Raw genomic sequence first — 111,324 nt, 5'->3', positions numbered from 1 at the left:
GCCGCCGAGAGGCACACCACCGTCCGCAGACGCCGACGACCGGCCCGCCGGGCACGGCGACGCGCCCGGGCCGCACGCGCCCCGGCGGGCACGGCGCGCGGGCGGATCACCCGGATGTCGTCGGCACGCGAGGGTGGGAGATTGAGCCGGGGCGCCCCGATGGCGCCCCGACGTGGGCCGACGTCCCTCGACGGGGGTGACGCCGGCCGGTCACAGGCGCCGACGGGAGGACGACGATGACCGCTCCGCAGGACCGGCCGCACGTGCGCACCGAGGTGGACGGCGACGTCTGGCGGATCACGCTGGACCGCCCGGAGACCGGGAACGCGCTCACCCCCGCGCTCGCGGCCGAGCTCGCCGCGGCGCTCGCGACCCGCCCCGACCGGACCCGGGCGGTGCTGCTGCTCGGGAACGGGCCGCGGTTCTGCGTCGGTGGCGACGTGCGCTCCTTCGCCGGGGCCGACGACCCCGGCGCCTTCGTCGGGCAGCTCGCCCACGACTGGCACCAGGTGATCCGCGCGATGCTGTACTGCCCCGTGCCCGTGGTCGCAGGCGTGCAGGGGGCGGTGGCCGGAGCCGGAGTAGGGCTCGTCGGCGCCTGCGATCTCGTGGTCTGCGCGCGGACGACGAGGATCCGGCCCGCCTACGCCGCCCTCGGCTTCTCTCCGGACGGCGGCACGTCGTGGGCGCTGGCGCGTGCCCTGGGCGCCCCGCGGGCCCTGGACCTGATGCTCACCAACGGCGTCCTGACCGCGGCCGAGGCGCACCTGACCGGCCTGGTGGCCCGCCTGGTGGAGGACGAGGACCTGCCCGGCACGGCGGTCGCCCTCGCCCACGAGGTAGCCGCCGGTCCGATCCGCGCGATGGTGCGCACGCGGGCGCTGGTCCGCCGGGCCGCCACGCGCACGCTGGAGGAGCAGCTGGACGACGAGGCGCGGCTGATCGCCGAGTCCGCGGCCGACCCAGAGGGTCGCGAGGGAGTGCGGGCGTTCGTCGAGAAGCGGCAGCCGGACTTCCGCAACGCCCGCTGACCCGGCGACTCAGCCGACCGGCCGGCGTGGCTCGGGCACAGGACCGTGCGGACGGTCCGGCCGGGAGCCGGTCGCGATGGTGCGCAGCGCCCGCCCCAGGGCCTGGATGTCGGCCGGCGCGGTGGACTGGTCGCAGCTCACGCGCACGGCTCCGGGCAGGTGATCGCGCCGGTTCGCACGGGCCTCGTCGTGGAACCGCCGCACCTCCTCGTCGCTGAGCCCCAGCAGCCGGGTCAGGTACGGATGAGCGCAGAAGCAGCCGTTGCGCACGCCGATGCCGTACTCGTCGGCCAGTCGGGCGGCGACCACCGCGTGCGGTGTCCCGTCGAGCACGAACGCCGCGACGGGCAGCCGGTCGCCGGACACGGGCCCGAGCCGGCGCAGGCCAGGAACGGTCGCGAGCTCGTGGTCCAGTGCGCGGACGAGCGCCGCCTCGTCGTCCAGCCGCTCCGTCCAGCTGCGCCGCAGCTCCTCCGCGGCTGCCGCGAGCGCGACGACGCCCACGACGTTCGGGGAGCCGGCGTCGTCCCGGTCGGGGACGTCGGCCCAGATCACCTCGTCGAAGGAGACCGCCTTCACCGCCCCGCCCCCCACCAGGAAGGGCTCGCCGTCGGCCAGGACCCGGCGGGGCACGACGAGGGCTCCCGCGCCGAAGGGTGCGTGCATCTTGTGCCCCGAGAAGGCCAGCACGTCGATCCCCGTCGCGGCCATGTCCACCCGGCGGTGCGGCACCAGCTGCGCCCCGTCGACGACGACCAGCACGCCCCGCTCCCGCGCTGCCGCCGCGATCGCGCCCAGGTCGGGGAGCCAGCCGGTGACGTTCGACGCGCCGCTGACCGCCAGCACGCGGGGTGCGGGGTGCTCGTCCAGCGCCGCCACGACATCGGCCACGTCGAACGTGCCCTCCTGGCCCACGTCCACGACGCGGAGCCGCGCGTGCCGTCGCCACGGGAGGAGGTTGGCGTGGTGCTCGACGGCGGTGGTCACGACGACGTCGTCCCGGCCGAGCCGCAGCCGGAACGCGAGGAGGTTGAGCGCTTCGGTGGTGTTCCTCGGGAAGAGGACCACGTGGGTGAGCGGATCCGCCCCGACGAACCGCGCCACCGTCTCCCGTGCCTGCTCGTAGCGGGCGCTGGAGTACTGGGACTTGGCGCCGGCGCCCCGGTGGACGCTGGAGTACCAGGGAAGGAAGTCCTGGACCGCGTCCAGGACGGCCCGCGACGCCGGCGTGGTGGCCGCGGCATCCAGGTCGACGTAGCGACGGGGCAACCCGCCGGCCACAGGGATGTGCAGATCACCGCCGACGAGGCGGTTCCGCGGGGAGGTCGTCACCTCTCGGGGAGCTGTCATCGGAATCCGGCTCCTGGCTGGACCCGGGCCATGTGTCCGGGCGAGCGCTCGCCGACGCTACTCGCGGCGGGCGGAGCCGGGAAAGCGACTTATGACCCTCCGAGGAGGGCGCACGTGGGTTCAGTCGGACCGGCCCCGGCGGGCGAGATGGAGCAGACCCATGACGAGGAGCGCGACGCCGAGGAGCACGACTGCGGCCAGCAGCACCCGCGCGACGACGCCGGCCGCCGGCCAGGTCCCGCGGAGGCCGTCCACGACGAACCAGAGCCCGATCGCCACGACGGCCAGGCGGATCAGCCACCGCCGCGTCTGCGGATCGGCGCCGCCCCGTCCGGGCTCGTCCTCCGGGGTCACGGCTCCTCCTCCAGGACACGGGTCGCCGACCTGCGCCGATCATGACAGCCGGCGAGGGCGTCACCCGCGTCACCTCGGTCCGCCCGCCCCTCGCACCGAGGCCCGGGGCCCGGGGCCGAGCGAACGGCGCCCGTCGCCGGGGGTCGCGCCGGGCCGCGCAACGGCGGACGCCGCCGGGGCGGGTGCCCCGACGGCGTCGGCTGGTCCTGCTGTGAAGGTGTGGAGCTGAGGGGAGTTGAACCCCTGACCCCCTCGATGCGAACGAGGTGCGCTACCGGACTGCGCCACAGCCCCTTCGGGAGCGAGTTTACCGAACAGGCTCTCCAGCGCCAGCACCGGGTGGCCCTCCTGCACGGCGCCCACCCCCGCCGTGCGGTGGGCGCCGTGCAGGAGGGTCCGCCGTCAGCCGTTGGCCACCCGACGGGGCTGGTACTCGTCGATGTCGGCGAAGCCGATGTCGTCGTCGTCCAGGCCCACCACGGCGCTGTGCTGCCAGCCGGCCGGGGCCGGCGTGCGCGCGACCACCCGCCTGCCGATCGGGAAGGCGTGCACCGGCGCCAGCGGCAGGCTGGGGTGCGGCAGCTCCGGCAGGGCCTCGTGGGCCACCGTCTCGTGGACGGCCGGCTCCTCGCGCTGCGCGGGAGCCGGCCGCGCGGTCGAGGGCCGCATCGCCGCCCGGGCCGCCGCACGCGCAGCGCGGCGCGCGGCCAGCCGCTCGCGGCGGGCGACCTTGCGCAGCACCAGCACGTAACCGACGACGGCGGCGTCGAACAGCCCCTGCGCCATCCACAGCCAGGGGCTGTAGACCAGCGCCCCGACGAGGGCCAACACGGCCAGGGCCACCAGGCCCGCCAGGGTGCGACGCCGGAGGGCGTGCACGTCCACCTGCAGCTCACCACTGGTGCGCAGCAGCTCCCGGTCGATGGACACCCGCTCCGTGTCGGCGTGGACGACGGGGTCCACCGTCCGACGGCGCTGCAGCGTCCGACCGGAGTCGGCCAGTCCCACCCGGCCGGGGTGCGCGTCGCCGCGGGTCACCACCATCGGCACCAGCACGACGAACCACAGCACGACCAGAGCGGCCAAGAGCACGCCCGATCCCATCCGAACACCACCTGTCACATGAGTCACTCGCGAGAGGGAGGTTATGCAGCAAGGGCGGCGCGGGGCGGGAGGCGCGCGGTGTGTCGCCGATGTCTTCGTGTGGCCGATGTGACGACTGGGGCGTGTCGCCCGCGTCCTCCGCAGGCGGGGGCGCTCAGCCTGGTACTCGCCGCTGCCAGTGCGCGAGCACGCCGCCGGGCAGGTCCTCGGCCAGCAGCGCGTAGGAGAGGTGGTCGCGCCAGTCGCCGTCGATGTCGAGATAGCGGCGCAGCAGTCCCTCGCGCTGGAAGGCCAGGCGCTCCACCAGGCGCTGGCTGGGCAGGTTCTCGGGGCGGATGTCGGCCTCGACCCGGTGCAGCCCCACCGCGCCGAACGCGTGGTCGCACACCAGCGCCACGGCGAGCGACGCCATGCCCCGGCCGGCGACCGACCGGTCGACCCAGTAGCCCAGGTACCCCGACCGCAGCGCGCCGCGGACGATGTTGTCCAGCGTCACCTGGCCGGCCAGCCGGCCCTCCACCCGCAGGGCGAATGGCAGGGAGGTGCCCAGCCGCGCCCGCCGGGCGACGACGCGGCGCATCGAGCGGTAGGCCGCCGGCGAGTGCCGCGCCCGCCACGGGAGCCCGTCGGAGGGCTCCCACGGACTCAGCCAGTCCTCGTTGGCCAGCCGCAGCCGGCTCCACTCGGCCGCGTCCCGCCGCCGCAGCGGGTGCAGTTCCACCGGACCCCAGGACAGCCGCGCCGGCCAGCCGGGGTGCGAGACGGCTTCCAGCTCAGCCGCCCAGGAGGAGTGGCATCACGGTGACCAGCCCGCCGGCGGCCACCTCGGTGACGTCCTCGTCCACGACGATGAGGCAGTTCGCCCGCGCCATCCGCGCCAGCAGGGCGTCGGTGCCGTCCCCCACCGGCTCGACGACGTAGCCGCCGTCGGGATGGCGCATCACGGTGCCATGGAGGTACTGGCGGTAGCCCAGCGGGGAGATCAGCTGCTGGCCGGCGACCGCCTGCACCGTGCGGCGGAACAGCTGGCGCTTGCCCAGCATGAGCCGGATCGCCGGGCGCACGAACACCTCGAACGCGACCAGCGCCGCCACCGGCTCGCCGGGGACGCAGATGACCGGGATGGCGTCGCGGCCCAGGCGGCCGAAGCCCTGCGCCGGACCCGGGTGCATCGTCACCTGGCGGAAGCGCATGTCGCCGAGCGCAGCGAGCGCCTCCTGCACCAGGTCGAAGCCGCCGCTGGCGAACGTGCCGGCGACGAGCACCAGGTCGCTGCGCAGCAGCTGGCTCTCCAGCACCTCGCTCAGGCGCCGGGGGTCGCTGGGCAGGATGCCCGACCGGTAGGCCTCGGCCCCGGCGTCGCGAGCCGCTGCCGCCAGCGCGTAGCTGTTGACGTCGACGACCTGGCCTGGCGCCGGCACCGTCCCGATGTCGACCAGCTCGCTGCCGGCGCTGAGCACGGCGATGCGGGGCCGCGGGCGGACGAGGACGCGCTCCCGGCCGACGGCGGCCAGCAGGCTGATCTGCGCCGGCCCGATCGGTGTACCCACCTGCACCGCGGGGTCGCCGGGCGCGACGTCGTCCCCCGTGCGGCGGACGTAGCTGCCGGCCGGCGGCCCGGCCTGGACGGCGACCCGCACGGTCCCCTGGTCGGTCCACACCGCCGGCACGACCACGTCGGCGCCCGCGGGCAGCATCGACCCGGCGGCCACCTTGAGCGCGAGTCCCGGGCCGATCGACGACGGCGCGCCCGCTCCCGCCACGCTCTCCCCCACGACGGCCAGCTCGACCGGCGCCTGCGGGGTCGCGCCGGCGACGTCGTCGGCCCGGACGGCGTACCCGTCGAGCGCGGCCTGGTCGAAGGCCGGCAGCGCTCGCTGGCTGGAGACCTCCTCCGCGCACAGCAGGCCCTGGGCGTCGAGGACGGCGAGCTCGATGGGGTGCGGCTGCGGAACCGCCGCGAGGATCTCGTCCAGGTGCCGCTCGACGGTGCAGAAGTGCGCCAGCGGCATCGACTCTGCGGCGGGGAGCGGGATCGGGCCCTCGGCGGCGGCCCGCGGGGACCGCTCCGGAGCGGCTGCCGCCTGCACGGGCGTCGGGGTGACCACGCGGGCACCCCGCATCGCCAGCGGGCCGGTGGCCCGGGGCGGCGCTCCGTCACGGGCGCGCGGGTCCAGCGCCATCGGCATGTCGACCTGCGCGGTGTCCCGGTATCCCCGGTACGCCCCGCCAGTGCCTTCCACGCCGTCGTCCTGACCGTTCATCCTCACCACCGTCGCTCCACCGTGCCGTCGGCCGGTCGCCGGCCCGCGCGGCACCTGCGGTCCCTCGAGGAGGTCGCGCGGGTGCCCCGGGGCCCGATGGTGCCCCCGCCGCGCCCGGTCAGGACGACGACGCGCCCTCCGCAGGCAGGTCGCCGACGAACTCGTGCAGCCAGACGCGCAGCGGCGGCCCCAGGTCGTCGCGCTCGCTGGCCAGCCGGATCACCGCCTTGAGGTAGTCCAGCCGGTCACCGGTGTCGTAGCGCCGGCCGCTGAAGACGACGCCGTGCACGGGCTCCCCGCGCGCCACGAGCGTCGCCAGGGCGTCGGTCAGCTGGATCTCCCCGCCGCGGCCCGGCGGGGTCTCGCGGAGCACCTCGAAGACCCTCGGGGCCAGCACGTACCGGCCGATGATGGCCAGGCTGCTCGGCGCCTCGTCGACCGGCGGCTTCTCGACCAGGCCGGTCACCCGCACCACCTCGTCGCCCTCGACGACCTGGTGTCCACCGGGCTCGACCGCGACCGCGCCGTACTTGTCGATGTTCTCCCGGCCGACGTCGAGCAGCGCGATCACCGATCCGCCGTGCTCGGCCTGGACGGCGAGCATGTGCTCGAGCAGGTGGTCGCGCGCGTCGATCAGGTCGTCGCCGAGCAGCACCGCGAACGGCTCGTCCCCCACGAACGCCGCCGCTTGGAGCACCGCGTGGCCCAGCCCCTTGGCCTCGCCCTGCCGGACGAAGTGCACCTGGGCCACCTCGGTCGAGGCCTGCACGGCCGCCACCCGGTCGGCGTCGCCCTTCTTCTCCAGCGCCGCCTCCAGCTCGGGGTGCCGGTCGAAGTGGTCCTCGATGGCCGCCTTGTTCCGGCCGGTCACCATCAGCACCTCGGGCAGCCCGGCGCGCGCGGCCTCCTCGACGATGTACTCCAGGGCCGGCCGATCGACGACCGGCAGCAGCTCCTTGGGCACGGCCTTAGTCGCGGGCAGGAAGCGGGTGCCCATGCCGGCGACGGGGATGACGGCCTTGCGTGCCGGGCGAGCGGAAGGGCTGGACATGGCGGCAGCCTAGCTAGCCTGCCGCAGTGACCACCGTGCCCGACGTCGGTGCAGCCAAGTCCGCGCTGCGCGCCCGCCACCTCGCCCGGCGCCGCGCGCGACCGCAGGCCGAGCGGGATGCGGCCGCGGCCGCGGTGGCCGCGGCGCTGCTGCACGGACTGTGCGGCACGCGGGTCTTCGCCGCCTTCGTCCCCGACCCCGAGGAGCCCGGGCACGGCCGGCTGCCGGCCGCCTTCACCCAGCTGGGTGCCCGGGTGCTCCTGCCCGTCGTGCCCGGCGAGGGCGCCGAGCTGGGCTGGGCGGTGGACACCGGTCGTCTGGCGCCGGGGCGGTTCGGCCTGCTCGAGCCGGTCGGGCCGCGGCTGGGGCCCACCGCCATCGGAACGGCCGACGTCGTCGTCGTGCCCGCGCTGGCGGTGTCCCGGGACGGCGTCCGGCTGGGCCGGGGCGGCGGCTACTACGACCGGGCGCTGCTGCACGTGCGTCCCGACGCCGTGGTGGTCGCGGTGGTCTTCGACGACGAGCTGCTCGCCGAGCTCCCGGCGGAGCCACACGACCAGCGGGTCACCGCGGTGGTGACGCCGTCGGGCGGGTGGCAGCAACTCACGAAGCCGTGAGACGAGCCCTTGACCAGCAGTACTCGTCAGTCACTGCCAGAGTGTGATCATGCGCACTGCCGATGCCGTGGGAGGCCACCGTGTCCCCTGAGATCGTCACCATCATCGCGCTGGTCGTCATCTTCGCGATCGCCACGGTGCTGCCCATCAACATGGGTGCCCTGGCGTTCGTGGCGGCCTTCGTGGTGGGCACCCTCTCGGTGGGGCTGACCACCGACGAGATCCTCGGCGGCTTCCCCGCCGAACTCGTGCTGACGCTGATCGGCGTCACCTACTTGTTCGCGATAGCCCAGAACAACGGAACCGTGGACCTCCTCGTGCGGGGCGCGGTCCGGATGGTCGGCGGCCACGTCGCCGCGATCCCGTGGATCATGTTCTTCGTCACCGCGCTGCTGACCGCGATCGGTGCGCTGTCCCCCGCCGCCGTCGCCATCATCGCCCCCATCGCGCTGGGGTTCGCCGCGCGGCACGGGATCAACCCGCTGCTCATGGGCATGATGGTGATCCACGGCGCCCAGGGCGGCGGCTTCTCGCCGATCAGCGTCTACGGGGTCACGGTCAACACGATCGTCGACGACGAGGGGCTGCCGGGCAGCCCGCTGGCGGTCTTCCTGAGCAGCCTGTTCTTCAACCTGGCGATCGCGCTGGCTCTCTTCTTCCTGCTCGGCGGCCGCAAGCTCATCGGTCGGAAGGTGACCGTCGAGGAGGACCTGCGCGAGGAGGCGCACGCCGAGCGGGCGACGGTCAGCGGCGGCGGGAGCGGCACGGAGGTCCGCGGCCACGGCGCGGCGCCGGGCCCGGCCGTCGGCGGTGGCCGCGCCGGGAACGGCGACGCTCACCCGGACGCACCGCAACGGATCACGTTCGAGCAGATCATGACCCTGGTCGGCCTGGCCGTGCTCGCGATCCTGGCGCTGGTCTTCGACCTCGACATCGGCTTCGTCGCGATCAGCGTCGCCGTCGTCCTGGCGCTGTTCTCGGCGGCGAAGCACAAGGGGGCGGTCAGCCAGATCAGCTGGTCGACCGTGCTGCTCATCGCCGGCGTGCTGACCTTCGTCTTCGTGCTCCAGGAGGCCGGCACGATCGACTACGTCGGCGAGGCCGTCACCGGGCTCGGCGTTCCGCTGGTGGTCGCGCTGCTGCTCTGCTACATCGGCGGCATCGTGTCGGCCTTCGCGTCGTCGACGGCGATCATCGGCGTCGCGATCTCCCTCGCGGTGCCGTTCCTCCTGGCCGGCGACATCGCGGCGGTGGGGGTCATCGTCGCCCTGTCGGTGGCGAGCACGATCGTCGACGTGAGTCCGTTCTCCACCAACGGCGCGCTGGTCCTGGCCGCCGCGCAGGACGTCGACAAGGACCGGTTCTACAAGCAGATCCTGGGCTACGCCGCGATCGTCGTCGCCGTCGGGCCGTTGCTGGCCTGGCTGGTGTTCGTCGTCCCCGGCTGGCTGTGAGCGGACGGAGGCCACCGTGACAGAGCTCGCGAGGGCACGCGAAGACACAGCAGCCTCGCTCACGAGAACGACGAGCGTCAGCGAGGAGAACTCGTGAGCGGACCACTCGACGGCGTGCTCGTCGTCGACCTGACCCGTGCCCTCGCCGGACCGCACGCGGCGATGATGCTCGGCGACCTCGGCGCCCGGGTGATCAAGGTGGAGAACCCCGGCAGCGGCGACGACACCCGTGGCTGGGGGCCGCCGTTCGTCCAGCCTCCAGGCTCACCCGACCCGTCCCACCGCGAGTCGACGTACTTCCTGTCGACGAACAAGAACAAGGAGTCGATCACCCTCGATCTCAAGGACGAGGCGGACAAGGCCGTCCTGACCGAGCTGCTCCGCCGGGCGGACGTGCTGATGGAGAACTTCCGGCCCGGCACCCTGGCCCGCCTCGGATTCGGCACCGAGGTCCTCGCCGAGCTCAACCCGCGGCTGGTCACGCTGGCGATCAGCGGCTTCGGCCACGACGGGCCGGAGGGCGGCCGTGCCGGCTACGACCAGATCGCCCAGGGCGAGGGCGGGCTCATGTCCCTCACCGGGTCCGGCCCGGACGACCCGCAGCGGGTCGGCGTCCCCATCGGCGACCTGCTGGCCGGCATGTACGGCGCCTACGGCGTGCTGGCCGCGCTGATGGAGCGCCAGCGCACCGGCCGGGGCCAGGTCGTGCGCACCTCGCTGCTCGCCGCGATCGTCGGCGTGCACGCCTTCCAGGGCACCGCGTGGACGGTGGCCGGCCAGGTCGGCCGCGCGCAGGGCAACCACCACCCGTCGATCGTTCCGTACGGGCTCTTCCACTGCGCCGGCGGCAGCGTTCAGCTGTCCTGCGGCAGCGAGGGCCTGTGGCGCAAGCTCTGCGACGAGTTCGGGTTCGACCCCGAGGCCCCGGGGATGGCCACCAACGGCGAGCGCGTCGGCAACCGGCAGCGGGTGATCGCGATGCTGGAGGAGGCGTTCGCCGGGATCTCCCCGGAGGACCTGCTCGCGAGGCTCGCCGCCGCCGGAATCCCGGCCGGGAAGGTCCGCACCATCGACGAGGTCTACACCTGGGACCAGACTCTCTCCCAGGGCCTGCTGATCGACGTCGAGCACGCCACCCTGGGGAGGATCTCCCTGCCGGGCCCGCCGCTGCGGTTCTTCGCCCCCGGTCCCGACGGCGAGACCGAGACCACCCGCCGCGACCACGCCGCACCACCCGTGCTCGGCGCCGACGGCGACGCCATCCGCGCGTGGCTGTCGGCCGGGGCCGGGGTTCCGCAGCCCGCCAGTGACGACGTGGAGGACGGCCACCCCACATGAGCGGCAGACCGCCCCGGCTCGACGCCCGCTCGCTGCGCGACCTCGTCCTGGACGCCGGGTCCTGGAAGTCCTGGGACGCCCCGGTACCGCCCCGCGAGGTCGACGACGAGTACGCGCGCGAGCTGGCCGAGGCCGCCGAGAGGTCGCGGCAGGACGAGTCGATCATCACCGGCGAGGGCAGGCTGCGCGGCCGCCGGGTCGCCGTCGTCGCCGGGGAGTTCGGCTTCCTCGCCGGATCGATCGGGATCGCCGCCGCCGAGCGGCTGATCGCCGCCGTGGAGCGGGCCACCGACGAGGGGCTGCCCCTGCTGGCCGCGCCGGTCTCGGGCGGAACCCGCATGCAGGAGGGGACGGTCGCCTTCCTGCAGATGATCGGCATCACCGCGGCGATCGCCCGGCACAAGCAGGCGGGACTCCCCTACCTGGTCTACCTGCGCAACCCCACGTTCGGCGGGGTGCTCGCCTCCTGGGGGTCGCTGGGCCACGTGACCATCGCCGAGCCCGGCGCCGCCGTCGGGTTCCTGGGGGCGCGGGTCTACGAGGCGCTGTACGGCGAACCCTTCCCCGAGGGCGTGCAGACCGCCGAGAACCTGGCCGCGCACGGGGTGATCGACGCCGTCGTCCCCCACAAGGAGGTCGGTGAGGTCGCCGACCGGGCCCTGAGGGTGCTGGCCGCGCGGCAGACCTGGCACCGGGACGTCGCCGGCGCCGAGCCACCCCGGCCGGAGGACGGCACCGACGCCGACGACCCCGAGGACCACCGCAGCGCCTGGGAGGTCGTGACCGCGTCGCGGCGAGAGGACCGGCCGGGCGTGCGCCGCCTGCTCCGCACCGCGGCGACCGACATCGTGGGTCTGTCGGGCACCGGGGCCGGCGAGAAGGACCCCGGACTGCTGCTGGCGCTGGCCCGCTTCGGCGGCGCGCCGTGCGTCGTCCTCGGCCAGGACCGGCGAGGGCAGAGCCTGTCGGCCCCGCTGGGCCCGGCCGCCCTGCGGGAGGCCCGGCGCGGGATGCACCTGGCCGAGGAGTTGCGGCTGCCGCTGGTCACGCTCATCGACACCCCGGGCGCGGCGCTGTCCCGCGAGGCGGAGGAGGGCGGGCTGGCCGGGGAGATCGCCCGCTGCCTGCACGACATGGTGGTCCTCAGGGCGCCGACCCTGGCGGTGCTCCTGGGACAGGGCACCGGCGGCGGGGCACTGGCGCTCGTGCCCGCCGACCGGGTGCTGGCGGCGGCCAACGGCTGGCTCGGCCCGCTGCCGCCGGAGGGCGCGAGCGCGATCGTCCACCGGGACACCGCGCACGCCGGCGAGATGGCGCAGCACCAGGGCGTGCGGGCCACGGACCTGTGGCGAGCGGGCATCGTCGACCGGGTGGTCCCCGAGCGGCCGGACGCGGCCGACGAGCCCGTCGAGTTCTGCCGCCGACTGGGGCGGGTGCTCGGCGAGGAGCTGGCCGGCCTCCTGGGCCGTGACGACACCGAGCGCCACCGCAGCCGGCTGCACCGCTACCGGCACCTCGGCCGCTGAAAATGGACCCCGAGCAGGCTCGGGCCGGGGCCCTGGAGGGGGCCGCTAGTCGGTCCCGGGGGCGTGCTCCACGCGCTGGCTGTGGTCGGGGTCGAGCTTCTCGGCGATGGCCTGCAGGGCGTCGCCGAGGACGCGGGTCTGCTCGGCGGTGAGCGGCCCGAAGACCGCCTCGCGGACGGCGTCGACGTGTCCTGGCGCCACCGCGACCACGACGTCCCAGCCGGCGTCGGTGAGCACGGCGACGTTGCCGCGCCCGTCCTCCGCAGCGCGCTCCCGGCGGACCCAGCCGCGGTCCTCGAGCCGCGCGACCGTATGCGAGAGCCGGCTCTGGGACTGGTTGGCGCGGCGCGCGAGGTCGCTCATGCGGCGGCTGCGGGTGGGTGATTCCGACAGCATCGCCAGGACGACGTAGGCGGCGTGGCTGATGCCGGCGTCCCGCTGGAGCTGGGCGTCGAGCGCCCGGGGCACCAGCTCCGACGCCGTGAGCCAGGCGCGCCAGGTCCGCTGCTGCTCGTCGTCGAGCCACCGATCCGCCACGGGCAGGACCGTACTGAAACCGGTCGCGGCGCGTGGGCTCCCACCCATGGTGCGTACCGGCAGGAGGACGCCGGACGCGACGGCTCTGCCGCGGCGGCCGGCGAGCGCACCTGCCCCCGCTCCCGTGGGTACCGTCCCCCCATGACCGGTGCCCAGCGCGGTGCGGGGAGCAGAGAGCACGCCTCGGATGCGCTGGGCGAGGTCATGACCCGCCTGGCACGGCGGTTGCAGGAGGAGCACGGCGACGTGGAGGCCACGTTGCGGGCCATCACCGCGTCGGCGGTGGCGACGGTGCCCCACGCGGAGGACTGCAGCATCATCTACGTGGTGGGCCGGTCGAGGATCGAGCCGCGGGCGGCGACCGGCGATCTCCCGGGAGACGTCGACGCTCTCCAGCAGCGGGTCGGGCAGGGGCCGTGCCTGGACGCCATCCACGAGCAGGACGTCGTCCGGGTCGACGACGTCGGCGCCGAGGACAGGTGGCCGGACTTCGCGAGGGAAGCGGCGACCCTGGGCGTCGGCAGCATGCTGTGCTACCGGCTGTTCGTCGAGGGCGACCGGCTGGGCGCCATGAACCTCTACGCCCGGACGGCGAGGGCCTTCGACGACGAGAGCGAGCAGATCGGCCAGATGCTGGCAGGCCACGCGGCCGTGGCCCTCGCCGGCGCGGAGCACGAGTACAACCTGCGCAGGGCGGTGGACAGCCGCGACGTCATCGGGCAGGCGAAGGGCATCCTGATGGAGCGGTACAAGATCACCGCGGACCAGGCGTTCGGCGTGCTGGCCCGCGCCTCCCAGGAACTCAACCGCAAGCTGGTCGACGTCGCGCACGAGCTCACCGACACGGGAGCGGTTCCCCGCCCGAGCCGCCGATAGGGCCGGGGCCCGGTCCTCCCCGCGGAGCGATCGCGACGGCGCTGCGGCCGACCCGGGAGCGATGGGGATGGCCGGTCACGATCCGGCGGCGGCCGGGGCTCGGTGCCGTACCGACCGGAGTCCTCGTGGCCGATCAGGGCTCCTGATCGGCGCGCGAATCGTGGCCGTGGCGGGGCGTCTGTGACGAGTCGTCGAGGAGCTTGTCCATGAGTCGCTGGAGACGGTCGTCGTCCCAGCCGTCCACGACCGCCGGTGCGGCCAGCGGGACGAAGTAGGACCGGTAGAGGTCCGTGAGGGCCTCGTTGAGGGCCTGCGCGAGGACGTCCTGCTGGAAGGTGTCCAGGGGCACCAGGCCCTGCAGGTAGCCGTCGAGATCGAAGGCGTCACCGGTGCCGCCCAGAGCCAGGTAGCGCAGCCACAGGTCCTGGACGCTCAGCTGGGCGCGGACCCGCGCGGCGTCCATCCGCCGGTAGCGCTCATCGCCGGTCATGGGGTGGTCAGCCGGCGGCGGGGCCGCTGTTGCGTGCGGTCACCGTGGCGAGCAGGGCGCGGGCCACGTCGTCGATGGCGCGGTCGGACCGGCGGGCGGTGGCGGCCAGGGTGGCGAAGGCGTCCTGCCGGCTGGCTGCCCCCCGGGCCAGGAGCACCCCGGTGGCCTGGGCGATGGCGTCCCGGATGGACAGGGCGTCGGTCAGCTGCCGGCTGAGCCGGCGGGCCTGCTGCAGGCTCTGGGTGTTGGCCAGCAGGATGGCGGCCTGCGCGGCGAGCAGGTGCATCACCTGCTCGTCGTGCGGGCCGTAGTTCATCGGGCGCTCGCAGTAGACCTTCATGGCGCCGATCGACTCCTCACCCACCAGCAGAGGGGCGCTGAGCACCGAGCGGACGCCCAGCCGGCTGACCGCCTCGTTCCACCTCGGCCAGCGCCCGTCGGAGGTGGTGTCGTCGATGCGCACCAGCTCCCGGGTGCGCCAGGCGGTCAGGCACGGCCCCTCGTCGAACTCGTACTGCAGAGCGTCGGCCTGCTCCGCCGCGTGGTTGGAGGCGGCCCTCGACCGTTTGCCGTGCTCGTCGACGACGGTGACGGCGGCCCCCAGCGTGCCGGCGGTGGCGGTCGCGGCCAGGGCGGTGACCAGCTGGAGGGCGGTGTCGACGGTCTCCCGGGACAGGATGAGCCCCGACATCTGGCTCAGCGCCCAGGTCAGGTCCACCGAGGGCGTGCCGCTCGACTCGTCGGGGCGGACCGGTGCCGGGTCCTGGGCGGGGGTGGTGGGGTCGGTCATCGGGGTTCCCGTTCGGAGGTGACTGTAGGCGTCCTGGGCGGCTGCTGGCAGGGGGTGATGGCGATGCGGGCCACGGGCGGGTGGAGGTCCGGCGGCATGCCGATCAGAGCTCCAGCTCGCCGGTGAGCACCAGGTGCTCGGCCAGATCCCGGACCTTGCGGTTGGTGCGCATCGAGACGGCGGTCAGCAGCCGGAAGGCCTCATCGGCGGTCACCTTGTACCGCTCCATCAGGATGCCCTTCGCCTGCTCGATCGCCGCCCGGGACGCCATCGCCGCCCGCAGGTTCTCCGCCTGATCGCGGGCCTCCTGCAAAGTTCTTACGTTGGTCAATACCACGGCGGCGTACGCGGCAAGCTCGGCTGCGGCGTGCCGGTGCTCGTCGGTGAAGGCACCGACGGCCGGTGAGTACACGTTCAGGCACGCGGCCAGCCCCACGGCGGGCACCGGCACCGCCAGCGAGCTCAGCGCACCGGACCGGAGGAAGGTCGTGATGTAGTCGGGCCAGCGGTCCTCCGTGCGGCCGTCGGTGATCTCGACGAACTGACCGCTCAGGGCAGCGTCGATGCAGGGGCCGTAGCCCTGCCCGTGCTGCGCCTCGTCCAGTTGCAAGGCCAACTCGCCAGTGAAGGCCGCGGTCGTGGTCTGCTGGTCGCGCATCAAGGTGATCGACGCCTCCGCCCCCGCGGGCATCACCTGCGTGACCAGGTTGACGATGCGCTCGAGCACCGACTGGAGGTTCTCCTCGGCCAGCACCAGCCGGGTGAGCTCGTCCCGCGCCGCCCGGGGGCCCGGGGTGCTCGGCCCGTCTCCCGAACCGGTCATCTGCCTCGCCCCCTCTGTTCCGGTCGGACCGGGAAGGCCTCCACCCGGGAGACGGCGGGACGTCGAACTCGTCGCGGGCCCGGTGCACGCGGGCGTCCGCTGGGCCTGGCGGACGGCCACCCGGGGCTGAGGCAAACAACGCCGACCACTGCCACCACTGGGCGCACTCGTCGGTCGCGGGCAGGTCCGGCGGTGGCTCGCTGTGCACGGTACCGGACAGTGCCCCCGAGAGAGACCCGAGCGCACGCCCCTGCGGTCCCCGTCTGCCACGATGGGGATACCCCGCACGCAGGAGCAGCCTCCGCCCGAGCACGGAGATCACGGACGCGGGATCACCATCCCCGCCGCAGGTCACGGTTCAGGCAGCACCGCACGGAGGAGCCCACTCGTGGCGATCGACCGCACCACCGCACACCGCAACACCGTCCTGGGTGGCCTGGACGAGGCTGCTCTCGCCCCACTGCTGCCGGATCTGTACGACGTGCCGCTGCCCCTGGGACGGGTGCTGCACGAGACCGGCGAGTCCATCACGGCCGTGTACTTCCCCCTCGTCGGCGTCGTGTCCGTCCTCGCCGACCTGGGCGCCGACCAGGTCGTGGAGACCGCCACCGTCGGCCGAGAGGGCATGGTGGGCCTCTCGGTGTTCCTCGGCGTCGACACCCCGACCGAGCGCTCCCTGGTCCAGGTACCCGGCCGGGCGCTGACCATGAGCGCCGAGGACCTTCGCGAGCACCTCGCCGACGCCGACGGCCCGCTGAGCGCCATGCTGCGCCGCTCGGCGCAGGCGATGTTCACCCAGCTGGCCCGCAACGCCGCCTGCAACCGGGTGCACAGCGTCCGCCAGCGCGCCGCCCGCTGGCTGCTGATGACCGCCGACCGGATGGACAGCCCCAGCTTTTCCCTCACCCAGCACTTCCTCGCCCAGATGCTGGCGGTCCGCCGCACCTCGGTCAGCGAGGTCGCCCAGGCACTGGCCGAGGACGGTTGCCTCACCTACACCCGCGGCACCATCACCATCACCGACCGGCCGCGCCTGCAGTCGCACGCCTGCAGCTGCTACGAGGCCATCCGCCGGGCCACCGACGCCGCACTGGCCACGCGGTGAGCGGGGACCTCTCGGGGAACGCCGCGCCGGCCGACGCGGTCGGTTACTGCCCGCCGCCCGACCAGGTCGGCGGCCGCCGACAGCCACCGGCCGCCTTCGCGCGCGGACGCCACCGCGATCTCGTGCGCCGGAGAGGTGACACTCGCCGACACGCGTGGACGGGACGCGTGCCGATGGCGCATCATTGGCAGTCGCCGGGCGAGAGTGCCAGCCCGGAGTCCGCGCAGCACCAGGGAGCCATCACCGTGCCCACGTACCAGTACGCCTGCACCAACCCCGACATCAAGCACGAGTTCGAGGTCGTGCAGTCGTTCAGCGACGCGCCGGTGAGCGAGTGCCCGGAGTGCGGAGCGCCGGTGCGCAAGGTCTACGGCTCGGTCGGCGTCGTCTTCAAGGGCTCGGGCTTCTACCGGACCGACAGCCGGAAGTCGTCCGCCGACAGTGGCTCGTCGGCGAACGGGTCCTCGAACGGGTCGTCGTCGTCCTCGCCGTCCAAGGAGAGCTCGTCCGCCTCCACCCCGGCCGCCAGCACCTCCTCGGGTGGGTCGAAGGCCGCCAGCTGACGACCTTCCCTCCGTCCACAGTCCGCCGGCCCGTCCACAACCTCGGGTAGCGGGCCCCGATCAGCGGCCGGCGGGGCCACGCTCGGGCGGTGCCGCGCTTCCGTCGTCCCCGTTCCCCGGTGCACACCGCCCGCCGGGCCGCCGCGGTACTGCTCGGGCTGCTCGCCCTGGTGCTGGCGCTGCGCCCGGGGCCGCCTGCCACCGGAGCGATGGCCCCGCCCACCGTCCCGGCGACGGTGGCGACCACCGATCTGGCCGCCGGGGCCGTGCTCACCGGCGCCGATCTCACCGTCGCCCGCTTCCCCGCCGGTCTCGTGCCGTCGGGGGTGGTGGCCGATCCCGGCACGCTGGTCGGCCGGGTGCTCGCCGGCGCGGTGCGCGCGGGTGAGCCCGTCACCGACGTCCGGCTGGTGGGTCCGGGGCTGACCGCCGCGCTGCCGGAGGGACAGGTCGCCGCGCCCGTCCGGCTGGCCGATCTCGGGGTGGCCGGGCTCGTCCACACCGGCGACCGGGTCGACGTCCTCGCCACCCCGCCGGACGCCGCCGTCGCCGAGGTCGTCGCCGGCTCCGCGCTGGTCCTCGCCACTCCACGGCCGGGAGCCGAGGGCGGTTCCCCCGCGGGCGGCCTGCTGGTCCTCGCCGTCGACCAGGGAACCGCGGCCCGGCTCGCCGCCACGTCGGCTTCGGCCACCCTGACCGTCAGCCTCCCGGCACGCTGAGCCGGGTGCAGCCCGCCGCCACGCCGATGTGGATGGATGGACCCATGCTGAAGGGATTCAAGGACTTCCTCCTCCGCGGGAACGTGGTCGAACTGGCCGTGGCCGTCGTCATCGGCGCCGCCTTCACCGCCGTGGTCACGTCGTTCACCGACTCGTTCCTGCGCCCCCTGATCGGACTGGTCGCCGGTGGGGGCCGCAGCGGGGGCTCGCTCGAGGTGGACGGTCAGGTCTTCGCGTGGGGTGACTTCCTGAACGCGCTGATCACCTTCGGGCTGACGGCGGCGGTCGTGTACTTCGCGGTCGTGCTGCCGATGAAGCTGGTTCTCGAGCGGCGCCGGCACGGCGAGGAGCCGGGGCCGGTCGCCCGACGCAGGTGGAGCTGCTGATCGAGATCCGCGACCTGTTGCGCGCCCAGCAGGGGCGGGATCCGGGACCGGATCCCGCCGGACCGGGCACCACCGCCCTGCCCGGCCGGCTGTGACCGGTCAGTCGCTGCCCCAGTGCGGCGGGCGGTCCTCGAGGTAGCGCCGGTCGTCGTCGGTCGGGTCCCCGGGACGCTCCCCCCAGCCGACATCGCTGTCGTCCGGCGCGGGGAGGGAGCCGGACGCGGGCGCCGTGGCTGCCGCCGGCTCCGGCGGGATCGGCCGGCCGAGGCCGTCGAGCACGGTGGCGGCGGGCAGCGCCGCCAGCGCGGCACCCCGCACGGCGAGCTTGCTGCCGCGCGTCCCCGACCCGATGACGACGAGATCGGCCGCAGCGACGGCCGGGTCGACGAGGACCGGCCACTCGGCCGGCAGGCCGACCGGCGTGATGCCACCGAAGGCCATCCCCGACTCGGCGACGGCGACGTCCTGCGGCGCGAAAGAGGCCTTCCGGGCGTCCAGGTGCCGGCGGACCACGCCGTTGACGTCGGCGCGGGTGGTGGCCAGCACGACGCAGGCGGCAAGCCCTGTCCGCCCGGCCCGGCGGGCGGCGACGACCACGCAGTTGGCGGAGGCCTCCAGCGGCACCCCGTAGGCGTCGCTGAACGCGGCCGTGTCGGCCAGGTCGTCGTCGATCTCGGCGACCCAGACCGCGCCGCCCAGCTGTGGCAGCGCGGCCGCCACCGCCGGTGCGAGGAGGTCGGGCCGGTCGGCTGCCGGCAGCCAGGTCAGGGAGCCCAGCTCGGGGGCGGACACGGGGGGCACGGCCCGATCCTCCGGTACGGCGAGGAAGCCGACCACACCGCCCGGGCGTCCGAGGTCGGCGGGGCCCACCGGATCCGAGCTGTCGCCGATCGGACCACCCGCCAGGATGAGGTCATGATCGGACAGCTCCACTCCGTGGTCATCGACGCGCCGGACGCGCACGCCCTCGCCGGCTTCTACGCCGAGCTCCTCGGCATGGAGGTGAAGGGCGCGCCCGGTGACGACTGGGTCGTGGTCACCGGCGCCGGCTACCGGATCGCCTTCCAGCAGGCGCCGGAGCTCGTGCCCCCGGACTGGCCCGACCCCCGGCGGCCGCAGCAGTTCCACCTCGACATCCGGGTCGCGGACATCGACGAGGCCGAGCCGAAGGTGCTCGCCCTCGGCGCGCGCCGGCTGCCCGGCGGTGGCGGCGACTTCCGCGTGTACGCGGACCCGGTCGGCCACCCCTTCTGCCTGGTCTGGGACGCATGAGCACCGAACTGCCCTCCGTCGACCGGGAGACCGCCAGCGCCTTCGTCCGGGCGACCGGGTTCGAGCCCGTCGAGACGAGCGGCACGCGAGTGACCGGGCACGCCGATCTCGGCCCCGACCAGCACACCCCCTGGGGCGTGGTACACGGCGGCGTCTACTGCTCGATCATCGAGTCGGCGGCCAGCATCGGGGCCAGTGCCGCAGTGCTCGACCGCGGGCAGTTCGCCGTCGGCGTGAACAACAGCACCGACTTCCTGCGCCCGCTCACGTCCGGGCGGCTCGACGTCGTGGCCGAACCGGTCCAGCAGGGACGCACCCTCCAGCTGTGGCAGGTGCTCCTCACCCGGGCCGACGACGGCAAGCTGGTGGCGCGGGGGCAGGTCCGGCTGCAGAACGTCCCGATCCCCGGCGCGTGACGCCCCGCGGGACGGCGGCGGAGCGGATCGACACCGCGGTCACGGCCACCCGCGCCGTGGCCGCGGCGCACGGTCTGCGCACCGATCCGGTCGTGCTGCAGGACGGGATCAACGTCGTCCTGCACCTGTCCCCGGCACCGGTCGTGGCGCGGGTGGCCACGCTGACCCGGCTGCTGCGCGGCGACGGGCTGACCCCGTTCGGCCGGGAGGTGTCCCTCGCCGGCGCCCTGGCCAGGGCAGGAGCGCCGGTCGTGCCGCCCAGCGGCCTGCTCCCGCCCGGCCCGCACCGGCTCGGCGACACGGTGCTGTCCTTCTGGACGCACGTGACCGTCCTGCCGGACCGCCCCGGTCCCGCCGCGACGGCGGCCGCGCTCGCCGAGCTGCACGACCACCTGGCGCAGCAGCCGGCCGACGCGGGTTCGCCGCTCGACACCCCGCTCCGCGACCTGGAGGCCTTCCTCGACCGCGGGCAGCGCTGGGGCGTCACGCCCGCCGATCTCGACGCGCTCGCCCGGCGGTTGGACCGGCTGCGGCCACGGCTGGACGGGGAGGTGCGCCGGCTGCACGGTGACGCCCATCCCGGCAACCTGCTGGCCACGCCCGACGGCTGGCGGTGGATCGATCTGGAGGACACCTGCAGCGGACCGCTGAACTGGGACCTCGCCTGCCTGCGCACCACCGGCCGGCTCGACGGGCGGGCGGCCCTCGACGCGCTGCCCGGCGCGCCCTCCGACGCCGAGCTGGCGCCGTGGGTGCGGCTGCGCCGGCTGCACGCGGCGGCCTGGTCGGTCGTGTACGCGACCGCGCACCCCCAGGCGGCGGGACCGGCCCGCGAACGCCTCGCCGCCGCGCTGGCCGACTAGTCAGCGGAGGACGGCCGGGTCGAGAGTGACCCGGAACAGCGCGCGCGGATCCTGCAGGGTGGCCGGGGGCAGCGCCGAGGACCGCGGCACCACCCGGTCCCAGCGGGCGGGGCGCCGGTGCGGCAGCAGCTCCCGGCCCTGGAACAGGTAGTCGCCCACGATCTCGCCCAGCAGGAGCCCCGCGCCGTGCTCGATCGGCAGGGCGACCGGGTCCCCGGGCGCGATCTCGTCCAGGAAGGCCGAGAGCTGGCGCAGGTCCTTGGCCGGGCGCCGGCCCGACAGCTCCTTGGACAGCGCGCGCAGCTCGGCCGGGGTCAGGCCCGTCGCGTCGACGTCGATCCCCGACTGGGTGCCGAGCCCCACCACCCCCGCCGCCAGGCAGGCGCCGAGCTCGTGGTGCGCCCGCGGGCGCACCACCCACACCCGGACGCCGTCGGGCTCGGGCGCTGGCGGGACGTCATCGGGCTCGGGCCACACGTACGGCAGGTCGTCGGGCTCGGGGCCGAACAGCTCGGCGAACCGGTGACGGTAGAAGCCCGGGTCCTTCGCGATCAGGTTGGACCGGTGGGAGAGGTGCAGCGCCTCGTCGCCGAGCCACGACGGCAGCAGCCCCGCGGCGGCCAGCTCGGCCTGCGGCACGCCCACCACCTCGGGGGCGAACTCCCCGATCAGGGTCTCCGTGCTGTCGGCGAAGCCCCGCTCCCGCCAGACGCGCACCATCGCCAGGCCGTACGCGACCAGCCCCGGCGTGCGACCGCGCCACATCCGCACCACCGGGTGCGAGGCCCAGCCGTAGTCGGGCAGCTCCAGGGCGCGCAGCACCTGCAGCGTCTCCACCCGCTGCTTGCCCAGGCGCGGTGAGTCGAGCAGCCGCGCGCTCTCGGCGAAGTCGGCGACCGGAAGGAAGGTCTGCATCGCCCGCCAGTCTCGGTCAGGTCGGGGCGACCTGCCGGATCAGCCGGCGCAGCGGGCGGCCAGCGCCGGCAGGACGACGCCCAGCGGGGCGTCGACCCGGACGTCGGCCTTCGCGTCGCCGCGGGTGGGGCCCACGTTGACGATCGCGACGGGGATGCCGAGCTTGGCCGCGCGCAGCACGAACCGGTACCCGCTCATCACGGTGAGGGACGAGCCGAGGACGAGGAGGCTGCCCGCCCGCTCGACCAGGTCGAAGCACTGCTCCACCCGGTCGCGCGGCACCGTCTCGCCGAAGAAGACGACGTCGGGCTTGAGCGGGCCCTTCCCGCAGGCGAGGCAGTCGACCATCACGAAGCCGTCCAGCACCTCGTCGGGCAGCTCGGCGTCACCGTCGGGGTTGATCTCATCGGTGCGCGGGCCGAAGTGCGGATTGGCCTCGCGCAGCCGCTGGTCCAGCTCGGCCCGCCCCGCGACGTCGCCGCACTGCAGGCAGACGGTCCGGTCCAGGCCGCCGTGCAGCTCGACGACGTCGCGGGCGCCACCGGCCTGGTGCAGCCCGTCGACGTTCTGGGTGATGACGCCGCCGAGCAGACCCGCGGCCTGCAGCTCGCCGACCGCGTGGTGCCCGGCGTTGGGCCGGGCGCCGCGGATCTGCCTCCAGCCGACGAAGCTGCGCGCCCAGTACCGGTGCCGTCCGCGGGGGTCGCGGGTGAAGGTCTGGTAGGTCATGGGGGTGTGCCGGCGCAGGCTTCCGGTGGCGCCCCGGTAGTCGGGGATGCCGGAGTCCGTGGACAGGCCGGCGCCGGAGAGGACCACGGCGTCGCCGTCGGCCACCAGGTCGGCGAGCGCGTCGACCCCGGCGTCCTGCGGGGCCTCGAGGGGCAGGGCGGTCACCCGGCCATCGTCCCCTCCGATCGACGGTCGCGCCGCAGGCTCAGCGTGCGGCGAGCTCGGCGTCGAGCCGCTCCAGGATCTGGTCGTACACGCGCCGCAGGCCCTTGGGCGCGAACGTCCGCTCGAAGAAGCCGCCGATGCCCCCAGCTCCGTTCCACGTGGTGCGGACCCGGACCGCCGAGACGCCGGCGTCCGTGGGGTGCACGGTCCACGTGGTGACCATGGAGGAGTTCGCGTCGGACTCGACGAGGGTGTCGGGAGCCGGCTCGGTGACCACTATCAGCTGGTCGCGGACGCGCTTGGCGGTCGCCGCGAACCGCCAGTGGACGCGGGTGCCCGCTCCCTGCCCGCCCGCCTCGACCCGGTAGTCGCTGAACTGCTCGGGCTGGAGCCGCCGGCGGGCCCCCTCGTAGTCGGCGAGTGCGGCCCGCACCTGCTCGGCGGGGGCTCGGACGACTCGTTCGGCGGTGGCGACGACCTGGCTCATGGCCCCATCCTGCCGTTCGTGGTGGACGCGCCCGGGCGGTGGGCCCGCCCCGTGGGGAACGTCACGGCCTCGGGGATGGGCACCGCGGGTACCGGCAGGAAGTGACCGCACCTCTGTCCCTCACCCGCTCCGGAACGGGCGAACCCCTGCTGCTGCTGCACGGCTGGGGCAGCTCACGCCGCGACTTCACCGCCGTCCTCCCCGCCCTGTCGGAGCGGTTCGACGTCATCAACGTCGACCTCCCAGGCGCCGGCCGGTCCCGCCATCTCGACGAACGGCCCACGGTCGCGGCGATCGCCGACGCGGTCGAGCGCACCCTGGACGCCGAGGACGTCGGCCGGGTGCACGTGCTCGGCAACTCCCTCGGCGCCCGTGTGGCCCTCGAGCTGGCCCGCCGAGGCCGCGCCCGCTCGGTGGTGGCCATCGCCCCGTCCGGACTCAACGTCGGGCCAGAGCGGGTCCACCAGGGAACCGGCATGGCGATGGCCCGCCTCGCCGGCCGCACCACCGCCCCGCTCCTCGGACGACTGTCGCGCTCACGGCTCGGACGCACGGCGTTGCTCCTGCCGCTCAAGACCCGCCCGTGGTCCACGAGCCAGGAGGAGGCCATCGGCGCGCGCGAGGGCTTCGCCGACTCGCGCGACTTCTGGCGCACGCTGCTGTGGGCGCTGCTCCTCGACGTCCCGCGGGGCCTGGGCCACATCGACTGCCCGGTCCTCTTCGTGCAGGGCACCGCGGACTGGATCGCGATGGGGCAGACGGTCCGGTACGTGCCGCTGGTCCCCCGCTCACGTTTCCGGCCGCTGCTCGCCGCGGGCCACGCGCCGCAGTCCGACCGGCCCGGGACGATCGTGCGGCTGGTCGAGCGGACGGCGAAGCTGGCCGCCGACGCCGACGAGGCGGGCACGCTGCCGTCCGAGGCGGTCATCGGCCTCCCGCGGGCGAGCTAGCTGTTCTGCCCTGACAGGTTGGTGGTGCGGCTGGCCGGAGGTCGACCGCCGAGTGCGGTGTGGCCGCGGTGGTGGTTGTAGCCGTGCAGCCAGGCAGGGTAGGCCTGGGCGCGCTCGGCGTGGCTGGCGTAGGCCGCGGCGTAGGCCCGCTCCTCGAGCATGGTGCGGTGAAAGCGCTCGACCTTGCCGTTGGTCTGTGGCCGGTAGGGGCGAGTGCGTTTGTGCAGGATGTCGCCGAGGGCGGCGCGGAAGACCGATGACCGGTAGCAGTTGCCGTTGTCGGTCAACACTCCGCGCACGGTGATCCCGCAGCCGGCGAAGAAGGCGTGCGCCCGGGCCCAGAACGCCACGGCGGTCTCCTGACGCTCGTCGGGGAGCAGCGCGGAGTAGGCCAGCCGGGAGTGATCGTCCAGGCTGGCCGGTCGACCATGCCTGCCTCGCCGTGTTCGCGGTAGCGGCCGGCCCACCGGCCAGCAGTGGTCGCGGAGGTCTGAAACCGCTCGGCCGCGCGCCGCAGGGACCAGCCCGGCTCGACGACACAACGGGCCAGCAGAAGCCGGCCGCGCGTGGTCAAGGTGGCATCAGCGTGGGACACGAAGACCTCCGGGCTGAGGAGCGGTTCCTAGACAGCTCCACACCTCACCCGGAGGTCTTCCTCATGTCACCAGAAGCCGTCACCAACGTCCGTGGTCAGTACAGCTAGCGGGACTCCTCGGCATTCAGGTAGTCGCACCGGAAGCGGGCGGCCGCCATCGCCTCGGTGAACCGGACCTCCCACGCCGGGTCCTGCGCCGGAAAGGTCTGCAGGACCCGTTCCTCGAGCACCACCGGCATGCCGTCAAGGCCGGTGTAGGTCCGCCGGACCAGGACGCGGCTCGTCCCCTCCACCTCGTCGTGCCCCGGCACCCACCGCGCCTGCGCGATCGCGGCCGCGAGCTCGGCCCGCTGCCGGGAGGGCAGCGGCCCGCCGTTCCCACGCTGCAGCGCGGTCCACAGCGCCCAGCCGACCGTGACGAACAGCCCCAGCACGACGAGGACCAGCACCAGCTCGACCAGCGCCAGCACCATGGCGCAGACGCTAGTTCCAGCCGGCGTCCCGGGACGATCCCCGGGCGCACGAAGCCGGCCCTTCCCGCCGCACCGGCGCGGCGTCGGCCGCTGCGGCGGTGCACGGGACCACGCGGTCGTCGTCCGGGTCAGGCAGCGGCAGCTCCGCGGCACCGCTGTCCCGAACCGGCCGGGGGCGGCGGGGCTGGCGGATGCCGGTCCCGCCGCCACGGTGGGGATAGACCAGGACGCCATGCACCGGGTCGGGGACGGCGTCCAGCGCGGCCAGCAGGACGGGCGCCTGCCGGAAGCCGTCCCGGCGGCTCTCGTCTCCGAAGACGAACTCGAGGACGACACCCCAGCTGTGCTCGTGCTCGTCCCAGAAGACGGCGCCGCCGGTCACCGCCGCCTCGATCAGCCGGTCGTGCCACGCGCGCGCCCACCCGGCGGCGGGCACCCCGCCGTCGAACACCTCGACCGTGAGCCAGTGCACAGTGCCCTGGACGCTACGCCCGGACCCGCCCACCGACCAGGCCCGGACGCCCCGCCGCGGGACGCCCGCCGGGTCAGGGCCGGGGGTTGACCCTCGTCCACCCGCGCTCGTCCCGGTGGGCGCCCTGGGCCGCCCGGCAGCGGCGGCACACCTCCTGCACGCCTTCCGCGTGCCCGCCGGACTCGGGCTGGACGTCCGCCCATGAGACGTGGGGGAAGCGGGCCAGACGCGACCTGCTCAGCGCCAGCCCGCACGCCGTCTCGTTGCGCCCGCGCTCCCACGCGTGCACCTCACCGGCGGGATATCGGATGCCGTCGTCGGGATCGATCCACGTGTCCGCTGCGGCGACCGCCGCGTTGCGCACTGCCATGTGCGCACCGGTACCCGCGATCGGTCGTGCCGATCCGGTGCGACCGGTCCGATCCTCACCGGAGGCACGCGAGTCGAACGTCGGGCCGCCCGAGTCACCGAAGCAGCTGCCGCCGCCGGTGTCGTGCTCCTTGCCCTCGACTCGCAGGGTCCGCCGTCCCGACGAGTCGGCAGCGAGTACAGCTGGGTGGCCCCGAGAGGATTCGAACCTCCGACACACGGTTTAGGAAACCGTTGCTCTATCCCCTGAGCTACGGGGCCGTGGCGCGGCGACCCGCGGAGCGCCGCGCCGATGCGGAGAGGCTATCCGGTCGCCACGGGAACACCCGCCACACCCGACTCGTCACCAGAAGTAAGACGAAGTGCCGCATCCCGCAGCTACCGTTCGGGGTACACGTCTGGCTCCGGCAACGGCGCCGGGGGACGGAAGGACAGTGACCATGGAGACCCAGGTGGTGGACGTCCCGGAGAAGGGACGCTTCGAGATCCGCTCGGGAGAGCGCCTCGTCGGTCTCGCCAGCTACCACGTCGACGGCACCACGATGACCCTGCCGCACACCGAGGTCGACCCCGGCGTCGGCGGCCGCGGCATCGGCAGCGCGCTGGTCGCGGCCGTCCTCACCGCCGCTCGCGAGCGCGGGCTGACCGTCCTCCCCTACTGCTCCTTCGTCCGTCACTACATCCAGCAGCACCCCGAGTTCGTCGACCTCGTGGCCGAGAGCGACCGGCCGCACTTCGGCCTGGAGACCGCCCCCCGCTGACCTGCGGACAGGCCGGCGCCCACCTACGCTCCGCAGGTGCCGACGTCGTTGCTGTGGTTCCGTCGCGACCTGCGGCTGGGCGACCATCCCGCGCTGCTCGCCGCCCTCGAGGCCGCCGGCCCGCAGGGCGCCGTCCTGCCGCTGTTCGTCGTCGACCCGGCGCTCTGGCGCCCCTCCGGCGCACCGCGCCGCCAGTTCCTCCGCGACTGCCTGGCCGTACTGCGGGAGGACCTCGGCGGTGCACTGGTGATCCGCGGCGGGGATCCGGCCGGCGTGGTGCCCGCACTCGCACGCGAGATCGGGGCGACGACGGTGCACGTCTCGGCGGACACCGGTCCCTACGGCCGCCGGCGTGACGCGGCGGTCGAGCGGGCGCTCGGCGCCACCCCCCTGGTGCGCACCGGCTCCCCCTACGCGGTCACCCCGGGACGGATCACGAAGAGCGACGGCAGCCCGTTCCGGGTGTTCTCCCCGTTCGCCCGCGCCTGGCGGGCGCACGGCCGGCGCGCCCCGGCCCCACGCCCGGCCGTCGTCCCGTGGCTGACCGGGACGGCCTCGGACGACCTGCCGCCGGCCCAGGACCTCGGCGGCGTACGGCTCCCGGCCGCCGGTGAGGACGCCGCCCTCGCCGCGTGGGGCCGTTTCCGGGAGGAACGGCTGCCGGACTACCCCGGGACCCGGAACCGCCCCGACACAGACGGGACCAGCCGGCTGTCGGCCTACCTCAAGTACGGGTGCGTCCACCCCCGCACGCTGCTGGCCGACCTCGACCGGACCGACGGCGAGGAACCCGAGCCGGTGCGCCGGTTCACCGACGAGCTGGCGTGGCGGGAGTTCTACGCCGACGTCGTCTGGCACCGGCCCGAGTCGGTGCGCGAACCGCTCGACCCCCGCACCGGGGCCATCCCGTACGACAGCGGCCCGGCGGCCGACGAGCTCTTCGCCGCCTGGGCGCAGGGGCGCACCGGCTACCCGATCGTCGACGCCGGGATGCGACAGCTGCTCGGTGAGGCCTACGTGCACAACCGGGTCCGCATGATCGTCGCGTCGTTCCTCGTCAAGGACCTGCACCTGGACTGGCGGCGCGGGGCGCGGTACTTCCTGCAGCACCTCGTCGACGGTGACTTGGCCAGCAACAACCACGGCTGGCAGTGGGTGGCGGGGACCGGGACCGACGCCTCGCCCTACTACCGGGTGTTCGACCCCACCCGCCAGGGCCGGCAGTTCGACCCGGAGGGCGACTACGTGCGGCGGTGGGTCCCGGAACTCCGCGACCTGCCGGCCGCGCACGTGCACGAGCCGTGGCTCGCGCCCGGCGGGGTGCCGGCCGGCTACCCGGAGCCGGTGGTGGAGCACGCCGCCGAGCGGGAGGTCGCCCTCGCCCGGTACCAGCGGGTGCGGTCCGCGTGACCGGGACCGGACGCCGCAGGAGGGCCGGTGCCTGAAGGCCACACCCTGTACCGCCTGGCCCGTGACCTCCAGCAGACCTTCGCGGGGCGCCCGGTGCACGTGACCAGCCCCCAGGGCCGGTTCGCCGCAGGCGCCGCACTGCTCGACGGCCGGGTGCTCCGGGAGGCGTTCTCCTACGGCAAGCACCTGTTCGCCGACTTCGGCGGTGACGCCCTCCACGTGCACCTGGGCCTGTACGGCACCTTCACCGGCGGCAGCGGCGACCCGCCCCCGGCGAAGGGGGCGCTGCGGATGCGCTGGGTGGCCGACGGCCCGGACGGCGGCGGTGCGTGGGCGGACCTGCGCGGCCCCACCGTGTGCGAGGTGCTGGCCGCGCCGGAGGTGGCCGCGATCCTTGCCCGGCTGGGCCCCGATCCGCTACGCCCCCGGGCGGACGGCGGGGTGGCCCACCGCCGGATCGCCGGCAGCCGCACCGCGATCGGGGCGCTGCTCATGGACCAATCGGTGCTGGCCGGGGTCGGCAACGTCTACCGCGCCGAGCTGCTCTTCCGCCACGGGATCTCCCCGTTCCGTCCCGGGCGGGGCGTGGACGCCGCGTCGTGGCGCGCGATGTGGGCCGATCTGGTCACCCTGATGCGCGCGGGCGTCCGCATGGGGCGCATCGTCACCACCCGGCCCGAGCACCGGTCCCGGCGCCGGGGGGTGGTGCAGCGCGAGGACGCCCACTACGTCTACCGGCGCACGGGGCTGCCGTGCCGGATCTGCGGGACGGAGATCCACACGGAGGTCATGGTCGGTCGCAACCTCTACTGGTGCCCCGTCTGCCAGGCCGCCTGACCGCCCGCCCCCTGCGGTCGCCGGTCCGGCGCCCACCACCCCCCTGGGTCGCTTCGGCCCACCCACCAGGGGGTTGACCGTCCCGAGGAGCTCTGCACGGGCCGCCCGGACGCGTGTACGTTCGCCGCCGATGAGATCGTCGGCGCGCGGCATCGGCGTCATCGCCCTGGCGGCGATGGCGCTCCTCGCCGTGCCCGCCACGGCCTCCGCCGCCCCCGCTGAGGTGGGCTACGACGTCTCCTACCCCCAGTGCGGGGACGACCTGCCCCGCAGCCGCGCCTTCGTCGTGGTCGGCGTCAACGGCGGCCTGTCGACGCGGGCCAACCCGTGCCTCTCCGAGCAGCTGGTCTGGGCCTGGGGCTCCTCGGGGAAGGCCGACGGCCAGCCGCGCGCGCAGCTCTACCTGAACACGGCCAACCCGGGGCAGCTGATGGAGCGGGTGGTCACCTGGCCCGAGTCGGGGGCCACCCCCTACGGCGACTGCGACGGAGCCAACTCCACCGCCTGCTCGTGGCAGTACGGCTGGGAGCGGGCGCAGAACAGCGTGGTGTCGTTCTTCACGCCCGCCGCCCGCGCGGCGCGGGTCGACAGCCAGCCGGCCCGCTACGTCTGGTGGCTCGACGTCGAGACCATGAACACGTGGCAGTTCGGGTCGAGCGAGGCCCTGGAGCGCAACCGCGCCACGCTCGAGGGAATGACCGAGTACCTGCTGTCCCGGGGTGCGGAGGTCGGCATCTACTCCACGGACGAACAGTGGTCGGAGATCGTCGGGGAGGTCGCGGACGACAGCGTGCTGGCGGGCCTGGACAGCTGGCTGGCCGGCTCGGTCACCGCGGAGCAGGCGGCGGACGCCTGCGCGGACGACCCGCTGGTCCCCGGCGGCCGGGTGGAGCTCAGCCAGTACGTGCCGGGCGAGCTCGACCACAACCTCTCCTGCCGCTGACCGCTACAGCGCACCCTTGCCCGCGTCGCCCGCCGGAACGGGCCTGAGCCGGCGCACGTCGAGGGGCGCCGCCAGCTTCCCGGCCAGGCGGCCGCCCAGGGTGGTCAGCGCCTGCGCCGAGCCGTGCGCCTTCAGCGCCTCGGTGCTCTCCCAGCGCTCCACCATGACGAACCGGCCGTCGTCCTCGTGCAGCGCGTAGAGCTCGCAGCCGGGCTCGGCGTGCACCTCGGGGACGGCGGCCAGCAGCGCGTCGCGCACGGCGTCCACCGCCTCGGGCTTCGGGGTGATGGTGGCGACCACGACGACGGACACGGGACCTCCTGGACGGCGGGGATGCGGCGGAACCGGCCGTAGCTCTGGTGCGGCGCGCCCGGCCGGGTCAGGATGCCAGTCGTGTCCGACGACGGTGCGTCCCCATCCCCGTCCGCGGAGTCGCCGCCGGACCGCCCGCTGCGGGTCGCCGTCGTGGGCGCGGGGCCGGCCGGCATCTACGCCGCCGCCGCACTGACCCGGCAGGACGCCGTCCCGGTCGCCGTCGACCTGCTCGACCGGCTGCCGACGCCGTTCGGCCTGGTGCGGCACGGGATCGCGCCCGACCACCCGAAGATGCGCGCCATCCGCGACACCCTGCACCGCGCCCTGGAGGACCCCCTGGTCCGGTTCGTGGGCAACGTCGACGTCGGGGTGGACATCTCGTTGGCGGAGCTGCGGCGGCACGTCGACGCCGTCATCTACACCTACGGGGCCTCCCTGGACCGGCACCTCGGCATCGAGGGCGAGGACCTGCCCGGGAGCCTCGCCGCCACGGATCTCGTCGCCTGGTACACCGGCCACCCCGACGCCGACCGGGCGCGCGTCGAGGCGGCGCTGGCCGGGGTGCGCTCGGCGGTGGTGATCGGGGTGGGCAACGTGGCGTTGGACGTCGCCCGCGTGCTCTCCCGCACGCCCGAGGAGCTCGAGCCGACCGACATGCCGCAGCACGTGCTGGACGTCCTCGCCGCCACGCCCGTCGAGGAGGTGACCGTGATCGGGCGACGGGGACCGGCGCAGGCCGCCTTCACCACCCAGGAGCTGCGCGAGCTCGACGGGCTGGCGCAGGCCACCGTCCTGGTCGACGCCGCCGACCTGGAGCTGGACCCGGGCAGCGAGGAGCGGGCGACCGCCGACCGCAACGTCGGCCGCAACCTTGCGGTGCTGCGTGGGTGGACCGACCACTCCCCCGTCCCCGGCCGCGTACGGCTGCGCCTGCGGTTCTTCCGCCGGCCCGTGCGCTTCCTGGGCGAGGAGCGGGTGACCGGTGTGGAGGTGGAGCGCACGGCGGTCGACGGCGACGGCCGGGCCATGGGCACCGGGGAGCTGGAGGTCCTGCCCGCCGACCTGGTGGTGCGCTCGGTGGGCTACCGCGGGATCCCGCTGCCGGGACTGCCGGTGGACGAGCGGTCGGGCACGGTGCCCAACGAGGACGGGCGGGTGCTGCGCGACGGCCGGCCCTCCCTCGGCGAGTACGTGGCCGGGTGGATCAAGCGCGGGCCCAGCGGCGTGGTCGGCACCAACAAGCACGACGCGCGGGAGACCGTCGCCGCCCTCCTCGCCGATGCCGCCGCCGGGGTCCTCACCCCGTCCGGCCCGGTGGGCGATCTGGTCGCCGAGCTGGTGGCGCGCGGGGCGGAGCCGGTGCTGCTCGACGACTGGCGGGCCATCGACGCCGCGGAGGTCGCCCTCGGCGCCACCCGCGGCCGCGCCCGGACCACCATGCACGAGCGGGAGGCGCTCCTGGCCGCCGTGCGGGCGGCGGCCGCCCGCGGACGCTGACCCGGCAGGGACGCCGGCCGGCTCGGGTGGCCGCCGCTCAGCCCGGGCGGACGCCCAGGGCCCCCAGCAGGTCCCGGGCGTCCTGGACGCTGGGCGCGGCGACGAGCCGGATGAGCTGCTCGGTGTCCGGCCGCAGCACGAGCGGCTCCCCCTCCGGGGAGAGCGCCACGCCGCCGGCCGCGAACAGGACCGCCAGTGCGCCGGCGATGTCGTGCACGTGGGTGCCGCTGCGGTCGACGTCGTGCCAGGCGGCCGCGGCCCCGTCGGCGACCAGGCACAGCTCGACGGCCGTGCACCCGGTCACCCGGATGCGGTGCGCGGTCGCGGGCACGCTGACCGCTCCGCCGGCGGGCGCCGAGGGCAGTACGACCGTGCTGCCCGGTCGCGGGCGCACCCGCAGCCCGTCGCGCCAGGCGTCCTGACCGTCGGCCCACCACCGGCGGCCCGACGAGAGGTCGACGACGACGCCGGCCACCGGCCGCCCGGCGTGCACCAGGCCCGCGGAGAACGCCCAGGGCGGCAGGCCGGCGCGGAAGTTGCCGGTGCCGTCGAGCGGGTCGAGCACCACCCACGGCTCCTCCTCGGGCACCCGCCGGTCGGTGCGCTCCTCGCTGAGCACCGGCAGGCCCAGGGTCGCGAAGACCCCGGCCGCGGCCAGGTGGGCGGCCTCGTCGGCGGCCACCGAGGGACTGCCGTCGGCCTTCACCCGGTCCTCCCCCGTACCGCGGGCCAGGGCGACCGCCGTCTCGACGCGGGTGGCGGCCAGCGCGGCGAGGTGGAGGAACCGGTCGACCACCGGGGCGTCGTCGCCCGGGACGGGAACGGACACCACTCCGCGACCACCCGGCCGGTCGCGCACCCGGTCGCACCCCCAGGCCGCCGCCGTCGCGAGCACGGCCGGGGTGTCCGGGCCGATCCCCGCGGCGGCGAGCAGCACGGCCTCGGCGATGCCGTCCGCCGTCCACTGCCGCCGCAACAGCACGGCCGAGTTCCTGTTCCCGGGGAGTTCTCCCACGAGGACCCGGTAGGCCGGGTCGCTGACCGCCGGAGCGAGGGCCGCCGGCGCCAGTCCCAGCGACGCGGCCGCACGCAGGAGCTCCGTGCCGCCCGTGGCCGCCCGGTGGTCAGCCACTGTTGCGCAGGGCCGTGGCGATGCCGTTGATGGTCAGCTGGATGTTGCGGCGGGTCAGCGCGTCGTCGTCCCCGCCCCGCCGGCGGCGCAGCATCTCCACCTGCAGGTGGTGCAGCGGCTCCAGGTAGGGGAAGCGGTTGCGGATCGAGCGGGCCAGCGACGGGTTGTCGGCCAGCAGGTGGTCGTCGCCGGTGATCGCCAGGAGCATCCGGACGGTGCGCTCGTGCTCGGCGGTGATCTGGTCGAAGACGCGGGTCCGGAGCTCCTCGTCGGGAACCAGCTCCGCATAGCGGGCGGCCAGACCCAGGTCGGTCTTGGCCAGCACCATGCCCATGTTCGACAGCACCGTGCGCAGGAACGGCCACGTGCGGTGCAGCTCCTGGAGGCGGGCGAGCTTCTGCTCGTCCCCGCCCACCCACGACTCCAGGGCCGTGCCCGTGCCGTACCAGCCGGGCAGCATGATCCGCGTCTGCGACCAGCTGAACACCCACGGGATCGCCCGCAGGTCGGCAATGGAGTCGCCGGCCTTGCGCGACGGCGGACGGCTCCCGATGTTGAGCTCCGACAGCTCGCTGATCGGCGTCGCGGCACGGAACCACTCGACGAACCCCGGGGTCTCGTGCACCAGCGCGCGGTAGGCCTGCTGCGCCCGCCCGGCCAGGTCGTCGAGGAGGGCGTAGGCCGAGTCGGCCTCGGTGCCGAGGCCCTCGATGTCGAGCAGGGTCGCCTCCAGTGTCGCCGCGACCAGGGCCTCCAGGTTGCGCCGGGCGCGGTCCGGATCGCCGTACTTGGCCGCGATGACCTCCCCCTGCTCGGTGATCCGCAGGGCCCCGGCCACCGCACCGGGCGGCTGCGCCCGGATCGCCTCGTAGCTGGGCCCGCCACCGCGCCCGACCGTGCCCCCGCGCCCGTGGAACAGCCGCAGCCGGATGCCCTCCTTGCGGGCGACCTCGACCAGGTCGAGCTCCGCCCGGTACAGCGCCCAGTTCGCGGCCAGGTAACCGCCGTCCTTGTTGCTGTCCGAGTAGCCGAGCATGACCTCCTGCATGTCACCCCGGGACGCCACGAGCGAGCGGTACTGCGGCTGGTCCAGCACCTCGGTCATGGTCGTGCCGGCACGCCGCAGGTCGTCGATCGTCTCGAACAGCGGGGAGATGCCGACCGAGCAGGTCGGCCCGTCGCCGGCCCCCGGGTCGAGCAGGCCGGCCTCCTTGAGCAGGACGGCGGCCTCGAGGACGTCGCTGACCGACTCGCACATGCTGATGACGTAGTTGGGGACGGCCCGGGGCCCGAGGAGCGCCACCTGCTCGGCGGCGGCCCGGACGACGTCGAGCTCCCCGCGGGCGGTGTCGGACAGCTCGGCGTCCGGGCGCACCAGGGGACGGCGCATCGTCAGCTCGCGGGCCAGCAGCTCCACGCGGGCGGCCTCGCCGAGCGACGCGTAGTCGTCGCACACCCCCGCCCAGGCCAGCATCTCGCCGACGACCTGCTCGTGGACGGCGGAGTTCTGCCGCATGTCGAGGCCGCAGAGGTGGAAGCCGAAGACCTCGACGGCCTCGCGCAGGCGCCGGAGCCGGTCGTCGGCCAGCGGGCCGGCGCCGTGGCTGCGCAGCGAGGTGTCGATGACGTCGAGGTCGGCGCGCAGCTCGTCGGGCGACCCGTAGGCGGGGAGCTGGTTCTCCGGCTCGGCCCCGGGCACGCGGCCGAGCACCCTGCGGGCCGTGGCGGCCAGCCGCGCGTAGATCCCGATCAGCGCCCGCCGGTAGGGCTCGTCGGCGCGGAACGGGGAGCTGTCCCGCGAGGCCTCGGCCAGGGCGTACAGCTCCTGCGTCGGCGTCACGAGCCGATCGGACATGGACAGCTCGGCGCCCAGTGCCTGGAGCTCCGCGAGGTGGTGGGCCAGCGCCGTCTCGGCCTGCCGGCTGGTCGCCCGTCGCAGCGCGTCGGCGGTGACGAACGGATTGCCGTCGCGGTCACCGCCGATCCACGAGCCGGGCAGCAGCATGGGGCGCGGCAGCAGCCCGGCGCCGGGCCAGCGTTGCTCGAGGGCCCGCCGGAGCTCGGCGTTGATGGCGGGCACGACCTCGAACAGGGACAGGTCGTAGTAGCGCAGCGCCTCGTCGATCTCGTCCTGCAGCCGCAGCCGCGACAGCCGCAGCAGGGCGGTCTGCCAGAGGGTGAGGACCGAGCGCCACAGCTGCGCCGACCACTGCGCCTCGTCGAGCTCCCCGCCGGCCGCGCGGTCGCGCTCGCGGATCAGGTCGGTGATGTGCCGCTGGACCTGCGAGATCGTCCGGCGGCGCACCTCGGTCGGGTGCGCGGTGACGACGGGGCAGACGAGGGCGCCGGCGAGCTCGCGCGCGACGGTGCCGGCCTCCAGGCCCGCCTCGTCCAGCAGGGCCATGGTGGCCGCGAGGCTGCCGGCCTGCGGCGGCGAGCCCTCGCGGCGGTGGTAGCGACGACGGCGCTCGTGGTGGAGGTCCTCGGCGAGGTTGGCCAGCACCGAGAAGTGGCTGAACGCGCGGATGACGTGGTTGGCCGAGCGGATGTCCAGCCCCGACAACCGCTCGGCCAGCTCCGCCCGGTCGACCTCGGAGCGGCGGATCTTGAACGCCTCCACGCGGGTCCGCTCCACCAGGTCCAGGACGTCCTGCCCGGCCTGGGACCCGATCACCTCGCCGAGGACGCGCCCCAGCAGGCGGATGTCGTCGCGGAGCGGGGCCTCGTCGGCACGGTCGGCCGGCCCGGCGGTCCCGGAGTGGCGGAGGTCGGCGACGTCGACGGTGGCTTCGGACACGCGCCGAGTATCCGGTCCCCGTGTGACGGGCTCATGTCGGAATTCGGCCGGCGGCGGCGGTCCGGCCACCGGGCAGACCGGCCGGCTCGGGGAGGGAGTGCGCCGGGGCCCCGTTCCGGCGTCCGGAAGGGGGCGTCAGCGCACCTCGTCGACCGTGATCGGCGGCCGGCTCAGCCGTGCTCGAGCTCCCGGAGCGCGTCGGCCGCCAGCTGGTCACCGGCCGCGGCGCCGAGCCGGAACTGCTCGACGGCGCCGTCGAAGTCGCCCCGCTCGGCCAGCAGCACGGCGAGGTTGTGGTGGCAGTAGGTCTCGCCGGCCGCGATCCCGCCCCGGTAGGCCTCCTCGGCGGCCTCGTCGTCGCCCATCTCGTCGGCGTAGAAGTTCCCCAGGGGCAGCCAGGCCACGGCCTCACCGAGCTTGGCACCCCTCTCCAGGACGAACCGGGCCTCCTCCGGGCGGCCGGTCTCACGAAGCAGGTGGGCGAGGTCGGCGCGCGCGGCCGGGAAGTAGTCGGCACCGATGCGCAGGTCGGGTTCGAGCGACGGATCGAGGGTGGCGCACCACCGCCAGCAGGCCACGACCGCGGCCGCCTCCTGGTCGCCCATCGCCGCGATCTCCATGGCGACGTCCATCGCCGCGTGCCGCTCGCCCTGCTCCCGGAGGAGGAAGGCGAGCTGGAGGCCGCCCTCCAGGTCACCGGCGTCCACGGCCCCGCGGTAGGCCCGCATGGCGCCGGCCAGGTCCCCGAGGTCCTCCAGCACCTTGCCGAGGTTGCGCCACGCGTCCGCCTCTCCGCCGGCCAGGGCGACCTCGTAGGCGTCGACGGCCTCGGCGAAGCGCCTCTGCGCGGCGAGGGCGTTGCCGAGGTTGAACGATCCGACCGTGTCCCCCATGTCGGCGGCACGGCGGAAGCACCACTCGGCGTCGGTCTGCCTCCCGACGTCGGCCAGATCGCAGCCGAGGTCGATCAGCGCGTAGACGTCGTCGGAGGCCTGCAGCCGCGAGAGGCGGGCGTCCAGGTCCTCGGTCATGCCGCCGATGATCGCGGGCGGGACGCCGTCCCCGCGTCTCCCGTGGGGGTGACCTCACCCCAAGGTGTGCAGGTCAGCCGCCGAAGGCCTCCCGCCACGCCGGCAGGAGCGTCGTCCGGCTCCACTCGAGGAACGGCGCCTGCTGGTCGCCGCCGATCTGCACCAGCGCCAGATGGGTGAAGCCGACGTCGGCGTACCGCTTCGCGGCGGCGAGGACGGCGTCGACGTCGTCCCCGCACGGGATGCTCCCGGCGACGTCCTCCTCGCGGACGAACTGGCTGGCCGCGTCGAACGCGGTCGGACCGGGGAGCTCGGCGTTGACCTTCCAGCCGAGGCCGAACCAGCGGAAGAGCGTGTGCGCACGCGTGATCGCGGCGGCCCGGTCGGTGTCGAAGCTGATCGGCATCTGGCCGATGCGCGGTTTGCCCGCCCCGCCGGCCGCGTCGAACCACTCCCCCAGCTCGGCCTGCGGTTCCACGGCGATCATCGCGTCGCCGAGCTCCCCGGCGATCCGGCAGGACTGCCTGCCCGAGACGGCGACCCCGATGGGCACGCGCTGCTCGGGCAGGTCCCAGAGCTTCGCGGACTCCACGTCGAAGTGCTCGCCGCGGAAGTTGGTGTAGCCGTCGCCGTCGAAGAGATCGCGGATGATGTGGATCGCCTCGACCAGCATCTCCTGGCGGACGTCGGCCGGCGGCCAGCCGCCTCCCACGATGTGCTCGCTCAGGTTCTCGCCCGAGCCGAGGCCCAGGGTGAAGCGGCCGTCGGCGAGGATCTGCAGCGTCGCCGCCTTCTGCGCCACCACCGCGGGGTGGTACCGGAAGCTCGGGCAGGTCACGTAGGTCATGAGCGGGATGCGGCTGGTGGCCTGCGCGGCCGCGCCCAGCACCGTCCACGCGTGCGGCGAGTGGCCCATCTCGTCCAGCCACGGGAAGTAGTGGTCGCTGCTGACCGCGAAGTCGAAGCCGGCGTCCTCGGCGCCCACGACGTGCGCCACGAGGTCCTTGGGTCCGGCCTGCTCGGTCATCATCGTGTAGCCCAGCTGCATGCCCATGCGGCGCGGCTACCCGCTGCCCGAGGCAGGCAACCGGCACCGACCGCAGCCCCGACCGTGACCCCCCGCAGGCGCCGCCGGGAGCTCGCGAGTGCCCGGGGCACGGTCCTCTCAGATGCGCTCGGCGCGCATCGCCTCGCGGATCCTGGTCCTCCCGCCGGTGCGCAGCAGCGCACCGGCGTAGATCCGGCCGCCGAGCCGGACGATCAGCGCGACGGCGGCCAGCATGAGCACGACGGACAACGCGATCTCCCACGGCGCCACGTCCCCCGCCGCCTGGCGCACCGGCATCACCATCGGCGAGAGGCCCGGGACGAAGGACGTGACCGTCGCCAGGGTGCCCTCGGGGTCGGCCGCCGCCTGGAAGCCGACGACGAAGCCGACGACGAGCACGAGTGACGTGGGCATGAGCACGGTGCCCAGGTCCTCCTGCCGGCTGACGAGGGAGGCGCCGACCGCGAAGACCGACGCGAAGAACGCGTAGCCCAGCACGAACCAGAGCACGACCGAGACCGCCGTGCTGATCAGGTCACCGGGGATGTCCACCAGGTCGAAGGCCAGGGCGCCGGCGACCCCGACGACCGCGATGACCACGATCTGCACCAGGCCGAGCAGGCCGAGCCCGAGGATCTTCCCGGCGAGCAGCTGCCACGGCTTCATGGTCGCCAGCAGCAGCTCGACGACCCGGCTGGCCTTCTCCTCGACGACGCCCTGCGCGACGAACTGCCCGAAGAGGATCAGCAGGCCGTAGAGGACGCCGATGCCGATCATCGCGGCGACGACCCGCTGGGTGTCCTGGTCGGCGTCAGGGTCGAGGGCGGTCACGGCCACCTGCGGCACGTCGAGATCGGTGACCCCCGCCGCCTGGAGCTGCTCCGCGACGGACAGCTGGGCGACCGCTCCTTGGACGATGGCCTGCAGGGAGCCGTCCGCAGACTGCTGGACCAGCAGCTCGGCGTCCTGCCCACCGCGGGCGAGCAGGACGCCGTCGACGTCCTCGGCGTCGATCGCCTCCTCGGCCGCCGCCTCGTCGGCCAGCTCCACGACGGCGACGTCGATCCGGAGGGCCTCGCCCTGGGCCTCGAGCGCCTGCTCCAGACCGGCGCGGCCCCCGACGACGCCGACGCGCGCCTCCTCGTCGCCCGAGCCGAGCGCGACCTGCAGACCGAGGATGCCGAGCAGCATCACGATGATCACGGCGGAGCTGATGATGAAGTTCTTGTCGCGCACGCGGGCGGAGATCTCCCGCCCGGCGACGAGCCTGACCAGGGCCGCGCCACCGGGACCGCGGGGCTCGCTCATGCCGCCACGTCCGTCGCGCTCGGCGCGGCCACGGCCTCGCGGAACAGCTCGACCAGGCTCGGCTGCTGCCAGGCGAAGTGGGTGACGCGCCCGGTGGCCAGGGCGGCGGCGAGGACGGTCTGGTCGTCGGTCTCGGCCTTGAGCTCGAGCAGGGTGTCGCCGCCCTGCTCCGAGACGACCCGCACGCCGGGCACGTCGGCCGCCCAGTGCGGGGGCGCGTCGGGCACCACCACGCGTAGCAGCCGGCCCGCCTCGCGGCGGCGGAGCTCGTCGACGGTCCCGGTCGCGACCATCCGGCCGCCGGCCAGGATGCCGACCGAGTCGCACAGCCGCTCCACGAGGTCGAGCTGGTGGCTCGAGAAGACGACCGGCACGCCGCCCCGGACCTGGCTCAGCAGCGCGTCGGCCAGCGAGTCGACGCCCACCGGGTCCAGGCCGGAGAAGGGCTCGTCGAGGATCAGAACCTCGGGGCGGCTGACCAGTGCGGCGGCCAGCTGCACGCGCTGCTGGTTGCCCAGCGACAGCTTCTCGACCGGGTCGGTGCGACGGGCACCGAGGCCCAGCCGCTCGACCCACTCGCCGGTGGCCCTCGCGGCGGCGCCCGCGTCGAGCCCGTGCAGCCGGGCGAAGTACGCGACCTGCTCCCCGACCTTCATCTTCGGGTACAGCCCGCGCTCCTCCGGCATGTAGCCGATCCGCCGGCGCAGCGCCTGGTCCAGCGGGCGGCCCCGCCACCGCACCTCACCGGCGTCGGGCCGCGCGAGGCCCATGGCGATCCGCATCGTCGTCGTCTTGCCGGCTCCGTTGGAGCCGCAGAAGCCGAACATCGTGCCGGGGGCGACGGTGAAGCCGACCCCGTCGAGCACGCGGTGGTGGCCGAAGCTCTTGTGCAGCCCGTCGAACTCGAGCACATGCCCTCCAGTCAGGTCGCGGAGTTCCTGCCCCGCACCGTATCGGTCGCTTCCCTCGCGCCCGCGGCCCGGCTGCGGTGTCATCGGGACATGGACGAACGCAACGATCTGGCGCAGCCGCCCGAGGGCGTGGGCCTCGACGGGCTCCGGGCCGCCGCGGCCGGCTGCCGGGCGTGCGAGCTGGGCGAGCCCGCGACGCAGACCGTCTTCGGCGAGGGGCCGGAGACCGCGCGCATCGTGTTCGTCGGCGAGCAGCCCGGCGACCAGGAGGACCGCAAGGGCGAGCCGTTCGTCGGCCCGGCCGGGCGGCTGCTGGACAAGGCCCTCGGCGACGCGGGCATCGACCGGCGCGACGCCTACATCACCAACGCGGTCAAGCACTTCCGGTTCACGCACAAGGGCAAGCGGCGGATCCACCAGACACCCGGCCCCGAGCACCTGCGCGCCTGCCGGCCCTGGCTGGAGGCGGAGTTCGAGGTGCTCAAGCCCGAGGTGGTCGTCTGCCTCGGCGCCACGGCGGCCAAGGCGCTGATCTCGCCGTCCTTCCGGATCACCAAGGACCGCGGGCAGCTGATCCCGTGGACGCCGCCCGGGGTGGCGGCGGTCGCCGGGAACGGTCCGGAGGCCGACGACGACGAGGACGCCCCGCACCAGACCTGGATGCTTGCCACCACGCACCCCTCGGCGATCCTGCGCACGCCCGACGAGGCCCGGGCCGCCGCCTACGACGCGCTGGTCGCCGACCTGAAGGTGGTCGCCCACGCACTCGCCTGACGTCCCTTCGGGGCCGTGGAGCCCCGGGCCCCTCCGGTCAGAAGCCGGACGGTGCCGACCGCGAGGCCCGGAACAGCCAGAAGGAGGGCACCGCCAGGGCCACGACGGCCATCGCCACGACCACGACGACGCCGCCGGACACCATCGCCACGGTCACCGACGCGGCACTGGCGATGGCACCGGCGCGCAGGTCGCCGAGGCGCGGACCGCCGGCGACGACGACGATGAACACGCCCTGCATCCGGCCGCGCATGTCGTCGGGCGCGGCGAGCTGCAGCATCGACGAGCGCAGCACCGCGCTCACCATGTCGCCGGCGCCGGCGGCCGCCAGGCACAGGACGGCGAGCCAGAGGGTGGGCGCGAACCCGAAGCCGATGATCGCCACGCCCCACACGGCGATCGCCGCGAGCACGACCGCGCCCTGCCGGTCGACCCGCGAGACCCATCCCGACGTGAGCCCCATGAGCAGCGCGCCGATCGAGACACCGGCGAACAGCCACCCGAGGCTGTTGGGCGACTCCGCGTAGCGGGTCTCCGAGAGCTCCGGGAAGACGGCCTGCGGCCAGGCGAACATCATCGCGATGATGTCGACGACGAACGTCATCAGCAGCACCGGCTGGGTGCGCAGGAACGCGAAGCCCTCCCCCACCCCGCGCACGGCCGCCCGCAGCCGGAGCGGCCCGACCACACCCGCCGGCGGCAGCGGCGGCAGCCCGCGCAGCAGCAGGGCCGCCGCGAGGAAACCGAGCGCGTCGACGGCGTAGGCGAGGAAGAGCTCCCCCATCCCGATCAGCACCCCGGCCAGCAGCGGCCCGACGATGACGCCCACCTGGCGCACGGTCATCGCCAGCGCGTTGGCCGCGGGCACCCCGGCGTCGCCGACGATCGCCGGGATCACCGCGCTGCGCGTCGGCTGGTTGACCGCGGCGAAACCGGAGACGAACGCCGTCAGCACCCACAGCAGGACCAGGTTGCCGCCACCGGGCAGCAGCGCCTGCAGGGCCAGCAGCGCGCTGGTCACCGCCGCCCCGGCCGAGGTGACGAGCATCAGCCGCCGCCGGTCCATGGCGTCGGCGATCGCCCCGCCGAGCAGGCCGAAGACGATCAACGGCACCAGGGCCACGATCGAGGTGACGCCCACCAGCAGCGACGAGCCGGTCAGGACGTAGACCTGGTACGGCACCGCGACCAGCGTCATCTGCTGGCCCAGCATCGTGGCCGCCACACCCCAGAACAGCCGCCGGTAGTGCGGGTTCCGCAGGGGGGTGGTGTCGATCGCCCACCCGCGGTGCCGGTCGACCGGCACCGGCTCCTCGACGGCGCGGCCGCCCTCGACGGGGTCGACCGGGGAGGTCATGGGGCGAGTCGCTGCACGATCCAGCCCCCGCCCTCCGCGTCGTCGCGCACGAAGCGGAGCCGGTCGTGCAGCCGGTCCTTTCCGCCCTGCCAGAACTCCACCCGCTCGGGCACCACCCGGTAGCCGCCCCAGATCGCCGGCCGCGGCACCGGACCGTCGGAGGTCTGCTCGTCGAGCAGCCGCAGCCGCTCGGCCAGCTGCTCGCGCGAATCGACGACGGTCGACTGCACCGAAGCGACGGCGGCCAGTTGCGCACCCCGGGGCCGGGGGTCCCACAGCGCGTCGGAGGCCGCGTCCCCCACCCGCTCCACCGTTCCGTGCACCCGCACCTGCCGCTGGATCGCGTACCAGGGGAAGACCAGGGCCGCCCGCGGGTTCGCCGCCAGCTGGGCTCCCTTGGCCGAGGCGTAGCTGGTGCCGAAGACGAACCCGCTGGCGTCGTAGCCCTTCATCAGCACGATGCGGGCGTCGGGCGCCCCGTCCGCGTCGGCGGTGGCGACGACGACGGCGTTGGGCTCGGGCAGCTCGGCGGCCACGACGTCGGCGAACCAGCGGTCGAACTGCTCCACCCAGGTGGGCGCGAGCTCCTCCTCGGTGAGCCGACCGGCCGTGTAGTCCCTGCGCATGCGGGAGAGGTCAGGCACCTGGCCATGCTGACACCGCGCGACGACACCGGCTCGGGAGGCTCCGGGCCCGAACCGCCGCTACCGCCGTCCCGGACCGCGGTGGCTTCGCCGTGCGCGTCCCGGGCCGGACACCGGCGGCCCGACCGGGGACGCCGGCCGCCGCTCCCGTCGGCGGCCCCCGTGTGCCCGGGCGCGTCGGCACCGCCTACTGTCGCAGGGCAATCGTGCGTGCCACGTGCACGGCACGCACGGGTCCGCGCGCAGAGGAGCATGCGAGATGGCCGACGACTTCGTACCCGGCCTGGAAGGCATCATCGCCTTCGAGACCGAGATCGCCGAACCGGACAAGGACGGCGGCGCCCTGCGCTATCGCGGCGTCGACATCGAGGACCTGGTCGGCAAGGTCACCTTCGGCAACGTCTGGGCCCTGCTGGTCGACGGCAAGTTCGGCCCGGGCCTGCCCCCGGCCGAGCCGTTCCCGATCCCGGTGCACACCGGGGACGTCCGGGTCGACGTGCAGGCCGCCCTCGCCATGCTCACCCCGATCTGGGGTTACCAGCCGCTGCTCGACATCAGCGCCGAGGAGGCCCGCGAGGAGCTCGCCCGGGCCGCGGTCATGGCGCTGTCCTACGTGGCGCAGTCGGCACGCGGCATCGGCATCCCCGCCGTGCCGCAGCGCCGGGTCGACGAGGCGAAGACGATCGTCGAGCGCTTCATGGTCCGCTGGCGCGGCGAGCCCGACCCCCGGCACGTCGCCGCCGTCGACGCCTACTGGACCTCGGCGGCCGAGCACGGCATGAACGCCTCCACGTTCACCGCCCGCGTCATCGCCTCCACCGGCGCCGACGTCGCCGCCTCGCTGTCGGGCGCGATCGGCGCCATGTCCGGCCCGCTGCACGGCGGAGCTCCCTCGCGCGTCCTCCACATGCTCGACGGCGTGGAGCGGGAGGGCGACGCCGAGAAGTACGTCAAGGACCTCCTCGACCGCGGTGAGCGGCTGATGGGCTTCGGGCACCGCGTCTACCGCGCCGAGGACCCCCGCGCCCGCGTTCTCCGCAAGGCCGCCGCGGATCTCGGGGCGCCCCGCTTCGAGGCGGCACTGGCGCTGGAGAACGCGGCCCTGAAGGAGCTGCGCGAGCGGCGTCCCGACCGGCCGATCGAGACCAACGTGGAGTTCTGGGCGGCGATCGTCCTCGACTTCGCCGAGGTGCCGAGCCACATGTTCACCTCGATGTTCACCTGCGCCCGGACCGCCGGCTGGTGCGCGCACATCCTCGAGCAGAAGAACACCGGCCGCCTCGTGCGCCCGTCGGCCCGCTACATCGGGCCGGCTCCGCGCAAGCCCGAGGAGGTCGAGGGCTTCGACACCATCCAGACCAAGGCCACGACCCAGGTCGCCCCGGCCTGAACCCGCCCCGTCCCGGGCCCCGCCCTGAGCTTGCGAAGGGCGGGGAGGACGGGGTCCTTTCTCGTTGAGAGGCACTCCCGGATGACCATCTCCATCCCCGCCGAGCTCCTCCCCTCCGACGGCCGCTTCGGCTGCGGCCCCTCGAAGGTCCGTCCCGAGGCCCTGCGGGCCCTGGCCGGCGACGGCGCCGCGATCATGGGGACCTCGCACCGCCAGGCGCCGGTCAAGGGACTGGTCCACGAGATCCGCGAGGGCCTGGGTCAGCTGTTCGACCTGCCCGACGGCTACGAGGTCGTCCTCGGCAACGGGGGGACGACGGCCTTCTGGGACGCCGCCGCCTTCGGCCTGATCCGGGACCGTGCGGCCTTCGGGACCTACGGCGAGTTCTCCGCCAAGTTCGCCTCCGGCGTCAAGGAGACCCCGTTCCTGGGCGACCCGGTGATCGTCAAGAGCGATCCGGGCACGCTGGCGCTGCCGCAGGGGCAGGCCGGCATCGACGCCTACGGCTGGGCGCACAACGAGACCTCCACCGGGGTGATGGCCCCGGTCGTCCGCCCCTCCGGCGGTGACGACGACGCGCTGGTGCTCATCGACGCGACCAGCGGCGCGGGTGGTCTCCCGGTCGACATCGCGCAGACCGACGTCTACTACTTCGCCCCGCAGAAGTCCTTCGCCGCCGACGGCGGGCTCTGGGTGGCCCTGATGTCCGGCGACGCCCTCGCCCGGGTGGCCGAGATCAAGGCCTCGGGCCGCTGGATGCCCGGCTTCCTGGACCTGTCGATCGCCGTCGACAACTCGAGCAAGGACCAGACCTACAACACCCCTGCCGTCGCGACGCTGTTCCTGCTCGCCGACCAGATCCGCTGGTTGCTCTCCCTCGGCGGGCTGTCGGGTGCGGTGGCGCGCACCACCGACTCCTCGAGCCGCCTCTACGGGTGGGCCGAGAAGTCGGAGTACGCGACCCCCTTCGTGGCCGACCCCGAGCAGCGGTCCCTCGTCGTGGGCACCGTCGACTTCGCCGAGTCGGTCGACGCCGCGGCGCTGGCGAAGACCCTGCGGGCCAACGGGGTGGTCGACGTCGAGCCCTACCGCAAGCTGGGCCGCAACCAGCTGCGCGTCGGCATGTTCCCCGCCGTCGAGCCCGACGACGTCACCGCGCTGACCGCCTGCATCGACTACGTCGTCGAGCGTCTCTAGCTCCCACGCCGTCGAGGCACCGACGCCGGCGCGGCGGTACCTTGCAGTGTCGCGTGTCGGAGCGGCCGGGCGGGCCACCGACCGTGTTGCGGGTCCGCGGTAGGCCCCTGTCGTCGGCTGGAGGTGGGAGTGGTACCCGATCGCGTGTCGGGCGACGGAGCCAGCGACCTGTTCGCCGCCGGCGGCGAGGCCGGCCGGCTCATGGCCGCCATCGACTGGGCCGCCACACCCGTCGGACCGGTGGAGGACTGGTCGGCGAGCCTGCGCTTCGCCGTCCGCACGGTGCTGGTCTCGCGCTTCCCCATGGTGCTCACCTGGGGACCGCAGTTCACCCAGTTCTACAACGACGCCTACGCCCCCTTCATCGGCGCGAAGCACCCGGCGATCGGCGAGGACATCCGCATCACCCTCGCCGAGGGCTGGGACGCGCTCGGGCCACCCATCGAGCACGCCATGACGACCCTGGAGGCGTCGTGGCTGCCCGGCCTCCTGCTGCTGCTCGAGCGTGCCGGGTTCCGGGAGGAGACCTACTTCACCGTCTCGCACGCCCCCGCGTTCGGCGACGACGGCCAGGTGGCCGGCATGCACGCGGTGTGCACGGAGATGACCGGGCAGATCCTCGGCGAGCGCCGCCAGCGTTTGCTCCACGACCTGTCGACCGCCGGCGGCCAGCTCGGCGACGAGGCCGGGACGGTGGCGGCGATGTGCCGCGCGCTGCAGGGGGGCCTGCTGGACCTGCCGTTCGCTGCCGTCTACCTCTCCTCGCCGGGCGCACCCGGGTTCCGCCGCGTCGCCACGACAGGCTGCGACCCCCGGCTGCTGCCGGAGGCGGCGGGCAGCGAGGTCGACCTGGCGGGGGTGGTGGACCGGCTGGACCTGAGCGGCGGCCCCTTCGGCGACCGGGTCACCGAGGCCGTCGTCCTCCCGCTCACCGCCAGCCGGGACGGCGAGCCGCTGGGGCTGCTCCTCGCGGGCCGGAGCCCCAACCTCGCCCTGGACGCCGAGTACCGGTCCTTCTACGAGCTCGTGGCCGGCCAGTTCGCGAGCGTCGTGGTCAACATCCGGGCGTTCGAGGCCGAGCGACGGCGGGCCGAGTCCCTCGCCGAGCTCGACCGCGCGAAGACGACCTTCTTCTCCGACGTGAGCCACGAGCTGCGCACGCCGCTCACCCTGCTCCTGGGACCCATCGGGGACGTGCTCGAGGATCCGGCGCAGACGTTGCCCGCCGAGGCGCAGGAGCAGCTGGAACTCGCCATGCGCAACGGCCGGCGGCTGCAGCGCCTGGTCAACGACCTGCTCGACTTCGCCAGCATCGAGGCCGGGCGGGCCAACCCGGTACGGGTGCCGACCGATGTCGCGACCTTCACCGCGGAGCTGGCCGGGATCTTCCGGGCCGCCGCCGAGCGCGCCGGCCTGCGGCTGACCGTCGACTGCCCGCCGCTGGACCGCCCGGCCCACGTCGACCCACGGATGTGGGAGAAGGTGGTCGTCAACCTGCTCGCCAACGCGGTCAAGTACACCTTCGTCGGGGGCATCGACGTCGCGCTCCGCGGGGACGAGGCCGGCTTCCGGCTGACCGTGACCGACACCGGGGTCGGCATCGTGGCCGAGGAACTGCCGCAGCTCTTCCAGCGCTTCCACCGGGTGGCCGGGGCCACGGCCCGCACCCGGGAGGGCACGGGCCTGGGCCTGGCACTGGTCCAGGAGCTCGCCGCGTTGCACGGGGGCACCGTGTCGGTGGCCAGCGAGCCGGGGGTGGGAAGCAGGTTCACCGTCGCGCTGCCCTACGGCGCTCCCGACGCGCGGGGCGACGTGCCGCGCTCGGCGCTGCACCCGTCGGACGCCGCCCGTGGAGAGGCGGCGAGCTGGGAGGAGGACACCTCCCGGCCCGCTGAGGAGGCGGCGGCCACGTCGGCGGGTGCCAGCGTGCTGGTGGTCGACGACAACGCCGACATGCGCGCCTATCTCACGCGGCTGCTCGGACGGCACTGGACCGTCCGGACGACGGCCAACGGCGAGGAGGCCCTGCGGGCGGTCGCGCAACGCCGTCCCGACGTGGTGCTGACCGACGTGATGATGCCGCGCGTGGACGGCTTCGAGCTGCTGCGCGCGCTGCGGGCCGACGAGAGCACCCGGACGATCCCGGTCATCATGCTGACCGCACGGGCCGGTCAGGAGGCGTCCGTGGAGGGCCTCGAGGCCGGAGCCGACGACTACCTGGCCAAGCCGTTCCGGGCCGACGAGCTGGTGGCGCGCGTGCGAGTGGCGCTGGAACGGGCCGCGGGCCGCTCGGCCGCCGCGGCGACCGGTGCCGCACCGGTGGGAGCGCCGGTGCCACCGCCGGTGCGGCTCCCGGCTGCGGAGACACCGCCCGCCGGACCGGCCGCCGACGCGTCGGCACCGCACCGGCCTCCTGCACCGCGGGCACCGGGGAGCGGTCGTTCCGACGCCGTCGCGGAGTGGCGGCTGCCGTCGACCACCGGGTCGATCCCGGCGCTGCGGCGGCGCCTGCGCGCCTGGCTGGAGCAGGCGGGCATCGACGAGGACCAGGGGTACGACGTCCTGCTGGCCGCGTGCGAGGCGGCGACCAACGCGATCGAGCACGCCCAGGACCCCACCGAGCCCTTCGTCGACGTCACTGCGGACATCGCGGACGGGCACCTCCGGATCTCCGTGCGCGACCACGGGCAGTGGCGCGAGCGGGTGGCCAGCATGGACCGCGGCCGCGGCTCCACGCTCATGAGCGCCGTCGGCGAGGTCAGCGCGACGCCGAGCGCCGAGGGCACCACCGTGGTGATCAGCAGCCGGCTGGAGGATCCGCGGCCGGCGGCGCGGACCCGCTGAACGGTCGGCGGCTCAGCTTCCGGTACAGAAGGCTGAACCGCCGGGCGCAGCTTCCTGTACCGGAAGCCGGCTGCTAGCCGAGGATCCAGGTGTCCTTGCTGCCGCCGGACCACCAGCTGCCCGGCCCCGGTCCTTCGGCGACCCGGGTGAGCGGCGCCGGCAACGCGGTCGCCGCCCCGCCGGCACCGGCCACGGACAGCACCCGCAGGTCCACGGGACGGGGCCGCAGGCGGCCCTCCACGAGCGTGGGGACCGTCGTGGGCACGACCGGCTCCTGGGCTACGAAGCGGTACGGCGCGGCCGACACCTCCGCTTGGAGGAACGCCAGCTCCGCCGCCGAACACGACGGTCCCACGACGGCGCCCCGGCCGCCGTACCCGGCGACCGGCGTGACCACGAGCTCGTGCAGCCGGTCGCGCACCTGCGCCCACTGCGCCTCGTCGGCGAGCACCCACGTGGGCAGCGAGCCGAGCAGCGGCTCCTCGCCCAGGTAGAAGCGGATCAGCTCCGGCACCCAGCCGTAGGTGGCCACGTCGTCGGCGAGCTCGTTGCCCGGGACGTTGGCCAGCCCCAGCCGGCCGGCCCGCACGGCCTCGGTGAGCAGCACGTCCAGCGGCTGCCCGATCGGCGTCCGGAAGCCGGCCAGCAGCCCGTCGTCGAACCGCCGGTAGAGGACGTCGACGGACACCCGCTGCCCGCCGACGGTCGCCTCGACGCCGCCGTCCGTCCGGGGCCAGAGATCGGCCGCCCGGACCAGCGGGGCACCCAGCGCCTCGGCCAGCAGGCGGTGCTCGAACCAGGCGTTGTCGCTCTCGCCGGCGGTCAGGACGGCGATCCGCGGCGGGCCCGGGCAGGTCGGCGGCGCCGCGGTCGCCAGCCCCGCCCGCAGCAGCGGGACGGCGTCGTACGGGTCGGCGGCCCCTCCGGCCGCGGCCGCCAGCTCCGGCACCGCGGCCCGCAGGGTGTCCCGGGCGGCCAGCGCGTACCCGAGGCCGGCCGGCACCCGCAGGTGGTCCGCCGTCACCACCCACTCCCCCGAGGCGGTGCGCACGACGTCGGCCCCGGCCACGGTCGCCCGCGGCTGACCGGGCCAGGCCTGGCCCACCGCGTCGGGGTGGCGCGCCGGGCTGTGCGCCACCGCCCACCCGGGCAGGACGCCGGCGCGCACGACCCCCGGAGCCCGGTCCACGTCGCTGCGCCGCCGCCCCGCCGCCCGGTAGGCCTCGGCGAGGAACGCGTTGAGGGCGCGGTGCCGCTGCTCCACCCCCGCCGCGATCCGGGCCCACTCGGCGCCCGGCAGGACGCGGGGCAGGGGGTCCAGGGGGAACGGCCGCACGGTCTGCCGGCCGTCGGCCCAGGCGGCCACGGCCACGCCCCGCGACGTCCGCTCCGCCGAGAGCGCGGCGGCAGCGGCGGTCAGCCCCGCCGTCCCGAGCCGCCGGAGGACCGGTCCCAGGGCGGCGTACCCGTCCCGCAGCCGTCCGTCCGGGGCGACCGCCTCGTCGGGGGCGCACCCGGGGTAGTCGGCGAGCGGATCTGCGGTACCGGATTCGCTGCTGCTCACAGCCAGCGATCGAACCAGGCGGCGACCCGCTCGTTGAGCTCGACGAGGTGGTCGCGCCCGACGATGGTGTGGCCCTCGCCCGCCAGCAGCAGCAGATCGCTGGGCGCACCGAGGGCCTGCAGCTCCTGGTGGGCCTGCACCGACTCGGAGACCGGCACGTTGGTGTCGCGGTCCCCGTGGACGAACAGGACCGGGGACGTCAGCCGCTCCAGGCAGGTCATCGGCGAGATCGCGGCGAGCATGTCGCGGTCGGCCACCGGGTCGCCGTACTCGGTCACCGACGCCGCCGCCATCCACGGCTCCGTGCCGGCGAAGAAGGTGCGCAGGTCGCTCATGCCCGCGCCGGTGACGCCCGCGGCGAACATGTCGGGCCAGAGCGTGAGCGCGACGAGGGTGAGGTAACCGCCGTAGGACCAGCCGTAGGCGCCGATGCGGCCAGGCTCGGCGATGCCGGCGGTCACCAGCTCGTCGACCGTCGTCCGCACGTCGTCGAAGGAAGCCGCGCGCGCCGGCCCGTCGTCGGCGGTCAGGAAGGCGCGGCCGAAGCCGCCGGATCCGCGCACGTTGGGCGCGAAGACCGTGAGGCCGGCGGCCACCAGCGCCTGGGTGACCGGCGACCAGTCCGGCCGTTCCTGGCCCTCCGGGCCGCCGTGGAAGCTGACGACGGTGCGGTTGCGCTCCTGCACCCCGGGCGGTGTGTAGAGCCAGCCCGAGAGGCGGAGGCCGTCGGGCGCGACGTACTCGTACCGGACCGGCGTCACGAGCCCGCCGGGATCGGGACGGGGCGGCGCCGAGGGCAGCAGGGCCGGGGTGCCGTCGTCCAGGGAGATCCGGAACAGCCCCCGCGGAGCCCGCGGACCGGTGAGCTCGGCGACCATCGTCGTGCCGTCGGTGGACAGCGACCAGCCGGGCATCACCGGCTCGGGCAGCGGGATCTGCCGGACGAGCGCGCCGTCGCACAGGGCGTGCACGCGCAGCTCGGTGACGCCGTCGCGGTTCCAGACCGCGAGGACGGTGCCGTCGGTACGCAGCGCGTACCCGTCCAGGTCGGCGTCGGGACGGCGCAGGACGACGCGGCTCTCCCCCGGGACGCCGTCCTCGGACAGCAGGACCTGCACCAGGCCGGCCCGGTCGGTGAACGGCTCGCCCGGCAGGGATGCCCGCAGGTACACCGAGCGACCGTCGGGCGCGAAGCGCCCGTCCTCCGAGGCGACGCCGCCGCGCGCGTCGAGGGCGATCAGCCGGCGCTGCACACCGGTTGCCACGTCGACGACCACGATGTGGCGGTGGACGCGGGGTCCCCGGCGGGCCAGCACCAGCCGCTCGTCGGCGGACACCGCCGTCACCGCGAGGAACCCGCCGCTGGCCAGGGTCCGGTGGCCGCCGGTGACCACGTCGACCAGGACGACGTCGGCGCCCGGGCCGTCGCCCGGGGCGATCGAGCACACGTAGGAACCCGGGCCGGTCCAGCCGCCGGCGAAGACGGTGGCCCGCGGATCCTCCCCCGCGACGACCCGGTGGCCGGTCCCGTCGGGACGGACCACGTGCAGCTCGGCGCGAATGGAGCCGCCGGGGCTGACCAGGTAGGCCAGCCAGGTCCCGTCCGGCGACCAGGCGACGGAGACGACCTCCTCGTGCCGGCCGGACACCACGGCCGGCAGCGCCTCCTGCTCGAGGGCCGCGACCTCGAGCCGCGGGATCCCGGAGCGGTCGGTGACGTAGGCCACGCGGGTCCCGTCCGGCGACAGCGCGGGGCACCAGGCGCCCGGCGCGGCGGCGATCTCGGTGACGGCGCGCCGCACCGCGGAGGGCAGGAAGTCCGGTGCCGCGGTCTGGGGGGCGGCCAGCAGCCCGGCGGGCGCGGACGACCACCGGTCGGTCAGCGGGCTGACCATGGACACCTCCTCGGGTGCTACGGGTTCCGCGGCGGGCCCCACTGTGCAGAACCCGCATTGCGAACACGTGACATGGCTGGATATCGGCGGGGGAAGCTACCGCCTGCACCCCCCGCGCGGGGGACCTCGGATCGGCATCGGGGGCGCGCCACGCCGGATCGCCTGCGGGCTCCGCCCCCGGCCCGCCGTTAGCCTCGTGCTCCGGTCCGTCTCTCCGACGGCCGGAGCGCGCAGTCAGGAGGTCCGCCCATGCGCACGTTGCGCCTCGTGGCGCTCTCCGACGACGGGAAGAGCCTCGTCCTCGCCGTGGACGGAACCGACGGCGCCGAGGGTGAGCGGTTCGAGCTCCCCGTCGACGACCGCGTCCGCGCCGCGGCCCGGGGGGACGCCCGCCGCCTGACCCAGATCGACGTCGACGCCGGGGTGGAGCTGCCACCGCGGGTCATCCAGGCGCGGATCCGCGCCGGCGAGACCCCCGAGCAGGTGGCCGCGGCCTCGGGCACCCGCGTCGAGCGGATCATGCGGTTCGCGCACCCGGTCATCCAGGAGCGGGCCCGCGTCGCCGAGCAGGCACGTGAGGCGCGCGTCCGGCTCAGCGAGGGCTTGACCGGCGGGGTGCTGCACCAGTTCATGACCGAGCGGCTGCGCCTCATCGACACCGACGTCGAGGCCGTGGTGTGGGACGCCCACCGCACCGACGACGGCACCTGGCAGGTGACCGGCGCCTGGCGGGCCGGCGCCAAGTCCGGCCTCACCCGCTGGACGTTCGACCTGCACTCGCGCACGGTCACGCCGTCCGACGCCGCGACGATGGACTTCGCCGAGGGCACGCGCCTCGTCCGCGTCGTTCCCGACGTGCCCGCCGGCGGGATCGTGGCCGCGCACCGCCCCCGGTCGGTCAGCGTCGTCCGGAGCGAGACCGGGGACGAGCCCGTCGTCCACGACACGGTCACCCCCGAGATCCTCCCCGCGGACCTGCTGGCCCACGACGACGACGAACCGGTCCGCGACGTGCACCCGGCCAGCGGCTCACCGGCCGACGACCACGCCCTCGACGACCTCCTGGACGAGGTGGCCGACCACGACACGATCGTCCTCGGCCGCCCGGGTCAGGACGGCGAGGACGAGGACCCACGGGCGCGCATCCCCGCGTGGGAGGACATCGTCTTCGGCGTCCGCCGCCACCGCTGACTGCTCCGCGACATGCTCGGGGAGTGCGGATGACCCTTCCTCGGGAGGAGCCGGGCGTCGGCTCGTGGCGGGTGGAGCCCATCGACGCCGTGATCCGGCTCGTCGCCGCTCATCCCGGCCAGCCATCGCGCCCCCGGGTGGTGGCGGTGGACGGGCGCAGCGCCAGCGGGAAGACCACGGTGGCCGGCAGAGTGGCCGCACTCGTGCGCCGGTCGGTGGTGCTGCACACCGACGACGTCGCCTGGCACCACTCGTTCTTCGACTGGGCCGACCTCCTTCGGGTGGGGGTCCTGGAACCGGCACGGCAAGGGCGGCGGGTCCGCTATCGGCCTCCCGCATGGGACGAACGGGGGCGCCCCGGCTCGATCGACGTCCCGAGCGGGTGCCCGCTGGTACTCGTCGAGGGCGTCGGGATCGCACGACGGGACCTGCGCGACCTGGTCGACGCCGTGATCTGGGTGCAGTGCGACATCGAGCTGGCCGAGCGACGAGGGATCGACCGGGACGGCGGCGATTCGCAGGCGGCCGACCTGTGGGCCGAGTGGGCGGCCGAGGAACGTCCGTTCCTCGCCGACGAGCGGCCGTGGGAGCGCGCCGACGTCATCGTCGCCGGGTCGCCGGTGCTGCCGCACGATCCGGACACGGAGCTCGTCGTCGCCACCGGCCCGCTGCTCCCGTGACCGCCCGCGAGTGACCCGTCCGACGTGTTCGACCAGGTCGGCGGGGTAGGTCCTCTCTCGCCCTCGAGGATCAGGAGTGAGCATGTCCGCATCCGTGTCGATGCCGCTGGGCGGTGTCCAGGTCGGTTCCTACGACAGCTACGAGCAGGCGCAGGCCGCGGTCGACTACCTCTCCGACCAGAAGTTCCCGGTCGAGAACGTCACGATCATCGGTTCGGACCTGCGGATGATCGAGAAGGTCACCGGCCGGCTGACCATGGGCCGCGCCGTCGCCGCCGGTGCCGCGGGCGGGGCCTGGTGGGGTCTGTTCGTCGGCCTGCTGCTCGGGATCTTCTCCACCGACGGCAGCCAGTGGATCGGATCAGTGCTCACCGGCCTGCTCATCGGGCTCGTGTTCGGGGCGATCTTCGGTGCCATCGGCTACGCCGCCACGCAGGGACGCCGGGACTTCACCAGCACCAACACGATCGTCGCCGGTCGGTACGACGTCATGTGCGCCCCGGCGCACGCCGAGGACGCCCGCGCCCACCTGGCGCGCTTCTCCCTGCGCGGCTGAAACCGGACCCCCTCGCCCCGCACCGCTCGCAGGGGCGCGGCGGGACCCTGCGAGGGGCCGTCAGCGGAGGGTCGCGAAGGCGATCGCGGCCGCGGCCGCGACACCCAGGGAGTCGACGCCCGGGCGCATGGGGATGCGCGCCCGGACCCGGGCGGCCTGCTGCGCCTCCCGGGTGAGGCCGGGGCCCTCCGCGCCGAGGAGCACCGCCGTCCGGGGGTGCGCCACCGGGTCGAGGCCCCCGAGGTCCACGGCGTCGGCGGCCGGGGTGAGGGCCACGGTCGTGTACCCGGCCTCGTGCAGCCGGTCGAGACCGGCCGGCCACTCGGGCAGGACGGCGAAGGGCAGCCCGAGCACGTGCCCCATGGAGACCCGTACCGCCCGCCGGTAGAGCGGATCCGCGCAGCGCGGGTCCAGCAGGAGCCCGTGGATGCCGAGCGCGACGGCCGACCGGGCGATCGAGCCCAGGTTCTCGGCGTCGTTGAGCGCCTCGAGGACGGCGAGTCGGCGCGGCGCCGCGGGGTCCGGACCGGCCAGCAGGTCCCCGACGTCGGCCGGCGGACGGCGGTCGGCCGAGGCCACGACCCCCCGGGTGAGCCGGAAGCCGATGACCTCCGACAGCACCCACTTGTCGGCCTCGTACGCCGGCATCCCCTCCGGCAGGTCGAGGGCGGCCACGCGCCCGGGGACCCCGAACACCGCCCGCACCCGGTACGGCGACGCGAGCAGCCGCTGCACCGCAGGCACGCCCTCGACGATGACGGGGCCGGTGCCGCGGGGTGTGCCGACGGGCCGGTCGCCGTCCTTGAGGTTCCGGAAGTCGGCCACCCGCGGATCCTGCGGATCGGTGACGAGGACGGGCGCGGACACGGCCTCGATTCTGCCCGGCGCCTGGCGACCGCCCCGCCGGAGCCGCTCTGCGACCACGAGGGCCACCGTGCGCGGCGGCTCTCGTGGTCGCGCGGCGGCTCTGGACACCGGGACCTTCGACTCCGTTGACGATCGCCGCGGAACTCATCTATCGTTGAGTTCATCATTCGTTGAGTTCCGGAGGCAGGCCATGGACGCCGTCACCGTCACAGATCTCGTCGTCGATCGCGGCAGGCGCCGCGTGCTGCCGGGGCTGACCTTCACGGTCCCCGCCGGGCAGGTGACCGGCCTGCTCGGCCCCAGCGGCAGCGGGAAGACGACCCTCATGCGCGCGCTGGTGGGGGTGCAGGTGGTCCGCTCCGGCGAGGTCACCGTGCTGGGCGAACCCGCAGGCTCGCCCGGCCTCCGCAGCCGGGTCGGCTACGTCACCCAGGCACCGAGCGTCTACGACGACCTGACCGTGCGGGAGAACGCCCGCTACTTCGCGTCCCTCTACGGCATGGGCGCCCGGGAGGCGGACGCCGCCGTCGCCGACGTCGGCCTCTCCGACGCCGCCGGCCAGCTGGTCCGCGACCTCTCGGGCGGGCAGCGGGGCCGGGCCTCCCTGGCGTGCGCCCTGGTCGGCAGCCCCGAGGTGCTCGTGCTGGACGAGCCGACCGTGGGCCTGGACCCGGTGCTGCGGGTCGAGCTCTGGGAGCGGTTCCACGCGCTGGCCGCGGCCGGGACGACGCTCATCGTCTCCAGCCACGTGATGGACGAGGCCGGCCGCTGCGACCGGCTGCTCCTGCTCCGCGACGGCGACCTGATCGCCGACTCCACACCGGCGCAGCTGCGCGCCGACGGACGGTCCGACGACCTGGAAGAGGCATTCCTCAACCTGGTCCGTGCCCGAGAGGAGGTGGCGGCATGACCGCCCCGACGATCCAGCGCCCGGTCTCGCCCGGGCACCTGAGCCCCCGGCTCACCGCGACCACCGCGGGGCGGGTGCTGCGCCAGCTGCGGCACGACCACCGCACCATCGCGATGATGCTGGTCCTGCCCAGCCTGCTGCTGGGCCTCCTCTACCTGCTGTGGAAGGACCTGCCGACGCTCCCGGGCCAGCCGAGCACCTTCGACCGGGTGGGGCTGACCATGCTCGGGATCTTCCCGTTCGTGGTGATGTTCCTGGTCACCAGCATCGCGATGCTGCGTGAGCGCACCTCGGGCACCCTCGAGCGGCTGCTGACCACTCCCCTGGCCAGGCTGGACCTGCTGCTCGGCTACGGGTTGGCGTTCGGTCTCATGGCCGCCCTGCAGGCCCTGGTCACCGTCACCGTGGCGACGACCGTCTACGGCCTCGACGTGGCGGGGTCGATCTGGCTGGTCGTCCTCATCGCCGTCGTCGACGCCGTCCTGGGCGTGGCCCTGGGCCTGCTGGCCAGCGCGTTCGCCCGCAGCGAGTTCCAGGCGGTGCAGTTCATGCCGGTCATCGTCCTGCCGCAGTTCTTCCTCTGCGGGCTGCTCGTCCCGCGCGAGCAGATGGCCGGCTGGCTGCAGGCGATCAGCGATGTGCTCCCCTTGACCTACGCCGTCGAGGCTCTCCAGGAGGTCGGCAGGTCCGCCGCGGAGACCGGCATCATGTGGCGGGACATCGGCATCGTCGCCGGCGCCGCACTGCTGGCCCTCGCGCTGGCCGCGGCCACGCTGCGGAGGAGGACCAGCTGAGCACCGAGCAGGTGGGCAGGCCGGACCGGTCGGCCGGGCGACGTCGCGCCCGGCCGACCGGACGCCGTCCGGGCAACCCCGACACCCGCGAGTCGGTGCTCGCCGCGGCCCGCGCGGCCTTCGGCGAACGGGGGTTCGACGGCGCGACGATCCGCGGGATCGCGACCGCCGCCGGCGTCGACCCCGCACTCGTCCACCACTACTTCGGCAGCAAGGACAAGCTCTTCCTCGCCGCCGTGGAAGCCCCCGTCGATCCCGACGAACTCCTGCCGACCGTGCTGGCCGGTGGACGGGACAACCTGGGGGCCAACGCGGTCCGGATGCTGCTGACGGTGTGGGACGGGCCCGCCCGCCCCGCCGGCCTGGCCCTCATCCGGTCGGCGGTCGGCAACGAGTGGACGGCGAAGCTCCTGCGCGAGTTCCTCGTCGCGAGGGTCGTCCGTCGGGTCGTGGGCTCCCTGGGCTACCCGGACGAGGAGCGCGACGCCCGTGGCTCGTTGGTGGCCTCGCAGATGATCGGGCTGGTCATGGGCCGGTACGTGCTCCGGGTGGAGCCGCTGGCCTCGGCCTCGCACGAGTCCCTCGTCGCCGCGATCGGCCCCACGGTGCAGCGTTACCTGACCGGCGAGGTGGAGCTCCCCCGCCGGTGAGTCAGCGCGGGGCTCGGGCGAGCTGGCGGCTCTGGGCGACCAGCCGGCCGGTCGAGTCCCAGATGCGGTAGTCCTCGTCCACCCAGCCGCCGGCGATCTCGCTGGACCTGGCCTCCACCAGGCACCAGCCGGGCGCGGGGATCGCACGGACGAGCACCTGCAGCTGCACGGTGGGCGCCCATCCGAGGTTCCCCATCGCGAAGCTGGTCGGCGGCAGCGCGTCGGCGAAGGTCAGCAGCGCCAGCGGGTCGGGCTCCCGGCCGTCGGCGAGCCGCATCCAGGCCCGCAGCACCGGCTCCCCGGAGGGCTGCCCGAACGCCCAGCCCGCGGTGGCGAGGTCCAGGCGCGTGTCGACGCGCAGCGACAGGCCCGGCACCTGCACACCGGGGGGCGCGAGGTCGCGGTGCTCGGCGAGGGAGAAGCACTCCGCCACCGACGGCACGTCCGGCATCGGGGAGCTGTAGTCGGAGGGAGCCGAACCGAGCGTCGCCGTCGTCGCCTGCACCGTCAGCGCCGGGCCGTCGGTGTCGGCGAGCGTGATCAGCGCGTGCGCCAGGGTGCGCCCGGCCGGGCCCGGCACGACGGTGAGCGCCGCCGGACCGGAAGCCGGTGCCCGCAGGTAGCTGGCCGACAACGCCACCGGGTGGGCGTGCGCGCTCTCCATGACCGCGGCCCGGCCCACCACCGACAGCAGGTAGCCGCCGTTGAGGATGCCTCCGCCCACGTCCCAGCCCGGGTCGAGGTCGGCGACGAGCCCCCCACCCTCGGTGCGGCGGACGGCGGTGGCGGCGTCGAATGCGGTGGCCGGACGGGTGGGCGAGGGATCGGTCTGCGGCACGGCGATCAGGGTGCCAGGGTGGATTCTCATGGAGTACAGGCACCTCGGCCGCAGCGGTCTCTCGGTCTCCCGGCTGTGCCTGGGCACCATGAACTTCGGCTGGAAGACCGAGGAATCCGACTCCCACGCGATCATGGATCGCGCGCTCGCCGAGGGGATCAACTTCTTCGACACCGCGAACGTCTACGGCTTCGACGCCGGCAAGGGCCGCACCGAGGAGGTGCTGGGCCGCTGGTTCGCCCAGGGTGGGGAGCGGCGGGACAGGACGGTGCTGGCCACCAAGGTCTACGGCGGGATGTCGGACTGGCCCAACGACACGTTCCTCTCCGCCCGCAACATCGTCCGGGCCTGCGAGGCGTCGCTGCGGCGGATGCGCACCGAGTGGATCGACCTGTACCAGTTCCACCACGTCGACCTGCGCACGCCGTGGGAGGAGATCTGGCAGGCCTGCGAGACGCTGGTCGGGCAGGGCAAGGTGCTCTACGTCGGGTCGTCCAACCACGCGGGGTGGCAGCTGGCGGCGGCCAACGAGGCGGCGGCCCGCCGCAACTTCCAGGGCCTGGTCAGCGAGCAGTCGCACTACAACCTGCTCACGCGGCACGTGGAGCTCGAGGTGCTGCCGGCCGCCCAGCACTACGGCATCGGCATCATCCCCTGGAGCCCGCTGGCCGGCGGACTGCTGGCGGGCGTGCTGGAGAGGCCCGAGGGCACCCGGCGCAGCGAGGACCGCAACCAGCGGCGGGTGGAGCGCCACCGCCGGGCACTGGAGCAGTACGAGGCCTTCTGCCGGCAGATCGGCCGGCCTCCGGCCGACGTCGGGCTGGCCTGGCTGCTGCACCAGCCGGCGGTGACCGCGCCGATCGTCGGCCCTCGCACGGTGGAGCAGTTCGAGGGCAGCCTGCGGGCGCTGCACGTGGCGCTCGACGAGGAGCAGCTCACCCGCCTCGACGAGATCTTCCCGGGCTACCGGCCGGCGCCCATGGAGTACGCCTGGTGAGTCGATCATCGGCAGATGGCTGGCCGGCACGCCGATGGCGCCGACCACCTGCCGATGGTCAACTCGGGTGGGAACTCCCGACCGGCCAGGCGGCGACGGTGTCGTAGGTGGGCGCCGGGCCGAGGTGGCTCTCGAGCAGGCGCACCTCGGTCACGGGCCAGGTGGGCCCTCGGTAGCCGGCCAGCCGGTCGGTCACGCTGCCGTCGGCGGGCTGCCGGGGGCGCCACCGGCCCAGCGTCAGGTGCGCACGGAACGGCCGGTCCTCCACCGGCAGCCGGAGCGAGCGAGCCGCGGCGGCCAGGCGGGCGGCCAGCGCGGTGAGCGGGACCACGTCGCCGTCCACACCGGCCCAGGCCACCTGCGGGCGACGCAGCGAGCCGAACCGCCCGCCTCCGGCCAACCGCAGCGTCATGGGCGGTGCGCTCGCGACCGCCGGCGCGGCCGCGGCGACCAGCCGCGGCACGCGCTGCTCGGGCACCGCACCGAGGAAGAGCAGCGTGAGGTGCCACCGGTGCGGCGCGCTCCACCGCGGCGCGCCCGGCGTCTCCCGCAAGGGCTCCAGGGCCGCGGACAGGTCGGCCCGCGCGGCCTCCGGCGGATCGATCGCGAAGAACAGCCGGCGACCGGCCGGGCTCAGTGCCGCACCGCCAGGCCGGCCCCCTCCAGGGAGGCGAGCAGCCGCAGCCGCTCCAGGTCCCGCGCCGGCCCCTCGGGCGTCGTCCGCAGCTCGTGCGGCACCTCGAGCAGGTCGGCCGCCTCGACGAGCACGTCGTCGTAGGCGGCGGCCAGCGCGCGGCGGCGGGCCATCGGCGACCCGGCGGGCACCAGGGCGAGCGAGCGACCGAGGCGGCGGACGTCGGCGGCGACGACCTGGAGCGGACGACGCCCCGGGGCGGGGTGGCGTGCGGCCCGCCGGCGTCCTGAGGCCCGCCGGATCCAGCGGACGACGGGGCCGGTCCAGGCGATCAGCGCGGCGATGACGGCGACCGTGCCGCCGATCTGCAGCAGTGGGACGTGCATGCCCGCCTCCCGCACCGGTGAGGGATGCCGCGACGGTACTCCGCCCGCCGGTCCTCGGCGGATCTCAGCCGCCCAGGACCCGCTGTCCCGTTGCGCGGTCGGCTGCGGCCTCCTCGGCCGCCCGCAGCCGCGCCGACCGCACCCGGGTGCCCGGCGCCCCCACGCGCAGCCGCAGCCGTGGCGGCGCGACGCCGGCCTCGAGGCGGACGCGGCGTCCCCGGGCCAGCCACGCCGCGGCGCCCAGGCCCGCGACCACGCAGACGGCGCCGCCCAGGATCAGCCCCCAGGGAGCGCCGAGGTGCTCGGCGATCCAGCCGATCAACGGCGCCCCCACCGGAGTGCCGCCCATGAAGCACATGAAGTAGAGCGCCATGACCCGCCCGCGCATCTGCGGGTCCACGCCGAGCTGCACGAAGCTGTTGTTGGCCACGCTGAAGATCAGCGCCGCCGCCCCCGTCGGGACCAGCATGACGGCGAAGGACAGGTAACCGGGCATCAGCCCGGAGATCACCGTGAGCAGCCCGAAGACGACGACCGAGATCACCAGGAAGCGCTGCCGCGGGCGGACGCTGCGCCGGGTGGACAGCAGCGCCCCGGTGAGCGAGCCGACCGCGAAGGCGGTCGAGAGCAGCCCGAACGCCTCGGCGCCGAGGTCGAAGACCTCCCGCGCCATCAGGGCGATCGTGACCTGGTAGTTGAACCCGAACGTGCCCACGACGAGGGCGAGTGCCATCGCCAGGACCAGGTCCGGATGCGCCCAGGTGTAGGACAGGCCGGCCCGCAGCTGGCCCCGGGCCCGAGCGACCGGAGGGCTGGGCCGCAGTTCCCCGGCCCGCATCCCGGCGAGGGCGGCGATCGTGAACGCGAAGCTGGCCGCGTTGACGAAGAACGCCGGCGCGGTGTTGCCGGACGCCGCGCCGATCAGCAGACCCGCCAGCGCGGGCCCGACGAGCCGGGCCCCGTTGAAGATGGTCGAGTTGAGGCTCACGGCGTTCGTGAGCAGGGCCGGTCCCACCATCTCCGAGACGAACGCCTGCCGGACGGGCGCGTCGACGGCCGAGACCGCGCCCAGGCCGCCGGCAAGGGCGAACACGTGCCAGAGCGCCACCCCGCCGGTGGCCACGAGGATCGCCAGCACCAGCGCGAGGAGGCCCATCAGCGACTGGGTGACCAGGAGCAGCCGCCGTTTGGCGTAGCGGTCGGCGAGGACCCCGCCGTACATGCTCAGCATGAGCGTCGGGCCGAACTGCAGGGCCGTGATCAGGCCGAGCGCGACCCCGTTGTCATCGGAGAGCTGCAGGACCAGCCAGTCCTGCCCGATGCGCTGCATCCAGGTGCCGGTGAGGCTGACCAGGTTGGCCGACGCGTAGATGCGGAAGTTCCGGACCCGGAGCGCCCGGAACGGTCCCGTGCCGTGGTCCTGGGACTCCGTCTGGTCAGTGCTCGTGTCAGCGCTCGTGCGGGTCACCCACCGGCGAGCTTCTCCATGATCTCCGCGGCCTCACGGAGCGCCGCCCGCTCCTCGGCGGTCAACTCCTGCAGCCGGCTGCTCAGCCACGCCTCCCGCGCTCGTGCCTCGGCCGACAGCAGCTCGTCCGCCGCCGGGGTCAGCCCGATGATCACCTGGCGCCCGTCGGTCGGGTGCGGGGTGCGGGTGACCAGCCCCATGCCCTCCAGGGCCACGATCACCCGGGTCATCGACGGCGGCTGGACGCGCTCGTGGGCGGCCAGCTCCCCCGGGCTCATCGGCCCGTTGCGCTGGAGCGTCGACAGCGCGGCCAGGTGGGTGAGCGTGACCGAGGTGTCGACCCGCTGGCTGCGCAGCCGCCGGGAGAAGCGCATGACCGCCAGCCGGAGGTCGTGGGCGAGCGCCGCGGTGTCCAGCGTCGTCCGGCTCACGATGCCCCGATCACGGTGCCAGCTTAGGTCAGCCAGCTCTCAGAACAGCTGCTGCAGGGGCTCCAGGGCGAAGTACACCAGGAACATCACCGAGATGACCCACATGAGCGGGTGCACCTCGCGCACCCGGCCGACCGCGGCGCGCAGCAGCACGTAGCTGATGACGCCGGCGCCGATGCCGTTGGTGATCGAGTAGGTGAACGGCATCAGGGCGATGGTCAGGAAGGCGGGGATGACCAGCGACATGTCGTCCCAGACCAGGTGCCTGATCTGGGCGATCATCAGCGCGCCGACGATGACCAGCGCGGGCGCGGCGGCCTCCGAGGGCACGATCTGCACCAGCGGGCTGAAGAACATGGCGACGAGGAAGAGGGTTCCGGTCGCGATGCTGGCCAGGCCCGTGCGGGCGCCGTCGGCGACACCGGAGGCGCTCTCGATGTAGGTGGTGTTCGACGAGACGCTGGCCGCGCCGCCGGCCGCGGCGGCCAGCGAGTCCACGAGGAGCACCGGCTGCGACCTGGGCAGGTTGCGGTTCTCGTCGAGCAGGTCGCCCTCGGCGCCGACGGCGGTGACGGTGCCGACCGTGTCGAAGAAGTCGGCGATCATGATCGAGAAGACGATGAGCAGGGCCGCGATGACGCCGATCCGCTCGAAGCCGCCGAACAGCGAGAAGTTCCCGATCAGCGACAGGTCGGGAGTCGCCACGACCTCCTCGGGCAGGGTCGGCACCTGCAGCGCCCACCCGCGCGGGTTGATGCCGTCGTCGGTGAACGTCGGCCCGATGTCGGCGATCGCCTCCACGATGATCGCGAGCACGGTCGAGACGACGATGCCGATGAGCAGGGCGCCCTTGACCCGACGGACGACGAGGACGCTGGTGAGCAGGACCCCCACCACGAAGACGAGGAGCGGCCAACCGGCCAGCTGGCCGTTGATGCCGAACGAGATCGGGACGACACCCTCCTGGGCGCGCCGGATGAACCCGGCGTCCACCAGACCGATGATCGTCAGGAAGAAGCCGATGCCGACGGCGATGGCCGTCTTCAGCTGCGGCGGGATGGCCTCGAAGACCGCGCGCCGGAAGCCGGTGAGCACCAGCACCGTGATGAGGAGGCCCTCGAGCACGACCAGGCCCATGATCTCCGGCCAGGAGAGCTGGGTGGCGGCGAACACCGCCACGATCGCGTTGATGCCGAGCCCGGTCGCCAGCGCGAACGGGTACCTGCCGACGACCCCCATGAGCAGGGTCATGACGCCGGCGACCAGCGCGGTCACGGCGGCGACGGACCCGAACGGCAGGGTGTTCCCGTCCACGTCGGCGCCCGACAGGATGATCGGGTTGAGCACCACGATGTAGGCCATCGTGAAGAAGGTGGTCAGCCCGCCGCGCAGTTCCCGGGCCACGGTCGACCGCCGGGCGCTGATCTCGAAGAACCGGTCGAACCCGTTCCTCGGCCGCACCTGCGGGCCCGCGCTGCGCCGGGGGCCGCCCTGCGCGCCGGCCAGCACGTCGGCCGGCGTCCCGCCGTCTCCGCCGGACGCGGCACGCGCCGGGGTGGAACCCGGCGTGGGACGGGACTTGTCGGGCATGGGGACTCCCCGGGACGCTGCGGTTGCTGGCGACGAGCGGCGACAGCGTGCCACATGATCGTTCCTGCAGCCCCGATGCCCGCCCCCGGCAGGGCGGTCGGTGACCGGCCGCGGCCGCGCGAGTCCTAAGGTCGCACTGTGCGTCATCCGACGAAGCAGGCACCACCGCCGCTGCAGGTGGACAGTGCCCGCGTCGTGCTGGTCGGCATCGGGCTCTGGGCGCTGGCCCTCGTCGTCCTGCTGCTCCTCGGGGAGCGGGTGGACCGGATGTGGACCTGGACCTGCCTGGCGGCCGTCGGCCTGGGCCTCCTCGGCCTGTGGATCATGAAGCTGCAGGGCCAGCTGCGCCGCCGCCAGGAGGAAAAGCGCCGCGGCTGACCGGGAGCGGCCCCTTCCAGGGGCCCGCCCCGAGCGGGCGAAGGGTGGGCAGGAATGGCGGCCCTGCTACAGGACGTCGAAGGCGCCGGTGTCGTAGCGCGCCGTGCGCACCACCTCGGTGGCCTCGTCGGCGAGGAGGGTCGCCTGGCTGTGCGCGCCACAGCCGTAGTCGGCCGCGACCACCCGGCCGTCGGCCGGGGAGTAGACGTTGCCGCAGGCACCGACCCGCTGCCGCAGCGAACCGGCCAGGGGCAGGTAGAACCCGCAGGTCGAGCAGGGACCGGGCGCCTGCCGGGCCATCGGCGCACCGGGGCCGAACTCACCGGCCGCCCAGCGGCCGACGGCCTCGCTGCGGCCCTCGGCGGACATGACCCGCTCGCGCCCCAGGGCCAGCTCCTCGGCGACGACACGCCCCTCCGGGTCCTCGGCCGAGTCGTCCTGCACCAGGTAGGCCGGCACCAGGCGCGGATCGTCCTCCGTGGACGGGAGCACGTCACCGACGGATAGGTCACCCGGGCGCAGCCGCTCGTGCCACGGCACCCAGGCTGGGGCCAGGAGCGCGGAGTCGCCGGGCAGGAGGACGACCTCGTCGACGGTGACCGCATCCTCGCCGGGCACCCGGGCGAGGGTGACCGCCCAGTGCCAGCCGACGTAGCCGGGCAGCCGGCTGGCGAAGGTGTGCGTGAGCACCTCGCCGAGGTCCTCGACCGCGACGCCGTCGACGGTGGGCTCCGCGGGCTCCCGTGTCGCGCCCAGGTGGTCGCCGACGAGATCGGGGTCGCCGGCGGTCTCGACGGCGGCGGCACGGGCCTGCCCGACCGCAGCGGCCAGGGGATCGGCGGGCGCGGAGTCGGACCGGGCAGGAACGGAGGACTCGGTCACCCCGCCATTGTCCCTGACGCGTCCACCTCCGTGACCCACCACCCGCCGAGGTCCGTGCGGCACGATGGTGGCGTGCCCGCCTCCCGTCGTCCGCCCGGCACCGGCCGGCGCGTGCGCTCGGGGGCCCGCACCGGGCCGGCCCGGCCGGACCGGGCCGACACCACACCCCTCGGTGTCCCGCGGCCGGCGACCCGCCCGACACCCGCGGCCGGCGCCACCGGGGACGAGCGGCCCACGACGGTCATCCCGGAGCCCGCTCCCCCGGCCGGCCCGCGGAAGCTGACCGTCACCAGGGTGGCCGCCGCCCGGTCGCGGGAGCTCACCGCCGCGGCGGCCCGGCGGGTCCGCGCGGCCAGCCGGGCCGACGGCGCGGGCGAGAGCGGGCTGACCCAGCTGCTGTGGGTCAACGCCCTGCACATGGCCGGCGACGCGATGATCGCCGTCTCCCTGGCCGGCACGTTGTTCTTCGCCGCCACGACGGACGCGCAACGGAGCAACGTCGCCCTCTACCTGCTGGTCACGATGGCTCCGTTCGCGGTGCTCGCTCCGGTCATCGGGCCGGCGCTGGACCGGCTGCAGCGCGGCCGCCGCTGGGCCCTGGCCGCCAGCCACCTGGGCCGGGCCCTGCTCGCCGTCGTGATGATCCGGCACTTCGACGACTTCTGGCTGTACCCGGCCGCACTGGGCGTGCTCGTGCTCTCGAAGGCGCACAACGTGCTGCGCGCCGCCGTCGTCCCGCGCGTGCTGCCCTCGGCCATGTCGCTCACCTCGGCGAACGCGCGGCTGTCGGTGTTCGGCCTGGTGACGGCGGGCATCGCGGGGGGCCTGGCCGCCGGCGTCGCGGCGGTGCTCGGGTTCGGGTGGGAGCTCGGGGCCACGGCGGCGGTGTTCGGGGTCGCCGGGGTGCTGGCCGTGCGACTGCCCCCGCACGTCGACGTCCCGACCGGCGAGGTGGCCGCGGACGTCCTCACCACCGCGGAGATCCCGGTGGGCAGCGGGCGGCGCCGCGTGAGCCCGCACGTCGTCCTGGCCCTGCGGGCCAACGCGGCGCTGCGGGGACTGGGCGGATTCCTCACCATCTTCACCGCCTTCCTGGTGCAGGCCACCTTCGACGACGGCTGGGAGGCGACCCTGGCGCTGGGCGCGATCGCCGCCGCCGCGGGGCTGGGCAGCTTCGCCGGGACGGCGATCGGATCCCGCATGCACACGGCGGCACCCGACCGGCTGGTCCTCGTCTCGGCCGCCACAGCGGCGGCCATCACCGTGCTGGCGGCGGTGTTCTACAGCTTCACGATGGCGGCCGTGGTCGCCGGTGTGGCGGCGGTGACCAACGCCCTGGGCAAGGTGTCGCTCGACGCCATCATCCAGCGCGAGGTGCCCGAGAGCCTGCGGGCCTCGGCGTTCGCCCGCTCCGAGACGTGGCTGCAGATGGCCTGGGTGGTCGGTGGCGCGCTGGGCATCGCGCTGCCGCCCACGGGCTGGCTCGGGTTCACCGTGGCGGCGTCGTTGCTGGGCCTGGCGGTCGGGCTCGTCGTCTGGAGCCTGTGGCGCGGGAGGCGCCCGGTGCGGGCTGCGGCGGTCTCCCCCGACGACGCTCCCACGACCCCGGTGGGGGGCGCGTGGGCGTGAGCAGGCCCGCCGCCGTCCTGCTGCTGCTCGTGCTGGCCGGCTGCGGGAGCGCTGAGCCCGCCGGGCCCCCGGACGTGGGGGTCGAGGTCGGCGCCCAGGAGCTGTCGGTCCGCCCGGTGCAGTACTGCCTGGACGGCGAGGGGCAGCGCTACGACGTCACCCCGCCGATCGTCGAGGTCTCCCCCGAGGCCACGATCTCCCTGACCGTCCCGGAGGCCGTCGCGGAGCGCGGCTGGAGCGTGCAGGTCTTCGACGAGCAGCTCGAGGAACTGCTCGGTGACGTCGACGTCCCCGCCGGGGAGCGGGTGTTCGAGGAGATCACCACCAGCGACGTGGTCCCGCCCGCCTTCTACCTCGTCGTCGTCGAGGACAAGGGCGGCGACTGCGAGGGCTTCTCCGGAGCCTGGCCGGTCGGCTTCCTGCGTGCGGGCGGTGACGTGGGCGGTCCGTCCTCGTCGAGCGCCCCGCCGGCCGGTTAGGCCCGGTCCAGGGGCTCATCGCGAGCGTGCGAGCGGTGGGGAGGACGGGGCCTTCCTCAGGCCTCCAGGTCGGTGGCGACCGCGCGCAGGACCGAGGCCACCTTGCGCGACTCCGCCCGGTCGGGGTGCCGGCCGTGGCGCAGCCCCTCGCCGACGTCGTCGAGCAGCTTGATCAGGTCCTCGATGATCGGCACCAGCTCGTCGGGCTTCTTCCGGCTCTTGGCGGCCACGGTGGCGGCGACCGAGGGGAGCGGGTCGAGGATCCGCACCTGCAACGCCTGGTCACCGCGCCGTCCGGCGACGATGCCGAACTCCACCCGCTGACCGGGCTTGAGCTCCGACGTCCCGGCCGGGAGGGCGTCCTTGTGCACGAAGACGTCCGGGCCGTCCTCGCGCGCGAGGAAGCCGAAACCCTTCTCCGGGTTGAACCACTTGACCTTGCCGGTGGGCACGTTGGATCCCTCGGTTGCTCGCTTCCGGGTCCGGCACGGGGGCCGGGGGGACGACGGCGGCGCACAGTCCGCTCGCCCGACAGGTTAGCCGCCTCACCCGTACCGGGGACCCGCCGTTCCGTGTCGGGCACCGCGCCGCCCTAGCCTGGCGCCCGTGGCCCCACCCCAGGACACCACCGACCACCCCGACTACCGGTTCACGCTGGCCAACGAGCGCACCCTGCTGGCGTGGCTGCGCACCGGGCTGGCGCTGGTGGCCGGCGGTGTCGCGGTGGCGACCTACGCCCCTGACCTCGGGGTCCGCTGGGGCAGCGCGGTGGTGGCGCTGGGGCTGGTCCTGACCGGGCTGGGCACCGCCCTGGCCGGCTACCGGCGCTGGCGGGCCAACGAGATGGCCATCGCGGCCGACCGGCCGCTGCCGGCCAGCTGGCTGATGCCCACGGTCGCCGCCGCGGTCGCCGCCGTGGTCGTGGTGGTGGTGGTCCTGGTCGGTGTCGAGGTCCTCGGACGGTGAGGACGGCCAGGACGCCGGGAGAGACGCAGCCGGAGCGGACGGCGCTGGCCTGGCAGCGCACCGGCCTCGGCGTCATGGCGGTGGCCGGGCTGCTCGGTCACCGCGCGGTCGAGGAGGAGGGCCGGGTCCTGCTCGTCCTCGCCGGGGTCGCGGCCCTCCTCGGCCTCGCCGTCCTCGGCGCGCTGGCGCCCGTGCGGTACCGCGACGTCCGCCGGCGCGTGGTCGCGGGGACCGGCGTGACCGCGCCACGGCTGATCGCCGGGGTGACGGCGACCGTCCTGCTCACCGCCACCGTGGCGGCCCTCGCCGTGCTCATGCCCGGCTGACCCGGGGCGTCGGCGGAACCGGTCGGCGCGCCGGCTGGGAGAGGTCCACCATCCACGCGATCCCGACGGGTCGGGCCCCGCTCGGAGAGCCCCGCAGCAGCCCGAGCCGTCGGTCACGTGCGGGCGGACCGCCGGACCGCCATGGATGCCCGGTGCTGATCACGGTCGCGAGCGCGCCGATGACGGTGCGTCTCCCCGGCGCGGCCGAGAGGCAGCCGGATGCCTCCGGCGCCTCTCCACGAGCCGCGGCCCCCACGCGCGGCTACCGCTATCGATGGACCGCCCGAGCTCAGGCCGCGCTGGTCCTCGGCACCACGTCCAGCCGGTCCAGCAGCTCCAGGAACACCGCAGCGAAGGGGTTGTCCTCGACCGAGCGCCGCACCTCCGCCCAGTCGACCTGCTCGCGCAGTGCCCGCGCGACGGGGAGCATCCGGGAGAAGTCGCAGTAGTGCTCGTCGAGCGCCATCAGCTTGGTGATGACGATGTCGGTGGCCTGCAGCACCGGCATCTGCACCGAGAGGACGGGCAGGACCTCGGACCGTTCGATCAGGTCGCTCTCGACCGGGTGCCCGCAGGTGCGCCACAGGACGTCGACGAACGATCCGCCGCTGACCACCTTGACCAGCCAGTCCTCGGCCGGGTCCTCGACCTGCAGACCGGCGTCGGCCAGCACCTTCGCGGCCCGCTCGGCCTCCGACGCCAGGACCAGGAAGTCGGCGTCGTGGTCGGGCTCGGGCGCACCGCGGACCCAGGCCGCGTAGCCGCCGCAGAGCGCGAACGGCACGTCGCCCTCCTTGAGCGCGACGGCCGTCCGCTTCAGGAGGTCACGGATCTCGTCCCGTTCCGATGGCTGCACGCCGGTCCTGCTACCCGGGACGACGGACGGCACGCACGCGAACGGTAGAACCGGCGCGCTCGGGGCACAGGGCACCCGTGCGCATCGCCACCTTCAACATCCTGCACGGGCGCTCCATGGAGGACGGACGCGTCGACGTCGACCGCCTGGCCGACGCGGTCAAGAGCCTGGACGCCGACGTCCTCGGTCTGCAGGAGGTCGACCGGGACCAGCCCCGTTCGCTGGGCGCGGACCTCACCGCGGTCGCGGCGGAGGCCATGGGCGCCGTCGACTCGCAGTTCGTGGCCGCCCTCTCGGGAACACCGGGACAAACCTGGATGGCCGCCACGGGAGACGAGCAGCCGGGCTCGGCCAGCTACGGGATCGCGCTGCTGTCGCGGTACCCGGTGGTGTCCTGGCAGGTCGTGCGGCTGCCCCCGCTGACGGTCGGCGTCCCGCTGTGGTCGTCGCTGAACCGCCGCTTCTTCGTGGCCAGGGACGAGCCGAGGGTCGCGGTGGCCGCCGTCCTGGAGGGTCCGTTCGGCCCGTTCACCGTCTGCAACACCCACCTGTCCTTCGTGCCCGGGTGGAACGGCTTCCAGCTGCGCCGGCTGGTGCGCTCGCTCACCGGCACGCGCGAGCCCATCGCGGTCATCGGCGACCTCAACATGCAGCAGGCGGCGGCGGCCCGGCTCAGCGGACTCCGCCCGATCGCGTCCGGCGAGACGTTCCCCGCCCACCGGCCGCGCCGGCAGCTGGACCACGTGCTGGTGCGCGGCCGGCTGGCCGCCACCGGGCCGGCGGAGGCGGTCCGGCTGCCGCTGTCGGACCACCGGGCCCTGGTGGTCCCCTGCGGGCCGATCTGACCGTGACCCGACGACTCGCGTACCCCGCGCCGCTGCGCCACGATGCGGGCATGGCCGACATGGGTGCAGCTCGCGTGTTCACGCTCCTCGCCACGATCGTGCGGGTCGTGTGCTCGGTGATCGCCGCACTGATCGTGGTCCACGCCGTCTTCGTCCTGTTCGAGGCCAACCCCGCGAACCCGCTGGTGCAGGTCACCGCCGACGTGCGCGACACCTTCGGCTGGTTCACCGAGGACCTCTTCGCGCCGTCGGACCCCAGGATCGCCGAGGCGATCAACGACGGACTCGCCGCGCTCATCTGGGTGGTCGTGGGCAACCTCGCCTCGAAGCTGCTCGTCCGCCTGACCCCCGCCGCCAAGGCCAAGGTCTAGGCCTCCTGCAGGGTCCCGCCGCGAGCGTGCGAGTGGTGGGGGGCAGGGGGTCCTTTCTCAGGCGCTCTTGACCGCCGCGGCGGACTGCAGACCCAGCTCCTCGACCGACGCCTCTCGCATCTCGACCTTGCGCACCTTGCCCGTGACCGTCATCGGGAACGCGTCGACGACCTTGACGTAGCGCGGCACCTTGTAGTGGGCCAGCTTGCCGGCGCAGAACTCGCGCAGCGCCTCGGCGGTCAGCGGCTCGGCGCCCTCGCGCAGCCGCACCCACGCCATGAGCTCCTCGCCGTAGCGCTCGTCGGGCACCCCGATCACCTGGGCGTCGACGATGTCGGGGTGGGTGTAGAGGAACTCCTCGATCTCCCGCGGATAGACGTTCTCCCCGCCGCGGATGACCATGTCCTTGATGCGGCCGACGATGTTGAGGTAGCCCTCGGCGTCCATGACCGCGAGGTCACCGGTGTGCATCCACCGGGCGCGGTCGATCACCTCGGCGGTCTTCTCGGGCTCGTTCCAGTAGCCGAGCATCACCGAGTAGCCGCGGGTGCAGAACTCCCCCGGCGTCCCGCGCGGCACGGTCAGGCCGGTCTCGGGATCGACGATCTTCACCTCCAGGTGCGGGTGCACCCGCCCGACCGTCGACGTGCGCCGGTCGAGGTCGTCGTCGGCGCCGGTCTGGGTGGACACCGGTGAGGTCTCGGTCATCCCGTAGCAGATGGTCACCTCGGTCATGCCCATCTCGTCCACGACCCGCTTCATCACCTCGACCGGGCACGGCGAGCCGGCCATGATCCCGGTCCGCAGCGACGACAGGTCGTAGGAGGCGAAGTCCGGCAGCGCCAGCTCCGCGATGAACATCGTCGGGACGCCGTACAGCGACGTGCAGCGCTCGTCCTGCACCGCCCGCAGCGTCAGCGCCGCGTCGAAGCCCGGCGCCGGGATGACCATCGTCGCGCCGTGCGAGGTGGCGCCGAGGTTGCCCATGCCCATGCCGAAGCAGTGGTAGTAGGGCACCGGGATGCAGACGCGGTCGGCCTCGGTGTACCCGCAGCCCTCGCCGACGAAGAAGCCGTTGTTGAGCAGGTTGTGATGGGTGAGCGTGGCGCCCTTGGGGAAGCCCGTCGTCCCGGACGTGTACTGGATGTTGATCGGGTCGTCGGCCGACAGCTGCCGCTCGCGCTCCGCCAGCAGCCCGTGGTCCGCGGCCCGCCCCGTGGCCATGAGCTCCTGCCACTCCGGTGAGCCGAGGAAGACCAGCTCGCGGAGGTCGGGGCAGTCGTCGCGGACCTCGTCCACCATGGCGCGGTAGTCGCTGGTCCTGAACTCCGGCGCGCTGACCAGCACCGAGATGCCGGCCTGCGTCAGCACGTAGGCCAGCTCGTGCGTGCGGTAGGCCGGGTTGATGTTGACCAGGATCGCGCCGAGCTTCGCCGTCCCGTACTGGACGAACACCCACTCGGCGCAGTTGGGCGCCCAGATGCCGACCCGGTCGCCCTTCTGCACGCCCAGCGCGTCGAGGCCGACCGCGCAGGCGTCCACCTCGGCGACCAGCTCCGGGTAGGTGAAGCGGCGCCCGGTGGCGCAGTCGACCAGCGCCTCGTGGTCGCCCACCCGCGCTGCCGTCCGATCGAGATTGGCCCCGATCGTGTCGCCCAGCAGGGGAACCGTGGAGGTTCCGTTGCTGTAGGACGGCAGCGCGGGCGCGGTCACCGCCGGTTCTCCGCCAGCTGGACGCCGGCCCGGTTGGGCTTGTCGGTCGGATGGGCGTACCGCAGGCTTTCCACCGGCAGCGGGAAGCTGTGGTCCTCACCGAAGGGCGAGAGCGGGCCGGCCACCGAGGCGGAGAGCTCGGTCAGCGGCGGGCCGCCGTCGTCGGACTGCCCCCAGGTCGGTTCCACCAGGTGCGCGTGCTTCTCGTTGCGCTTGGCCATCTCGCCTCCGTGTCCAGGTGCACCACACGGTGCACGTCGGGGTTCATTCTCGCCGACGCCATACCCGGCGCGCACGCACTCTCCACCCGTGCGCCCGTCACCGCCGGACCATGCGCGCGCCGAACAGGGTCGGCAGACCGTCGGCGGTGAGGACCCACTGCGGACCGCCGACCGGGGCGGCCCACACCTCGGCCCCGTTCAGGCCCTGGACGGTGCGCGTCCGCCAGACCGCCGTGCTCAGCAGCTGCAGCCGCACAGGTTCCTGATCCGGGTCGAGCTCGTCGAAGCCCTCCGGCTCGAACGCGATGACCGCGGGCCCCGCGATGCGCAGGCGCCCCCTCCGCCACGGCGTGCCGGCCAGCGCCCGCCGCCAGCGGTACGTGCGCAGCAGGGCACCGGCCCCGGCGACGACGCCGGCAGCCCCGAGGAGCACGAGCACCACGACGACGATCCCCAGCAGCGGGACCCGCCGTCCGCTGCCGGCCAGCGCCACGGCGGCCACCCCGAGCAGCACCCCGAGGACGACGGCGATGGCTCCCCCGCCGAGCCAGCGCAGGGCGCCGGCCTGGTGGGCGGCCAGGGCCGTGCGGGTGTGGGGGTGGTCCCCTGCCGGCAGCACCCGGCCATGCTGCCAGCGCCCGCCCGCGGGGACGACCTTGCCGCCACGACGTAGCGTGGACCGGATGCCCACGGAAGCCCCCGCGACGCTGGCCGCCTGGCTGCGCACCCGCAGCGACGAGCAGCTGAGCGCGCTGCTGGCGGCCCGCCCCGACGTCGCCCGGCCGGCGCCCTCCGATCTGGTGGCACTGGCCAGCCGGCTCGCCGTCCCGGTCTCGGTCGACCGCGCCCTCGACGAGCTGGACGCCGCCACGCTGCAGGTGCTCGACGTCGTGCTGCTCGCGCCGGGCGACGGCGTGGCGCCCGACGAGCTGATCGCCGCGCTGCCCGGGTTGCCCGACGACGTCCTGGCGGCGGCACTCGAGCGGCTCACCACCCGCGCCCTGCTGTGGGGCGACGACGTGCTGCACGCCCCCGACCCGGTCCGCCGCGCCGTCCGCTACCCCGCCGGTCTGGGCCGGCGGGCTCCCGAGCTGCGGGTGCAGCTGCCCGCCGACCTCGGGGCCACCATCGGCGAGCTCGCGCCGGAGGAGCGGGAGGTGCTGGAGCGGCTCGCCGGCGAGCGCCCGGTGGGTCATCTGCCCGACTCGCCGTCCGGCACACCCACCCCTGCCCGGCGCCTGCTGCAGCGCGGGCTCCTGGCCCGGATCGACGCCCTCAACGTCGAGCTGCCGCGCGAGATCGGGCTGCACCTGCGCGGCGACCGGCCCTACGGCCTGCCCCGGCTGCGGCCGGAGCCGGCGGTGGACACGCGTGAGCAGCAGTCGGTGGACCGGCGGGCGGCCGGGGCGGCGCTGGAGACCGTCGGCAGGATCGGCGAGCTGCTCGCCCTGCTCGAGGAGGAGCCCGCGGGGCTGCTGCGCAGCGGCGGGGTCGGCGTCCGGGACCAGAAGCGGCTGGCCCGGGTGCTGCACGTGGGCGAACCCGAGGCGGCGTGGCTGCTGGAGCTGGCCTATGCCACCGGGCTGCTCGACGTCGGCGGACCGCACCGCGACGAGTGGCTGCCCACCCGCGCCTACGACGTCTGGCGCGAGCAGGACCTCGCCGATCGCTGGGCGCTGCTGGCCGCCGGCTGGCTGGGCGGCGTCCGGCTGCCGTCGCTCGTCGGGCAGCGGGACGTCGCCGGCAAGGCCGTCAACCCGCTCTCGCCCGACCTGACCCGGCACACCGCGCCGGCGATCCGCAGGTCGGCGCTCACCGTCCTCGCCGAGTACCCACCCGGCTCGGGCCTGGCTCCCGACGACCTGGTGGCGCTGCTCCGCTGGCGCACGCCCCGCCGGGCCGACCGACTGGCCCCGGTTCCCGGCATGCTCGAGGAGGCCGCGCGCCTCGGGGTGCTGGTCGGCGGGGTGCTGTCGACCGCCGGGCGTGGCCTGCTGGCGGAGGGCGAGGACGGCGCGGCCGACGGCATGCGCGGCTTGCTCCCCGATCCGGTGGACCACGTGCTCGCCCAGCCCGACCTGTCGCTGATCGCCCCGGGCCCGCTGGTGGCCGAGCTCGCCGACACCCTCGCCGTGGTCGCCGACGTGGAGTCCTCCGGCGGGGCGACGGTCTTCCGGGTCTCGGAGCTCAGCGTCCGGCGCGCGCTAGACGCCGGCTGGTCGGCGTCGGACCTGCACGACTTCTTCGCCCGGGCCTCGCGCACCCCGGTGCCGCAGGCCCTCGACTACCTGATCGACGACGTGGCGCGTCAGCACGGGCGGCTGCGGGTCGGCTCCATCGAGTCCTACGTCCGCTCGGACGACCACGGGCTGCTGTCGCAGGTGCTCAGCGACCGTCGGACGGCGTCGGCGGAGCTGCGCCGGCTGGCACCCGGGGTGCTGGTCAGCGGACTCGGTGCCGACGAGGTGCTCACCGTGCTCCGGGAGGCCGGCTACGCCCCGGCCGGCGAGCGTGCCGGCGGTGCCGTCCTCACCCGGCCCCCGGCCCGCCCCCGAGCCCTCGGCCGGCGGACCGGTAGCGACTCCCCACCCACCCCCCGCCCGCTGACCGCCGACGAGCTCGGCGCCACCGTGCGGCAGATCCGGGCCGGGGACGCCGCGCTGTCGGCCCGCCGCGGCGAGGCCGTCCGTCAGGTACCCGGCGTCACCACCGCGAGCACGCTGGAGCTGCTGTCCCGCGCCGTCCGCGAGGGCGCGGCGGTGTGGCTCGGCTACGTCGACGCCCAGGGCAGCGGCAGCCAGCGGGTGGTCCGTCCCGTGTCACTGGCGGGTGGTTTCCTCCAGGGGTACGACGAGCGTCGCGGCGAGAACAGCACCTTCGCCGTGCACCGGATCACCTCCGTGGCCCTGGTCGAGGAGGAAGCTCCGGCCGCCGACAGCGGTTGATCCCAGTACGTCCGAGCGGCCGTCCCCGGCTGCCCGCTGCCCCCGCAGGAAGGCACACCCCGTTGACCGACGGCCCCCTGATCGTCCAGTCGGACAAGACCCTGCTCCTGGAGGTGGACCACCCGCTGGCGCGTGAGTGCCGCGCGGCGATCGCGCCCTTCGCCGAGCTGGAGCGCTCGCCGGAGCACGTGCACACCTACCGCGTCACGCCGCTCGCGCTGTGGAACGCCCGCGCGGCCGGGCACGACGCCGAACAGGTCGTCGACGCGCTGGTGCGGTACTCCCGCTATCCGGTGCCGCACGCGCTGCTGGTCGACGTGGCCGACACGATGGACCGCTTCGGGCGGCTCACCCTGGCCAACAACCCGGTGCACGGGCTGGTGCTCACGTCGTCGGACCGCGCCGTGCTCGAGGAGGTCATCCGCTCGAAGCGGGTGGCGCCCATGCTGGGCCAGCGCATCGACGACGACACGATCGTCGTCCACCCGTCGGAGCGCGGCCGGCTCAAGCAGGCGCTGCTCAAGGTCGGCTGGCCGGCCGAGGACCTCGCCGGGTACGTCGACGGCGCCGCGCACCCGATCGAGCTCGACCAGAGCGGCTGGCACCTGCGCGACTACCAGCAGGAAGCCGTGGAGGGCTTCTGGGCGGGCGGCTCCGGCGTCGTCGTCCTCCCCTGTGGTGCCGGCAAGACGCTGGTCGGCGCGGCGGCCATGGCCGAGGCGAAGGCGACGACGCTGATCCTGGTGACCAACACCGTCGCCGGGCGGCAGTGGAAGCGCGAGCTGATCGCGCGCACATCGCTGACCGAGGACGAGATCGGCGAGTACTCGGGCGAGCGCAAGGAGATCCGTCCGGTCACCATCGCGACCTACCAGGTGATCACCACCCGCCGGAAGGGCGAGTACCGGCACCTGGACCTCTTCGACGCGCAGGACTGGGGCCTGATCGTCTACGACGAGGTGCACCTGCTCCCCGCGCCGATCTTCCGGCTGACCGCCGACCTGCAGTCGCGCCGCCGGCTGGGGCTCACCGCCACGCTCGTGCGCGAGGACGGCCGGGAGGACGACGTCTTCTCCCTCATCGGCCCGAAGCGCTACGACGCCCCCTGGCGCGACATCGAGGCCCAGGGCTACATCGCGCCGGCCGAGTGCATCGAGGTGCGGGTGTCGCTCGACGACGAGGAGCGGATGACCTACGCCGTCGCCGAGCCCGAGGAGCGCTACCGGATCGCGGCGACGGCGCAGTCGAAGCTCCCGGTGATCCGGCGCGTGCTCGACCGGCACCCCGACGAGCAGAAGCTGGTGATCGGCGCGTACCTCGACCAGCTGGAGGAGCTGGGCACCGCGCTGGACGCCCCGGTGATCCAGGGGTCGACCACCAACCGGGAGCGGGAGAAGCTGTTCGACGCCTTCCGGGCCGGCGAGGTCACGACCCTCGTCGTCTCCAAGGTCGCGAACTTCTCCATCGACCTGCCCGAGGCCGCCGTCGCCGTCCAGGTGTCGGGAACCTTCGGCTCCCGGCAGGAGGAGGCCCAGCGGCTCGGCCGGGTGTTGCGCCCCAAGGCGGACGGCCGGCAGGCGCACTTCTACACGGTGGTCAGCCGCGACACCCTCGACGCCGAGTACGCCGCGCACCGGCAGCGGTTCCTCGCCGAGCAGGGCTACGCGTACACGATCGTCGACGCCGCCGACCTCGCCGGACCGGGCGAGGTCAACGGTCCCGACTGGGTCGACGAGCCCGCCGACTGAGCCGCGGCCGCAGCGTGTGCGCTGACGCCCGGTTTCCATGCCAGGAAGCGGGCGTCAGCGCACACGCCGGGCTCGCTGAAGAAGGTCACCGCTGGGCTCCAGCTCCGCGGCACGCGGCCGATGACCCCTGCGTGCAGTCCCGCTCCGCTCGTCGTCCGTGGTGGGCGATCGGCTTCCTGACGCTCGGCGGCCTGTGGATGCTGTTCGTCGGCTGCTTGTTCCTCACGGGCTACTGGACGACGGTCACGGTGACCGGCGGCTCGGTCGAGGGCTTCTGCGACGTCGTCTGGGAGGACCCCGCCGGGCAACGGCACGACGGCGAGTCCGACTGCTACAACGAGCCGCCCGGCAGCCGCTTCGAGGTGCGGGTGAGCGGCTGGCCTGACGCCGGTGAGCCCACCCTGACCGAGACGTACGTCGGTATGGGACTGGTCTTCGGTCTGCCACCCTTCGCCCTCGGCGGAGGGTGGCTCCTCCACCTCGCTCGGCGGCGTCACGAGGAGCCGACGCCTGACCTGATGACACCGCCGGCAGCGAGGAACGGCTACGGCCCGGCGCTCTCCACGGCGCGAACCGCCGCCGCTCTGCGGCGGGCGACCCGGCGTGCCCGGCGCTTTCTGGCGCTGGGTGTCGCGGGGTGGAGCGCGGCCGTCCTGATCATGGTGGTCCAGAGCGACTCCGACACGAGCCTGCGCGACACAGCCACCACCACCGTCGGGACCCTGGCGTCGGTGGACTACGACGCCCCTCCGATCCCGGGCGGCGCCTCGGTGCGGTTCACCGCGGACGGGGAGACGCGCACCCACTACGTCTGGCTGGGTGCCGACGCCGACGACTACGTCGCTGGCCAGGAAGTCTTCGTGGTGTACGACCCGGATCACCTTGATCGGTTCACCATCGACGACTCCCAGTACGCCCCGGCATGGACCCACTGGCTGCTCGGGCCCGTTCTGGTGGTCGCCGTCGCGGGCGCGTTCCTCGGCGTCTCGCTGATGGCCGCGCGTGCACGGATGCGCCGGGTGCTCGCCACCCGGGTCTGGGCACCCGTCCGAGTCCGGGTGTCGTACGACGAGGACCGCGTCGTGCTCACCACGGCGGACGCCGCGGTGTGGTGCTCCGTGGGGAAGGCCGACTGGCCGGAGCCGCCGGACGACGCCACCGCATCGGACGCCTGGTGCGCCTCCGACGGCGCCCGAGCGGTCTTCTCCCCGGACCTGGGCTCGCCTCTCGTGCTGGCCCGACTACGCACCGAGGGACCGATCAGGCGCCTCGCCCGTGCGCGGACGGGCCAGGCGTCCGGCTGTGCCGAGGCGTTCCATCCCCCCGCGCCCATCGCCTCCGGGGACTCCTGGGAAAGCCGTGGCCGACGGGAGTGACGTGCCGGTCCCCCACGTCATGACGATCCCCACACGATCGGCCACTTGACGCCGAGTTCCCGCAGGTCAGCAGTCCGTCCGGCACTCCTATACGTCGTCCCCGGCGGGCCACGCGGGAGGCATCCGGTTGGGCGTGTTGCCCCTCCGGCAGTGAAGATGGTCCCGACATGGGGAGTGCATTGCGAGCGGAGGCCACGAGCCCGCAGACGACCAGCCGACCGCTCCGGGCGTGGCAGCAGGCCGCTCTCGCGCAGTACGAGGAGCAGTCCCCCAAGGACTTCCTGGTCACTGCGACCCCGGGCGCGGGCAAGACCACGTTCGCCCTGACGCTCGCCTCCCGGCTGCTCGCCCGCCGTGAAGTCGCCCGCGTGATCGTCGTGTGCCCCACCGACCACCTGCGCCTGCAGTGGGCCGACGCGGCCGATGCCATGGGCATCGTCCTGGACCCCGGCCTGACCAACGCCGTGGGTCCGGTGCGCGCCGGCACCCAGGGCTACGTGACCACCTACGCGCAGGTCGCGGGCAAGCCGATGCTGCACGCCGCCCGGGCGACGGCGGTCAAGACGCTGGTGATCCTCGACGAGGTGCACCACGCCGGAGACGGCCTGTCCTGGGGCGAGGCGGTCGAGGAGGCCTACGGCTTCGCCGCGCGCCGGCTCTGCCTGACCGGGACGCCGTTCCGCACCAAGCCCGATGAGCGCATCCCGTTCGTCCGCTACGAGGAGGACACCTTCGAGGGCGACGACGGCGAGGGCGGCGTCGGGCTGGTCAGCCGCGCCGACTACACCTACGGCTACAAGGAGGCCCTGGCCGACAGCGTCGTCCGCCCGGTCGTCTTCGCCGCCTACACCGGCACCTCGCGCTGGCGGAACTCCGCGGGCGAGGTCGTCGCCGCGTCGCTGTCGGAGGCCGGCACCCGCTCGGTGGAGATGCAGGCCTGGCGGACGGCGCTGGACCCCAAGGGTCAGTGGGTGCCGCACGTCATCGCGGCCATGGACGACCGGATCACCCACCTGCGCGAGGAGGGCGGCATGCCCGACGCCGCCGGGCTCATCCTCGCCAGCGACCAGGACGACGCGCGCGCCTACGCCAAGATCGTCCGCCGGGTGACCGGCAAGGCCGCCGAGCTGATCCTGTCCGACGACCCGAAGGCCTCGAAGAAGATCGAGCGCTTCACCACCGGGTCGGCGCGGATCGCCGTCTGCGTGCGGATGATCTCCGAGGGGGTCGACGTCCCGCGGGCCGCCGTCCTGGCCTGGATGACCTCCTACCGCACGCCGTTGTTCTTCGCCCAGGCGGTCGGCCGCGTGGTCCGTGCGCGGGCGCCGCACGAGTCGGCGACGGTCTTCCTGCCCGCGGTGCGCCCGTTGCTGTCGCTGGCCGCGTCCATGGAGGAGCAGCGCAACCACGTCATGCCTCCGCCGAAGACGGAGAAGGGCGACGAGCTCGACCTCGAACCGCTGCCACCGAAGGAGAAGGACCCCGACGGCCTCAAGCAGTGGGAGGCGCTGGAGGCCGACGCCCGCTTCGCCCACGTGCTGCACAGCGGCACCGCGCACACCGGCGAGGGCTCGGGGCCGGTCGCGGTCCAGCCGGAGGACGAGGAGTTCCTGGGCATCCCCGGTCTGCTCACGCCGGCCCAGACGGCCGAGCTGCTGGCCAAGCGGGACGACGAGCTGCGGCAACGGATCGCGCAGAGCCACCGGGTGGACGCCGACGACTTCATGCTCGTCGAGGACCACCCGGACGAGGACGACGCCGGCCGCTCGTGGCGCGACGCCGCGGAGCTGCGCCGCGAGATCAACCGCCTGGTCAACCGCGTGTCGGCGCGGACGTCGACGCCGCAGGCGGTGGTGCACACCCAGCTGCGCCAGCACGTCCCCGGCCCGCCGTCGGCCTCCGCCTCGGTCGACGTCCTCCGCGCCCGACGGGAACGCCTCCGCACCATGCTGTGAGCGGCTCGACGGTCCCTCAGGAGGTCGGCAGGAGACCGCGCTGGGCGGCGATGGCGACGGCCTCCGTGCGGCCGCCGGCGCCGAACTTGGCGAGGATGTTGCTCACGTGCACGCTCGCGGTCTTCTCGCTGATGTAGAGCTCGGCGCCGATCTGCCGGTTGGTCCGCCCGAGGGCCAGCAGGCGCAGCACCTCCGCCTCGCGGGGCGTGAGGACGGCGGACAGCTCGACCACCCGCACACCGGGGAGATCCAGCCGCCCCCGCCGGGCCAGCCCCTCGACGGCGGTCCGCAGCGGCACCGCGCCCAGCCGCACCGCCACCTCGTGCGCCGCCCTCCCCTCCACGGCAGCGGCCACCCGGTCGCCGGCCGCGAGCAGCGCCTCGGCGAGCCGCCACCGGGAGCGGGCCTGCTCGTAGACGTGACCGAACCCGAACGCATCGACGGCCGCCCGCCACAGCCCCAGCGCGACCGTGCCCTCCAGCCGCGCCGCCTCCGCCTCGACGCGCGCCTCCCAGGCGGTCGCCTCCACGCCCATCGTGTCGCCCCACGACCGCCGGTAGATCTCGACCGCCGAGCGGGCGGCGCCCGCCAGCTCGCGGCCCGCCCCGGTCCAGCGGTCCACCGCCGGGGTGTCGCCGTCCCGCCGCGCGTCCGCCGCGGCGTCGGCCACAGCGGCCAGCGCCGTGCCCACCAGCCGCAGCACCCCCAGGTGGTCGTCTGGCCACACCTGCTGCAACCGCCGACAGGTCGCCAGCGCCACCGCCACGGCGGTACCCGCGTCCCCCTGCCAGGCGGCCAGGTCGATCTCCGAGCCGGCCGTGACGAGATCCAGGAGGATGTGCGCGCTCAGCCTCGGGATCAGCCCACGGGCCCAGTCGATCCGCTCCCGCGCGGCCGGGTCGCCCCGGCCGACCAGGACCAGCAGACCGGCCGCCCGCACGTGCGCGGCCATCTCCGGGATGCGGGCCAACAGGTCGGCCTCGGCCAGGCTCTCGTCCCAGTCGCCGGCCATGTAGAGCGCGGTGACCTGCAGGTGACGCAGCTCGGCCGGGTAGTACGACCACTCGATGCCGAGATCGCGGGCGCGCTCGGTCCCCCGCCGGGTCCAGTCCAACGCCTCGTCGATCCGGCCGGCCTCGAATGCGGTCGTCGCGAGGTTGAACAGCACGCGCATCTCGACGTCGACGTCGCCGGATCGGCGCGCTCGCCCGAGCGCCTCGTCGAGCCGGGCCCGCACCTCCGCCGGATCCGCTCCCGGCCGGGCGCGGACCTGCGTGACGGCGATGTCGGACCAGGCGCCGTCGAGGCCCAGCGCGTCGGCGGCGGCGAGCGCCTCCTCGGCCGCGGCCTCCGCTTCCTCCATCGCGCCGACCGCGTAGCTCATCCGCGCGTGCGTCGCCGCGGCCCACGTCCGCGCCTCCGACGGCGGCTGCGCCGGGACCAGAGCCATGGCCGCGGCGCTCTCGCGATAGCCGCCGGACACGTCCTCGACCCGCACCATGGCCTGCGCCAGCGTGTAGTGCACCCGCGCCCGCGCGACCGGGTTCCCGTCGGGCCCGAGGACCTGCAGTGCCGAGCGCAGCAGGGCGACGGCTCGGTGCAGCTCCCCCGCCGCCCGGGAGGCCGCCGCGGTCTCCGTCATCAGAGCGACCTGGTCCCGTCCGGCGCGCTCGGCCGCGTCGGGCACCACCGCCCACAGGGCCAGCGCCGCCTCCAGGTGCTGCTGCTGCTCGGAAGGAGCGCCGACCCGGCGCGCTGCCTCCGCCGCCTCGAGCGACGCGCTGAAGGCACCCGGCAGGTCGTTGCTCTCCCGGGCGTGGTGAGCCCTTTCGGCCGCGGTGCCGGCACCGGGATGCGCCGCGAGGTAGCCGGCGATGGCCGCGTGCAGCCGCACCCTCTCCCCCGGCAGCAGATCGGCCAGCACCGCCTCCCGCAGCAGCGCGTGCCGGAACCGGTAACGCCCGTCGTCGGAGACCACGAGCAGGTGGTGGTGCACCGCCTCGGCCAGCGCCTCCTCGAGCTCCCCGGGGGCCGTCTCCCCGACGGCCGCCAGCAGCTCGTGCCGTACCCGGCGGCCGGCGACGGCGGCGATGCGGAGCACCTGCTGGGCGGCGGGCGTTCGCTGTTCGACCCGCGCCAGCAGGACGTCGGTCAGCGCCAGGGGCAGCGCCTCGCCGTGCAGGCCGGCGGCCACGAGCTCCTCGGCGTAGAAGGCATTGCCCTCGGCCCGGGCCACCACGTCCTCCACCCGCGACTCCGGCAGGCCGCCGGCGGACGCGGCGAGCACCCGGACGAGCTCGGCCACCGCGGCGTCGGGCAACGGGGCCAGCTCCAGTCGTTCCACCGCCGGCAGCCGGACCAGCTCGGCCAGCAGCGGCCGCAGCGGATGGCGGCGGTGCAGGTCGTCGGCGCGATAGGAGACGACCACCGCCACCGGCTCGTCGACCAGGCGGGCCAGCAGGTAGCGCAGCAGGTCGCGGCTGGACCGGTCGGCCCAGTGCACGTCCTCCAGCACGATCAGGAGCGGCCCCCGCCTCGCCAGTTCGCAGATCAGCCCGGCGACCGACTCGAACAGCTGGAGGCGGCCGTCGTCCACCGGCTGCGGTGAGGCGCGGTGCGGCAGCGGGCGGCTCAGGTCGGCGTTCTCGGCGGCCATGGCCACGGGTGGCACGGACGGGGGGCGGCCGGCCAGGAGCGCCGCCAGGGCAGGGTTGCCGGCCGAGGACGGCGCCAGCTCCGGCTCGGCGGCCACCGGACGCAGCAGGTCGAGGAAGGGCAGGTAGGGCAGCCCGACCTCGCCGAGGTCCACGCAGTGTCCGGTCAGCACCCGGACGCCGCGAGCGGTCGCGGAGGCGATGAGTTCGTCCAGGAGACGGGTCTTGCCCACGCCGGCATCGCCGGCCAGGAGGACCGCGGACGAGCGGCCGGCCGCGGCCCGGTCGACGGCCGCCATCAGGCGGGCGAGCTCGGCGGCCCGGCCCACCATCGGCGCGTCGTCCCAGCGTGGCACGGCGTCGATCGTGGCACGGGCCCCCGACAGCACCGAGCCGGTCGGCACCCGGAGGGCGGCGGTCAGCGGGCGCGCCGGCGGTTGCGGAACCAGGCGCCCCGCCGGGTGCGGGTTCCCCGGCCGGCCGCCATCAGCAGCTCCCGCCGGTAGGCGAGCTCCGCGTCGAGTGCCGGGTTGCTGTAGTGCAGCGTCACGGTCGTTCCTTCCGTCATCCCTGGTGGACGACGGCAACGTTCGTGCTGAGGGGCCGGGCCCGGCATCGGGCGACCACGCCGTTCCGGGTACCGGCCGGGCGCTAAGGCCCCCTCAGACGCACCCGTTCGGAGGACACGGGCTCCTGGGGCGGTTGGCCCCGGGGCGCCCGGGCACCGCTCAGCCCGCGGCGACCGCCGCCGGCTCCGCCGCACCCGGGTGCCCGGAGCCGTGAGGAAGGGAGTGCGCAATGCGGCTCGGAACTGCCATCGTCCTGCTCGCGCTGGGCGCGATCCTGACGTTCGCCCTGCGCGTCGACCTGAGCGGCGTGGACCTGCAGGTCGTCGGCTGGATCCTGATGATCGTCGGCGCCCTGGGGATCGTGCTGGAGGTCGCCGTGTGGGGGCCCCGCTCGCGCCGCCGGGTCACGCACACCGAGGGCCACGACGCCCCCGTCGGGGGTGGACCGGTCCGGCGGACGACCACGGACGAGACCTACTGACCGGGCGCGCTGCGTGCGAGAGCCCCCGTCCGGCCGGACGGGGGCTCTCGTACGGACGGGTCAGCGCAGCTCGGTCCCCTTGGTCTCGCGCAACGTCAGGATGACGGCGAACGCCACCGCGGCGGCGATCGCGACGTACCAGAAGAACCACAGCGGATGGCCGGCATCGGAGAGCGCGGTGATGACCAGCGGCGCCGTCCCGCCGAAGGTGGCGACCGTGAGGTTGTACCAGGCGCCGATGCCCGTCGCCCGCAGCTCGGTCGGGAACAGCTCGCTCATGATGGCCGGCGCGATCGAGGCCATCAGCGCGTAGAGGCCGAGGCCGACGCAGAAGACGACGATCAGCGAGAACAGGTTGTCCTGCACGAGGAACGACAGCGGCACGATGAGCACCGCCATCGCGCCGGACCAGATGAGCAACTGGGGCTTGCGGCCGATGCGGTCCGACAGGTTGCCGAACGGGTAGCAGAGCGCCACGAACAGCGCCGTGCCGATCGACAGCGCGATGAAGACGTCGGTCTTGTCGGCGTCGCGGAAGGTGATCGCGAACGGCGTCAGGGCGCTGAAGAACGTGTAGTACGACAGCGTCGACAGCAGGGTGAACGCGCACAGCTGCACCACGGCCTTCGGGTGGTGCTTGATGGTCTGCAGCAGCGGGTTCTTGGTGGCCCGCGCCTTCTCCGCGTTCTCCTCGAACTGCTCGGTCTCCACCAGCGAGCGACGCAGCCACATGCCGATCAGCCCGAGCAGGCCGCCGATGAAGAACGCGATCCGCCAGCCGTAGCTCTCCAGCTGCTCGTCGTTCAGGACACTGGTCAGGAGGACGCCGAGGAGCGACGCGGCCAGCAGCGCGGACCCGGTGGAGATGTAGAAGAACGACGAGTACCGGCCGCGGTGCGCCGGTGGGGCGATCTCGCCGAGGTACGCCGAGGCGTTCGAGACCTCGCCGCCCAGGGACATGCCCTGCGCGATGCGGGCGAGCAGCAGCCCGATCGGGGCCAGCCACCCCACCTGCTCGTAGGTGGGCAGCAGCGCGATCACCATCGACCCGCCGGCCATCAGCAGGATGGTGAGCAGCATCCCCGCCTTGCGGCCGCGCAGGTCGGCGAAGCGGCCGAGCAGCAGCCCGCCCAGCGGGCGGAAGAAGAACGCCAGCGCATACGTCGAGGTGGCGCCGATGAGCGCCAGCGCCTCGTTCTCCGCCGGGAAGAACTGCCCGGCGAAGAAGACGACGAACGTCGCGTACACCGTCCAGTCGAACCACTCGACGGCGTTGCCGATGCTCGCCGAGACGAGGGTCCTGACCGGCAGCTTGTGCGGTACCTCGGCCGCCGTCCCGGTGCTCTGCTGGACCGCTCTCGCCATGACAGCTCCCCGACGTCAACCCGACTGTGACGTCGAACACGCTAGGCGCGCTCCCGCGGGGCGGCACGTCGACAGGGGGGCACGTCAGCAGAGGCATCGGGTCCGGACCGGATGACGGCCGCCTCGCGGCGAGATGCACAACACGGCTCCAGCCCCCGACCGAGGTCGGGGCGGTAGTCCGTGAAGGCGTAACCAAATGGCACCCGGGGGCACGATGCACCCGGCCCGGACGGTTCGAGGCTACCCGCGTCCCCCGCTCGACACGCGCGTCGAGCCGAACTTCAGTTGAACCCCCGGTCGTCCTGCTTGAGCGCGGTGTCCACGGTGAGCGCGGAGGCGAGGACAAGGCTGGCCAGCGGGTCGGGCAGCCGGTAGTGCACCCGGACCACGTAGCGGTCGGCGGTGGTGAACAGCGTCCGCGCCAGGCCCTCCCACTTCTTCGTGATCCGGGCGACTTCGACACCGGCCGCGTCTGTGATCGCGAAGTCCCAGGCCCGCCAGTTCTCCGCCTGGATGGCGCCGACCCGCTGCGCGTCCGCGACGAGGTCGAAGCGGATCCTGCCGAACACGTTGGCCTGCACGATCTCACCCACCGGGGCGCCATCGGGTCGCTGGACCACGACGCGGGACCTCATGAGCTTGGCCGGCCGGGTCAGGACGAGGACCGGTCCCCGGGCGTCGCGCACCTCCAGGTGGTGGGTCAGGAACTGGTCGAGGTTCGAGACCAGGCGGACGGCCTTCTTCAGCGGGCTCTGCCCGACCTGGACGACGGCGCCGATCTGCTGCCCCTGACCGTCCAGGACGGCGTACTCGTTGGTCAGCTCCACGAGCTTGGTCCGCTGGTTCACCAGCAGCACCGGCTGCTCGTACAGCGACGGGCCGCCGCGGTACCCGGGAGCCTCCGGTGGGCCGGCCGGCGAGACGGGTGGGGACGGCGCCGGCTGCAGGTGGTCGGTCCAGCCCTGGCCGTCCCACCAGCGCCGCCCGCCACCGCCGGCCGGGTCGGGGTACCAGCCGGGCGGCGGTGGGGGCTGGGTCACGGCGCCGAAGCTAGCGCCCCGGGCGGAGGGCCGGTGGCCGGCCGGACACCGGGTCGCGCGTGCCAGACTCCGCCCATGGCCGAGCTGACCGACGTGGAGGCGCGGGCCGTCGACGCCGTCGACGAAGCGTGGGTGGTGGACCGGCTGACCCGGATGGTGGCCGTTCCCTCCGTCGGGGGCACGGCGGCCGAGAGCGAGGTGCAGCACCAGCTGGCGGGGTGGCTGGACGAGCTCGGCTGCGACGTCGACGTCTGGCAGATCGACCTCGCCGGGGCCGCCACGGCCGCGGACGCCCCGGGCCAGGAGGTCGAGCGGACCGAGGCGTGGGGCGTCGTGGGCACGGTGCCGGCCGCCGAGAACGGACGGCCCGCGCTGGTCCTCTCCGGGCACACCGACGTCGTGCCGCCCGGTGACCCGTCCCTCTGGGACGGCGATCCCTTCGTGCCCCGCGTCGTCGACGGCGACCTGCACGGCCGCGGGGCCTGTGACATGAAGGGAGGGGTCGTGGCGGCCCTCGCCGCTCTCGCCGCGGTGCGCCGGGCCGGGGTGCGGCTGGTGCGCCCGGTCGCGCTGCACGGCGTCGTCGGCGAGGAGGACGGCGGCCTGGGCGCGTGGGCGACCCTCCGGCGCGGCCACCTGGGCGACCTCTGCGTCATCCCCGAGCCGACGGCGGGCGCCGTGGTCACCGCCAACGCCGGTGCGCTCACCTTCCGCCTGGAGATCGAGGGCCACGCCGCGCACGCGGCCATGCGCGACCGCGGCGTGAGCGCGGTCGAGCTGTTCGCCGTCGTCCACACCGGCCTGCAGGAGCTCGAGGCCGAGCGGCAGCGCGACGCCGATCCGCGGTTCGGCGAGGCCCGCTTCCCCTACGGCATCTCCATCGGCCGCGTGCGGGCCGGCGACTGGGCCAGCTCGGTGCCCGACCGGCTCGTCGCCGAGGGCCGCTACGGCGTCCGCCTCGGCGAGCCGGTCGAGACCGCCCGGACGGTGTTCGAGGAGCGGGTGGCGGCGATCTGCGCGGGCCACTCCTGGCTGGCCGACCACCCGGTGCGCGTCACCTGGACCGGTGGCGCGTTCGCGAGCGGGCAGCTGCCGCCCGGGCATCCGCTGCTGCCGGCCGTCCGTACGGCGGTCGCCGACGCCGGGGGCGGCACGGCCCCCGAGCGGGCGCTCGCCGCGGGCAGCGACCTGCGCCAGTACGCCGCGGCCGGCGTCCCCACGCTGCACTACGGGCCCGGTGACCTGAACCTCGCGCACGGCCCGCTGGAGAAGGTCCCCGTGGCCGAAGTGGTGACGGCGGCGCGCGCCTTCGTCCTCCTCACGGTGCGCGCCTGCGCCGTGCGATGACCGCCGCGGCGGGCGCGCTGGTCGGCTTCGGGGCGTGGGCGCCGCTGGCCGGGGACACCCCCACCTCGCGGACGGAGTGGGCCGCGGTGGTGGCCGCCTGGAGCCAGCCGCACCGCCACTACCACGACCTGGCCCACCTGGCCGCCGTCCTCGGGCTGGTCGGGGAACTGGCGGACGCGGCCGACGACCCCGCCGCCGTCCGGCTGGCCGCCTGGTACCACGACGTCGTCTACGACCCGCGGCGCAGCGACAACGAGCAGGTCAGCGCCGAGCGCGCCCGCGCCGGACTGCGCGGCCTGGTACCCGAGGAACGCCTGGCCGAGGTGGAGCGGCTGGTCCTGCTCACCGCCGGGCACGACCCGGACCCCGGCGACCGCAACGGGGCGGTGCTCTGCGACGCCGACCTCGCCGTCCTGGCGGCGCCGCCGGAGTCGTACGCGACCTACGCCTCGGCCGTGCGGCTGGAGTACGGCCACCTCGGCGACGACGAGTTCACCCGCGGCCGCATCGCCGTCCTGGAGCACCTGCTCGCCCTTCCCGCGCTGTACCGGACGGAGGCGGCCCGTCCGTGGACGGAGCCGGCCCGGGCCAACCTCACCGCGGAGCTGATCCTGCTCAGGCGCCGCGGCGGGACTTCCTGAGCCGCAGCCCGGCCGCCATCAGCCGGGCGAGGAGCTCCCGCGCGCCGACCGGCTGGGCGCCCGCGGCGACCGCCACGTCGTAGAGATCCTCGGGGACGTCGTAGTGGTCGCCCTGGAAGGCCCGCCGCGGGATGCCGAGCTCGGTCTCGACGAAGGCGTGGAGTTCCTCGTAGGACACGTCGCTGACCAGGTGCGACCACCGCCGCCCCCGCCACGGCCACACGGGGCTGTCGATCAGCACGGCCACGGCACGCAGTCTGCCCGGCCCGGCTAACGTTCCGCGCGTGCAGGAGATCCGCTGGGGAGTCGTCGGGCCGGGGCGCATCGCGGAGAAAGTGGTCGAGGACTTCGCCGTCGTCGAGGGCGCACGGGCGGTCGCCGTCGCCTCCCGGTCCCTGGACCGGGCCCGGGCCTTCGCCGACCGCCATGGCCTCGAGCGGGCGCACGGCTCCTACGCGGAGATCCTCACCGACCCGGACGTGGACGTCCTCTACGTCGCGACGCCGCACTCCCAGCACCACGCCGTCGCCCTCGCTGCCCTGCGCGCCGGCAAGGCGCTGCTCGTCGAGAAGTCGTTCACGGCCACCACGGCGGGCGCCGCGGAGGTGATCGACCTGGCCCGGCAGACCGGTGTCTTCGTCATGGAGGCGATGTGGACCCGGTTCCAGCCGGCGGTCGTCGCCGTCCGCGACCTGATCGCCGAGGGCGCGATCGGCGAGGTGCGCTCGGTGCAGGCCGATCTGGGCGTGGCCCGCGACTACGACCCCGTCGACCGGCTGTTCGACCTCGCCCTCGGTGGCGGCGCACTGCTCGACCTGGGCGTCTACGTCGTCTCGTTCGCCCAGATGCTGCTGGGCACCCCCGAGCGCGTGGTCGCCGCCGGCTCGCTGTTCCCCTCCGGTGCCGACGCGGACGCGGCCCTGCTCCTCGACCACGGCGACGGCCGCACCGCCACCCTCATGACGTCCCTGCGCAACGCCCTGCCCGGGCAGGCGCGGGTGTTCGGGACGACGGGCTGGATCGACGTCCTCCCCCGCTTCCACCACCCGGACACGATCGTGCTGCACCGGGCCGGGGCGGAGCCGGTGACGATCACCCGGAAGCCGCTGGGCGCCGGGTACGCCCACGAGCTGATCGAGGTCACCGAGTGCCTGCGGGCCGGGCGGTCCGAGAGCGCCGTCATGCCGCTGGCGGACACGCTGGCGGTCCAGACCGTGCTCGGGGAAGCCGCCGAGCAGCTCGGTGTCCGGCACGCGGAGGACGCCGCCATCGGCTGAGCGCGGCTTCGTCCCACCCCAGGGGGTGAGGTGCGCGCGCACCCCTCCGGCCGCCGGCCGGTGCGGCCGATGTGCCGCGCGTCGGCGTCCGGCCGGATCCCTAGCCGACCGGTGACGTCCCGGGCGCCGGCACACCCGGGGTGCGCTGGCCCTCGGCCCACGCCCGGCCCACGGCCTGGTCCGCGGTGGGCACCCGGGTGGGCGAGCCCCCGGCCCGCCGGACCGCGTCGGCGAAGTGGACGGCGTCGATCGTCGCGGCACCACCCGGGTCGTTGTTGAAGTACACGAGCACGTCCTCGTCCCGGCCGTAGGTGGCGGCGAGCCGATCGGCCCACAGCTGCAGGGTCTGCGGCCGGTACCGCCACTCCCCGAACCCGTGGTGGAAGCGCAGGTAGCCCCAGTCGGCGGTCCGCCACAGCGGCGTGACCGGCTGCTCGTCGCGGTCGGCCCAGCACAGCGCGGCCCCGTAGCGCTCGAGCAGCGCCCGGATCTCGTCGGTCCACCAGCTCACGTGCCGCGGCTCGACGGCGACCCGCGTGCCGTGCGGGAACTGGGCGAGGCACTCCCGCAGCAGGTCGGCGTCGGCCTTCAGCGTCGGGGGCAGCTGCAGCAGGATAGTGTCGAGCCGGTGCTGCAGGCCCTCGACCCGCCCCATGAGCCGGGCGACCGGTTCCTCGGGTTCGCGCAACCGCTTGATGTGGGTGAGGAACCGGCTGGCCTTGACCGCCCACCGGAAGTCCGGCGGTGTGCGCTCCCGCCAGGCGACGAAGGTGGCGTGCTCGGGCAGACGGTAGAAGGCGTTGTTGCTCTCCACCGTCGCGAAGAACTCCGCGTAGTGCTCCAGCCAGAGCCGCTGCGGCAGCTTCGGCGGGTAGAACAGCCCGCGCCAGTCGCGGTACTGCCAGCCCGACGTCCCGATGATCACGGCCACGCAGGCGGCCTACCCGCCGGGGTCCGGGCTGACGCGCCGCGTTCACCCGGTCGAGGCGCGCGACGGGAGCTCCACCGCCTAGCCTTCCCCGTCGTGACCGCACCCGCCCGCTTCAAGGACCTCTGCCTCGACGCCCGCGACCACCAGGCGCTGGCCGACTGGTGGTGCGCCGCGATCGGCTACGTCCGTCGCGACGAGCTCGAGGAGGCAGCGACCCCGGAGGAGGACGAGCCCCGCCCGCACGACTGGCCGGTGCCGATCGTCGACCCGGCCGGCGAGGGCCCGCTGATGTGGATCGTCCCGGTGCCCGAGTTCAAGATCGTCAAGAACCGCATGCACTTCGACGTCGTCGGTGACACCGCCGCGCTGCTGGCCGCCGGAGCGACGATGGTGCGGGCGCAGGACGACGACATCGAGTGGGACGTGCTCGCCGACCCCGAGGGCAACGAGTTCTGCGTCTTCGCCCCGGAGTGACCCCACCTCACCCACGAGTGTGCAGAGATCGGGGCCTGAACCGCCCCGAGGGCCCGGCAACCGCACACCCAACCGCCCGGCCCCGCCCTCCTGAACGCCGACAGGGGCGGCCCGCCGAAGCGGACCGCCCCTGCCGGAGGTGAGGCGATGGAACGGCCCCGCTGCAGGGCCCCGCCGTGAGCTCGCGAACGGTGGGGGGCAGCGGGGTCCTTGTTCAGAAGTCCATGCCGCCCATGCCGCCGTCGCCGCCGGGCATGGCCGGAGCGTTCTTCTCCGGCTTGTCGGCGATGACGGCCTCGGTGGTGAGGAAGAGCGCCGCGATGGAGGCGGCGTTCTGCAGCGCCGAGCGGGTCACCTTGGCGGGGTCGATGATCCCGCTGGCGACGAGGTCCACGTACTCGCCGGTGGCGGCGTTGAGGCCCCAGCCGGTGTCCGAGTTGCGCACCTTCTCCGCGACGACGCCACCCTCGAGGCCGGCGTTGATGGCGATCTGCTTCAGGGGTGCCTCGAGCGCGACGCGCACGATGTTGGCACCGGTCGCCTCGTCACCCTCGAGCTCGAGCTTCTCGAACGCGACGGTGGTGGCCTGCGCCAGGGCGACGCCACCACCGGCGACGATGCCCTCCTCGACGGCGGCCTTGGCGTTGCGCACCGCGTCCTCGATGCGGTGCTTGCGCTCCTTGAGCTCGACCTCGGTCGCGGCGCCGGCCTTGATGACGGCGACGCCACCGGCCAGCTTGGCCAGGCGCTCCTGCAGCTTCTCGCGGTCGTAGTCGGAGTCCGACTTCTCGATCTCGGCACGGATCTGGTTGACGCGACCGGCGATCTGGTCGGCGTCACCCGCGCCCTCGATGATGGTCGTCTCGTCCTTGGTGGTGACGAACTTCCGCGCGCGGCCCAGCAGCGAGATGTCGGCGTTCTCGAGCTTGAGGCCGACCTCCTCGCTGATGACCTGACCGCCGGTGAGGATGGCGATGTCGGCCAGCATGGCCTTGCGGCGGTCACCGAAGCCCGGGGCCTTGACGGCGACGGACTTGAAGGTGCCGCGGATCTTGTTGACCACCAGGGTCGCCAGGGCCTCGCCCTCGACGTCCTCGGCGATGATCGCGAGCGGCTTGCCCGACTGCATGACCTTCTCGAGCAGCGGCAGCAGGTCCTTGACGGAGCTGATCTTGCCGTTGACGACCAAGATGTACGGGTCGTCGAGCACGGTCTCCATGCGCTCGGAGTCGGTGACGAAGTACGCCGACAGGTGACCCTTGTCGAAGCGCATGCCCTCGGTGAGCTCGAGCTCGAGGCCGAAGGTGTTGCTCTCCTCGACGGTGATGACACCTTCCTTGCCGACCTTGTCCATCGCCTCGGCGATGAGCTCGCCGATGGCGGGGTCAGCGGCGGAGATCGACGCGGTGGCGGCGATCTGCTCCTTGGTCTCGACGTCCTTGGCGGTCGAGAGGAGGTACTCGCTGACCGCCTCGACGGCCTTCTCGATGCCCTTCTTCAGGGCCATCGGGTTGGCGCCGGCAGCGACGTTGCGCAGACCCTCGCGCACGAGCGCCTGGGCCAGCACGGTGGCGGTGGTGGTGCCGTCACCCGCGACGTCGTCGGTCTTCTTCGCGACCTCCTTGACCAGCTCGGCCCCGATCTTCTCCCACGGGTCCTCGAGCTCGATCTCCTTGGCGATGCTCACGCCGTCGTTGGTGATCGTGGGGGCGCCCCACTTCTTCTCCAGGACGACGTTGCGGCCCTTGGGGCCGAGGGTCACCTTGACGGCGTCGGCGAGGGTGTTCATGCCCCGCTCGAGGCCGCGGCGCGCCTCTTCCTCGAAGGCGATCATCTTGGCCATGTGGCGATGTCCTCCATGCGTTGAACGCAGCACGGTCGGGTGCGGCGCCCGCGACGGACGACACCAGCGACGTGGACTCCCTTGCGCCCACACGCCGGTGCCTCACCGACCGACCTGATTTGGCACTCGGGTGGTCCGAGTGCCAGAAACGAGTCTGGCACTCGACCCTGGCGAGTGCAAGAAGGGGGTGCTGCGCGGCTGTTCCGGGGGTTCCTGTCCCCCGACGGGGTGCGCGGACGAGCAGGTTCTCGCGTGGGAAGTGCGCATCGCTGCCCACCATCGGCTCGAGACACAGCGAGGCCCGGCCCCCGAACGGGGACCGGGCCTCGGCGAGTGCCTGGGTTCAGGCCGCGGTGACCTGGTCGGCCTGCGGGCCCTTGGCGCCCTGGACGACCTCGAAGGTGACCCGCTGGCCCTCCTCGAGGCTCTTGTACCCGTCCATCTGGATGGCCGAGTAGTGGACGAAGACGTCCTGGCCGCCGTCGACGGCGATGAAGCCGAAGCCCTTCTCGGCGTTGAACCACTTCACGGTGCCCTGTGCCACGTGTGCTCCCACGTTCGTGCGTGCGGACGGCGCCCTCTGAATCGGGGGAACCGGGTCTAGCTCTTCCGCCCGTCGAACACGAACGTGGAACTCGAACCGCGCGAGACGGTACATGAGGAAAGCCGAGGTTGTAGTGCATCCACGCAGGAGAAACACCCGGTTCGGGCAACGATCGTCGCCACTGGTCCGGGACGGCTGAGCCCAGCCTGGCCTCAGCCGATGAGGCCGGCCGCCCGGACGGACCTCAGGGACGGCTCCACCCGGTGGGTGGGGCCGACCACCGGCTCCAGCGGGTCCAGCGTCTTGAGGCCCTCGCCGGTGTTGAGGACGACGGTTTCCTTGGCCGGGTCCAGGCGGCCGTCGGCGACCAGCTGGCGCAGCACCGCGACCGTCACGCCGCCCGCGGTCTCGGCGAAGACGCCGGTGGTGCGGGCGAGGTCGCGGATGCCCTGCACGATCTCGTCGTCGCCCACCCGGCCGACCGAGCCGCCGGTGCGGCGGATGGCGTCCAGGGCGTACGGGCCGTCGGCGGGGTTGCCGATGTTGAGCGACTTGGCGATCCCGGAGGGCTTGACCGGCCTGACGACGTCCCAGCCCTGCTCGAACGCCGTCGCGATCGGGTCGCACCCGGCCGACTGCGCGCCGAAGATGGTCCACTCGGTGGCCTCGACGATCCCCGCCGCGGTGAGCTCACGGAACGCCTTGTCCACCTTGGTGAGCAGCGAGCCGGACGCCATGGGGATGACCACCTGGGCCGGGATGCGCCAGCCGAGCTGCTCGGCGATCTCGTACCCCATCGTCTTCGAGCCCTCGGCGTAGTAGGGCCGCACGTTCTGGTTGACGAAGGCGGTGTCCTCGAACTCGTCGGTCTCGGCCAGCTCGCTGGTCAGCCGGTTGACGTCGTCGTAGGAGCCGTCGACGGCGACGAGCGTCTGGCCGTAGACCGCCGACTGCACGACCTTGCCCGGCTCGAGGTCGCTGGGGATGAACACGAACGACGGGATGCCCACGCGGGCGGCGTGCGCAGCCACCGAGTTGGCGAGGTTGCCGGTCGAGGCGGCCGCGATCTTGCGGTACCCCAGTCGCTTGGCCGCGGTGGCGGCCAGGCTGACCACGCGGTCCTTGAAGGAGTGCGTCGGGTTGGCCGAGTCGTCCTTCACCCACAGCCCGCCGGTGATGCCCAGCTCCTCGGCCAGCCGGTCGGCGCGCACCAGCGGCGTCAGACCCGGGTCGAGGGACACCCGGTCGGCCGGGTCCTGGCCGACGGGCAGCAGTGCCACGTAGCGCCAGATGTTCTGCGGACCGGCCTCGATCTGCTCGCGGGTGACCGCCTTCAGCAGGTCGTAGTCGTAGTCGACCTCCAGCGGGCCGAAGCACTCGGCGCAGGCGTGCTCGGCGATGAGGCCGAAGGTGGCTCCGCAGTTGCGGCACACCAGGCCGCGGGCGGGACAGGGGGGAACGGGGCCCGGGTGGGTGGGGAGACCACCGGACGAGTCCGCCTGGATCGAACCGGGAGCGGTCATGGTCATGCGACGACTACCTCCTCATCTTCCCCGCACCGGGCCGTCGAGCCGTGCGGGACGGAATTGGCACCTTCCGCTGTGCGGCGGTTGCCGGGGCTTCATCGGGCCGTGTCCCTCTGCCCCTCTGGATGAGTGGAACGCCTCGCACTGTACCCAGTCCCTGCCGCCCTTCCGCGGACGGTCAGGATGTGAGGTGTGACCGCCCGCATCGTCTACACCGACCTGGACGGCACGATGGTGGGCCCGCGCGGCTCGTTCTGGCACACCGCCGGCCGTGAGCTCACGGCGGACCCGGCCGCCGCCCTGCTGGCCCTGCACCGCGCGGGCATCCCGTTGGTGCTGGTCAGCGGACGGACGTTCGAGCAGGTCGTCGAGGCGGCGAGGATCTTCGCCGCGGACGGCGCCATCGCCGAACTGGGCGCCACGATCGCCTGGGACGGCGGTCGCAGCACCCACCGGCTCACCGGTGACCTCCCCGCCGAGTACGGCGACCGACCGCCCATGGACGTCATGGCGGAGCTCGGCGTGGTCGAGCGGCTGATCGCCGAGCACCCGGGCCGGCTGGAGTGGCACGCGCCCTGGCACGCCACGCACACCACCGACGCGCTGCTCCGGGGCCGGGTGGACCCGCTCGCCGTCGACGCCTGGCTGGCCGAGCGGGGCGCGGGCTGGCTGACGCTCAAGGACAACGGCGCCTTCCCCGCTCCGCTGCGCGCGTCGACCGGCACGACCCTCGACCCGGCCGACGGCCCCCCGCGGATCTACCACCTGATGCCACGGGGCATCTCCAAGGGCCTGTCGATCGCCTGGGACCTCCGGCGCCGGGGCATCGACCCGGGCGACGCCGTCGCCATCGGCGACAGCGTCAGCGATCTCGACATGGCCCCGGCCGTCGAGCGGCTGTGGATCACCGCGAACGGCGCGGCCGTGGACGGCATGGCCGAGCTCCTCGGCGCCGTCCCCAACGTGTCGGTGACCGCGGCCCCGATGGGCGAGGGCTGGGCCCAGGCCGTCCGCGCCAGTCTGTAGTCGTCCCGGCTCTTGCGGCGGCCCACCCTCTCCCGCGGTGCTGCACCGCCGCAGCAGTGGGTGGAACGGCGCAGGAGTGCGCGTGGAGGGTGGGGAGGACGGGGTCCGCTTTCAGCTGGTGACGTCACGGCGGGCGAAGTGGCGGAAGGCCAGTGCGGTGAAGACCGCCGCGTACACCAGCGACTGGATGACCCCGCGGAACATGTCGCCGGAGTCGACCGGCGTCTGGAGCAGGTCGGTCCAGGCGTACTCCTCGGCCGTCGGGAACCAGTCGCGGATCGACCCCAGCTGCTCGACCTGGTCGAGGATCGCGAACACGAACATCGTGAAGACCGCGCCACCGACGGCGGCCAGCGGCGCGTCGGTGATCGTCGAGAACCAGAAGGCCAGCGTGCCGACGACGAGCAGGTGGACGGCCAGGTAGCCGAGCATCCCGGCCAGCCGCACCATGCCGTCCCCCTGGTCCAGCGTGACGCCGACCGGGGTCTGGATGTCCTCGAACCCGAAGGCGATGCCGCCGGCCACGATGGCCACCGTCGCCAGCGTCAGCATCGCGCCGACCGACTGCACGAGCGCGGCCAGCCACTTCTGCCGGAGCAGCCGCATCCGCGGGACCGGGGTGGCCAGCGTGTAGCGCAGTGAGCCCCACTGGGCCTCGCTGGCCACGGAGTCCCCGAAGCACAGCGCGAAGACGACGACGAGGAAGAAGCCGGTCGTCGCGAACAGCACGAACAGCGTGAAGTTGAGCCCGCTGGAGGTTGCGACGTCGACCAGGTTGACCCGCGCGTTCTCCGCCGCCTCCTCGCTGCCGCCGAGCTGGAGCGCGGCGATCAGGACCAGCGGGAGCGCCATCATCAGCGCGAAGACCCCGATGGTGCGCCGCCGCTTGAACTGCCGGCGGAGCTCCACCGACAGCCGCAGCGTGCGCTCGGGCCGGTAACCGGCGACCGCCCCGGTGGGCTGCACGTGCTGTGCCATGACTCGACTCCGGCCTCGATCCGCCCCTCGGTCGCCGGCGCTCCCTGCGATGCTCCCTCGGCCGTCGTTCTCGCGGATGACCGTCATGACTCCCCCACCAGCGCCAGGAAGGCGTCCTCGAGCCGGCGGCGCGGCGTGAACTGGTCGACCTCGATGCCCGCCTCGACGAGCGCCTGCAGGGCCCGGGCACGGCTGGTGCCGTCGAGCTCGGCGACCAGGCCCTCGTCGGTGCGCTCGACGCTCACCCCGGGCAGCCCCTCCAGGACCTCGATCGCCCGGTCGGCCTCGGCGTCGTCCACCAGCCCGATCGACACCGCACCACCGGCGCCGACGATCTCCTCGACGGTGCCCTGCGCGATCTTCTGGCCCTTGGCCATCACCACCACGTGGCTGCAGGTCTGCTCGATCTCGCTCAGCAGGTGGCTGGAGACGATGACCGTTCGGCCGGTGGCGGCGTAGGACCGCAGGACCTCCCGCATCGCGTGGATCTGCGGCGGGTCCAGCCCGTTGGTCGGCTCGTCGAGCACCAGCAGGTCGGGCAGGCCGAGCATCGCCTGGGCGATCGCCACCCGCTGCCGCATGCCCTGGCTGTAGCGGCGCACCGGTCGGTCGATGGCGGTCCCGAGGCCGGCGACCTCGATCGCCTCCGCCATGTGCGCGTCCTCGGCCGGCCGGCCGGTCGCCGCCCAGTACAGCCGCAGGTTGTCCCGGCCCGACAGGTGCGGCTGCAGCCCGGTGCCCTCGACGAACGAGCCCAGCCGGGACAACACCGGGGCGCCGGGGCCCGCCGCGTGGCCGAAGATGCTGATCCGCCCCTCGGTGGGGCGGATCAGACCCATGAGCATGCGCAGGGACGTCGTCTTGCCGGCGCCGTTGGGGCCGAGCAGGCCGAGCACCTGCCCGCGGCGCACCTCGAACGACAGGTCCCGGACGGCGACGAAACCGTCCTTGTAGGCCTTGGTCACGCCCTCGAAGCGCAGCGGCACGTCCTCGCCGTCGGGCTCGACCGCCGAGACCTGACGCCGGCGGTGCCGGCCCCACAGCAGGGCGGCCACCCAGCCCAGCAGGCCCAGCCCGGCGAGGACGGCGAGCAAGACCCACCACCGCGACGTCCCGGTGTCCGCCTGGGGCGTGCCGTCCACCTGTGGCACCTGGAGGTCGGTGCCGTCCCCGAGCGCGACTGAGTAGACCGTCGACTCGGCCGGCAGGGCGAACGCCTGGTCGGTGGACGAGACGACGACGCGCATCGTGTGGCCCGCCTCGAAGCGGTGCACGATCCCCGGCAGCGTGACCCGCACCGTGGTCGGCCGGGCCGGGTCGGCCGAGAGCCCGGTCAGCGCCAGCGGCGCCACCAGGCTGGACGGCAGCGTCGTCCCGCCGCCGGGCGCGACGTCGTAGAGCTTGGCGAACAGCGTCGCCGTCCCCGCGGGGGCCGCGACGGCCAGCTCCACCGTGGGCGCGCCGACCACCTCGACCGCGGCGTCGAGCGGCTCGCTCTCGAACGCGGCGAACTGACCGGGGATCTCGAGCGTCGATCCGCCGAGCGCCGACGTCAGGGCGCCCAGGCCGGGCACCGTGGTCAGCGCGCCCGGCGTGCCACCGGCAGGGGTGACCACGGGCTGCGTCGGTCCCGACAGAGGGACCGAGCGGCGGTCGGCGGTCCCGTCCAGGCCCGGGTAGGTGTCGGTGACCACCGTCTGGCTGCCGCCCTGGACGAACTGGCCGGAGCCGAGGGCGGTCGGCGCGGGGAACTCGAAGCCGGTGCCGGGGTCGGCGCCGGCCCCGCGCAGGTGGAAGTCGAACCAGCCGGCCACCTGCTCGCGGAGCTCCTCGGTGACGCGGTCGGAGGCCGGCGAGTCGTGCCCGCCGGTGAACCACACGACCTTGACCGGCGTGCCATTCGCGGCGATGCCCCGGGCGTTGGCGTCGGCCTGACCGAGCCCGAACAGCGAGTCCTGGGTGCCCTGGAGCAGGAGCGTGGGCGCCTCGATGCGGTGCAGCACGCCGGCCGGGCTGCTGCGGTCGAGGACGGCGGCGATCTCCGGAGTCAGGGTCCCCGTGGCCGCCGCGGTCTGGTACGCCGCGCAGATGTCGGTGCGGAACCGGCCGCAGGTCAGGGTCTGCTCCACAGCGGCAGGATCCAGGGCCGAGAGATCCGGGAGCCGCGTGGCCCCGGCGGACGGCACGGAGGCGGTGCCGTCCCCGTCCTCGTCGCCGTCCTCCCCGCCGGCCGCGCCGCCGAGCGCGTCGAGCAGCCCGCCGCTCGGGACGGAGCCGACCCCGAAGAACAGGCCGGCCCACAGCCGCTTGAACACGCCGGCCCGGTCGTCCTGCGGGGTGGCGGCGACCGTGTCGGCCTCGACGGTCCCGGTCTGCGAGGGGAAGAGGGCGGCGGTCAGCGAGTTCCACGTGATCTGGGGCGCGATCGCGTCGATGCGGTCGTCGTAGGCGGCGCCGAGCAGAGCCGCCGCGCCGCCGTAGGACCCGCCGGCAACGCCCACCCGCGGATCGCCGTCGCCGTCCAGCTGCACCTCGTCCCGGTCGGCGAGGAGGTCGAGCAGCGTGGAGAGGTCCGCGATCTCGTACCGTGGGTCGTTCAGCCCGATCTGACCGGTGCTCCCGCCGAAGCCGCGGGCGGAGTAGGTCAGGACGACGTAGCCGCGCCCGGCGAGGTCCTCGGCGTCGGAGGCGACCGACTCCTTGCTGCCGCCGAAGCCGTGCGCCAGCACGACCGCCGGGGCCGGGAGCTCACCGGTGGGGAGGTACAGCGTCGTGTCCAGCTGGACCGTCTCGGCACCGCTGCCGGAGGTGACCCGGGCCTCCTCGGTCCGCACCTCGCCGGCGGCCGAGGCCGGGGGCGCGAGCGCCAGCAGACCGGTCGAGGAGAGCAGCAGGACCAGGACTGCGGACGTCGCGCGGGCGCCGGAGCGCGGGCGGGGACGCACGAGCCCGCGGAGGGGGCGCACGAAGCGGCCAACGGACGGAGGGCGGCTCGTGTTCCGCCCGCCGTGGCCCGACGTCCGGGACCGGTGGCCGGACGATTCGGAGCCGTCGGTCAGGGCTGCCAGTCGCCGGTCGTGACGATGACGAGACCCGGCGCCTGGACGTCGGCGGGGACCTCGAAGAAGCGCGGCGTGGGGCCCTGGAGCTGCGGGAACTGCTCGATGAGCTGGGTGGCCGCCTGGCGCTGGGTCTCGTCGCCCTCGGTGAAGAACACCGTGGTGGCGGCGACGTCGCTGCCGGGGTACGCGCCGACCCCGGGGGTCTCCCAGCCCCCGGCGGCCACCGTCGCGGCCACCTTCGCGGCCAGCCCGTTGATGGCGGTGGAGTTGAGCACGGTGACCGGCACCCGCACGGGAGCGGCGACCAGCGGCTCGACCTCGATCGGGTCGGAGGGCAGCTCCGGCAGGGCGGTGACGTCGGGGACGACCGGAGCTGCGGCGGTCGGGCTCGCCGGGGTCTGCGCCGACGTCTCCGTCGCCTCGGGCGAGACGAAGGAGTAGACGCCGAGGACGCCCAGCGCCACGACGGTCATGGCCAGCAGCCCCTTGAGGACCCGCCGGGGCCTGCGTCCCTCGTCGTCCTCCTCCAGGACGGCGACGGCGGAGCCGCGCTGCCCCTCGGCCTTGCGGCGGGCGGCGTCGGCCGCCTGCCGCTCGGCCCGCATGGCGGCCCGCCCGCCGACCGGCCCCGTGCCGGGACCGCGGACCGGCGCGGGCACGGGCGCCGCGTCCGGGTCGTCGGCGGACCGGCGGCGCCGGACGTTGCGCTCGGGGATGGCGGTGGTGCCGGGCGCGCTGGGCGCGCCCAGCGGCCCATCGGCAAGCAGGTCCTCGTCGGTCGCGAACGTGCCGTCGCCGGACCGGGAAGGCTTGGTCCAGTCGCCGTACGCCCGGGACGCCCCGTCGGGGCCGGTCTGGCTGGGCACCCGCGGGGCCGGACCGGACAGGAGCCCGGAACGCCCGGTCGAGGTGAGGGAAGAGTCGTCGTCGGGCCACGTCCCCCCCGGACGGGGCAGTACGGGAGCCGGAGCCGCCTGGACACGGGCCGGCCGTTCGAGGAGGTCGCCGCGAGACGCGGCGACGGGAGACGGGGGGAGGAACGTGTCGTCGGCGGCGAGGTCGAGGTCGAGGTCGAGACGGGGCCCGGGGGCCGGAACCGCCTGGAAGGGGGCCACGGAGGTCTGCGGCGCGGCCGGGCGGGCGGGCGCGCCGGCGCGGGCCGCCGCCGGCCCGCGGGAGGCGACCGGGACCGGGGGCAGTGGCAGGCGTGACCGCGACAGCTGAGGAGCGGCCTCGGGTGCCCGGGCAGCCACGCCCGCCACGGGACGGGCGGCGGGGCGACGGGCTGCGCCGGACCGATCGCGGCCGGGCGCCGTCGGATGGTCGCTCAGTTCCGCGGCGGCGCCGCGCCAGAGCCCGTCCGGGACGTCGGTACGGCGACGTCCGGCGGCCACGGGGACGCCACCCCGGTCCCGTTCGTCACTGCCTGCTTCGGCGTGCCTGCCCACGGTGAGTAACTCTAACGGGTGTAACTCTCAATGGACAGCACCTTGAGACGAACGCGTTCGTTGCCGGGCGAGTCGCAGCCGCCGGAGACGACGGACCAGCAGCGGGTCGGCAGCGAGGGCGTCGGGCCGGTCGACCAGGGCGTTGAGCACCTGGTAGTAGCGCGTCGGCGTCACGCCGAAGCGGTCGCGGATGGCGGTCTCCTTGGCGCCCGGACGGCGCCACCACTGCCGCTCGAAGGTGAGCATCTCGTGCTCCCGGCGGGACAGCCCCACGCCCGAGACCTGCGCGGAAGCCGCCGCGAGGCCCTCGTGCCGGGGCGGGGAGACCACCGGGGTCGGGTCGTCGGTCATCGCTCGTCCATCTCCTGCTCCACTCGGCCGCACCGGTGCGCGGTGCGGCCACGGGAGCGACGGTAGCCCCGGGGTCCGACAGTTCCGGGGAGCCCAGGCACCCCCTGCCCAACCCGGTCAGATTCCTGCGGGGACCGTCTCGGCAGGGGCCCGCCGGCCGCCCGCCCGGGCGTGTCGCAGGGTGTCCGCGGTGAAGACGGCGAGGGCGACCCAGACGATCGCGAAACCGGCCAGCCGGGCGGGCGGCATGGGCTCCCCGTAGACGAACACGCCGATCGCCAGCTGCATCGACGGGGTGAGGTACTGCAGCAGGCCCACGGTCGACAACGGGATCCGGCGGGCGGCCGCGGCGAACAGCAGCAGCGGGATCGCCGTCGCGACGCCCGAGCTGACCAGCAGCAGCGCGTGCCCGGTGCCGGCGTTGCCGAAGGTCCCGTCCCCGCCGGAGTGCGCCACGGCCAGCACGCCCGCCGCGGGCAGCGCGACGAGCGCCGTCTCCACGAACAACCCCGGCGCCGCGTCCGTCCGGACCAGCTTCTTCATCAGCCCGTAGAGCCCGAACGTCACCGCCAGCGCCAGCGCGATCCAGGGTGGACGGCCGTAGTCCACGGTCAGGACGGCGACCGCCACCGCGGCGATCCCGACGGCCAGCCACTGCAGGCGTCGCAGCCGCTCGCTGAACACCACGACGCCGAGCAGCACGCTCACCAGCGGGTTGATGAAGTACCCGAGCGAGGTCTCGACCACGTGCCCGGAGTTCACGCCGTAGACGAAGACCAGCCAGTTGCCCGCGATCAGCACCGCAGCCCCCAGGAGCACGAGCAGCCGGCGCCGGTCGGTGACCAGCGCCCGCACCTGCCCCCACCGGCGGACCGCGGTGAGCAGGACCCCTACGAACAGCAGGGACCAGAGCACGCGGTGGGCCGTGATCTCCAGGCCGCTGGCCGGCTCCAGCAGGGGGAAGTAGAGGGGGAACAGCCCCCAGAGCGAGTAGGCGGCGAGCCCGGAGACCACCCCCAGGCGACGCTCGTCCACGGCCGCACCGTACGCCGCCCCGTCCCGGTCCCGGCCCCGAGCCTGCGAGAGGCAGGAGGGACGGCGTCCTCTCAGGGCGTCTGGATGTAGTCCACCAGCTGCCGGCGCTCCTCCTCCAGCTCGTCGAGGCGGGCCTTGACGACGTCGCCGATGGACACGATGCCCACCAGCGCGCCGTCCTCGACGACCGGGACGTGCCGGACGCGGTGGTCGGTCATCGTCCGCGCCAGGTCGTGCACGCTCGCGTGGGGCGGGCAGGTGTGGACCTGGGCCGTCATGACGTGCGACACCGGCTCCGCGAGCAGCCCGGCGCCGCGCTCGTGCAGACCGCGGGCGACGTCCCGCTCGGAGACGATGCCGTCGATCCGGCGGCCGTCGGAGGACACGACGAGCGCACCGATGCCCTTCTCCGCGAGCAGGGCGAGCGCGGTGCGCACGCTCTCCGATCCGTCGATGGTGGTGACCTCACGGCCCTTGCGCCGGAGCAGCTGACTGATCTGCACGCAAACCTCCTCGCCAACGGGTGCGGGGAGTGTCCACCCGGGGCGGTTGCGGGGCAACGGCACGCCGATCCGGCCTACCGTCGGGCTGTGGCTCGGCAGCGCCCCAACCCCGCGCAGTGGGTCTGGTACGCCCTCGGGGGCGGTCTCCCCCGCGACCTGGCCCCGTGGGTGCTGGCCGACACGACCGGCCCCACCTGGATCTGGCGGCACGTGGCGCGGGCGGTGGTGCAGCTGCTCCCGGTGCTGGTCCTGTGCCTGGTCGTCGTCCCCGTGCCCCTCGCATACCGCGTGTCGGCGGCCGTCGGCGGGCTGTTCCTCGGCCTACTCTTCTCGATGGCCTTCATGACCGAGACGATCGAGCACCGGGTCGCCAAGGCCGGCTACCCGCCGGGCACCGCCGCTCGCCTCCGCGCCGAGCGGGTCGAGCGGGCGCGCGTCGAACGCCACTCCCCCTACCGGCGGGACGGCGCCGGCAGCTTCGACTGAGGCAGGACCCTCTGCCGCCGCCCCCCTGCAGGCTCGTGACCGGACCCTGCAGGGAGGCCGTCAGCACGTCACCGGGCTCGGTCGAGCCTCGCGACCGGGCCTCACTCGACCCGGAAGCCGATCTTGAGGGTGACCTGGAAATAGGCGACGCCGCCGTCGACCACCTGGCCGCGGATCTCCTTCGTCTCGAACCACTCGATGTTCCGGACGGTCTCCGCGGCCTTGGTGATCGCGTTGCGGATGGCCTCGTCGACGCTGGTCGGGCTGCTGCCCACGATCTCGCTCAGCCTGTACACGTGGTCGCTCACGCTGCCTCCTACGTATGCCGGACGGTGGCACCGACCTTGGCACGCCGGCCCCCTGCGTACGTAGTTCCGGGACCCCTGAATACGTCGTCCGACAGATTTGGCCGACCAGCGGTTTCACGAGTCTTCGAGTCGTTCCCGGACGACCTCGAAGGAGCCCTCGATGACCGCACCGGCACTCGCCGAAGCCCCCGCCGTTCCCGCCCCACGGCGCGGCGACCGGACCGACCTCCCCGTCGTGGACCGGCAGCACCTGCAGGCCCTGGCCGACGGGGACGACGCGACGTGGCAGGCGACCGTGCGGCGGTACGAGGGGCTGCTGCGCTCGGCGGCCCGCGTGGTGCTGCGCAGCGACGCGGACATCGACGAGGCCGTCCAGCGCACGTGGGTGCTGCTGCTGCGCAACGCCGGCCGGATCAACGACCCGCAGTGCCTGCCGGGCTGGCTGTCCACGACGGCGCGACGTGAGGCACTGGCCATCCTGCGGGCGCAGCAGCGGACCATCCCCACCGAGGACGTCGCCGACCACGTGGCCCCGGAGGACCGCGACATGGCGACGGCCCTCATGGAGGAGGAACTGCGCCGGGCCCTGGACCGCGCGGTGGCGACCCTGCCGCGGAGCCAGCGCCGGATCGTGGAGGCCCTGCTGCGCGAGCCCGAGTCCTACGACGCGCTCAGCCGCGAGCTGGGCATCCCGCGAGGCAGCCTCGGCCCGCTGCGGGGCCGTGCCGTTCGCGCCCTGCGGGCGCAGCTCGAGCCGAGCCTGCGATGACGGCTACTGCTGGCCGCCGCCGCGTCGCTTCTGGATGACGTGCTCGATGCCCTCGCGGAAGGCGTCGGCCAGGGTGAGGCCGGGCGTGGCGTCGACCACCTGCCGGAGTTCGTCGACCAGGGCGTCGTCGACGTCGACCGTGTCCTCCCGGTCGTCGCCTGAGCTTCTCCTCGAGAGCTTGATCGGTGACACGGGCGTCCCTCTCCGCGGCGTCGGGGCCTACCGAGCCACCTTCGCCGCGACAGCGGCGGCCTGCGCCCGGTTCGTGACCTGGAGCTTATGCAGGACGCGGGACACGTGGACCCCCACCGTGCGCTCGCTGATGAAGAGTTTCCGCGCGATCTGCCGGTTGGTCGCCCCCGTGCCGAGCAGCGCCAGGACCTCGAACTCGCGCTCCGTCAGACCGAAGGGCCGGTCCTCGGGGACCGCCCGGGGGGAGGGGGCGGGAACTGCCGGCAGTCGGGTGCGGGCCACGAAGGCGTCGATCTCGGCGAGGACCGGGGCCGCGCCGAGGCGGTCGGCGATGGCCCGAGCCTCCGCGGCAGCCGCCGCGGCCTTGTCCCGATGTCGCGCCGTCGCATGGCACTCGGCCTGCCGCAGCAGGCAGTAGGCCTCCTCGCGGGGCCGGTCCGCGGCCCGCCACAGCCGGACCGCCGCCGCCCAGTCGTCGGCGTCGGCGGTCCCCCGCAGCCGGCCCAGCTCGTTGCGCGCCGTGCGGTGGTCGGCGGCGAGCGTGACGTCGCCGTCGGGGTCCGGCTCCCGGTCGTCGATGGCGGCGGCCAGCCGGTTGATCCGCGCGGCAGCCGCGGGGTCGGCCCGCCCGGGAACCGGTCCGCTGCGGTCGGCCTCGTTGCGCAGCCCGATACCGGCCAGCTCGGTGCGGAAGTGGCGGTCCTGGGTGCCGGCCAGCCGGCGCAGCGCCTCGTCCACCGTCCGGTAGCAGCCTTCGGGGTCCCCCTCCTGGGCCAGCAGCTGCGCCTCGGCGCTGGCGATCGCCGCGACGACTGCCGGCTCGTCGACGTCCCGGAGGGCGGCCGCGGCCTCCAGGCTCGCCCGGGCGGCCGCGGGGCGACCCATGGCCAGCAGCAGCTCGGCCCGCTCCAGGTGCAGGTGCAGCCCCTGCCCCTGGATCACGTGACCGTCGAGGAGCTCGGCGAGGACGGCCTCGCACCGCTCGTAGTACCCACGTCGACGCAGCAGGTTGACCGCGTTGCAGGCGAGCGCCGCGCCGACGGCCAGCTCCAGTCCGTACTCGGGCAGCAGAGCCAGCCCTTCCAGGGCCGCGGCGCAGGCCTCGGCCGGCCGGCCGGTGAACTCGTAGACCACCATCAGGTTGGCATAGCTGCGGCAGAGGACCGCTCCGTCGTGGACGTCCCGGGCCAGGCGCACTCCTTCGCGGAGCACGTCCAGCGCCGTCGTGTCGCCGATGAGGGCACCGGCGGCGCCGCGCGTGGTCAGCGCGTCGGCCAGGACCGCCGGGGTGCCGTGCTGCCGCGCGGCCGCCACCGCGCGCTCGGACAGGCGGATGGCGGCGTCGAACTCGGCCATGATGAACGCGGCTCGCCCCATCGCCCCCCAGACCTGCGCGTGGCAGGACGTCACCTCCGGCCCCAGCGTCTCGGCCGCCTCGGCGTAGGCGGCCTGGCTGCGGCCGGTCTGGCCGGCCTCCCACAGGAAGCAGCCGAGCCGCTCGAGGGCGATGGCACGCTGCTCGGCCGGAACGGTCCGGTCCTGCAACGCCTTCTCCAGCACCTCCACGGCCGCGGCGGGATCCCCCGCGAGGCGGGCGGCGCCGGCCGCCTCGAGGGCTAGGTCCAGGTCCTGCGACGCGTCCCCGGACGAGCGCCCGAACTGCAGTGCCCGCTGGTAGTGACCCCACGCCTCGGCGTAGGCGTTCCGGTCCCGCGCCTTCCGCGCCGCACGCAGGCTCCACGCGGCGGCCTGGTCGGGCACGCCGGCGGCCTCCCAGTGCACACTGACCGCCACCGCGGTGACCATGTCGTCGGCCGGGTCCTCGGCCATCGCCCGCGCGGCCCGCTCGTGCAGCATCCGCCGTTCGATGGGCAGCAGCTGGGAGAGCACCGCCTCGCACATCAGGCTGTGCCGGAAGGCGTAGTCGGCCCCTTCGTTGACGAACACCCCGACGTCGATCGCCTCGTGGACGGCGGCCGTGTACCGGTCGGGCGGCAGCACCGACGCCGCGTGCAGCTGGGCGTCGGCGACCCAGAGGCCGAACACCGCCGCGAGGCGGACCAGCTGCGCCGCGTCGGGGCCCAGCGAGTACACGCGGGACAGCAGGACGTCCTTCACCCGGCGGGCGCCGGGGTCCTTGACCAGCTCGCCGAGCAGGTACGGGTTGCCCTGGGAACGCTCGTACCAGGTGTCGACGTCGACGTCGGTCGCGCCGGTGAGGGCCCGCACCAGCTCCGCGCACTCCTGCCGGTCGAGGCGCTGCAGCTCCACGTTGACCGCTCCCGGCAGCCGGGCCAGCTCGCCCACCGCCTGCTGCACGCGGCCGACCTTGGGCGTCTCGTCGTTGCGCAGGGTCAGGACGAGGCTCAGCCGCCGGCGGGCGGCGGTGGCGGCGAGGTAGACGAGGAAGTCGCAGGTGGTCTCGTCGGCCCAGTGCAGGTCGTCGATGACCACGGTCGTCAGGGTCTGCGACCCGACCGGCGCGAGGGCGTCGGCCCACAGGCGGATCGCCCTCAGGCGCTGCTCGGCCGACTGCTGTTCGGCGCCGTCGGCCGTCTCCGGCCAGCCGCCGCGGGAGAAGAAGATCTGCTCGAGCGCGGCCAGGGGCAACGGCTGCCCGGCCAGCTGCAGGCAGGACCCCTCGAGCACCTCGGCGACCGCGTCGGCGCGCGCGGCCGCCACCAGGGAGGACTTGCCGACCCCGGCCTCGCCGCAGATCAGCACGATGTGGCCGGGCTCGGCGAACGCTGCCGCGACGGCCGCCCGGTGGTGCACCCGCCCGACATAGGGGACACCAGCCGTCCCGACCACCCGGTCATCGTGCCGCTCGGGGAAGAGGCCGTCCAGGTACTTACGACCATTCCTGAACCGCAACGCCCGCCCCGGGGTCGACCGGTGCAGCCAGACGGCGTCGAGGACCAGCCGAGCTCGCACACGGCGTGTGAGCCGACGGGGGGACTCGAACCCCCAACCGCCCGATTACAAGTCGGGTGCGCTACCAATTGCGCCACGCCGGCGGGACATGGGAACCAGTCCCGGGACAAGGATAGGGACAACGCAGGGGACGACCCCGCGCCGTCCGGGGCGGGTGGTCGGCCGGGGCCGACGGCAGCGAGCGGAGTGAGCGCCGACCGGTGAGGTCCGTCGTCTAGCGCATCCGGATGAGCACCCTGCCGGCGGCCCGGCGTTCGTCCAGTTCACGGATGGCGGCAGCGGCGTCGTCGAGTGCGAAGACCGGGCCGATCGGTGGTGAGATCGCTCCGGACCGGAGGAGCGGCACCAGGTCGCGCCACTGCTGACCGGCGTAGCCGGGGTCGTCGGCCCAGTACTCGGCCGACGCCACGCCCATCACGGAGGTGTTGGTCAGCAGCAGCCGGTTCACCCTGACGGTGGGGATCTCCCGGCCGGTGAAGCCGAGGACGAGCAGCCGCCCCTCCCGGGCCAGCGAGCGCACCGAGTCGGTGAACCGGTCCCCGCCGACGGGGTCGACGACGACGTCCACGCCCCGGCCATCGGTGAGCCGGCGCACCTCGTCGCGGAAGCCGGGGGCCGGCACGACGTCGTGCGCTCCGGCCGCGCGTGCGACCTCGCCCTTCGCGGCCGTGGACACCACTGCCACCACCCGGGCACCGTAGGCCGCAGCCAGCTGGCAGGCGGCGGTACCGATGCCTCCCCCGGCGCCGTGCACGAGGACCGTCTCGCCCTTCTTCAGCTGCGCCCGGCGGATGAGCGCGAAGTGCATCGTCAGGTAGTTCAGCGGCAGCGCCGCTGCCTCGTCGAACGGCACGCCGTCCGGGAGCGGGAAGACCATGTGGCCGTCGACCGCAACGGTCTCGGCGAAGCCGCCCGTCATGGGCATGGCCGCCACCGGCTCACCGGCACGAAAGCCGGCGGCATCGGCGCGCACCACTCCGGACACCTCCCACCCCGGAGTGAACGGCACCTCGGGACGCCGTTGGTACTCCCCTCGGGTGTACAGGACGTCGGGGAAGGTGACCCCCGCGTACTCCACGTCGACGAGCACCTGGTCCGGCTCGAAAGCGGGCTCCGGCCGCTCGTGGACCTCCACGCCGTCCGGTCCGGTCAGTGCAGTGATCACCGCTGCGCGCATGACGCACGCTAGTGGCGCCGGGCGGTGGCCCACCAGATCGACGACCACGGCCTGTCATCGGCGCGGTGTCGCGCTGCGCAGGCGGGGTCCCTACCTCTGCGGAAGCGGCTGCAGGTCCAGGCCCGCGAGGGTCTCCGGGTCGGCGAGCAGGTCGATCGCGGCCACGACGCCGTCCTCGACGGTGAAGGCGAAGACCACCTGCGGCGTCCCCCTCAGCGACCACACCGCGCCGGGCACGCCGTCGACCAGCACCAGCCGCGCGGCCCGCGCCCGCCCGGCGTAGGCCTCGGCCACCCGGGTCGCACCGCGCACCTCGGCCTCGGCGCCCATCCGCACGGCGACGGCGTCGGCCCGCACGACCACATCCGGCGCGAGCACCGCGAGCAGCGCGGTGAAGTCGCCGCTGCGCGACGCGTCGAGGAAGGCCGCTACCACCTCCCGGCGCCGCTCGGTGGCGTCGGGCAGCTCCGCGCCGCGCACCCGGCGCCGCGCCCGGCTGGCCAGCTGACGGGCGGCTGCCGGCGAGCGGTCGACGATCGGCGCGATCTCGTCGAAGGGGACGTCGAACAGGTCGTGCAGCACGAAGGCCAGCCGCTCCGCGGGTGCCAGCGTGTCCAGGACGACGAGCAGCGCCAGCCCGACCGAGTCGGCGAGCACCGCCTCCTCAGCGGGGTCGGTGACGGCCTGCAGGCGGGCCGGGGGCGCGTCGTCGAGGAGCTCCTCGCGCCGGTTCGTGCGGGCCCGGAGCTGGTTGAGCGCCACACGGGCCACGACGGTGGTCAGCCAGCCGCCGAAGTTCTCCACCTCCGCCCCGCCGGCCCGGCTGACCCGCAGCCAGGCCTCCTGGACGGCGTCCTCCGCCTCGGCCCGCGAGCCCAGGAGGCGGTGGGCCACGGCCGTCAGCCGGACGCGGTGCTCCTCGAACCGCGCGGCAAGGACGTCGATCTCGCTCATGTCCGTCACATCTCCCGGTCGCCGGGTGTCAGAGAGATGGCAGACCCGAACCCGACGACCCGAGGAGCACATCATGGCCACCGGCATCCGCACCGTCATCTACCCCGTGGACGACCTGCCCCGCGCGAAGGCGCTGTTCCGCGCCCTGCTCGGCGCCGATCCGGTCGTGGACGCGCCGTACTACGTCCAGTTCGACGCCGACGGCCAGGCGATCGGCCTCGACCCGCACGGCCACCGGCACGGGCAGTCGGGCCCCGTCGCCTACTGGCACGTGGACGACGTCGCCTCGAGCCTCGCCACCCTCGTGGAGGCCGGCGCCGAGACGGTGCAGAACCCCACCGACGTCGGCGGCGGCCTCCTCATCGCCCTGGCCAGGGACGGCGACGGCAACCTGATCGGCCTGCGCCAGGCGGGTTGATCGGCTCCTCCCCGGTGACGGAGCGGGTGCCCCACCGCTCTCCCTCCATCCACCACGCGTGCGGACGAGGACGCCACCGGCCCGGCCGGTGGCGTCCTCGTCGTCGCCCCGTCAGGTGCCGGCGGCCGGTCGCGGCCGCGCAGCCCGACTGGAGCCGGAGCAGGGGGGTAGTCGGCCTCGCATGGGGTTCCCGTGCCGGGAGGGCGACATCCGGCTCACCGACGGTCGGCGGATGTCGTACGCGGAGTTCGGCGATCCGGACGGCGTGCCCGTCCTCAACTGCCACGGCGCGCCGAGCAGCCGGCGCGAGCGCTACTTCGCGGACGGCGAGGACCTGCGCCGCCTCGGCGTGCGGCTGATCGGCATCGACCGGCCTGGCTTCGGCGGCTCGGATCCGGCGCCGGGGCGCCGGATCGTGGACTGGCCGGCGGACGCCGTCCAACTGCTGGACGCGCTCGCCCTGAGGAAGGTGCGCGTGCTCGCCCTCTCCGCGGGCGTGCCGTACGCGCTCGCTCTCGCCCGCGCACTTCCCGACCGGGTCGACCGGGTAGCGGCGATCGGCGCCAGTCC

113 protein-coding genes, 3 tRNA genes, 3 pseudogenes and 1 riboswitch (2 of these 120 running past the window's edge) are annotated in these 111,324 nt (G+C 74.4%); of the genes and pseudogenes, 53 read left to right on the top strand and 66 right to left on the bottom strand.

The genetic code is table 11. The features are described from left to right. Window positions 1-110, bottom strand: partial view of a hypothetical protein gene (locus ACFSHS_RS09625; protein WP_376874493.1) — the start only. 991 nt of this gene lie to the left of the window's left edge; the window shows 110 of its 1,101 coding nt (coding positions 1-110); it begins with the start codon at window positions 108-110; its stop codon lies beyond the left edge, outside the window. 126 nt (window positions 111-236) lie between these two features. Between ACFSHS_RS09625 and ACFSHS_RS09620 the strand changes: the two genes are divergently transcribed. Beyond that, window positions 237-1,031, top strand: coding sequence for an enoyl-CoA hydratase/isomerase family protein (locus ACFSHS_RS09620; RefSeq protein ID WP_376874490.1), 795 nt, complete (start codon window positions 237-239; stop codon window positions 1,029-1,031). A 9-nt stretch (window positions 1,032-1,040) separates the two neighbouring features. On the opposite strand, the gene ACFSHS_RS09615 is transcribed toward ACFSHS_RS09620, so the two are convergent. From ACFSHS_RS09615 to ACFSHS_RS09585, 7 genes are all read right to left on the bottom strand, one after another. After that, window positions 1,041-2,381, bottom strand: coding sequence for an aminotransferase class V-fold PLP-dependent enzyme (locus tag ACFSHS_RS09615; RefSeq protein ID WP_376874487.1), 1,341 nt, complete (start codon window positions 2,379-2,381; stop codon window positions 1,041-1,043). Window positions 2,382-2,501: 120 nt separating this feature from the next. Continuing rightward, complete coding sequence (locus tag ACFSHS_RS09610) at window positions 2,502-2,735, bottom strand: hypothetical protein (protein ID WP_376874484.1); 234 nt, start codon at window positions 2,733-2,735, stop codon at window positions 2,502-2,504. Between the two features lie 220 nt (window positions 2,736-2,955). Then, window positions 2,956-3,029: transfer RNA gene (locus ACFSHS_RS09605), tRNA-Ala, on the bottom strand. A 108-nt stretch (window positions 3,030-3,137) separates the two neighbouring features. Further along, the gene (gene sepX, locus ACFSHS_RS09600; RefSeq protein ID WP_376874481.1) at window positions 3,138-3,839 is read right to left on the bottom strand and encodes a divisome protein SepX/GlpR; all 702 of its coding nucleotides are present in this window, start codon (window positions 3,837-3,839) and stop codon (window positions 3,138-3,140) included. Window positions 3,840-3,993: 154 nt separating this feature from the next. Next, window positions 3,994-4,560: a GNAT family N-acetyltransferase gene (locus ACFSHS_RS09595; protein ID WP_376874478.1), complete on the bottom strand. Its 567-nt coding sequence runs from the start codon at window positions 4,558-4,560 to the stop codon at window positions 3,994-3,996. Between the two features lie 52 nt (window positions 4,561-4,612). Next, window positions 4,613-6,082 (bottom strand): molybdotransferase-like divisome protein Glp, encoded by a 1,470-nt coding sequence (glp, locus tag ACFSHS_RS09590; RefSeq protein WP_376874475.1) that lies wholly within the window; start codon window positions 6,080-6,082, stop codon window positions 4,613-4,615. Window positions 6,083-6,221: 139 nt separating this feature from the next. Next, the gene (locus tag ACFSHS_RS09585) at window positions 6,222-7,154 is read right to left on the bottom strand and encodes a UTP--glucose-1-phosphate uridylyltransferase (protein WP_376874472.1); all 933 of its coding nucleotides are present in this window, start codon (window positions 7,152-7,154) and stop codon (window positions 6,222-6,224) included. A 26-nt stretch (window positions 7,155-7,180) separates the two neighbouring features. Between ACFSHS_RS09585 and ACFSHS_RS09580 the strand changes: the two genes are divergently transcribed. The 4 genes from ACFSHS_RS09580 (at window position 7,181) to ACFSHS_RS09565 (ending at window position 12,089) form a co-directional block, all read left to right on the top strand. Then, window positions 7,181-7,771 (top strand): 5-formyltetrahydrofolate cyclo-ligase, encoded by a 591-nt coding sequence (locus ACFSHS_RS09580; protein WP_376874469.1) that lies wholly within the window; start codon window positions 7,181-7,183, stop codon window positions 7,769-7,771. 80 nt (window positions 7,772-7,851) lie between these two features. Further along, complete coding sequence (locus ACFSHS_RS09575) at window positions 7,852-9,225, top strand: SLC13 family permease (RefSeq protein WP_376874466.1); 1,374 nt, start codon at window positions 7,852-7,854, stop codon at window positions 9,223-9,225. Window positions 9,226-9,318: 93 nt separating this feature from the next. After that, entirely contained in the window at window positions 9,319-10,563 is a 1,245-nt protein-coding gene (locus ACFSHS_RS09570; RefSeq protein ID WP_376874463.1) for a CaiB/BaiF CoA transferase family protein, read from the top strand. Continuing rightward, window positions 10,560-12,089 (top strand): carboxyl transferase domain-containing protein, encoded by a 1,530-nt coding sequence (locus ACFSHS_RS09565; protein WP_376874461.1) that lies wholly within the window; start codon window positions 10,560-10,562, stop codon window positions 12,087-12,089. Before ACFSHS_RS09570 ends, ACFSHS_RS09565 begins: the two co-directional genes overlap by 4 nt. 45 nt (window positions 12,090-12,134) lie before the next feature. On the opposite strand, the gene ACFSHS_RS09560 is transcribed toward ACFSHS_RS09565, so the two are convergent. After that, complete coding sequence (locus ACFSHS_RS09560; RefSeq protein ID WP_376874459.1) at window positions 12,135-12,626, bottom strand: MarR family winged helix-turn-helix transcriptional regulator; 492 nt, start codon at window positions 12,624-12,626, stop codon at window positions 12,135-12,137. A 141-nt stretch (window positions 12,627-12,767) separates the two neighbouring features. Between ACFSHS_RS09560 and ACFSHS_RS09555 the strand changes: the two genes are divergently transcribed. Beyond that, the gene (locus ACFSHS_RS09555) at window positions 12,768-13,502 is read left to right on the top strand and encodes a GAF and ANTAR domain-containing protein (RefSeq protein ID WP_376874457.1); all 735 of its coding nucleotides are present in this window, start codon (window positions 12,768-12,770) and stop codon (window positions 13,500-13,502) included. Between the two features lie 133 nt (window positions 13,503-13,635). On the opposite strand, the gene ACFSHS_RS09550 is transcribed toward ACFSHS_RS09555, so the two are convergent. The 3 genes from ACFSHS_RS09550 to ACFSHS_RS09540 all read right to left on the bottom strand — a co-directional run bounded on the left by ACFSHS_RS09550 (window position 13,636) and on the right by ACFSHS_RS09540 (window position 15,605). Beyond that, on the bottom strand, window positions 13,636-13,992 hold the full coding sequence (locus ACFSHS_RS09550; protein ID WP_376874455.1) for a hypothetical protein: 357 nt from the start codon (window positions 13,990-13,992) through the stop codon (window positions 13,636-13,638). Window positions 13,993-13,999: 7 nt separating this feature from the next. Then, window positions 14,000-14,782 (bottom strand): GAF and ANTAR domain-containing protein, encoded by a 783-nt coding sequence (locus tag ACFSHS_RS09545; protein WP_376874453.1) that lies wholly within the window; start codon window positions 14,780-14,782, stop codon window positions 14,000-14,002. A gap of 103 nt (window positions 14,783-14,885) precedes the next feature. Beyond that, a complete protein-coding gene (locus ACFSHS_RS09540) occupies window positions 14,886-15,605 on the bottom strand; it encodes an ANTAR domain-containing protein (RefSeq protein ID WP_376874451.1) in 720 nt (239 codons plus the stop codon). Between the two features lie 388 nt (window positions 15,606-15,993). Here ACFSHS_RS09540 and ACFSHS_RS09535 point away from each other — a divergent pair, with 388 nt between their 5' ends. The 4 genes from ACFSHS_RS09535 to ACFSHS_RS09520 all read left to right on the top strand — a co-directional run bounded on the left by ACFSHS_RS09535 (window position 15,994) and on the right by ACFSHS_RS09520 (window position 18,378). Beyond that, window positions 15,994-16,710: a Crp/Fnr family transcriptional regulator gene (locus ACFSHS_RS09535; RefSeq protein WP_376874449.1), complete on the top strand. Its 717-nt coding sequence runs from the start codon at window positions 15,994-15,996 to the stop codon at window positions 16,708-16,710. Between the two features lie 245 nt (window positions 16,711-16,955). Beyond that, complete coding sequence (locus ACFSHS_RS09530) at window positions 16,956-17,273, top strand: FmdB family zinc ribbon protein (protein WP_376874447.1); 318 nt, start codon at window positions 16,956-16,958, stop codon at window positions 17,271-17,273. Between the two features lie 89 nt (window positions 17,274-17,362). Beyond that, complete coding sequence (gene cpaB, locus ACFSHS_RS09525; protein WP_376874445.1) at window positions 17,363-17,992, top strand: Flp pilus assembly protein CpaB; 630 nt, start codon at window positions 17,363-17,365, stop codon at window positions 17,990-17,992. A 44-nt stretch (window positions 17,993-18,036) separates the two neighbouring features. Further along, entirely contained in the window at window positions 18,037-18,378 is a 342-nt protein-coding gene (locus ACFSHS_RS09520; protein ID WP_376874443.1) for a large conductance mechanosensitive channel protein MscL, read from the top strand. 99 nt (window positions 18,379-18,477) lie between these two features. Here the strand turns inward: ACFSHS_RS09520 and ACFSHS_RS09515 are convergent, their stop codons facing one another. Further along, window positions 18,478-19,179 (bottom strand): YbaK/EbsC family protein, encoded by a 702-nt coding sequence (locus ACFSHS_RS09515; RefSeq protein WP_376874441.1) that lies wholly within the window; start codon window positions 19,177-19,179, stop codon window positions 18,478-18,480. Window positions 19,180-19,293: 114 nt separating this feature from the next. Here ACFSHS_RS09515 and ACFSHS_RS09510 point away from each other — a divergent pair, with 114 nt between their 5' ends. Genes ACFSHS_RS09510 through ACFSHS_RS09500 form a run of 3 tightly spaced genes read left to right on the top strand, consistent with a single transcriptional unit; the run spans window position 19,294 to window position 20,929 of the window. Beyond that, window positions 19,294-19,650 carry a VOC family protein gene (locus ACFSHS_RS09510; protein ID WP_376874439.1) on the top strand — a complete coding sequence of 119 codons (357 nt, stop codon included), beginning with the start codon at window positions 19,294-19,296 and terminating at the stop codon, window positions 19,648-19,650. Next, window positions 19,647-20,066 (top strand): PaaI family thioesterase, encoded by a 420-nt coding sequence (locus ACFSHS_RS09505; protein ID WP_376874437.1) that lies wholly within the window; start codon window positions 19,647-19,649, stop codon window positions 20,064-20,066. Before ACFSHS_RS09510 ends, ACFSHS_RS09505 begins: the two co-directional genes overlap by 4 nt. Further along, a complete protein-coding gene (locus tag ACFSHS_RS09500) occupies window positions 20,063-20,929 on the top strand; it encodes a phosphotransferase family protein (RefSeq protein ID WP_376874435.1) in 867 nt (288 codons plus the stop codon). The genes ACFSHS_RS09505 and ACFSHS_RS09500 overlap by 4 nt, the downstream gene beginning before the upstream one ends. On the opposite strand, the gene ACFSHS_RS09495 is transcribed toward ACFSHS_RS09500, so the two are convergent. From ACFSHS_RS09495 to ACFSHS_RS09485, 3 genes are read right to left on the bottom strand one after another with little or no spacing between them, the layout of a single operon-like run. Further along, entirely contained in the window at window positions 20,930-21,844 is a 915-nt protein-coding gene (locus ACFSHS_RS09495) for an MSMEG_6728 family protein (protein WP_376874433.1), read from the bottom strand. It lies immediately after the preceding gene. 39 nt (window positions 21,845-21,883) lie between these two features. Next, window positions 21,884-22,738: an NAD-dependent protein deacetylase gene (locus ACFSHS_RS09490; protein WP_376874431.1), complete on the bottom strand. Its 855-nt coding sequence runs from the start codon at window positions 22,736-22,738 to the stop codon at window positions 21,884-21,886. A 40-nt stretch (window positions 22,739-22,778) separates the two neighbouring features. After that, a complete protein-coding gene (locus tag ACFSHS_RS09485) occupies window positions 22,779-23,225 on the bottom strand; it encodes an SRPBCC family protein (RefSeq protein ID WP_376874429.1) in 447 nt (148 codons plus the stop codon). A gap of 101 nt (window positions 23,226-23,326) precedes the next feature. Between ACFSHS_RS09485 and ACFSHS_RS09480 the strand changes: the two genes are divergently transcribed. Next, window positions 23,327-24,175 carry an alpha/beta fold hydrolase gene (locus tag ACFSHS_RS09480; RefSeq protein ID WP_376874427.1) on the top strand — a complete coding sequence of 283 codons (849 nt, stop codon included), beginning with the start codon at window positions 23,327-23,329 and terminating at the stop codon, window positions 24,173-24,175. On the opposite strand, the pseudogene ACFSHS_RS09475 reads toward ACFSHS_RS09480, so the two are convergent. The 5 genes and pseudogenes from ACFSHS_RS09475 to ACFSHS_RS09455 form a co-directional block, all read right to left on the bottom strand. Beyond that, a pseudogene (locus tag ACFSHS_RS09475) lies at window positions 24,172-24,770 on the bottom strand (integrase core domain-containing protein). The gene ACFSHS_RS09480 and the pseudogene ACFSHS_RS09475 sit on opposite strands and share 4 nt — an antisense overlap. Window positions 24,771-24,874: 104 nt before the next feature. Further along, on the bottom strand, window positions 24,875-25,243 hold the full coding sequence (locus ACFSHS_RS09470) for a hypothetical protein (RefSeq protein WP_376874425.1): 369 nt from the start codon (window positions 25,241-25,243) through the stop codon (window positions 24,875-24,877). Between the two features lie 10 nt (window positions 25,244-25,253). After that, window positions 25,254-25,715, bottom strand: a complete 462-nt coding sequence (locus tag ACFSHS_RS09465) for a hypothetical protein (protein WP_376874423.1) — start codon at window positions 25,713-25,715, stop codon at window positions 25,254-25,256. A 73-nt stretch (window positions 25,716-25,788) separates the two neighbouring features. Continuing rightward, a complete protein-coding gene (locus tag ACFSHS_RS09460) occupies window positions 25,789-26,085 on the bottom strand; it encodes a hypothetical protein (protein ID WP_376874421.1) in 297 nt (98 codons plus the stop codon). A 187-nt stretch (window positions 26,086-26,272) separates the two neighbouring features. Continuing rightward, a tRNA-Arg gene (locus ACFSHS_RS09455) sits at window positions 26,273-26,345 on the bottom strand. A gap of 179 nt (window positions 26,346-26,524) precedes the next feature. Between ACFSHS_RS09455 and ACFSHS_RS09450 the strand changes: the two genes are divergently transcribed. The 4 genes from ACFSHS_RS09450 to ACFSHS_RS09435 all read left to right on the top strand — a co-directional run bounded on the left by ACFSHS_RS09450 (window position 26,525) and on the right by ACFSHS_RS09435 (window position 30,035). Beyond that, on the top strand, window positions 26,525-26,845 hold the full coding sequence (locus ACFSHS_RS09450) for a GNAT family N-acetyltransferase (protein ID WP_376874419.1): 321 nt from the start codon (window positions 26,525-26,527) through the stop codon (window positions 26,843-26,845). Between the two features lie 36 nt (window positions 26,846-26,881). Then, window positions 26,882-28,255 (top strand): cryptochrome/photolyase family protein, encoded by a 1,374-nt coding sequence (locus ACFSHS_RS09445; protein ID WP_376874417.1) that lies wholly within the window; start codon window positions 26,882-26,884, stop codon window positions 28,253-28,255. A 27-nt stretch (window positions 28,256-28,282) separates the two neighbouring features. Further along, complete coding sequence (locus ACFSHS_RS09440; RefSeq protein WP_376874415.1) at window positions 28,283-29,092, top strand: Fpg/Nei family DNA glycosylase; 810 nt, start codon at window positions 28,283-28,285, stop codon at window positions 29,090-29,092. Window positions 29,093-29,222: 130 nt separating this feature from the next. Further along, window positions 29,223-30,035, top strand: a complete 813-nt coding sequence (locus ACFSHS_RS09435; protein WP_376874414.1) for a glycoside hydrolase family 25 domain-containing protein — start codon at window positions 29,223-29,225, stop codon at window positions 30,033-30,035. Window positions 30,036-30,038: 3 nt separating this feature from the next. Here ACFSHS_RS09435 and ACFSHS_RS09430 read toward each other — a convergent pair whose 3' ends face one another. Beyond that, window positions 30,039-30,347, bottom strand: coding sequence for a putative quinol monooxygenase (locus ACFSHS_RS09430; protein WP_376874412.1), 309 nt, complete (start codon window positions 30,345-30,347; stop codon window positions 30,039-30,041). Window positions 30,348-30,428: 81 nt separating this feature from the next. On the opposite strand from ACFSHS_RS09430, the gene ACFSHS_RS09425 reads away from it, so the two are divergent. Further along, window positions 30,429-31,847, top strand: a complete 1,419-nt coding sequence (locus tag ACFSHS_RS09425) for an NAD(P)-binding protein (RefSeq protein ID WP_376874410.1) — start codon at window positions 30,429-30,431, stop codon at window positions 31,845-31,847. 37 nt (window positions 31,848-31,884) lie between these two features. Here the strand turns inward: ACFSHS_RS09425 and ACFSHS_RS09420 are convergent, their stop codons facing one another. The 6 genes from ACFSHS_RS09420 to ACFSHS_RS09395 form a co-directional block, all read right to left on the bottom strand. Then, window positions 31,885-32,979 carry an inositol monophosphatase family protein gene (locus ACFSHS_RS09420; RefSeq protein ID WP_376874408.1) on the bottom strand — a complete coding sequence of 365 codons (1,095 nt, stop codon included), beginning with the start codon at window positions 32,977-32,979 and terminating at the stop codon, window positions 31,885-31,887. Then, entirely contained in the window at window positions 32,972-35,776 is a 2,805-nt protein-coding gene (gene ppc / locus ACFSHS_RS09415; RefSeq protein WP_376874406.1) for a phosphoenolpyruvate carboxylase, read from the bottom strand. The genes ACFSHS_RS09420 and ppc overlap by 8 nt, the downstream gene beginning before the upstream one ends. A 170-nt stretch (window positions 35,777-35,946) precedes the next feature. Beyond that, window positions 35,947-36,807, bottom strand: a complete 861-nt coding sequence (locus tag ACFSHS_RS09410) for a tetratricopeptide repeat protein (RefSeq protein WP_376874404.1) — start codon at window positions 36,805-36,807, stop codon at window positions 35,947-35,949. A gap of 73 nt (window positions 36,808-36,880) precedes the next feature. Beyond that, window positions 36,881-37,861 carry a TIGR03557 family F420-dependent LLM class oxidoreductase gene (locus tag ACFSHS_RS09405; protein ID WP_376874402.1) on the bottom strand — a complete coding sequence of 327 codons (981 nt, stop codon included), beginning with the start codon at window positions 37,859-37,861 and terminating at the stop codon, window positions 36,881-36,883. Between the two features lie 111 nt (window positions 37,862-37,972). After that, window positions 37,973-39,163: an ABC transporter permease gene (locus tag ACFSHS_RS09400; protein WP_376874400.1), complete on the bottom strand. Its 1,191-nt coding sequence runs from the start codon at window positions 39,161-39,163 to the stop codon at window positions 37,973-37,975. Next, on the bottom strand, window positions 39,160-40,074 hold the full coding sequence (locus tag ACFSHS_RS09395) for an ABC transporter ATP-binding protein (RefSeq protein ID WP_376874398.1): 915 nt from the start codon (window positions 40,072-40,074) through the stop codon (window positions 39,160-39,162). Before ACFSHS_RS09395 ends, ACFSHS_RS09400 begins: the two co-directional genes overlap by 4 nt. 90 nt (window positions 40,075-40,164) lie before the next feature. On the opposite strand from ACFSHS_RS09395, the gene ACFSHS_RS09390 reads away from it, so the two are divergent. Further along, window positions 40,165-40,848 carry a UdgX family uracil-DNA binding protein gene (locus tag ACFSHS_RS09390; RefSeq protein ID WP_376874396.1) on the top strand — a complete coding sequence of 228 codons (684 nt, stop codon included), beginning with the start codon at window positions 40,165-40,167 and terminating at the stop codon, window positions 40,846-40,848. A gap of 37 nt (window positions 40,849-40,885) precedes the next feature. Here ACFSHS_RS09390 and ACFSHS_RS09385 read toward each other — a convergent pair whose 3' ends face one another. Continuing rightward, window positions 40,886-42,205, bottom strand: a complete 1,320-nt coding sequence (locus tag ACFSHS_RS09385; protein ID WP_376874394.1) for an MFS transporter — start codon at window positions 42,203-42,205, stop codon at window positions 40,886-40,888. Further along, complete coding sequence (pdxH, locus tag ACFSHS_RS09380; protein WP_376874392.1) at window positions 42,202-42,849, bottom strand: pyridoxamine 5'-phosphate oxidase; 648 nt, start codon at window positions 42,847-42,849, stop codon at window positions 42,202-42,204. Before pdxH ends, ACFSHS_RS09385 begins: the two co-directional genes overlap by 4 nt. A 259-nt stretch (window positions 42,850-43,108) precedes the next feature. Between pdxH and ACFSHS_RS09375 the strand changes: the two genes are divergently transcribed. From ACFSHS_RS09375 to ACFSHS_RS09355, 5 genes and pseudogenes are all read left to right on the top strand, one after another. Further along, window positions 43,109-44,239: a citrate synthase 2 gene (locus ACFSHS_RS09375; RefSeq protein WP_376874390.1), complete on the top strand. Its 1,131-nt coding sequence runs from the start codon at window positions 43,109-43,111 to the stop codon at window positions 44,237-44,239. Window positions 44,240-44,320: 81 nt separating this feature from the next. Beyond that, entirely contained in the window at window positions 44,321-45,436 is a 1,116-nt protein-coding gene (serC, locus tag ACFSHS_RS09370; RefSeq protein ID WP_376874388.1) for a phosphoserine transaminase, read from the top strand. 201 nt (window positions 45,437-45,637) lie between these two features. Beyond that, window positions 45,638-47,164 (top strand): annotated as a pseudogene (locus ACFSHS_RS09365) (sensor histidine kinase); the annotation flags it as partial. 225 nt (window positions 47,165-47,389) lie between these two features. Beyond that, window positions 47,390-47,713, top strand: a pseudogene (locus ACFSHS_RS09360) (response regulator transcription factor); the annotation flags it as partial. Next, entirely contained in the window at window positions 47,693-48,280 is a 588-nt protein-coding gene (locus tag ACFSHS_RS09355) for an ATP-binding protein (RefSeq protein WP_376875174.1), read from the top strand. The pseudogene ACFSHS_RS09360 and the gene ACFSHS_RS09355, both read left to right, overlap by 21 nt. Window positions 48,281-48,353: 73 nt before the next feature. On the opposite strand, the gene ACFSHS_RS09350 is transcribed toward ACFSHS_RS09355, so the two are convergent. Together ACFSHS_RS09350 and ACFSHS_RS09345 are read right to left on the bottom strand one after the other, a co-directional pair. Continuing rightward, window positions 48,354-49,844, bottom strand: coding sequence for a circularly permuted type 2 ATP-grasp protein (locus tag ACFSHS_RS09350; protein WP_376874386.1), 1,491 nt, complete (start codon window positions 49,842-49,844; stop codon window positions 48,354-48,356). After that, window positions 49,841-51,739, bottom strand: a complete 1,899-nt coding sequence (locus ACFSHS_RS09345) for a S9 family peptidase (RefSeq protein ID WP_376874384.1) — start codon at window positions 51,737-51,739, stop codon at window positions 49,841-49,843. The genes ACFSHS_RS09350 and ACFSHS_RS09345 overlap by 4 nt, the downstream gene beginning before the upstream one ends. 249 nt (window positions 51,740-51,988) lie before the next feature. Between ACFSHS_RS09345 and sepH the strand changes: the two genes are divergently transcribed. The 3 genes from sepH to ACFSHS_RS09330 all read left to right on the top strand — a co-directional run bounded on the left by sepH (window position 51,989) and on the right by ACFSHS_RS09330 (window position 54,166). Next, on the top strand, window positions 51,989-52,930 hold the full coding sequence (sepH, locus tag ACFSHS_RS09340) for a septation protein SepH (RefSeq protein WP_376874382.1): 942 nt from the start codon (window positions 51,989-51,991) through the stop codon (window positions 52,928-52,930). 29 nt (window positions 52,931-52,959) lie between these two features. Beyond that, window positions 52,960-53,610 (top strand): uridine kinase family protein, encoded by a 651-nt coding sequence (locus ACFSHS_RS09335; protein ID WP_376874380.1) that lies wholly within the window; start codon window positions 52,960-52,962, stop codon window positions 53,608-53,610. 82 nt (window positions 53,611-53,692) lie between these two features. Next, window positions 53,693-54,166 carry a YflT domain-containing protein gene (locus ACFSHS_RS09330; RefSeq protein WP_376874378.1) on the top strand — a complete coding sequence of 158 codons (474 nt, stop codon included), beginning with the start codon at window positions 53,693-53,695 and terminating at the stop codon, window positions 54,164-54,166. Window positions 54,167-54,226: 60 nt separating this feature from the next. On the opposite strand, the gene ACFSHS_RS09325 is transcribed toward ACFSHS_RS09330, so the two are convergent. Beyond that, entirely contained in the window at window positions 54,227-55,033 is an 807-nt protein-coding gene (locus ACFSHS_RS09325; RefSeq protein ID WP_376874376.1) for a TrmH family RNA methyltransferase, read from the bottom strand. A gap of 190 nt (window positions 55,034-55,223) precedes the next feature. Between ACFSHS_RS09325 and ACFSHS_RS09320 the strand changes: the two genes are divergently transcribed. From ACFSHS_RS09320 to ACFSHS_RS09310, 3 genes are read left to right on the top strand one after another with little or no spacing between them, the layout of a single operon-like run. Beyond that, window positions 55,224-55,943, top strand: coding sequence for an ABC transporter ATP-binding protein (locus ACFSHS_RS09320; RefSeq protein WP_376874374.1), 720 nt, complete (start codon window positions 55,224-55,226; stop codon window positions 55,941-55,943). Next, entirely contained in the window at window positions 55,940-56,737 is a 798-nt protein-coding gene (locus tag ACFSHS_RS09315; protein WP_376874372.1) for an ABC transporter permease, read from the top strand. Before ACFSHS_RS09320 ends, ACFSHS_RS09315 begins: the two co-directional genes overlap by 4 nt. Window positions 56,738-56,748: 11 nt before the next feature. Beyond that, window positions 56,749-57,387, top strand: coding sequence for a TetR/AcrR family transcriptional regulator (locus tag ACFSHS_RS09310; protein ID WP_376874370.1), 639 nt, complete (start codon window positions 56,749-56,751; stop codon window positions 57,385-57,387). A gap of 1 nt (window position 57,388) precedes the next feature. Here ACFSHS_RS09310 and ACFSHS_RS09305 read toward each other — a convergent pair whose 3' ends face one another. Continuing rightward, complete coding sequence (locus ACFSHS_RS09305; RefSeq protein ID WP_376874368.1) at window positions 57,389-58,255, bottom strand: thioesterase family protein; 867 nt, start codon at window positions 58,253-58,255, stop codon at window positions 57,389-57,391. Between ACFSHS_RS09305 and ACFSHS_RS09300 the strand changes: the two genes are divergently transcribed. Then, complete coding sequence (locus ACFSHS_RS09300) at window positions 58,254-59,222, top strand: aldo/keto reductase (RefSeq protein ID WP_376874366.1); 969 nt, start codon at window positions 58,254-58,256, stop codon at window positions 59,220-59,222. The two genes, ACFSHS_RS09305 and ACFSHS_RS09300, sit on opposite strands and share 2 nt — an antisense overlap. 58 nt (window positions 59,223-59,280) lie before the next feature. On the opposite strand, the gene thpR is transcribed toward ACFSHS_RS09300, so the two are convergent. The 5 genes from thpR to ACFSHS_RS09275 form a co-directional block, all read right to left on the bottom strand. After that, the gene (gene thpR / locus ACFSHS_RS09295) at window positions 59,281-59,838 is read right to left on the bottom strand and encodes an RNA 2',3'-cyclic phosphodiesterase (RefSeq protein ID WP_376875171.1); all 558 of its coding nucleotides are present in this window, start codon (window positions 59,836-59,838) and stop codon (window positions 59,281-59,283) included. Between the two features lie 17 nt (window positions 59,839-59,855). Then, window positions 59,856-60,242, bottom strand: coding sequence for a hypothetical protein (locus tag ACFSHS_RS09290; RefSeq protein WP_376874364.1), 387 nt, complete (start codon window positions 60,240-60,242; stop codon window positions 59,856-59,858). 64 nt (window positions 60,243-60,306) lie between these two features. After that, a complete protein-coding gene (locus ACFSHS_RS09285) occupies window positions 60,307-61,710 on the bottom strand; it encodes an MFS transporter (protein ID WP_376874362.1) in 1,404 nt (467 codons plus the stop codon). Next, window positions 61,707-62,141 (bottom strand): MarR family winged helix-turn-helix transcriptional regulator, encoded by a 435-nt coding sequence (locus tag ACFSHS_RS09280; RefSeq protein ID WP_376874360.1) that lies wholly within the window; start codon window positions 62,139-62,141, stop codon window positions 61,707-61,709. Before ACFSHS_RS09280 ends, ACFSHS_RS09285 begins: the two co-directional genes overlap by 4 nt. 39 nt (window positions 62,142-62,180) lie before the next feature. Then, on the bottom strand, window positions 62,181-63,731 hold the full coding sequence (locus ACFSHS_RS09275) for an NCS2 family permease (protein ID WP_376874358.1): 1,551 nt from the start codon (window positions 63,729-63,731) through the stop codon (window positions 62,181-62,183). Between the two features lie 138 nt (window positions 63,732-63,869). Between ACFSHS_RS09275 and ACFSHS_RS09270 the strand changes: the two genes are divergently transcribed. Then, on the top strand, window positions 63,870-64,109 hold the full coding sequence (locus ACFSHS_RS09270) for a DUF2530 domain-containing protein (protein ID WP_376874356.1): 240 nt from the start codon (window positions 63,870-63,872) through the stop codon (window positions 64,107-64,109). A 66-nt stretch (window positions 64,110-64,175) separates the two neighbouring features. On the opposite strand, the gene ACFSHS_RS09265 is transcribed toward ACFSHS_RS09270, so the two are convergent. After that, window positions 64,176-64,991, bottom strand: a complete 816-nt coding sequence (locus ACFSHS_RS09265) for a DUF3027 domain-containing protein (RefSeq protein ID WP_376874354.1) — start codon at window positions 64,989-64,991, stop codon at window positions 64,176-64,178. A 72-nt stretch (window positions 64,992-65,063) separates the two neighbouring features. Here ACFSHS_RS09265 and ACFSHS_RS09260 point away from each other — a divergent pair, with 72 nt between their 5' ends. After that, window positions 65,064-66,620, top strand: a complete 1,557-nt coding sequence (locus tag ACFSHS_RS09260; RefSeq protein WP_376874352.1) for an MFS transporter — start codon at window positions 65,064-65,066, stop codon at window positions 66,618-66,620. Continuing rightward, entirely contained in the window at window positions 66,617-67,099 is a 483-nt protein-coding gene (locus ACFSHS_RS09255) for a DUF2771 family protein (RefSeq protein WP_376874350.1), read from the top strand. The genes ACFSHS_RS09260 and ACFSHS_RS09255 overlap by 4 nt, the downstream gene beginning before the upstream one ends. Window positions 67,100-67,155: 56 nt before the next feature. On the opposite strand, the gene ACFSHS_RS22565 is transcribed toward ACFSHS_RS09255, so the two are convergent. After that, the gene (locus ACFSHS_RS22565; protein ID WP_458199606.1) at window positions 67,156-67,551 is read right to left on the bottom strand and encodes a cold-shock protein; all 396 of its coding nucleotides are present in this window, start codon (window positions 67,549-67,551) and stop codon (window positions 67,156-67,158) included. A 154-nt stretch (window positions 67,552-67,705) separates the two neighbouring features. Here ACFSHS_RS22565 and ACFSHS_RS09245 point away from each other — a divergent pair, with 154 nt between their 5' ends. Continuing rightward, window positions 67,706-68,065, top strand: a complete 360-nt coding sequence (locus ACFSHS_RS09245; protein WP_376874348.1) for a YidH family protein — start codon at window positions 67,706-67,708, stop codon at window positions 68,063-68,065. Beyond that, a complete protein-coding gene (locus ACFSHS_RS09240; RefSeq protein ID WP_376874346.1) occupies window positions 68,062-68,391 on the top strand; it encodes a DUF202 domain-containing protein in 330 nt (109 codons plus the stop codon). Before ACFSHS_RS09245 ends, ACFSHS_RS09240 begins: the two co-directional genes overlap by 4 nt. Window positions 68,392-68,680: 289 nt before the next feature. Here ACFSHS_RS09240 and ACFSHS_RS09235 read toward each other — a convergent pair whose 3' ends face one another. After that, the gene (locus tag ACFSHS_RS09235; RefSeq protein ID WP_376874344.1) at window positions 68,681-69,247 is read right to left on the bottom strand and encodes a nucleotidyltransferase family protein; all 567 of its coding nucleotides are present in this window, start codon (window positions 69,245-69,247) and stop codon (window positions 68,681-68,683) included. A gap of 77 nt (window positions 69,248-69,324) precedes the next feature. On the opposite strand from ACFSHS_RS09235, the gene ACFSHS_RS09230 reads away from it, so the two are divergent. Further along, a complete protein-coding gene (locus tag ACFSHS_RS09230; protein WP_376874342.1) occupies window positions 69,325-70,092 on the top strand; it encodes an endonuclease/exonuclease/phosphatase family protein in 768 nt (255 codons plus the stop codon). Window positions 70,093-70,094: 2 nt separating this feature from the next. Continuing rightward, the gene (locus ACFSHS_RS09225) at window positions 70,095-70,463 is read left to right on the top strand and encodes a hypothetical protein (protein ID WP_376874340.1); all 369 of its coding nucleotides are present in this window, start codon (window positions 70,095-70,097) and stop codon (window positions 70,461-70,463) included. A 57-nt stretch (window positions 70,464-70,520) separates the two neighbouring features. On the opposite strand, the gene ACFSHS_RS09220 is transcribed toward ACFSHS_RS09225, so the two are convergent. The 3 genes from ACFSHS_RS09220 to ACFSHS_RS09210 all read right to left on the bottom strand — a co-directional run bounded on the left by ACFSHS_RS09220 (window position 70,521) and on the right by ACFSHS_RS09210 (window position 73,016). Beyond that, entirely contained in the window at window positions 70,521-72,176 is a 1,656-nt protein-coding gene (locus ACFSHS_RS09220) for an AMP-binding protein (protein ID WP_376874338.1), read from the bottom strand. Next, entirely contained in the window at window positions 72,173-72,397 is a 225-nt protein-coding gene (locus ACFSHS_RS09215) for a hypothetical protein (protein ID WP_376874336.1), read from the bottom strand. Before ACFSHS_RS09215 ends, ACFSHS_RS09220 begins: the two co-directional genes overlap by 4 nt. Before the next feature lie 97 nt (window positions 72,398-72,494). After that, window positions 72,495-73,016 (bottom strand): hypothetical protein, encoded by a 522-nt coding sequence (locus ACFSHS_RS09210; RefSeq protein ID WP_376874334.1) that lies wholly within the window; start codon window positions 73,014-73,016, stop codon window positions 72,495-72,497. Window positions 73,017-73,080: 64 nt separating this feature from the next. Between ACFSHS_RS09210 and ACFSHS_RS09205 the strand changes: the two genes are divergently transcribed. The 4 genes from ACFSHS_RS09205 (at window position 73,081) to ACFSHS_RS09190 (ending at window position 80,421) form a co-directional block, all read left to right on the top strand. Then, window positions 73,081-75,342, top strand: a complete 2,262-nt coding sequence (locus ACFSHS_RS09205; RefSeq protein ID WP_376874332.1) for a helicase-associated domain-containing protein — start codon at window positions 73,081-73,083, stop codon at window positions 75,340-75,342. Between the two features lie 62 nt (window positions 75,343-75,404). Beyond that, the gene (locus ACFSHS_RS09200) at window positions 75,405-77,090 is read left to right on the top strand and encodes a DNA repair helicase XPB (RefSeq protein ID WP_376874330.1); all 1,686 of its coding nucleotides are present in this window, start codon (window positions 75,405-75,407) and stop codon (window positions 77,088-77,090) included. A gap of 131 nt (window positions 77,091-77,221) precedes the next feature. After that, window positions 77,222-78,466, top strand: coding sequence for a hypothetical protein (locus tag ACFSHS_RS09195; RefSeq protein WP_376874328.1), 1,245 nt, complete (start codon window positions 77,222-77,224; stop codon window positions 78,464-78,466). A gap of 167 nt (window positions 78,467-78,633) precedes the next feature. Further along, window positions 78,634-80,421, top strand: a complete 1,788-nt coding sequence (locus tag ACFSHS_RS09190; protein WP_376874326.1) for a DEAD/DEAH box helicase — start codon at window positions 78,634-78,636, stop codon at window positions 80,419-80,421. 16 nt (window positions 80,422-80,437) lie between these two features. On the opposite strand, the gene ACFSHS_RS09185 is transcribed toward ACFSHS_RS09190, so the two are convergent. Together ACFSHS_RS09185 and ACFSHS_RS09180 are read right to left on the bottom strand one after the other, a co-directional pair. Next, window positions 80,438-83,431, bottom strand: a complete 2,994-nt coding sequence (locus tag ACFSHS_RS09185) for a helix-turn-helix transcriptional regulator (protein WP_376874324.1) — start codon at window positions 83,429-83,431, stop codon at window positions 80,438-80,440. A 62-nt stretch (window positions 83,432-83,493) separates the two neighbouring features. Further along, window positions 83,494-83,625: a hypothetical protein gene (locus ACFSHS_RS09180; RefSeq protein WP_376874322.1), complete on the bottom strand. Its 132-nt coding sequence runs from the start codon at window positions 83,623-83,625 to the stop codon at window positions 83,494-83,496. A 248-nt stretch (window positions 83,626-83,873) separates the two neighbouring features. On the opposite strand from ACFSHS_RS09180, the gene ACFSHS_RS09175 reads away from it, so the two are divergent. After that, window positions 83,874-84,125 carry a DUF6458 family protein gene (locus ACFSHS_RS09175; protein WP_376874320.1) on the top strand — a complete coding sequence of 84 codons (252 nt, stop codon included), beginning with the start codon at window positions 83,874-83,876 and terminating at the stop codon, window positions 84,123-84,125. Between the two features lie 60 nt (window positions 84,126-84,185). On the opposite strand, the gene ACFSHS_RS09170 is transcribed toward ACFSHS_RS09175, so the two are convergent. Beyond that, window positions 84,186-85,490 (bottom strand): MFS transporter, encoded by a 1,305-nt coding sequence (locus tag ACFSHS_RS09170; protein WP_376874318.1) that lies wholly within the window; start codon window positions 85,488-85,490, stop codon window positions 84,186-84,188. A 281-nt stretch (window positions 85,491-85,771) separates the two neighbouring features. Next, window positions 85,772-86,530 (bottom strand): LURP-one-related/scramblase family protein, encoded by a 759-nt coding sequence (locus tag ACFSHS_RS09165; RefSeq protein ID WP_376874316.1) that lies wholly within the window; start codon window positions 86,528-86,530, stop codon window positions 85,772-85,774. 75 nt (window positions 86,531-86,605) lie between these two features. On the opposite strand from ACFSHS_RS09165, the gene ACFSHS_RS09160 reads away from it, so the two are divergent. Next, window positions 86,606-87,877 (top strand): ArgE/DapE family deacylase, encoded by a 1,272-nt coding sequence (locus tag ACFSHS_RS09160; RefSeq protein WP_376874314.1) that lies wholly within the window; start codon window positions 86,606-86,608, stop codon window positions 87,875-87,877. Continuing rightward, complete coding sequence (locus ACFSHS_RS09155) at window positions 87,874-88,518, top strand: HD domain-containing protein (RefSeq protein ID WP_376874312.1); 645 nt, start codon at window positions 87,874-87,876, stop codon at window positions 88,516-88,518. The genes ACFSHS_RS09160 and ACFSHS_RS09155 overlap by 4 nt, the downstream gene beginning before the upstream one ends. Here the strand turns inward: ACFSHS_RS09155 and ACFSHS_RS09150 are convergent. Further along, window positions 88,493-88,765 carry a DUF4031 domain-containing protein gene (locus tag ACFSHS_RS09150; RefSeq protein ID WP_376874310.1) on the bottom strand — a complete coding sequence of 91 codons (273 nt, stop codon included), beginning with the start codon at window positions 88,763-88,765 and terminating at the stop codon, window positions 88,493-88,495. The two genes, ACFSHS_RS09155 and ACFSHS_RS09150, sit on opposite strands and share 26 nt — an antisense overlap. Before the next feature lie 37 nt (window positions 88,766-88,802). Here ACFSHS_RS09150 and ACFSHS_RS09145 point away from each other — a divergent pair, with 37 nt between their 5' ends. Beyond that, complete coding sequence (locus ACFSHS_RS09145) at window positions 88,803-89,795, top strand: Gfo/Idh/MocA family protein (RefSeq protein ID WP_376874308.1); 993 nt, start codon at window positions 88,803-88,805, stop codon at window positions 89,793-89,795. A 100-nt stretch (window positions 89,796-89,895) separates the two neighbouring features. On the opposite strand, the gene ACFSHS_RS09140 is transcribed toward ACFSHS_RS09145, so the two are convergent. Beyond that, window positions 89,896-90,726 (bottom strand): DUF72 domain-containing protein, encoded by an 831-nt coding sequence (locus ACFSHS_RS09140; RefSeq protein WP_376874306.1) that lies wholly within the window; start codon window positions 90,724-90,726, stop codon window positions 89,896-89,898. Window positions 90,727-90,819: 93 nt separating this feature from the next. Between ACFSHS_RS09140 and ACFSHS_RS09135 the strand changes: the two genes are divergently transcribed. Next, on the top strand, window positions 90,820-91,200 hold the full coding sequence (locus tag ACFSHS_RS09135; protein ID WP_376874304.1) for a VOC family protein: 381 nt from the start codon (window positions 90,820-90,822) through the stop codon (window positions 91,198-91,200). A gap of 214 nt (window positions 91,201-91,414) precedes the next feature. On the opposite strand, the gene groL is transcribed toward ACFSHS_RS09135, so the two are convergent. From groL to thrC, 3 genes are all read right to left on the bottom strand, one after another. Beyond that, complete coding sequence (gene groL / locus ACFSHS_RS09130) at window positions 91,415-93,043, bottom strand: chaperonin GroEL (protein ID WP_376874302.1); 1,629 nt, start codon at window positions 93,041-93,043, stop codon at window positions 91,415-91,417. Between the two features lie 343 nt (window positions 93,044-93,386). Beyond that, the gene (locus ACFSHS_RS09125) at window positions 93,387-93,587 is read right to left on the bottom strand and encodes a cold-shock protein (protein WP_376874300.1); all 201 of its coding nucleotides are present in this window, start codon (window positions 93,585-93,587) and stop codon (window positions 93,387-93,389) included. Between the two features lie 212 nt (window positions 93,588-93,799). After that, window positions 93,800-95,116 carry a threonine synthase gene (thrC, locus tag ACFSHS_RS09120; protein ID WP_376874298.1) on the bottom strand — a complete coding sequence of 439 codons (1,317 nt, stop codon included), beginning with the start codon at window positions 95,114-95,116 and terminating at the stop codon, window positions 93,800-93,802. A gap of 12 nt (window positions 95,117-95,128) precedes the next feature. After that, window positions 95,129-95,245: riboswitch (SAM riboswitch) on the bottom strand. Window positions 95,246-95,305: 60 nt separating this feature from the next. Between thrC and ACFSHS_RS09115 the strand changes: the two genes are divergently transcribed. Next, window positions 95,306-96,139: an HAD family phosphatase gene (locus tag ACFSHS_RS09115; RefSeq protein WP_376874296.1), complete on the top strand. Its 834-nt coding sequence runs from the start codon at window positions 95,306-95,308 to the stop codon at window positions 96,137-96,139. A 111-nt stretch (window positions 96,140-96,250) separates the two neighbouring features. Here the strand turns inward: ACFSHS_RS09115 and ACFSHS_RS09110 are convergent, their stop codons facing one another. From ACFSHS_RS09110 to ACFSHS_RS09085, 6 genes are all read right to left on the bottom strand, one after another. After that, window positions 96,251-97,117 (bottom strand): ABC transporter permease, encoded by an 867-nt coding sequence (locus ACFSHS_RS09110; RefSeq protein ID WP_376874294.1) that lies wholly within the window; start codon window positions 97,115-97,117, stop codon window positions 96,251-96,253. A gap of 83 nt (window positions 97,118-97,200) precedes the next feature. Continuing rightward, window positions 97,201-100,062: an alpha/beta fold hydrolase gene (locus tag ACFSHS_RS09105; protein ID WP_376874292.1), complete on the bottom strand. Its 2,862-nt coding sequence runs from the start codon at window positions 100,060-100,062 to the stop codon at window positions 97,201-97,203. A gap of 110 nt (window positions 100,063-100,172) precedes the next feature. Continuing rightward, window positions 100,173-101,432, bottom strand: a complete 1,260-nt coding sequence (locus ACFSHS_RS09100; RefSeq protein ID WP_376874290.1) for a LytR C-terminal domain-containing protein — start codon at window positions 101,430-101,432, stop codon at window positions 100,173-100,175. Window positions 101,433-101,654: 222 nt separating this feature from the next. Continuing rightward, window positions 101,655-101,978, bottom strand: coding sequence for a DUF3263 domain-containing protein (locus tag ACFSHS_RS09095; RefSeq protein ID WP_376874288.1), 324 nt, complete (start codon window positions 101,976-101,978; stop codon window positions 101,655-101,657). Between the two features lie 117 nt (window positions 101,979-102,095). Next, the gene (gene rarD, locus ACFSHS_RS09090) at window positions 102,096-103,013 is read right to left on the bottom strand and encodes an EamA family transporter RarD (RefSeq protein WP_376874286.1); all 918 of its coding nucleotides are present in this window, start codon (window positions 103,011-103,013) and stop codon (window positions 102,096-102,098) included. A 71-nt stretch (window positions 103,014-103,084) separates the two neighbouring features. Next, window positions 103,085-103,516: a CBS domain-containing protein gene (locus ACFSHS_RS09085; protein WP_376874284.1), complete on the bottom strand. Its 432-nt coding sequence runs from the start codon at window positions 103,514-103,516 to the stop codon at window positions 103,085-103,087. Between the two features lie 87 nt (window positions 103,517-103,603). Between ACFSHS_RS09085 and ACFSHS_RS09080 the strand changes: the two genes are divergently transcribed. Then, window positions 103,604-104,002, top strand: coding sequence for a DUF5313 family protein (locus tag ACFSHS_RS09080; RefSeq protein WP_376874282.1), 399 nt, complete (start codon window positions 103,604-103,606; stop codon window positions 104,000-104,002). A gap of 101 nt (window positions 104,003-104,103) precedes the next feature. Here ACFSHS_RS09080 and ACFSHS_RS09075 read toward each other — a convergent pair whose 3' ends face one another. Further along, entirely contained in the window at window positions 104,104-104,310 is a 207-nt protein-coding gene (locus tag ACFSHS_RS09075) for a dodecin (RefSeq protein WP_376874280.1), read from the bottom strand. Between the two features lie 160 nt (window positions 104,311-104,470). Here ACFSHS_RS09075 and ACFSHS_RS09070 point away from each other — a divergent pair, with 160 nt between their 5' ends. After that, on the top strand, window positions 104,471-105,079 hold the full coding sequence (locus tag ACFSHS_RS09070; RefSeq protein ID WP_376874278.1) for an RNA polymerase sigma factor: 609 nt from the start codon (window positions 104,471-104,473) through the stop codon (window positions 105,077-105,079). Window positions 105,080-105,082: 3 nt separating this feature from the next. On the opposite strand, the gene ACFSHS_RS09065 is transcribed toward ACFSHS_RS09070, so the two are convergent. From ACFSHS_RS09065 to ACFSHS_RS09045, 5 genes are all read right to left on the bottom strand, one after another. After that, window positions 105,083-105,271 (bottom strand): hypothetical protein, encoded by a 189-nt coding sequence (locus ACFSHS_RS09065; protein WP_376874276.1) that lies wholly within the window; start codon window positions 105,269-105,271, stop codon window positions 105,083-105,085. Between the two features lie 27 nt (window positions 105,272-105,298). Then, window positions 105,299-108,082, bottom strand: a complete 2,784-nt coding sequence (locus ACFSHS_RS09060) for a helix-turn-helix transcriptional regulator (RefSeq protein WP_376874274.1) — start codon at window positions 108,080-108,082, stop codon at window positions 105,299-105,301. Window positions 108,083-108,215: 133 nt separating this feature from the next. Beyond that, window positions 108,216-108,288 (bottom strand) — tRNA-Thr (locus ACFSHS_RS09055). Between the two features lie 131 nt (window positions 108,289-108,419). Further along, complete coding sequence (locus ACFSHS_RS09050; RefSeq protein ID WP_376874272.1) at window positions 108,420-109,382, bottom strand: NADPH:quinone oxidoreductase family protein; 963 nt, start codon at window positions 109,380-109,382, stop codon at window positions 108,420-108,422. 90 nt (window positions 109,383-109,472) lie between these two features. Continuing rightward, window positions 109,473-110,336, bottom strand: coding sequence for a sigma-70 family RNA polymerase sigma factor (locus ACFSHS_RS09045; protein ID WP_376874270.1), 864 nt, complete (start codon window positions 110,334-110,336; stop codon window positions 109,473-109,475). 73 nt (window positions 110,337-110,409) lie between these two features. On the opposite strand from ACFSHS_RS09045, the gene ACFSHS_RS09040 reads away from it, so the two are divergent. Together ACFSHS_RS09040 and ACFSHS_RS09035 are read left to right on the top strand one after the other, a co-directional pair. Beyond that, the gene (locus ACFSHS_RS09040) at window positions 110,410-110,754 is read left to right on the top strand and encodes a VOC family protein (protein WP_376874268.1); all 345 of its coding nucleotides are present in this window, start codon (window positions 110,410-110,412) and stop codon (window positions 110,752-110,754) included. Window positions 110,755-110,986: 232 nt separating this feature from the next. Then, window positions 110,987-111,324, top strand: partial view of an alpha/beta fold hydrolase gene (locus ACFSHS_RS09035; RefSeq protein ID WP_376874266.1) — the start only. 481 nt of this gene lie beyond the right edge of the window; the window shows 338 of its 819 coding nt (coding positions 1-338); it begins with the start codon at window positions 110,987-110,989; its stop codon lies beyond the right edge, outside the window.

This window comes from Blastococcus deserti, assembly GCF_042682525.1.
GTDB lineage: Bacteria > Actinomycetota > Actinomycetes > Mycobacteriales > Geodermatophilaceae > Blastococcus_B > Blastococcus_B deserti.
This window is presented reverse-complemented; position numbering and strand designations above follow the sequence as displayed.

Excerpts from the sequence above, each read along its gene's own strand:
- ACFSHS_RS09620 (WP_376874490.1), top strand. The coding sequence starts at position 237 with ATGACCGCTCCGCAGGACCGGCCGCACGTGCGCACCGAGGTGGACGGC.
- ACFSHS_RS09155 (WP_376874312.1), top strand. The coding sequence starts at position 87,874 with ATGACCGCCGCGGCGGGCGCGCTGGTCGGCTTCGGGGCGTGGGCGCCG.
- ACFSHS_RS09290 (WP_376874364.1), bottom strand. The coding sequence starts at position 60,242 with ATGCACGTCCCACTGCTGCAGATCGGCGGCACGGTCGCCGTCATCGCC.
- ACFSHS_RS09335 (WP_376874380.1), top strand. The coding sequence starts at position 52,960 with ATGACCCTTCCTCGGGAGGAGCCGGGCGTCGGCTCGTGGCGGGTGGAG.
- sepX (WP_376874481.1), bottom strand. The coding sequence starts at position 3,839 with ATGGGATCGGGCGTGCTCTTGGCCGCTCTGGTCGTGCTGTGGTTCGTC.
- ACFSHS_RS09345 (WP_376874384.1), bottom strand. The coding sequence starts at position 51,739 with ATGGTCAGCCCGCTGACCGACCGGTGGTCGTCCGCGCCCGCCGGGCTG.
- ACFSHS_RS09405 (WP_376874402.1), bottom strand. The coding sequence starts at position 37,861 with ATGGGCATGCAGCTGGGCTACACGATGATGACCGAGCAGGCCGGACCC.
- ACFSHS_RS09375 (WP_376874390.1), top strand. The coding sequence starts at position 43,109 with ATGGCCGACGACTTCGTACCCGGCCTGGAAGGCATCATCGCCTTCGAG.
- ACFSHS_RS09390 (WP_376874396.1), top strand. The coding sequence starts at position 40,165 with ATGGACGAACGCAACGATCTGGCGCAGCCGCCCGAGGGCGTGGGCCTC.
- ACFSHS_RS09450 (WP_376874419.1), top strand. The coding sequence starts at position 26,525 with ATGGAGACCCAGGTGGTGGACGTCCCGGAGAAGGGACGCTTCGAGATC.
- ACFSHS_RS09040 (WP_376874268.1), top strand. The coding sequence starts at position 110,410 with ATGGCCACCGGCATCCGCACCGTCATCTACCCCGTGGACGACCTGCCC.
- ACFSHS_RS09585 (WP_376874472.1), bottom strand. The coding sequence starts at position 7,154 with ATGTCCAGCCCTTCCGCTCGCCCGGCACGCAAGGCCGTCATCCCCGTC.
- sepH (WP_376874382.1), top strand. The coding sequence starts at position 51,989 with ATGCGCACGTTGCGCCTCGTGGCGCTCTCCGACGACGGGAAGAGCCTC.
- ACFSHS_RS09330 (WP_376874378.1), top strand. The coding sequence starts at position 53,693 with ATGTCCGCATCCGTGTCGATGCCGCTGGGCGGTGTCCAGGTCGGTTCC.
- ACFSHS_RS09170 (WP_376874318.1), bottom strand. The coding sequence starts at position 85,490 with ATGGCGAGAGCGGTCCAGCAGAGCACCGGGACGGCGGCCGAGGTACCG.
- serC (WP_376874388.1), top strand. The coding sequence starts at position 44,321 with ATGACCATCTCCATCCCCGCCGAGCTCCTCCCCTCCGACGGCCGCTTC.
- ACFSHS_RS09045 (WP_376874270.1), bottom strand. The coding sequence starts at position 110,336 with ATGAGCGAGATCGACGTCCTTGCCGCGCGGTTCGAGGAGCACCGCGTC.
- ACFSHS_RS09495 (WP_376874433.1), bottom strand. The coding sequence starts at position 21,844 with ATGCAGACCTTCCTTCCGGTCGCCGACTTCGCCGAGAGCGCGCGGCTG.
- ACFSHS_RS09520 (WP_376874443.1), top strand. The coding sequence starts at position 18,037 with ATGCTGAAGGGATTCAAGGACTTCCTCCTCCGCGGGAACGTGGTCGAA.
- ACFSHS_RS09565 (WP_376874461.1), top strand. The coding sequence starts at position 10,560 with ATGAGCGGCAGACCGCCCCGGCTCGACGCCCGCTCGCTGCGCGACCTC.
- ACFSHS_RS09305 (WP_376874368.1), bottom strand. The coding sequence starts at position 58,255 with ATGAGAATCCACCCTGGCACCCTGATCGCCGTGCCGCAGACCGATCCC.
- ACFSHS_RS09615 (WP_376874487.1), bottom strand. The coding sequence starts at position 2,381 with ATGACAGCTCCCCGAGAGGTGACGACCTCCCCGCGGAACCGCCTCGTC.
- ACFSHS_RS09510 (WP_376874439.1), top strand. The coding sequence starts at position 19,294 with ATGATCGGACAGCTCCACTCCGTGGTCATCGACGCGCCGGACGCGCAC.
- ACFSHS_RS09300 (WP_376874366.1), top strand. The coding sequence starts at position 58,254 with ATGGAGTACAGGCACCTCGGCCGCAGCGGTCTCTCGGTCTCCCGGCTG.
- ACFSHS_RS09460 (WP_376874421.1), bottom strand. The coding sequence starts at position 26,085 with ATGGCAGTGCGCAACGCGGCGGTCGCCGCAGCGGACACGTGGATCGAT.
- ACFSHS_RS09095 (WP_376874288.1), bottom strand. The coding sequence starts at position 101,978 with ATGACCGACGACCCGACCCCGGTGGTCTCCCCGCCCCGGCACGAGGGC.
- ACFSHS_RS09555 (WP_376874457.1), top strand. The coding sequence starts at position 12,768 with ATGACCGGTGCCCAGCGCGGTGCGGGGAGCAGAGAGCACGCCTCGGAT.
- ACFSHS_RS09385 (WP_376874394.1), bottom strand. The coding sequence starts at position 42,205 with ATGACCTCCCCGGTCGACCCCGTCGAGGGCGGCCGCGCCGTCGAGGAG.
- ACFSHS_RS09550 (WP_376874455.1), bottom strand. The coding sequence starts at position 13,992 with ATGACCGGCGATGAGCGCTACCGGCGGATGGACGCCGCGCGGGTCCGC.
- ACFSHS_RS09205 (WP_376874332.1), top strand. The coding sequence starts at position 73,081 with ATGCCCACGGAAGCCCCCGCGACGCTGGCCGCCTGGCTGCGCACCCGC.
- ACFSHS_RS09160 (WP_376874314.1), top strand. The coding sequence starts at position 86,606 with ATGGCCGAGCTGACCGACGTGGAGGCGCGGGCCGTCGACGCCGTCGAC.
- ACFSHS_RS09410 (WP_376874404.1), bottom strand. The coding sequence starts at position 36,807 with ATGACCGAGGACCTGGACGCCCGCCTCTCGCGGCTGCAGGCCTCCGAC.
- ACFSHS_RS09175 (WP_376874320.1), top strand. The coding sequence starts at position 83,874 with ATGCGGCTCGGAACTGCCATCGTCCTGCTCGCGCTGGGCGCGATCCTG.
- ACFSHS_RS09320 (WP_376874374.1), top strand. The coding sequence starts at position 55,224 with ATGGACGCCGTCACCGTCACAGATCTCGTCGTCGATCGCGGCAGGCGC.
- ACFSHS_RS09190 (WP_376874326.1), top strand. The coding sequence starts at position 78,634 with ATGGGGAGTGCATTGCGAGCGGAGGCCACGAGCCCGCAGACGACCAGC.
- ACFSHS_RS09215 (WP_376874336.1), bottom strand. The coding sequence starts at position 72,397 with ATGGCCAAGCGCAACGAGAAGCACGCGCACCTGGTGGAACCGACCTGG.
- groL (WP_376874302.1), bottom strand. The coding sequence starts at position 93,043 with ATGGCCAAGATGATCGCCTTCGAGGAAGAGGCGCGCCGCGGCCTCGAG.
- ACFSHS_RS09545 (WP_376874453.1), bottom strand. The coding sequence starts at position 14,782 with ATGACCGACCCCACCACCCCCGCCCAGGACCCGGCACCGGTCCGCCCC.
- ACFSHS_RS09540 (WP_376874451.1), bottom strand. The coding sequence starts at position 15,605 with ATGACCGGTTCGGGAGACGGGCCGAGCACCCCGGGCCCCCGGGCGGCG.
- ACFSHS_RS09400 (WP_376874400.1), bottom strand. The coding sequence starts at position 39,163 with ATGAGCGAGCCCCGCGGTCCCGGTGGCGCGGCCCTGGTCAGGCTCGTC.
- ACFSHS_RS09315 (WP_376874372.1), top strand. The coding sequence starts at position 55,940 with ATGACCGCCCCGACGATCCAGCGCCCGGTCTCGCCCGGGCACCTGAGC.
- ACFSHS_RS09435 (WP_376874414.1), top strand. The coding sequence starts at position 29,223 with ATGAGATCGTCGGCGCGCGGCATCGGCGTCATCGCCCTGGCGGCGATG.
- thrC (WP_376874298.1), bottom strand. The coding sequence starts at position 95,116 with ATGACCATGACCGCTCCCGGTTCGATCCAGGCGGACTCGTCCGGTGGT.
- ACFSHS_RS09485 (WP_376874429.1), bottom strand. The coding sequence starts at position 23,225 with ATGAGCCAGGTCGTCGCCACCGCCGAACGAGTCGTCCGAGCCCCCGCC.
- ACFSHS_RS09110 (WP_376874294.1), bottom strand. The coding sequence starts at position 97,117 with ATGGCACAGCACGTGCAGCCCACCGGGGCGGTCGCCGGTTACCGGCCC.
- ACFSHS_RS09470 (WP_376874425.1), bottom strand. The coding sequence starts at position 25,243 with ATGGTGCTGGCGCTGGTCGAGCTGGTGCTGGTCCTCGTCGTGCTGGGG.
- ACFSHS_RS09050 (WP_376874272.1), bottom strand. The coding sequence starts at position 109,382 with ATGCGCGCAGCGGTGATCACTGCACTGACCGGACCGGACGGCGTGGAG.
- ACFSHS_RS09275 (WP_376874358.1), bottom strand. The coding sequence starts at position 63,731 with ATGCCCGACAAGTCCCGTCCCACGCCGGGTTCCACCCCGGCGCGTGCC.
- ACFSHS_RS09070 (WP_376874278.1), top strand. The coding sequence starts at position 104,471 with ATGACCGCACCGGCACTCGCCGAAGCCCCCGCCGTTCCCGCCCCACGG.
- ACFSHS_RS09505 (WP_376874437.1), top strand. The coding sequence starts at position 19,647 with ATGAGCACCGAACTGCCCTCCGTCGACCGGGAGACCGCCAGCGCCTTC.